Here is a 111619-nt window from a genome sequence, read left to right as displayed (position 1 = left end):
TGCGACGTTAAGAATCCGTATCTTCGAGTGCCCACACAGATTGTCTGATAAATTGTTAAAGAGCAGTGCCGCTTCGCTTTTTCTCAGCGGCGCGGGGTGTGCATAATACGCCTTCCCGCTACAGAGTCAAGCATTTTTTTGCTTTTCTCTGTTGAGATTCTCAGGAGAACCCCGCTGACCCGGCGGCGTGTTTGCCGTTGTTCCGTGTCAGTGGTGGCGCATTATAGGGAGTTATTCCGGCCTGACAAGAGGAAATTTAAAATAATTTTCTGACCGCGCATTTTTTATTCTTTATGCTTATTTCAGCGTCGGTTTGTCGGTTAAATGGGCGATTTCTCGGGCGAAATTCGCCACCTGCTCCCAATCGGTATAGACAACTTCTTTGCGCGTATCCGTTTCACCGCCTGACATCTTCATAATCAGTTTGATCATAAAGCGGTCGTACCAGCGGTAACGTGGATAACGCAGCGCCCCGGCAATGACCGCGCAGCGATCGGGACGCCATTGCGAGTTCATCAGAAACTTCCGCGCGTAGCTGTTGGTCTGTGGAGTACGCTTCTCCGGTTTACGCGCCACCAGGTTTACGGAGTAAAAGGCGCTCGGCATCGAATTCAGCCGCGTCGCATGCTTTTTGACAAATTCCTGGAACGCAGAGTGGTAGTGACCATAGCGAATAGAAGCACCAATGACCACACGGTCGTAGTTTTCCCACTGTGGTTCTTCAATGCGGTGCACATTGGCGACATCCGCCTGGATCCCCAGTTCTTTCAGTTCCGAAGCCAGGTAGGAGGCAATCTCGCGCGTTTGTCCGTCCCTTGTTGAGAAAAGAATTAATGTTTTCACGTATTACTCCATCATTCACGCCAGAAAGTCGGGGTAAAGAGCACCAGCAATGTAAAGACCTCGAGACGACCAAACAGCATGTTGGCAATCAGGATCCATTTAGCCACCGGGTTCATACTGGTAAAGTTATCAGCAACCACGCCAAGCCCTGGCCCCAGGTTATTCAATGTTGCAACAACCGAGGCAAAGGCAGAAAAGTCATCCACGCCCGTGGCGATAATCGCCAGCATACTGACAATAAACACCAATGCATAGGCGGAGAAAAATCCCCAAACGGCTTCGAGGATACGTTCCGGCAGTGCGCGATTCCCCAGCTTAATGCTGTAGACGGCGTTCGGATGCACCAGTCGTTTCAGCTCACGGTTCCCCTGCTTAAACAGCAGCAGGATGCGGATCACTTTCAGGCCACCGCCCGTTGACCCGGCACAACCGCCGATAAAAGCTGAACATAAGAGCAGTACCGGCAAAAAGAGCGGCCAGCGGGCAATGCTGTCAGTCGTAAACCCGGCGGTTGTCGCCATCGACACCACCTGGAAAAACGCCTGGTTAATTGTCATCAGCGCCGAACTGTAGACATTATGAAACCACAGCACGAGTGTACAAATAACCACCAGCGTAAACTGTACGCCGATAAACATGCGAAATTCCGGATCGCGCCAATAAACCTTCAGACTACGCCCACTTAACAGTGAAAAGTGCAGACCGTAGTTACAGCCGGAGATCAGCAGGAAGATAGCAATGATAGTGTTAATAGTCGGGCTGTCGAAATAACCGATACTGGCATCATGTGTCGAGAAGCCGCCAATAGCGATAGTCGCAAAGCTATGGCCGATGGCATCAAAGGCATCCATTCCGGCAAACCACAACGCCAGCGCACAGGCGACGGTCAGCAAGACATAAATCAACCACAGGGTTTTCGCCGTTTCCGCAATTCGCGGGCGCATTTTGTTATCTTTCAGCGGGCCGGGCATTTCTGCGCGATAGAGCTGCATCCCACCCACGCCGAGGATAGGCAGTATCGCAACCGCTAATACGATGATCCCCATCCCGCCAAACCATTGCAGCATCTGGCGATAAAAGAGGATGGCGTGAGGGAGCGAATCCAGCCCCACTAGCGTAGTGGCCCCCGTGGTGGTCAGGCCAGAGAAAGATTCAAAAAACGCATCGGTAATCGTGAGGTTCGGGCTTTCCGAGAAGATAAAAGGGAGCGCACCGACGCTACCCAGCACGGTCCAGAACAGCACCACTATCAGAAACCCCTCACGGGATTTCAGTTCACCCTTCTCTTTGCGGTTCGGCCACCAAAGCATAGAGCCAATGGCGAGGGCGACAAAAAAGGTCTGGGTAAAAGCGCGGCCCGCTCCATCCCGGTAGATGAGTGCTACCAGCCCAGGGATAATCATGGTCCCTGAAAATAAGATGACCAGTAGTCCAACGATTCGGGTAATGGCGCGAAAATGCATCTCTGCCGCTTCCTTAGTTCTGCAAAACGAAGTGGGGATTATTCTTCAATCGCTAACAATTGCAATGAACCACGGCTAAAATCCGCCAGCTTTGCGGAAAATTCAGCCACTTTCGCCGCCGGAAGCGCCACCCGCAGCAGAACGAATGCCTGATAATCACTGTTGATAATTTTGCCGTCACACTGCCCCAGCAACGCTTCAATGCCGGTTAACTGACTATATTCACATTGCAAAGTATATTCGGTTAATGGTGTCTTGCGTTGGGTCGTTAGCTGGCGCAGCGCCTGATTCACGCCGCCGCCATACGCTTTCACTAACCCACCGGTGCCAAGCAATATGCCGCCGTAGTAGCGCACCACCACAGCGGTAATTTCCCCGACGCCGCTGCCCATTAGTTGGGCGAGCATCGGTTTACCTGCCGTTCCCGTCGGCTCCCCGTCGTCAGAGAAACCCAGCTGTTGTGAATCGTCAGGCGCACCCGCCACCCACGCCACGCAATGGTGGCGGGCATCGGGGTGTTCTGCTCGCACCGATTCAACAAACGCTTTCGCCGCCTCAACGCCATCGGTATGCGCCAACAGCGTAATGAAGCGGCTCTTTTTAATCTCTTCAACGACCGTGACCGGTGCCGCAGGAATTAACCAGCTTTCCATCACGCCAGTTTCAGATCCCGGGTCATGTTCTCCACGTTGTTTTCGTGGATCACCACGTTGTCTTCGATACGAATGCCGCCGAACGGTTTCAGTGCTTCAATTTTCTGCCAGTTAAAGTGTTTACTGAACTGCCCTTCACGCCACGGTGCCAGTAGCGATTCGATGAAGTAGATACCCGGCTCGATGGTTAACACCATGCCCGGCTGGAGAATACGGGTGCAGCGCAGGTACGGATATTTTGCCGGTGCCGCGAGGTGCGTACCGCTATCATCCTGCATGAAACCGGCTACGTCATGCACCTGCAGGCCCAGCGGATGGCCGATACCGTGCGGCATAAACGGTCCGGTGAGATCGTTTTCGACCATCGCTTCTTCACTCATATCGGTGATGATTTGATGTTTACGCAGCAGTTTGGCGATGCGCTGATGGAACTGGATATGGTAATCCACATAGCTGACGCCTGCTTTCATGGTGGCGATCAGCGCCAGTTGCTCATCATTTACGTCTTTCACCAGCTGTGCGTAGTCGTTGTCGCTTTTTGCCGACCAGGTACGGGTCAGGTCAGCCGCATAGCCGTTATATTCGGCCCCGGCATCCAGCAGGAAGCTGCGCATCTCTTCCGGTGCCTGGTGGTCCAGTTTGGTGTAATGCAACACCGCAGCGTGTTCGTTAAGCGCCACAATGTTGCTGTAAGGTACGTCGGTATCACGATGACCGGTCGCGGTCAGATAGGCAATATTGATATCGAACTCGCTCATGCCAGAACGGAACGCTTCTTCTGCCGCGCGATGACCGTTGACCGCCATTTTCTGCGCTTCACGCATACAGGCCAGTTCGTACTCGGTTTTGAAGGAGCGGTAGTAATGCAGGTAGTCGATCACCCCTTTCGGGTTGATATTGCTGGCCTCAATACCCAGTTGCAGCGCACGCTCCGGCACCGGACCGATATAACCGATATTCCCGCGCGCAGCAGGCAGCAGGCTACCAATGCCATCGGCTTTCGGCAGCGCGATCACTTCTACATCTTCAGTCCAGAAGGAGGTCGGCAGCGGTTCGACGTTGTGCCAGTAATCAACCGGCAGATAAAACCACAGTTTCGGCTTGTTCACGCCATCCACCAACAGCCAGCAGTTTGGCACCTGAGTTACCGGCACCCACGCTTTGAATTGCGGATTCACTTTAAACGGATAGGGATGATCGTCGAGAAAAACGTTGAACAGTTCGCCGGAGTGAATAAGTAACGCATCCAGCTTGAAGCGCGCCAGCGCATCGCGAGTCCGTTCTTGTAAGGTAGCTATATGATTTTTATAGAGTGAGGCCAGTGATTCCATTTTTTACCCTTCTGTTTTTTTGACCTTAAGTCTCCGCATCTTAGCACATCGTTCATCCAGAGCGTGATTTCTGCCGAGCGTGATCAGATCGGCATTTCTTTAATCTTTTATTTGCATATTTTTAACACAAAATACACACTTCGATGCATCTGGTACGACCAGATCACCTTGCGGATTCAGGAGACTGACATGCTTTACAAAGGCGACACCCTGTACCTTGACTGGCTGGAAGATGGCATTGCCGAACTGGTATTTGATGCCCCAGGTTCAGTTAATAAACTCGACACTGCGACCGTCGCCAGCCTCGGCGAGGCCATCGGCGTGCTGGAACAGCAATCAGATCTAAAAGGGCTGCTGCTGCGTTCGAACAAAGCAGCCTTTATCGTCGGTGCTGATATCACCGAATTTTTGTCCCTGTTCCTCGTTCCTGAAGAACAGTTAAGTCAGTGGCTGCACTTTGCCAATAGCGTGTTTAATCGCCTGGAAGATCTCCCGGTGCCGACCATTGCTGCCGTCAACGGCTATGCGCTGGGCGGTGGCTGCGAATGCGTGCTGGCGACCGATTATCGTCTGGCGACGCCGGATCTGCGCATCGGTCTGCCGGAAACCAAACTGGGCATCATGCCGGGCTTTGGCGGTTCTGTACGTATGCCACGTATGCTGGGCGCTGACAGTGCGCTGGAAATCATTGCCGCCGGTAAAGATGTCGGCGCGGATCAGGCGCTGAAAATCGGTCTGGTGGATGGTGTAGTCAAAGCAGAAAAACTGATTGAAGGGGCGATGGCGATTTTACGCCAGGCCATTAACGGCGACCTCGACTGGAAAGCGAAACGTCAGCCGAAGCTGGAACCGCTAAAACTGAGCAAGATTGAAGCCATCATGAGCTTCACCATCGCTAAAGGGATGGTCGCACAAACGGCGGGGAAACATTATCCGGCCCCCATCACCGCAGTAAAAACCATTGAAGCTGCGGCCCGTTTTGGTCGTGAAGAAGCCCTAAACCTGGAAAACAAAAGTTTTGTCCCGCTGGCGCATACCAACGAAGCTCGCGCATTGGTCGGCATATTCCTTAACGATCAATATGTAAAAGGCAAAGCGAAGAAACTCACCAAAGACGTTGAAACGCCGAAACGGGCCGCTGTGCTGGGCGCAGGCATTATGGGCGGCGGCATCGCTTACCAGTCTGCGTGGAAAGGCGTGCCGGTTGTCATGAAAGATATCAACGACAAGTCGTTAACCCTCGGCATGACCGAAGCCGCGAAACTGCTGAACAAGCAGCTTGAGCGCGGCAAGATCGATGGTCTGAAACTGGCTGGCGTGATCTCCACGATCCACCCAACGCTCGATTACTCTGGTTTTGACCGCGTAGATGTTGTGGTAGAAGCGGTTGTCGAAAACCCGAAAGTGAAAAAAGCCGTACTGGCAGAAACCGAACAAAAAGTACGCCCGGATACCGTGCTTGCGTCTAACACTTCAACCATTCCTATCAGCGAACTGGCCAACGCGCTGGAGCGTCCGGAAAACTTCTGCGGGATGCACTTCTTTAACCCGGTCCACCGAATGCCGTTGGTGGAAATTATTCGCGGCGAGAAAAGCTCCGACGAAACCATCGCGAAAGTTGTCGCCTGGGCGAGCAAGATGGGCAAAACGCCGATTGTGGTTAACGACTGCCCCGGATTCTTCGTTAACCGCGTGCTGTTCCCCTACTTCGCGGGTTTCAGCCAGCTGCTGCGCGACGGCGCGGATTTCCGCAAGATCGATAAAGTGATGGAAAAACAGTTTGGCTGGCCGATGGGGCCGGCATATCTGCTGGACGTTGTGGGGATTGATACCGCGCATCACGCTCAGGCGGTGATGGCAGCAGGCTTCCCGCAGCGGATGCAGAAAGATTACCGCGATGCCATCGACGCGCTGTTTGATGCCAACCGCTTTGGTCAGAAGAACGGCCTCGGTTTCTGGCGTTATAAAGAAGACAGTAAAGGCAAGCCGAAGAAAGAAGAAGATGCCGTCGTTGACGACCTGCTGGCAGAAGTGAGCCAGCCGAAGCGCGATTTCAGCGAAGAAGAGATTATCGCCCGCATGATGATCCCGATGGTCAACGAAGTGGTGCGCTGTCTGGAAGAAGGCATTATCGCCACTCCGGCAGAAGCGGATATGGCGCTGGTCTACGGCCTGGGCTTCCCTCCGTTTCACGGCGGCGCGTTCCGCTGGCTGGACACCCTCGGTAGCGCAAAATACCTCGATATGGCACAGCAATATCAGCATCTCGGCCCGCTGTATGAAGTGCCGGAAGGTCTGCGTAATAAAGCGCGTCATAACGAACCGTACTATCCCCCGGTTGAGCCAGCCCGTCCGGTTGGCGACCTGAAAATGGCTTAAGGAGTCACAATGGAACAGGTTGTCATTGTCGATGCAATTCGCACCCCGATGGGCCGTTCGAAGGGCGGTGCTTTTCGTCACGTGCGTGCGGAAGATCTCTCCGCTCATTTAATGCGTAGCCTGCTGGCGCGTAACCCGGCGCTGGAAGCGGCGGCCCTCGACGATATTTACTGGGGTTGTGTGCAGCAGACGCTGGAGCAGGGTTTTAACATCGCCCGTAACGCGGCACTGTTGGCTGAAGTGCCGCACTCTGTCCCGGCGGTTACTGTCAATCGCTTGTGTGGTTCATCCATGCAGGCACTGCATGACGCAGCACGAATGATCATGACCGGCGATGCGCAGGCATGTCTGGTTGGCGGCGTGGAGCATATGGGCCATGTGCCGATGAGTCACGGCGTCGATTTTCACCCCGGCCTTAGCCGTAATGTCGCCAAAGCGGCGGGCATGATGGGCTTAACGGCAGAAATGCTGGCGCGTATGCACGGTATCAGCCGTGAAATGCAGGATGCCTTTGCCGCACGGTCACACGCCCGCGCCTGGGCCGCCACGCAGTCGGGTGCATTTAAAAATGAAATTATCCCGACCGGTGGTCACGATGCCGACGGCGTCCTGAAGCAGTTTAATTACGACGAAGTGATTCGCCCGGAAACCACCGTGGAAGCCCTCGCCACGCTGCGTCCGGCGTTTGATCCCGTCAGCGGTACGGTAACGGCGGGTACATCTTCTGCGCTTTCCGATGGCGCAGCTGCCATGCTGGTGATGAGTGAAAGCCGCGCCCATGAATTAGGTCTTAAGCCGCGCGCCCGTGTGCGTTCGATGGCGGTCGTTGGTTGTGATCCGTCGATTATGGGTTACGGTCCGGTTCCGGCCTCAAAATTGGCGCTGAAAAAAGCGGGGCTTTCTGTCAGTGATATCGGCGTGTTTGAAATGAATGAAGCCTTTGCCGCGCAGATCCTGCCATGTATTAAAGATCTGGGACTGATTGAGCAGATTGACGAGAAGATCAACCTCAACGGTGGCGCGATCGCGCTGGGTCATCCGTTGGGCTGTTCCGGTGCGCGTATCAGCAGCACGCTGCTAAATCTCATGGAGCGCAAGGATGCCCAGTTTGGTCTTGCGACGATGTGTATCGGTCTGGGTCAGGGTATTGCGACGGTGTTTGAGCGGATTTAACCACTTGCCAGATGCGGCGTGAACGCCTTATCCGGTCTACCGATCCTGCACCAATTGTAGGCCTGATAAGACGCGCCAGCGTCGCATCAGGCAGCGTGTGCCGAATGCCGGATGCGACATAGATCTAAATGCCACTGAATAACGTTTTAGTTGCCGTTCTTCCCGCCTGTCAGGGGCGGGTTTTTTATATCTCAGATAAATGCAAACGCATCGCCAAACAGACGATCTTCCCGCGCATTACGCTCACTGCAAAACAGGTCACGAGCAATTTTCGCCATCTCAAAACGTCCGGCAATATAGATATCATGCTCTGCCAGCGTACCATGATCCTGCAATACCGCCGTTAACACGGTGCCAGTACGCCCACGCCAGCCCGCTTCCGGTTGTTCAACCACCGGCACCACTTGTAGACCAGGATGCTTCAACGAAAGCGCCTCAAGCTCGCAGAGATCATACAGATGCTGCTCTTCACGCCCGCCCCAGTAAATAGTGATATCACGGTTTGGGTTACGCGCCAACGCTGTCAGCAAAATCGAGCGGGCATAAGAGAACCCGGTGCCGCCCGCAATCAAAATCATCGGACGCTCTTCATCATCGCGCAGCCACGCTTCTCCGTGGGGAATATCGACCACGATTTGATGATCTTTGAGGATGCGGTCCATGACTGCTTTCGCGTAAAGGTTGATTTCAGAAGCGCCAATATGCAGCTCGATAAACCCTTTTTCATCTGGCGTCGAAGCCATTGAGAACGGACGTTTGTCGCGCTCATCCATCACTACCATCAAATACTGACCAGCACGAAAAGAAAAGGCCGCGTCTGGCACGATGCGGACACGATATACGGTATCCGTGATAGCTTCTACCGAGGTCACTTTACAGCTTAAGGTTGTCATGCGCTTTCTCTGTCGGATCGATAAATAGGGCAAAACAAACGCGCATCAGGCGCTTTTACCGTTGTTAAAAATAGCCAGTTCATCCCAAATGGCGTCAATATGCGCGACAACATCTGGATCTTTTTTGATGGGACGTCCCCATTCACGCTGGGTTTCCCCCGGCCATTTATTCGTGGCATCCAGCCCCATTTTTGAACCCAGCCCGGAGACAGGGGAGGCAAAATCCAGATAATCAATAGGCGTATTTTCTACCAGAACGGTATCCCGCGCCGGGTCCATACGGGTGGTAATCGCCCAAATCACATCGTTCCAGTCGCGGGCGTTGACGTCATCATCGCAAACGATCACAAATTTAGTGTACATAAACTGGCGTAAGAACGACCAGACGCCCATCATGACGCGCTTCGCGTGTCCGGCATACTGTTTTTTGATCGTCACTACCGCCAGACGATAAGAACAGCCTTCCGGCGGCAGATAAAAATCGACAATTTCCGGGAACTGTTTTTGCAGAATCGGCACGAACACTTCGTTCAGTGCTACACCCAGTACCGCAGGTTCATCTGGCGGACGCCCGGTATAGGTGGAATGATAAATCGCATCTTCACGCTGGGTAATATGCGTCACGGTAAATACCGGAAAACTATCGACTTCGTTATAGTAACCGGTGTGGTCGCCATACGGCCCTTCCGGCGCAGTTTCGCCTTGTTCGATATACCCTTCCAGCACAATCTCCGCACTGGCGGGCACTTCAAGGTCATTGGAGATACACTTCACCACTTCGGTCTTGGTGCCGCGCAGCAATCCGGCAAACGCATACTCTGAAAGCGTATCCGGAACGGGGGTGACTGCACCGAGAATCGTGGCAGGATCGGCACCCAGCGCCACAGAAACCGGGAAACGTTCGCCCGGATGCGCCGCACACCACTCCTGATAATCCAACGCGCCGCCGCGATGCGACAGCCAGCGCATAATCAGTTTGTTTTTACCAATTAGCTGCTGGCGATAAATGCCCAGATTCTGCCGCTCTTTATGCGGGCCGCGCGTTACGGTGAGCCCCCAGGTAATCAGCGGCGCAGCATCTTCCGGCCAGCAGGTCATAATGGGAATACGATTGAGATCGACGTCATCGCCAGAGACGATTTTTTGTTGGCAAGGCGCACCACGCAGCCGCTTTGTCGGCATGTTCAATACTTGCTTAAACTGCGGCAGTTTATCAAACAGGTCGCGGAAACCTTTTGGCGGCTCCGGCTCTTTCAGAAACGCCAATAATTTACCAACTTCACGCAGCGCCGAAACATCTTCCTGCCCCATGCCCATCGCCACGCGCTTTGGCGTACCGAACAGGTTGCACAGCACCGGCATTGAGTAGCCTTTAGGGTTTTCGAACAACAGCGCAGGCCCACCGGCACGCAAAGTGCGGTCAGCAATTTCAGTGATTTCCAGATGCGGATCCACCGGGAGCGTGATACGTTTTAGCTCACCCTGCTGTTCAAGCAGCGTCAGGAAGTCGCGTAAATCGTTATATTTCATGGCGTCCATTGTAGCCTCTTAATCTGCGCCCATTATACGGCGTTCATCTTTGCGATGCTGTAAATTTGTTAAATTAGCGTGAACTCTGACGGCATAACGCAAACCGGGGAATATAATTAACTTAGCGTAAAGCTTTTGCTATCCTTGCGCCCCGATTAAACGGATAAGAGTCATTATGCAATCCTGGTATTTACTGTACTGCAAGCGCGGGCAACTTCAACGTGCCCAGGAACACCTCGAAAGACAGGCTGTGAATTGCCTGGCACCGATGATCACCCTGGAAAAAATCGTGCGTGGCAAACGTACTGCAGTCAGTGAGCCATTGTTCCCCAACTACCTGTTTGTGGAATTTGATCCAGAAGTGATTCATACCACGACTATCAACGCGACCCGCGGTGTCAGCCACTTCGTGCGCTTTGGCGCATCGCCAGCGATAGTCCCATCGGCAGTGATTCATCAGCTATCGGTATATAAACCGAAAGACATTGTCGATCCGGCAACCCCTTATCCGGGTGATAAGGTGATTATTACCGAAGGCGCGTTCGAAGGTTTTCAGGCCATTTTCACCGAACCCGACGGCGAGGCTCGCTCCATGCTGTTACTTAATCTTATCAATAAAGAGATTAAGCACAGTGTGAAGAACACCGAGTTCCGCAAACTCTAAAACGCAATCCCAAACAGTGTTTTGACATTGGCATCCGTGGTGGCAGCCAGCCATGCGGCATCTTCTCCACGCCAGTGCGCAATTCGTTGCAAAATATGGGGCAGATGGGCTGGCTCGTTGCGCCGGGATGATGGCTTCGGCGTGAGATCGCGCGGGAGCAAATACGGCGCATCAGTTTCGATCAGCAATTTCTCCGCCGGAATCAACGGCAACAGTTCCCGCAGCTCTAGTCCGCGTCGTTCATCGCAAACCCAACCGGTAATGCCGATATAAATTCCATGCGCCACGCACGCCTGCATCTCTTCGCGTGTGCCGGTAAAGCAATGAAGAACCGCACCAGGCAGTTTATCCAGCCACGGCTCCAGCAATGTCATAAACCGCTCGTGGGCATCGCGACAGTGCATAAATACCGGCATGTTTAATTCTGCGGCAATGCGTAGCTGGGCAACAAAAGCGCGTTCCTGCTCTTCCGGCGTCGAAAAGTTGCGGTTAAAGTCGAGACCACATTCACCAATCGCCACCACTTCTGGCTGCGCGGCCAGCTCAATAATCGCTTCTTCAGTCGCAGCTTGCCACTGGCTGCTGTCGTGAGGATGTACGCCCGCCGTTGACCAACAGGACGAATACTGACGCGCCAGTTTTTGCGCCTGCTGGCTTTCACGCAGGTTAGTGCCGGTGATGAATAGCCCATTAACTCCCGCGTCAAGAGCGCGTGCTACAACATCATCACGGTCTTTCGCAAATTGCGAACTGGTCAAATTAACGCCGATATCAAACATCCTGTACTCCATATGACAACCGCCCTGACGGGCGGTTGAATTTATTCTTCAGTTTTTTCGCTTTCTGCTTCAGCGTCGTTTTCCTCTTCCCGATTTCGCCCTTTACCAACGTAAAAGCGTGAGAAGAAGACACCGATTTCAAACAGGCAGTACATCGGGATCGCTAACAGCGTTTGCGAGAAGACATCCGGCGGTGTCAGCAGCATCCCGACAACGAATGCACCAACCAGCACATACGGGCGTTTTTTGCGTAAGTCTTCTGGCGAGGTAATCCCCATCCAGCACAGCAGCACGATTGCCACCGGCACTTCAAAGGAGACACCAAACGCCATAAACAGCGCCATAACGAAGCTTAAATAGCTGGCGATGTCGGTGGATACCTGTACCCCTTCCGGCGCGGTATTGGCAAGGAAGCCAAATGCCAGCGGAAAGACCACAAAGTAGGCGAACGCCATGCCGATATAAAACAACAGAGAGCTGGAAACCAGCAGCGGCACCACCAGGCGACGTTCATGCTTATACAGCGCTGGGGCGATAAACGCCCACACCTGATAGAGAATCACCGGCGCTGACAGAATCAGCGACACCATAAAGGTCAGCTTGATCGGCGTAAAGAACGGCGAGGCCACGTCGGTGGCGATCATCGTTGAACCTTGCGGCAACTGCTTGATCAATGGCGCGGATACCAGGTGATAGATGTCATTGGCGAAATAGACCAGACACAGGAATATCACGATCACCGCGATAATGCAGTTCAGCAGACGCTTACGCAGCTCAATCAGATGCGTGATAAGCGGTTGAGTATCTTCTACAGACATGTTTACGGTTTATCACTCGACGAAGGGGAAGGTGCAGCGGTTTTCGGTTCAGCGTCCGCAGCAGGTTTTACCACCGGCTCTGGCGTGGTTTCTGGCTTCTGTTCCGGCGAACTGGCCTGCGTTTGTGCAGCAGCAGGCGTTACGCCTTCATGCGCAGCTTCATTGTCTTTCACCACCGGGTTGTGGATGGTGTGCGCTTCATCGCTCGCCTTTTCAGGATCGTTTGCAACGTAGGAACGCTTCATCGACTCCGCGGCCTGGCGTAGTTCATCCATCGACGCTTTCAGTTCGGGCGTCAGGTTAGTGAGGCTCGCCTTTTCAACCTTTTTCAGACTGTCCTGAAACTCCTGGAGTTTTAACTCCTGGGTCAGTTCGTTCTGCACCGTTGTCGCCAGTGAACGCAACGCGCGAATCCAGCCCGCGACCGTTTTTACCGCCACAGGCAGTCGTTGCGGCCCCAGAACGACGAGGCCGATGATGAATACCAATAGCAGTTCGCTAAAACCGATATCAAACACGGATTACACCTGCTCTTTATCGTGGCGCTTCGCGTCTTCTGTTTTAGCCTGTTCCTGATTCGTATCCGCCTGCTTATCGGCGATAGTTTTCGCAGTAAAATCAGCATCCTGACTGGTTTTATCCTGCTTTGGTTCATCATCGCTCATTGCTTTTTTAAAGCCTTTGATCGACGCACCAAGATCGGAACCGATGGAGCCGAGCTTTTTGGTGCCAAAAAGCAGTACAACGATGACGGCAATAATCAATAACTGCCAAATACTGATACCACCCATACATGTTCCTCTGTGGTAGATGATGATTAAACAAGGCCGCATTATACGTTACACGGCCCGCCTTGAGCGATGAAAAAATCAGCGTGTTTTGCGCCAACCGACAAACCAGGCGATCAGACCACCTGCCATTAACCAGCCGGGCATCAGCCCCCATTCAGGTCGGCTGACCAACAAGAATGTGCCACTTAATACTAACGTAGCGCCAATTCCGAGAAAATAACGCGATTGTCCCTGACGTACATGATTTGACTGAAGCTCGCGGGCAATCTTATCAACACTATGCTGTAAATACTTGCCCTGGCGCAAACTGTCGTAAACCAGTTCAGGCAGTTCTGGCATTTTTTCGACCCAGAACGGCGCTTTTTCTTTAAATGCTCTCACCAGCGCAGGAATACCGACCTGATCTTTAATCCACGACTCCAGGAAAGGCTTCGCCGTTTTCCATAAATCGAGTTGCGGATAAAGCTGGCGTCCTACCCCTTCGACGTAGAGCAGGGTTTTCTGGAGTAACACCAGTTGCGGCTGCACTTCCATATTGAAGCGACGCGCCGTATTAAACAGATTTAACAGTACATGTCCAAACGAAATTTCGGCCAGCGGTTTCTCAAAGATAGGTTCACAGACCGTACGAATGGCAAATTCGAACTCTTCAACGTTGGTATCTGGTGGCACCCAACCAGAATCGACGTGTAGCTCTGCCACTTTGCGATAGTCGCGATTAAAGAAGGCGATAAAGTTTTCCGCCAGATAGCGTTTATCTTCTTTGTTTAGCGAGCCAACAATCCCGCAATCAATGCCGATATATTTCGGGTTTTCCGGGTGTTCATAGCTTACGAAGATGTTGCCAGGGTGCATATCGGCATGGAAAAAGCTGTCGCGAAAGACCTGAGTGAAGAACACCTGCACGCCGCGTTCCGCCAGCAATTTCATGTTGGTGCCGTTTTTCTCCAGCGTCGCAACATCAGACACTGGAATGCCGTAAATACGCTCCATCACCATCATCCCTTCACTACAATAGTCAGGGTAAACTTCCGGGATGTAGAGCATCGGGCTGTCTTCAAAATTGCGCCGAAGCTGAATGGCGTTGGCAGATTCCCGCAGCAAATTCAGTTCATCAATCAAGGTCTTTTCGTACTCGCGCACCACTTCGGTTGGGCGCAGACGGCGACCATCCGGCAGCAAACGCGGCACCCAGCGAGCCAGACGGTAAATAAGTTTCAGATCCGCTTTAATGACCGGCAAAATATCCGGGCGGATAACTTTAATCACCACCTCTTTACCATTCGATTTCAATCGCGCGGTATGAACCTGGGCGATAGAAGCAGAAGCCAGCGGCTTGATTTCAAAATCGTCAAACCACGCTTCTACCGGCAAGCCGCCCATTGCAGCTTCAATCTGCTGCTTCGCCAGCTTGCCATCAAACGGAGCGACTTTGTCCTGCAATAACGCCAGCTGATCGGCAATATGCGGCGGAAAAAGATCGCGGCGGGTTGATAACATCTGCCCGAACTTGATCCATACCGGTCCCAGTTCTTGCAGGGCCAGTCGTAGTCGCTCACCTAAAGGTTTGTCTTTATGCCGATTTGGCATCCAGAATAATGAGTATCGCCATAGCCGTAGCGGCAGGGTGATACGCATTTTGGGGATCAGTTCATCAAGTCCGTAGCTTAAAAAAGTGCGAATGATGAAATATAGGCGCCGTACTTCACCTGGCGTCATTTAGCCTCCAGTTTTTCCAGCCGTTTGGTCAGGGCATCAACAGCACGCTCGACGGCAGCCGTCTCTTCCGCAAACCAGGCCACTTCAAGCGGACCGGGTGCCATACGCCACTCTTCAGTAATGGCTTCCGCCACATAACGTTGCTGGCGCTTAATGCCGTGATGCAGAAACTTTGCGCCTCCGCGCATGGCTTTGCTGATACCTTCAGCGGCGATATCACCGGTATAAGGGGCCAGCAGTTCCGCAGGGTCGAACTCAGCCAGATCTGCCAGCGCAACGAAGTTTTGCACCACCTGAATATCGCCCTGCACTTCCAGCTCACCACTGCGAATCAGTGCGGCAAGCTGCTGGCGATCGCGAAGTTTCGGCAACACGCTGGCGTAAGCGATAACGGTGCAGTCAGCATCGCCTGCCCATTCGCCCAGTACATCGACCTGGCGTTCGCTGAACACCAGAATCAATGACGTCGAAAAGCCTTTTACCTCCACGCGCAGCACTTTGCCCAACAGACGCGAGCGGGCCGTTTTCAGCGCGGGTGAGCGATACAGGAAGGTGTTGAGCAGACTTTCAATTCCTGCCGTCACTAAAGGTTTAAAAGGCATTTCCGGTCTCCTGTCAGAACTTATAACCACGATGCAGCGCCACAACCCCTGCCGTCAGATTGTAGTAGTCGACACTTTCGAATCCGGCATCCTGCATCATGGTTTTCAGGGTATCCTGATCGGGATGCATACGGATGGATTCTGCCAGATAACGGTAGCTGTCGGCGTCGTTCGCGACCAGTGAGCCAATACGCGGCAGCACATGGAAGGAGTATGCATCATAGGCTTTGCTCAGCGGCTCGATAATTGGCTTCGAGAACTCAAGCACCAGCAGGCGGCCGCCGGGTTTCAGCACGCGATACATTGAACGCAGTGCTTTATCTTTGTCGGTGACGTTACGCAGACCAAACGAAATGGTGATGCAATCAAAGGTGTTATCCGGGAACGGCAGCGCCTCAGCGTTCGCCTGAACATACTCAACGTTGCCAATCACACCGATATTACGCAGCTTCTCGCGGCCCATTTTGAGCATGGATTCATTGATATCAGCAAGGACCACTTTGCCAGTTTCTCCGACCAGGCGAGAGAATTTCGCTGTCAGGTCGCCGGTGCCACCAGCCAGATCCAGCACGGTCTGCCCACGGCGTACGCCGCTGCAATCAATCGTGAATCGCTTCCACAAACGATGAATACCGAATGACATCAAATCATTCATGACATCGTATTTTGATGCCACGGAATGGAAAACGTGAGCGACCATATCCGCTTTTTGTTCCTTCGCGACGGTCTGAAAACCAAAGTGCGTCGTTTCTTGTGACTTATCCACCATCTCAATGCCTGCTCATCAAAAAATTGTTCCAGAAGTGTAACAGATTGGGCGTCGATGCCCTAGATTTCTACCCGGCTTAACTACCCCCAATGGGCTAGCGCGACTGCTGATTATATTCATCATCGCGTTGATAAGCTTCATCATTCGGCTGCTCCGGAACCGACCGCAGTCGATACTCTTCATCCTGGCTCACCGCCTGTTCAGCCAAATCAGGATTAATCTCGCGTTTAATTTCTACCCCTAAACCGCGAAACGCTTCTGCCTGCGCCAGCACATTTCCGCGACCTGAAGAGAGTTTTTTCATTGCCTGGCGGTAGTTATCCTGCGCTTTGTCGAGACTTTGACCAATCGCTGACATGTCATCGACGAACAAACGCATCTTGTCGTACAGCTTGCTGGCACGATCGGCGATTTGCTGGGCGTTGCGGCTTTGATGCTCATAACGCCACAGGTTGGCGATAGTGCGCAGCGCCACCAGCAGCGTAGTCGGGCTAACCAGCATGATATTGTTTTTCAACGCTTCGGTGATCAGCTCCGGCTGGCGGTCAAGCGCCAGTAAAAAAGCGGGTTCAACGGGAATAAACATCAGCACGTAATCCAGGGTTCGCAGCCCCGGCAGCTGTTGATAATCTTTGCGTCCCAGCAAACGGATATGGTTACGCACCGACGCGATATGTTCCTGTAGCGCGCTTTCGCGGGTGTAGTCATCTTCGGCGTTGAAATAGCGTTCATAGGCGACCAGCGTCATTTTGGCGTCGATCACCACATCTTTTCCCTGCGGCAACCGCACGATGACATCCGGCTGCATCCGCGAGCGGGCGTCATTTTCGATGCTGACCTGAGTTTCATATTCATACCCTTCACGCAGACCGGAAGCCTCCAGCACCCGCGTCAATACCACCTCGCCCCAGTTGCCCTGGGTTTTATTGTCGCCTTTCAGCGCGCGCGTCAGGTTGATCGCCTCCTGAGCCATTTGCGCATTGAGCTGCTGGAGATTGCGAATTTCGTGGGTCAGGGTATGACGTTCCTGTGCTTCTTTACCGAAGCTGTCCTGAACCTGACGGCGGAAACCGTCCAGTTGTTCACGTAGCGGCGACAACAGGCTGTTCAGACTCTGACGGTTTTGCTCATCAACCCGGCGATTGCTGTGCTCAAAAATACGGTTGGCGAGGTTTTCAAACTGCTCACTGAGGCGCTGCTCGCTGTTGATCATCTGGCGAATTTTATCGTCAGCATGTTGCTGTGCGGCTTCCATCCGCGTGGTTACTTCACGCAGATCGGCCTCCAGAGAGGTGTTAATACTTTGCAGGCTGCGCACTTCGTTATTGAGTAACTCGCACTCAGCGCGCCAGTGCTCGCTTTGAGTAATTTGTTGTTTTGCCGCGCTTAACTCCGCGACCATCTCTTCACGTTCAGCTAATTGCTCGGCTTTTTGCTGCGCATGTTGATAACTGGCAAACAGCCAGCCAATGACCACACTAACCAGCGCAATAATGGCATAAACAATGATTGAGAAATCCACAAAGCCTCCTGACCCAACAACTTACCCGCACAAAATAGAATTGTGCTGTACAAACGTCCAGTTTGAAAGAAGTTTCCTGCGAGGCGCTACGCAAAACGATCGTTAATTTTCATTATTTTATCCCACAATATGAGATGGAGTTTATATTGTGGGATATATCACCTTTTCCCCACGTCATTATGTGGAACACTTCAGCAATATCATCAGGAGAAACGTATGGCAGAAACCTCTTCAACCACCGCAGGCGCACAAACGTTATTACGTGGACTGGCGGTTCTTAATGCTGTTTATAACGGCTGCCATGACCTAAAAAGTATCGGCGAGTTCACCGGCACGACCCGGAGCACAACCCATCGTTTAGTCACCGTTCTGGTGGAACAACGCTACCTGCGCCATGTCCCAACGCAGGGCTACCAACTGGGTGCCAAACTGATCGAATTCGGTGCCAGAGCACTGGAAAGCACCTCACTGTACGAAATTGCCCAGCCCGTTTTGCAACGCCTTGCCCGTTACACCCTGGACACCGTGCATCTGGGGATCGTTGAAGGCGACGAAGTGCTGTATCTGGAGAAGATCAACAGTCAGCGCGGGCTGGAAATGCGCTCACGCCCAGGCCATCGCATGCCACTGGCAATCACCGGCATCGGCAAGGCATTGATCCTCAACCGAACAGAAGAAGAGTGGCGCACGCTGTTTAAGACCTGTGGTGATGAAACAAAACTGGGCGCATTTATTCAGAACATGCGTCGTTATGCCGCCAGTGGTTTTGCTTTTGATCTGGAAGAGAACGAGCCGACTATCCGTTGCGTTGCAGCGCCGGTTTACAACGCCCGGGATGAAATTGTGGCGGCTATTTCTGTCGCCAGTACCACCACGTATATGTCGCTGGCGCGTCTGGAAGAACTGGCACCTTACGTCAAATCCTGTGCAGAAGAGATATCCGCTGAACTGGGCTGGGGTAAGCACGTCCGCAAAGATAAATAAACCATGATTAAAGGAAACGACTAATGCCGGGAGCACCCTCATTTATTGCCCTGGACTGGGGAACGTCATCGCTTCGGGCATGGCGTTTTGGCGAATCACCAAATCCACAAGAAAAACGTGAATTCCCCTGGGGGATCATGAAATTACCCTCCCAGGCAGCAACACGTGAGGACGCTTTCCACGATACGTTTTTACGTGTCTGCGGCGACTGGCTGGCACAAACCCCATGCCCGGTACTGGCTTGCGGCATGCTCGGCAGTGCGCAAGGGTGGCAATCAGCAGCTTATTTACCTTGCCCGGTCACTCTCGAGGGTCTGGCGAAGCAGTTGACGCCTGTTATCCACCAGCAGCAGACAATGCTGCACATCATTCCTGGCGTGATTAAAGAAGGTGAAATGCCCGAAGTGATGCGTGGCGAAGAGACACAAATCTTCGGTGCTATCTCGATGGAACCGGCCCTGCAAAACGCGATCCATCAGGGTATGCCAGTGCTGATAGGCTTACCCGGCACACATGCGAAATGGGCAGTAGTTGAAAACAACACCATTACCGATTTCCGAACCTTTATGACGGGCGAGTTATTTGATGTTTTATCCCGCCATTCGATTCTCGGTGCCACCATGCATCCTGGAGATGAACCGCACTGGGATGCCTTCACCCACGGGCTGACAGCAGCACAAGAGCATCATCAGACCGGATTATTATCGACGCTGTTTTCGACCCGTTCGCGCCTGCTGACCAGTAATCTTACGTCGTCCTCGCAGGGGGATTACCTTTCCGGATTACTGATAGGCCATGAATTATGTGGTCTGGCATCCAGTTTGCTACGTGATTTACCCGCCACAACACCGATCGCCTTAATCGGTAGCGCAAATCTGAACAGCCGCTATTCACAAGCATTCAGCCACGTTTTTCCCGACAGACAGATACACGCCATTCCTAATGCCACTGAACATGGATTATGGCGAATCGCCCACGCTGCCGGGTTACTGTCCACCAACGCCAGGGAATGTACCCATGCCATTTAATACACTTTTGCAAAAAACCGGGTTAGTCGCCATTTTACGCGGCGTGAAACCGGATGAGATTGTCGCCATCGGTGAAAAACTGTACGCCGCCGGATTCCGCCTGATTGAGATTCCTATGAACTCGCCGGAGGCGTTGCAAAGTATCAGTTTACTGCGCGACGCCCTGCCTAAGGACTGCCTGGTCGGAGCCGGAACTGTGCTTTCGGTAGAGCAGGTGGTTGCGGTTAAAGAGGCTGGGGGCCAGATTATCGTGATGCCGCATTGCGATACTGCGGTGATCCGTCGCGCCCGTGCGCTGGGTATGTATTGTGCGCCTGGCGTCGCCACGCCCACCGAAGCCTTTGCTGCCATTGAACATGGTGCTAATGCCATCAAGCTGTTCCCGGCTGAACAAATTACGCCAGAAGTTACCAAAGCCTGGCGTGCGGTTATTCCACAATCCGTTCCGATGTTACCGGTTGGCGGTATCACACCGGAAACCATGGCGCGTTATCTGAGCCACGGCGCAAACGGCTTTGGCCTCGGTTCTGCGCTATATCGCCCCGGCATGACGCCAGAGCAAGTCTATGAAAATGCAGTACTGTTTATGAACGCATGGAACAATTTAAATAGCAACTAACTGATAAATAAGGATATAAAAGCAATGATAAAACATCTTACCTTACCGAAAAAAATGGCTGCAATGGTACTTCTTGCAGGCGCTGCCCTCAGCATTGCGCCTGTACAGGCTGCCTCCTACCCAACCAAACAGATCGAGTTAGTCGTTCCCTACGCTGCCGGAGGCGGTACGGATCTGGTTGCCCGTGCCTTTGCTGATGCCGCCAAAAACCATTTACCCGTCAGCATCGGGGTTATCAATAAACCTGGCGGAGGCGGTGCTATCGGCCTGAGTGAAATCGCCGCTGCCCGCCCTAACGGTTACAAAATTGGTTTAGGCACGGTTGAACTGACCACCCTTCCCAGCCTCGGAATGGTGCGTTTTAAAACCAGCGACTTTAAACCCATTGCCCGTCTGAATGCGGATCCGGCTGCTATCACAGTCCGTGCCGATGCGCCGTGGAATAGCTATGAAGAATTTATGGCTTACTCCAAAGCGAATCCCGGAAAAGTACGCATTGGTAACTCAGGCACCGGAGCTATCTGGCATCTGGCGGCAGCTGCACTGGAAGACAAAACGGGCACAAAGTTTTCTCATGTCCCGTATGACGGCGCAGCCCCTGCCATTACAGGCCTGTTAGGCGGGCATATTGAAGCGGTTTCCGTAAGCCCAGGAGAAGTTATCAACCATGTGAATGGCGGCAAGCTGAAGACACTGGTAGTGATGGCGGATGAGCGAATGAAAACCATGCCTGACGTCCCGACGTTAAAAGAGAAAGGCGTTGATCTCTCCATCGGCACCTGGCGCGGCCTGATTGTGTCGCAAAAAACGCCGCAGGATGTGGTGGATGTTCTGGCAAAGGCAGCAAAAGAGACGGCTGAAGAGCCTGCATTCCAGGATGCACTGCAAAAGTTGAATCTCAACTATGCATGGCTTGACGCTGCCAGCTTCCAGACCCAAATCAGCGAACAGGAAAAGTACTTTGACGAGTTGCTGACTCGCCTGGGCCTGAAAAAATAAACCTGAGGTACGGTTGATGAACACAAAACAGTCTGTTGCTCAACTCGCCGTACCGCACCGCAAGCGCCTTTCATCAACGATGGTGGTGGCGCTGTTACTTTGTGTGGTTGCTGGCGCGGTGATGATTAATGCCGCTGATTTTCCAGCAACTGCCATTGAAACGGATCCCGGTGCAAGTGCCTTCCCTACCTTCTATGCCTGTGCCCTGATTGTGCTCGCTGTCTTGCTGGTGATACGCGATCTTTTGCAGGCAAAACCAGCCTCTTGCGCCAACGCACAGGAAAAACCGGCATTCAGGAAAACAGCAACAGGAATTGCGGCAACCGCGTTTTATATTGTGGCGATGAGCTACTGCGGTTATCTCATTACTACTCCTGTTTTCCTCATCGTCATTATGACGTTGATGGGCTACAGGCGATGGGTACTCACACCGGGTATTGCGCTGCTGTTAACGGCAATCCTCTGGTTGCTGTTTGTCGAAGCGTTACAGGTGCCATTGCCTGTCGGCACATTTTTCGAATAACAGGGGCCAGCAATGTTTGAAAGTGAACTTTTAACTCAGGGTTTTTCGACATTACTCAATAATCCTCAGGCGCTGCTGTTTGCCACTTTTGGGGTGATGCTGGGTATTGTGATTGGCGCTTTGCCTGGTCTGACAGCGACCATGGGTGTGGCGATTTTGCTGCCTTTCACCTACGGCATGGAGCCTGTTTCTGGATTGTTGATGATTTGCGGCGTCTTTTTTGGTGGCGTCTACGGTGGTTCTATCACCGCAATTTTGCTCAAAATTCCCGGAACGCCTGCCGCCGCAGCCACCGCTATTGATGGTTATGAGCTGACGAAACAGGGAAAAGCAGGGCTGGCATTGAGTGCCGCCACGTTCTCTTCCTTTAGTGGCGGAACGCTCAGCATTATCGTGCTGATGTTTCTCTCTCCGGTACTTGCCAGTTGGGCGCTGAAATTTAGTGCCTCGGAGTCCTTCGCCCTGGCAACCTTCGGACTGAGTATTATTGCCAGTATTTCCGGTGAGTCGCTGATTAAAGGGCTGATTGCCGGGGTTGGCGGATTGCTGATCGCAACGATAGGCCTTGATCCAATGGGCGGTTTTCCACGGTTTACAGGTGGATTTGTGGAGCTGATGAATGTGCCATTTATCCCGGTGATGATTGGTTTATTTGCTGCTTCAGAAGCATTCCGCTCTATGGAGCAAAACCAGCAAATTCGTCAGGGGGCGAAGGTGGCTATCGGCAGTCTGTTACTGCCCTGGCAAACACTACGCCGCATTGCATTAACCATTTTGCGCTCATCAGGATTAGGGGTTTTTATCGGCATGATCCCCGGTGCGGGGGCGGATATTGCAGCTTTTGTTGCCTATAACGAAACTCGTCGTTTCAGTAAGACACCAGAAAACTTTGGTAAGGGTGAAATTAAAGCTGTGGCCTCCTGTGAGGCAGGCGCGAATGGCTGCACCGGTGGCGCATTGTTACCTATGCTGACGCTGGGGATCCCTGGCGATGCGGTAACCGCCATCATGCTGGGCGCGTTAACGTTACAGGGAATGCAACCAGGCCCGCTGATGTTTACCGACCACGGCGATATGGTTTATACACTGTTTGTCGGCATGATCTTTTGTTACTTCATGCTGCTAGTTCTTGGACTGCTCTCTTTGAAAGTCATCGGTAACGTGGTGAAGATCCCCGGCAATATTCTCACACCGATGATCCTCGCACTTTGTGTGGTCGGGACTTATGCGTTGAACAATAGCCTGTTTGATGTTGGCATTATGCTGATTGCAGGCGTGGTGGGCTATTTCATGCAGAAAGGAGGATATCCGGCATCACCCGTAGTGCTGGCATTGATTATGGGCCCGATGGCAGAAAGTAATTTTCGCCGTGCGCTGTCGCTTTCAGGGGGTTCACTGGACTTTCTGTATACCCGACCGATCACTCTGGCATTGCTAACTCTGGCAGCCTTTACGCTACTGACGCCAATAATCCGCAAAATAATGCGTTTACGGCGTCAGTAACTGATATCGCTCCCCGAAGTTGGGGAGCGTTTTTTATTTCAGCAGACGACGCGCCGCTTCCACCACGATTTTCACCGCATGGCTCTCGGTTTGTTTCATCGTCTCAGCATTCGGGATCTCTTGCTGGGTGCGGTTAACGATAACCCCCGCTACCATACCGGCACGCAGGCCCTGACTTGCACACATGGTCAGCAGGGTTGCAGATTCCATTTCATAGTTCATTACGCCCATCGCCTGCCACTCTTCCATAGAACCTTTAAAGTGACGAACTACGCGACCAGAGTAAGTATCGTAACGTTCCTGACCTGGGTAGAAGGTATCAGAAGAAGCTGTCACGCCAACGTGAGTCGTCGCGCCAATGGATTTCGCAGCTTCAACCAGCGCAGTCGTACATTCGAAATCAGCGACAGCCGGGAATTCCAGCGGTGCGAAGTGCAAGCTCGCGCCATCCAGACGAACAGACGCCGTGGTAACCAGAACATCGCCCACATTAATATGCGGCTGAATAGCGCCCGTTGTACCGATACGCAGGAAGGTGCGAATGCCCAGCTGTGCCAGCTCTTCAACAGCAATAGAGGTAGACGGGCCGCCGATACCGGTAGAGCAGACGATAACAGGTTTACCATCCAGCTCTGCACGCCAGGTGGTGAATTCGCGGTGAGATGCCAGCTTAACCGGCTTATCCATCAGCGCGGCGATCTTTTCCACACGATCCGGGTCGCCAGGGACGATGGCAAGCGTAGCCCCTTGTAAATCGTTTTTAGTGAGGCCGAGATGAAAAACATCAGACTTGGACATATACAACTCCTCTGTGAATCGGTTTAGTCAGAAGAAGCAAAAAGACACTTTACCGAAGGGTTTAACATTTTTTCGTGATACTCATCACCATGATGCAAATGCGTTGCATAAATTTACCCATCAAAAGTGATGCAAATCACATAAATCACTCTTCATTCTGCAGGACTGCATAAAAGATGAGCCGATTCAGGCAATGTGATTTGTTGCATGCTGACTATAGTTAACATTGCGCAACATTTTTATAAGGGTACGGAGAATACCATGGCAACAACACAACAATCTGGATTTGCACCTGCTGCATCGCCTCTCGCTTCGACCATCGTTCAGACTCCGGACGACGCGATTGTGGCGGGCTTCACCTCTATCCCTTCACAAGGGGATAACATGCCTGCTTACCATGCCAGACCAAAGCAAAGCGATGGCCCACTGCCAGTGGTCATTGTAGTGCAGGAAATTTTTGGCGTGCATGAACATATCCGCGACATTTGTCGCCGTCTGGCGCTGGAGGGGTATCTGGCTATTGCACCTGAACTTTACTTCCGCGAAGGCGATCCGAATGATTTTGCCGATATCCCCACGTTGCTTAGCGGTCTGGTAGCAAAAGTGCCTGACTCGCAGGTGCTGGCCGATCTCGATCATGTCGCCAGTTGGGCTTCCCGCAACGGCGGCGATGTTCATCGTTTAATGATCACCGGATTCTGCTGGGGTGGACGTATCACCTGGCTGTATGCCGCGCATAATCCACAGCTAAAAGCCGCAGTGGCGTGGTACGGCAAACTGACGGGCGATAAGTCGCTGAATTCACCGAAACAACCTGTTGATATCGCAACCGATCTTAACGCGCCGGTTCTCGGCTTATATGGTGGTCAGGATAACAGCATTCCGCAGGAGAGCGTTGAAACCATGCGCCAGGCGCTGCGGGCTGCTAATGCGAAAGCAGAGATTATCGTCTACCCGGATGCCGGGCATGCATTCAACGCCGATTATCGCCCGAGCTATCATGCCGAATCTGCGAAAGATGGCTGGCAGCGTATGCTGGAATGGTTTACACAGTATGGTGTTAAAAAGTAACGCCATAGTCGCTAAATCTGATGATTAAGCTCACACAATTTCAACGATTTTTTTAATCTCAAAACCATACAGCATCAAAAAATTTGTTGCTGTATGCCACTCTTTGACTCCCTTCACATTCGTCATCACACCACCTGCTGAATGCAAAAATTTCGTTGCTGTGCGGCAAACTTTTTTCCTGTTTTGTGCCGCTTTTCTCCTGAATACTCGTTCTCAGAACAACTGGATCGTTTAAACATCAGACAGGAGATTTACCATGACGCAATCCATTTTTCAGGCTCAACCCTTTGAATTACCTTTTGATCCGCGCACAACTGCACTGGTCATGATCGACATGCAGCGTGACTTTGTCGAAGCAGGGGGCTTCGGTGAGGCACTGGGCAATGATGTTTCACGGGTACGCACGGCTATCGCACCATGTACAGAGGTGCTGGCAGCCGCACGTCAAAAAGGAATTATGGTTATTCATACTCGTGAAGGCCATCGTGCAGACTTAAGCGACTGCCCGCCAGCCAAACTGACGCGCGGCGGAAAAACCTTTATTGGTGAACCAGGACCGATGGGACGCATTCTGGTCAGAGGTGAAGCAGGTCATGACATCATTCCTGAACTGTACCCGGTGGCAGGCGAACCGGTGATTGATAAGCCTGGCAAAGGCGCTTTTTATCAAACCGACTTACATCTGATTTTGCAAAACCACGGTATCAAGACGCTGATAGTTTGTGGTGTAACAACCGAAGTTTGCGTAACCACCACCGTGCGCGAAGCAAATGATCGTGGCTATGAATGTATTATCCCGGAAGATTGTGTCGGCTCCTATTTCCCGGAATTTCAGAAATACGCCCTCGAGATGATCAAAGCACAAGGTGCCATTTTCGGTTGGGTTACTGATTCCAAAGCCATTATTGCAGGTCTGGAAGGCTAACGCCGATGGTACAGGTTACGCTTTGCGCATCGTCGTTGGGATATCTTTTCCCGCAGAATGAAACGCAAGATTTACGTCTGCATAGCGCTTTTAAACATGCGGTAAATCTGTATTCAGACGCGGGAACATTCATCACTCTGTTGTGTGCGCAAACGTATCTGAATCTCCCTGATGCTGCCAGAGTCTGGCTACCTGAATGTTGGGACTGGCGAAGAGAGATTGCCCATTCAGATCCCATTCAGTTAACCCCAGGCTTACTGCGGACACCCCGATTTTGTGTGGCGCTCGATAACGCAACGCTCTGGCAGTCGCCATTTGTGGGGGGAATGCTGACACTTGAGACATTCCCTTTGGTTTTCCAGCACTACCCAACGATGGCATCGCAACGGCTTTTATTTTGTCTGGAACATAACGTTCAAAGCACATTGCACCTGCCGGATAGTCTCACGCACCAGGGATTAGCGATTATGGAACATCCAGATGCGCTGGAACGCCAGGTGCCACAACTGATCGGCTTTGGTAAAGGCTTAACGCCCGATGGAGATGACTATTTGTTGGGCTATCTGGCAGCACTCTGGTTATGGCAACTCCCTGCACCACTTGCCGATCATCAATACCGGTTGCAGCAGGCAATTGATCAACATGCGCACAACACCACGGATATCAGTCGTCATTATCTGGAGCGTGCGCTTCAGGGACATTTTTCAGAACCGATTTGCCAGTTACTCGCACAACTGGTTGGGAGCGCATCGGCAATGACAATCGCATCCTGTGCAGAACAGGTCATGCAATTTGGCGCAACGTCAGGAGTAGATTGCCTTGCAGGAATGCTGCATGGCTTTCGAACCCTGAACACCATGAATTGATTTCAACCTTTTCTCTCGTAGCCCGTTTATGGGGCTACACGGGGATGCTTTGCCCGAATTTTGCTATCGGGCGGAATGAAACAGGCGTAACAGCATGAAAGTTAAATATAAAGTTTTCAGTAATCTTTATCAGGACTCAGTTTCTCTGATGCAGATTTCCGCGCAAATCAGCAAGTTGCCCGGTATTCAACAGGCCTCGGTCGTCATGGGAACGCCCAATAATCTCGAACAATTGCGCGATGCGGGTCTGGGTAACGAAATCAACGCCAGTCCCAATGATTTAGTGATTGCAGTCATGGGTGAAGAAGATATTTGCAATGAAGCACTGATACTGGCCCAGCAACGTCTGACCAGCAAACCCGATGATGAAACGGGTAGTGGCATTAAAACACCGGAAAAGGTCAGCCTGGAAATGGCACTGGAAGCCGAACCCGAAGCCAACCTGGCACTCATTTCTGTACCGGGAGACTACGCCGCCGCCGAAGCAATTAAAGCGTTAAACCTCGGAATGAACGTGATGATGTTCAGCGATAACGTCAGTATCGCGCAGGAAAAATCCATCAAAACACTTGCCCGAGAACGTCAGCGCATCGTAATGGGACCTGACTGTGGAACCGCCATTGTTAACGGCATTCCGTTAGGCTTCGCCAATGTGGTGAAACGTGGAGCGATTGGTGTTATTGGCGCGTCAGGCACCGGGCTACAGGAAGTGACTTGCCGAATCGACCAGCTCGGAGTGGGTATTTCTCAGGCGTTGGGAACAGGCGGACATGATCTCAGTGAAGAGATTGGTGGAATATCGATGCTCTTCGCTTTAGATGCGCTGGCGCAAGACGATGAAACTCGCGTAATTGTGCTTATTTCAAAACCGCCTTCACCGATCGTTGCCCGGACTATTCTGGAGCGTGCCGAGGCTTGTGGAAAACCCGTAGTGGTGAATTTCCTCGGGGCGAATCCGCATGATCTGGCACGTCCCAATATCACCGCGGCCACCACACTTGCCAGCGCCGCCGACATCGCTGTGGCGTTACTGAATGTTCAGCCACTTCCGGCTGTCGAAACCGATGTACCCTGCGACGATCTCACAATGTTACAAAACGCCTGCCAGCGCCTGCCAGCCCATCGCCAGGCGATACGCGGTGTTTTCGCCGGAGGAACCTTCTGCTACGAAGCGCAACTTATCTGCCAACAAAAGGGATTCAGCGCAGCTTCCAATACGCCAGTTGCGGGTAATCGTGCTCTGGCAAATATCTGGCAAAGCGAAGATCACACGTTGATCGATATGGGCGACGATGATTTCACCCGTGGCAAACCGCATCCAATGATCGACCCGACTCTGCGCAATCAACGTCTGCTCAACGAACTCAACGACTCACACACTGCCGTCGTGTTATTCGACCTGGTACTTGGTTATGGCGCTTCCACGACGCCTGCCAGCGAATTACTGGACCAACTTTCACACATCGACATGAATAACGCACCGTTGCTGATTGCGCACGTTTGCGGAACGGAAGCTGATCCGCAAATACGCAGTCAGCAGATAAGAGCACTACAAAATGCAGGGGTCATCATCGCCAGCAGCAATGCACAGGCGGCGCTATGGGCCAGCACCGTTGCACAGACTCAGTTGCAGAAAAAGGGGCTAAACGCATGAATACCTTATTTAATCAGCCTTTGAAGGTTGTGAACGCGGGACTACACAGTTTTGCTGACAATATTCAACATGCCGGGGGAAGCGCAATTGCACTCAACTGGCAGCCACCAGCACAAGGCGATATTGACGCTGGATTGGATCTGGCATCGTTGCTACGTCATCCCCTGGTAGAAAATGCCAACCAAATCGCCATGACACGTTATCTCGAAGCACAGCCCATGCTGGTGGATGTCATGCTCGCTAAAGAGGCCATTCCAGCAATGGCTGAACAAAAACGTATTTTGCACTCTGGCCCGCCGATTGCCTGGGAAGAGATGTGTGGTCCGGTAAAAGGGGCGATTATTGGTGCCATGCTGTACGAAGGTTGGGCCACCAGCCAGCAAGACGCTGAAAACCAGATAAACGCAGGCGAAATCGACCTTGCCCCTTGTCATCATTATCACGCGGTTGGCCCAATGGCTGGCATCATCAGCCCGTCGATGCCGTTATGGGTGGTAGAAAACAAAACCAACGGCCACCGTACTTTTAGCAATTTCAATGAAGGTCTGGGTAAGGTTCTCCGTTTTGGCGCCAATAACGATGAAGTTCTCAATCGTCTGGCCTGGATGCGCGATGAACTGGCGCCGGCAATGAAAGCAGCAATCGCACAACACGGCGAGCTGGAACTCAAGCCATTAATGGCGCAGGCGCTGCATATGGGGGATGAAGTTCATAACCGCAATGCTGCCGCTACCGGTTTGCTGATTAAGCGCCTGCTCCCGGCATTGCTGGCCTGCTCTCTTCCACAGGAACATATCCAGCGCGTCGTGGCATTTATCACCGGTAACGATCACTTCTTCCTCAATCTGTCGATGGCTGCCTGTAAAGCAATGATGGATGCCGCCGCCAATGTACCGTTCAGTTCAATGGTTACGGTGATGGCGCGTAACGGGGTGAATTTTGGTATTCGGCTTTCCGGTACTGGCGATCGCTGGTTCCAGGCTCCTGCCAATGCCGTTGAAGGTCTGTTCTTCCCCGGATTTGGCGTTGACGATGCTGCTGCTGACCTGGGTGATAGCGCAATTACTGAAACCGCAGGTGTGGGTGGCTTCGCGATGGCGTCGTCTCCGGCGATCGTCAAATTTGTGGGAGGCACCCCTGCCGATGCCACCAATAACAGCCGTCGGATGCAAGCCATCACCCTCGGCGGTAACCCCGCATTTACACTTCCAGCCCTCAATTTTGCCCCCACCGCAGCAGGGATTGATGCGCGTAAAGTGACCGATCGCGGCATTTTACCGGTCATCAATACGGGTATCGCCCACAAACAAGCGGGGGTCGGGCAAATTGGTGCTGGGATCACCACTGCGCCGATGGCCTGTTTTGTCGCCGCTGTACGTGCACTGGCGGAGATCGTCGCAAAGGAGAACCATCATGGTTAAGCCAATGGCTGTTGTCGCAGTTGGCGGCAATGCGCTCATTCAGGACGAGCAACGCAATAGTATTCCCGATCAATATGTTGCAGTGATGGAAAGCGTGCAACATATCGTTGATATGGTTGAAGCCGGATGGGACCTGGTACTAACCCACGGTAATGGCCCGCAGGTGGGCTTTATTCTGCGCCGCTCTGAACTCGCCAGTAACGAAGTTTCTCCGGTTCCACTTGATTACGCCGTGGGTGATACACAAGGTGCAATTGGCTACATGTTCCAGAAAGCGCTGCATAACGAATTGGCTCGCCGTGGCATAAACAAACCGGTAATTGCCCTGGTGACACAAACGCGAGTTAGCCCACATGACGATGCTTTCGCCAGCCCCAGTAAACCAATTGGCGCGTTTCTCGATGAAGCAACGGCCCAACAACGCCAACAACAACTCGGCTGGACGCTGATGGAGGACGCCGGGCGTGGTTGGCGGCGTACAGTTCCCTCTCCTGCACCACTGGAAATTATTGAGCACGACACCATCGCTCACCTGGTGCGCCAGGGATATCTGGTTATTGCCTGCGGCGGCGGCGGTATTCCGGTGGTGCGAGACGGGCAACAACTGAAAGGTGTAGAAGCCGTGATCGATAAAGATCTGGCCTCCGCGCTGCTCGCCAGTCAGTTAGGCGCAGATCTGCTGGTGATCCCCACCGGTGTAGAAAAAGTGGCGATTAACTTTGGTACACCACAACAACAGTGGCTCGACGCTATCAGCATTGCCGAAGCGCAAACGCTGTTGCGGGAAGGTCAGTTTGGTGTCGGCAGTATGCAACCCAAAGTGGAAGCCATTGTTGATTTCATCAATGCCAGCCAGCAACAAGGCAAACAGGCCAGCGGCCTGATTACTTCACCGCAAACCATAAAAGCAGCCCTGGCGCATCAGAGCGGTACATGGATAACCCTTTAATTCTCTGGAGAACACAATGACTACAACGCTTTTAGCCGTTAACGGAACGCTGATGCGCGGCCTGGAACTCAACCCAAATATGCAAAAAGCGGGCGGTATTTTTGTCCGTGAAGACCGAACTGACGCCCATTACCGGTTGTGGAGTATTAATGATCGCCATCCGGGAATGATTCGCGTGAATGAAGGAGGAACACACGTCGACGTAGAAATTTGGCAATTACCGCTGGCCAGTTTTGCCGCTCTGTTAATGAGCGAACCCGCTGGGCTGGCAATTGGCAAAATCAAACTTGCCGATGGTAGCGAAGTGCTGGGCGTACTGGCAGAAAACTGGCTGACCGAAGGCCAACGGGAAATTACAGAACTGGGCAGCTGGCGCAAATACACCGGGCATTTTCATACTGTGTAACGCGCATTTATAAAGGGAACATACTATGCGTAAAAAAGAAGAGAATCTGAATACGGCATCAGGATTGCGTATTGCCATGATTTTGCTGGGTATTGCCGTCACACCTGTGCTGTTGTCATCCTCAAGCCTCGGCAATCAACTTTCCAGCGGCAGTTTAATTAGCGTCGTATTGTTAGGCGGCGTCATTCTGACCTTACTTTCAGCCATCACCATTAGCGTGGGAGAAAAAGCCCGCCTGCCAACGTATGGCATTGTGAAATATTCGTTTGGCGAAAAAGGGGCCATCGCCATTAACATTTTGATGGCGATAAGTCTGTTCGGCTGGATTGCCGTTACCGCCAATATGTTTGGTCATTCGGTACATGACTTACTGGCTCAACATGGACTGGAAGTTCCACTGGCACTGTTAGTGGCGGCTGGCTGTGTCATTTTTGTCGCCTCTACGGCATTTGGCTTTGCCGTTCTGGGAAAAATTGCCCAGGTTGCCGTGCCGGTTATCGCGCTGGTGCTGTGTTACATCCTCTATGTGGCAACCCATACCGAAGTGGCAGTACCAGCGGCGATTGTGGAGATGAATACAGGTGTCGCCGTTTCCACCGTTGTTGGCACCATTATTGTGCTGGTTGCCACACTGCCTGATTTCGGTAGTTTTGTGCATAACCGCAAACATGCGCTGATTGCCGCAGGCGTGACGTTTCTGGTTGCCTACCCTCTGCTCTACTGGGCGGGTGCAACGCCGAGCGCCATTAGTGGTCAGGGATCTTTACTGGGTGCGATGGCGGTATTCGGTGCGGTTCTGCCTGCGGCGCTGTTGTTGATTTTCGCCTGCGTCACCGGTAACGCGGGCAATATGTTCCAGGGCACGCTGGTGGTTTCCACACTGCTTACCCGCTTTCCCAAATGGCAGATTACCGTGGCGCTGGGTATCCTTTCCGCCATCGTAGGCAGTATGGATATTATGGCGTGGTTTATTCCGTTTCTGCTGTTCCTGGGTATCGCCACGCCACCCGTTGCCGGAATTTATATCGCTGACTTTTTCCTTTATCGCCGTAATGGCTATCAAGAGTCAGTGTTAGCCCAGGAGTCACAGATTAAAGTGCTGACATTCGCAGCATGGATCATAGGCGCAGCGGTTGGCTTTATGACCGTAAAAGGCTTATTCACCCTGACGACGATCCCTTCGGTAGACTCGATTCTGGTGGCATGTATCGCGTATGCGATTCTCAGTCGGGCAAGTCAACACCGCTAATTCCTGGGTATACTCAGGCAATGATTACGGCTGAATCTGGAGAGATTCAGCCACTTTACCACTGACCAGGGAGCCTTATGTTCATCTCAGACGAAACGCTTCGTGTTATTCATCTGGTCGCCAGACACCAGAGCATTACCACCGCAGCCGAGCAGTTAAATAAAGTCCCTTCCGCTATCAGTTACACCATCAAGAAAGCGGAAGAGAGCCTGGGCGTTGAACTGTTCATTCGTAAGGGACGCTATATTGAATTATCGCCAGCGGGAAGTTACTTCATCGAACATAGCAAAACTATTCTTGGCGACCTGGAAGCATTAAAGCGCAACACAGTGCTGATTCACGATGGTATTGAGCGTGAACTGACAATTGCGGTAAACAATATTATTCCTGGTGATTTGCTGGTGGCATTTATTCGAGATTTTGAACGGCAATTCACATCAACAACACTGACGGTAGATCTTGAGGTATACAACGGCTGCTGGGATGCGCTGTACAGTAAGCGTGCTGATCTGGTCTACGGTGCTCCTCATGCAGTACCAAGCAGTGAAGGCATCATTAGCGAACCGGTCGGACAAATGGAATGGGATTTTGTCGTCAGCCCACTCCACCCACTGGCAGCGAAGCGGCATCCATTAGAAAACAGTGAATTGCGTCATTATCCAGCGGTTTGTATCCGCGATACCTCCGTTAACTTCCCACCGATGCAAGCCTGGTTGTTGGAAGGACAAAAACCCATTTTTGTTCCTGACTTCGCTACGGCAATCGCCTTAATAGAACAAAACGTCGGTATTGGTTATATTCCACATCATCTGGCATTGCCGTTATTGAACAGCGGTAAATTGCTTAAAAAGCCAATGCGCGAACATAAACACGCCACCAAGTTATTTCTTGCCGCTCGTTCCGATGGTATGGGCAAAGCCTGTCAGTGGTGCATAGAATATTTAAGAAACCCACAATTAATGACACGATTTGTATTTAATTGACAATACAATGATAAAAATATAAGTCTTGCTTTAATTAGAGCGCCCGTTTAAATTATTTTTGTGCAGTTGACGTAATTCATGAAAATTAACCGGTCTGTTAATCATTACGTTCACTGCACACCTTCATTTTTTTCACACCTATCCACGCCTGAAAACTATGTTATAATCAGCACTTTCTGTCAGAATGAAATTTACTAATTATGAATAACATAACCGTAAAAAGTCTGATTCAAAGCAATTACCCTACACTGCATCAGGCGGAAAAAAAGGTCGCTGACTATATTCTTAGCCACGCACATGAAGTCGTGAACTATAGTGTCACTGAACTATCAGAAAAAAGCCATGCCAGTGAAGCGACTATCGTACGCACCTGTAAGAAATTAGGTTATCAGGGTTATTACCATTTAAAAATTGCATTAGCAAAAGAAGTCATTAATCCTGACAATAGCTATCCTGATAATACCGATTTTACCGATATAACGTCGCTGGCCACATTTTTATTAAAAAAACAGGCCGAAGATTTAATACAATCAACGCAATTTTTTAATGCCGAAGTGCTTGAGTCCATTCTCAAACTACTTGCTAATTGCGATACTATTTTCTTTTTTGCTGCCGGAAATTCAAACCCTCTGGCCGTTTATGGTGCTTATAAATTCAGCCAACTCGGATTAAAAACCGTTGTTCACGTCAGCCCGGAAATGCAAATTAATGCGGCATATTCTATGGGGAAACGCGACCTGGCGATTGGTATTTCTAACTCTGGCAGCACCAACTTAATGGTCGATATCTTTAAAGTGGTGAAAGAGCGCGGTGCCAAATCCGTTTGTATCACTAACTATATTAAATCTCCGTTATCAAAACTCTCCACCCATCAACTCAATACCGCGGTCAGCGATAAAATCTTCTTTGAAGCCTTCGACTCCACTCGCGTTCCGGCAATGGGCGTTATTGATATGCTGGTGCTGTTGTTTATGTATAAAAACAAGGCGCATTACGAGAAATACCGCACCCGTGAAGAGTTTCTCGGCTCCCGTTTCAAGGGGTAAAAGGTCATCCTTTCACCCCTTGTGCAGGTTTAGCTGTTCAGTAGCTCACGCGCCTGCGCCAGGACATTTTCCGGCGTAAAACCAAAGTGTTTGAACAACACATTCGCCGGAGCAGACTCACCAAAGCTCGTCATGCCGATCACTTTACCGTCCAGGCCCACGTAGCGTTCCCAGAATCCGGCGATGCTGGCTTCTACCGCCAGACGTTTGCGTACAGCTTTTGGCAATACCGACTCTTTGTACGCCGCATCCTGATTATCGAAACGCTCGGTACACGGCAGGGAAACCACGCGAACTTTACGCCCTTCTTCCGTTAACGCTTTTGCGGCGCTGACCACTAACTCAATCTCTGAACCCGCAGAAATGAGGATCATCTCAGGCTGACCGTCACAATCACTCAGTACATAACCACCACGCGCAATCTCTGCCAACTGTGCAGCGGTGCGCGGCTGTTGCGCCAGAGGTTGGCGCGTTAATACCAACGACGTTGGGCCATCTTTGCGCTCAATCGCCTGTTGCCAGGCCACCGCCACTTCCACCTGATCGCAACCGCGCCAGGTTTCCATATTCGGCGTCAGACGCAGCGACGCCAGTTGCTCAACGGGCTGATGTGTCGGGCCGTCTTCGCCCAGGCCGATGGTATCGTGGGTATAAACAAACACCGAGCGGATCTTCATCAGCGCCGCCATGCGCAGTGCATTACGCGCATATTCCATAAACATCAGGAAAGTACCGCCGTAAGGGATAAACCCACCATGCAGCGCAAGACCGTTCATGATGGCCGACATACCAAATTCACGCACGCCATAGGAGATGTAATTCCCCGCCGGATTTTCCCCGGTGAAATCAACCGATTTCTGATGGCGAGTCAGGTTAGAGGGCGACAAGTCCGCCGAGCCGCCCATCAGTTCCGGCAGCATATCCGCGAAGTGATTGAGGCATTTCTGGCTGACCTGACGGGTTGCCAGCGCCGCCGGATGGGATTGCAGATCGTGCACATATTTCTGCATATTCTCGGCCCAGCCAGCAGGCAAATCACCCTTCATGCGACGAGTAAACTCCGCCGCCAGTTCCGGCCACTGCTTCGCGTAGTCGGCAAACAGTGCATCCCATTCCTGTTGAACCTGCGCGCCTTTCTCGGTCGCATCCCATTCGGCATAAATTTCACCAGGAATTTCGAAAGGGGCATACGGCCATTGCAGACGTTCACGCACCAGCGCCACTTCATCTGCACCCAGCGCCGAGCCGTGGCAATCGTGGCTGTTGGCTTTATTTGGCGAACCAAAACCGATAATCGTTTTGCAGCACAGCAGACTGGGCTTATCCGTGACGCTTTTCGCTTCACGCACCGCAGCATCTACCGCTTCTGGATCGTGACCATCAACGCCTTCAATGACATGCCAGCCGTAGGCACGAAAACGGGCAGCCGTATCTTCAGCGAACCAGCCTTCTACGTGACCATCGATCGAAATACCGTTATCGTCCCAGATAGCAATCAGATTGCCGAGCTTCAGCGTTCCTGCAAGACCACAGGCCTCGTGGGAGATCCCTTCCATCAGGCAGCCATCACCCAAAAATAGCCATGTGTGATGATCAACAATATTAAAGCCCGGTTTGTTAAATTCTGCCGCCAGCGCCTTCTCCGCAATCGCCATCCCCACCGCATTAGCTACGCCCTGCCCCAACGGGCCGGTGGTGGTTTCAACACCCGGCGTATAACCATATTCTGGATGACCCGGCGTGCGGGAGTGGAGCTGACGAAAGTCGCGAATATCATCCATCGACAGGTCGTAGCCTGTAAGATGCAGCAAAGCGTAAATCAACATGGAGCCGTGACCGTTCGACTGAACATAGCGGTCGCGGTTAAACCACTGCGGATTTTTTGGGTTATGACGCAGGTGACGACGCCAGACCACTTCGGCAATATCCGCCATCCCCATCGGCGCGCCCGGATGACCGGAGTTCGCTTTCTGGATCGCATCAACACTTAACATTCGGATGGCATTAGCCAGTAATTGTGAATTCATACTTCAGCTCTCTCTGTCTGGCGGGCTGAAACCAGCCCGCTAATCTCGAATTAGTTAGCACAGGCCACTGTCATTTCTGTCGGGCGCGGTCTGCTCATTACGGTTTTGATTTCGTCGCGCAGGATTTGCGATTTGCCGCCAAATATCACCTGTACACCGCCATCACCCAGTTTCACTAAACCCGCAGCCCCCAACTCCTTCAGCCGTTTTTCATTCACTTTCTTATCGTCTACCAGCGCCAGCCGCAGGCGTGTTGCGCAGGCATCCACATCTTCGATATTGTCGAAACCACCTACTGCTTCGATGATTTGGTATGGACGTTCTTCGCGCGTTAATGTGGTTGCAACGGCAATCTCTTCATCCTCACGTCCCGGTGTTTTCAGATTCAACTTGCGGATCAGTACCCGAAATACGGTGTAGTAAATCGCTGCATAGCCCGCGCCTGCCAGGAACACCAGATACCACGGCGTGCGGTTTGGCATAACGCCATTCAGTACGAAATCAATAAGACCGCCAGCAAAAGGATGACCAATGTGCACATTCAGGATGTTCATCAGCACAAATGAAGTGGCATATAAGAAGATGTGAATGATGTAGAGAACCGGAGCTGCAAACAAAAATGCATATTCCAGCGGCTCCGTAATCCCGGTAACAAATGTGGTCAGCGCACCGGAGAGTAAAAGGCCTTTAATCAGCGCCTTACGTTCCGGTTTTGCTTCCTGATACATCGCCAACGCGGCGGCAGGTAACGCAAACATCATGATCGGGAAACGACCTGTCATAAACAGCCCCGCCGTCAACGGAACACCGTCGCGCAATTGGGCAAAGAACACCGGAATATCGCCCGTCACCAGTTGCCCGGATTTGGTCATGTAGTCGCCAAAGTTGTAATAAAACGGCACGTTCCAGATATGATGCAGGCCAAAAGGAATCAGCGAACGTTCGCCAACGGCGTAAATAAAGGCCGCGAAGTTCGCGTTATGCCCACTGGTCACCAGCGTTGAAAGCGACGCCAGACCTTTTTGTACCGGTATCCACAGCCACGGCAATAAATAGCCGACAATAATTGCCGCCACCGCCGTAATAATAGGTACAAAGCGTTTTCCACCGAAGAAACCAAGAAACTGAGGCAATTCAATATTGTGGAAGCGGGTATAGAGCAGATAAACAAAGATGGCGACAATCAAACCGCCAAACACTCCCGTTTGTAACGTCGGTACCCCGAGGATCATCGCATAGTCACCGTTACTGGCTGCAACGGACTCCGCGGTAATGCCAAGTTGCGTTCCCATCGTGGCATTCATGATCATGTAATTGATAATCGCTGAAAGTGATGAAGAACCATCACCTGTCAGGCCAATCACAATACCGACACAAAACAGCAAAGGAAGGTTGGCGAAAATCAGGCCGCCGCAATTCGCCAGCAGCTCAATGTTAAATGAAATCCCGATGGCTAAAATCAAACCCGCCGCCGGAAGAATGGCGATTGGTAACATCAGAGCAGAAGAAAATTTCTGCAACTTCTTGAAGTTAAACAAGGATGTTATTTTTTTGCTCATTTTTATTCTCCTGTAGGGTATCGAGCAAATAACGGCGACGACTATTCCAGATTGGCGTGGCGCTTAAACAGTTCACTTTCCGGCGCACCACTTTCAGCAGCCATCTTCATCACTAATGCATCGGCAATCACCAGCAAAGCTTGCTCATACAACGACGCCATCGGCTGTGCCGAGCGGAAAACAGAATCTTTTTGATTTTTGGAAGGGGCATTAATTTGCACGATGACATCGACAAACTCGGTGATAGTGGCGTGTCGATTCGTGGTTAACACCGCCACAGCGCCGCCAAGCTGACGTGCTTTTTTCGCCAGTGCCACCAGTTGTGCTGTCTCACCGGAAGCGGAAGAAACGATAAACAGATCGCCAGGCCCAAAGTTCGGCGTAATGGTTTCCGTCAGGAAGTAAACCTCTTTTCCCATATGCATCAGGCGCATGGTGAAGGCTTTCATGGAAAAGCCGGCACGTCCCAGGCCATAGCAGAAAACGCGCTGGCTTTGCTGAATAGCGTCGATCAATTTGGTGCAGTCATCCTCACGGATAGAGTCCTTAACGAAGGTTAATTCATTGATGATCTCAGTGATGTACAGCTTTGCGTCCATTTCACACCTCATGAAATAATTTTCTCAAACACAAAATCTCATGAAATTTTATTTCATTCCAATGCATCAGTATGAAATGTGAAGCTAGTCACAAGAAAGATCATAGGTTGATATGTTTTTCATTAAAAAACATAGAGATATCAAGTAATTTTTAATATGTGATGGAGAGGCAGATAGAAAAAATGGCGGAAATGACGAAATTTATTTCATGAGAAGGGAATAAAGAAGATTTTCTTAAACAGGGTATGAACTGATATCTGGAATGGTTTACGCAGTATGCTGGGAAGACGCCGCTGTAATGAGAAAAGACCGGGTGGTATTACCACCCGGTTTGGATTTTACCCCCGACGCAAATTCTGCGCCGCCTGCACCATGTTCGCCAGTGCCGCGCGGGTTTCTGGCCAGCCGCGCGTTTTCAGGCCACAGTCCGGGTTGACCCACAGACGCTCTGCCGGAATGCGTTTTGCCGCTTTCTTCAGCAAGGCTTCAATCCATTCCACGCTCGGTACGTTTGGCGAGTGAATGTCATAGACACCAGGACCGATTTCATTTGGATAATCAAACTCTTCAAACGACTCCAGCAACTCCATGTCGGAACGCGAGGTTTCGATGGTGATGACGTCTGCGTCCAGCGCCGCAATCGAATCCATGATGTCGTTGAACTCGCAGTAACACATGTGAGTGTGGATTTGTGTGTCATCTTTCGCCACGGCGGCGTTGATACGGAAAGCCTCCACGCCCCACTGGAGATAGGCATCCCAGTCGCTGCGACGCAGTGGTAAACCTTCGCGCAATGCCGGTTCGTCAATCTGAATGATGCCAATTCCAGCGGCTTCCAGGTCCGCCACTTCATCACGCAGCGCCAGCGCAATTTGTTTGGCGATGGTTTCACGGCTGACATCTTCACGCGGGAACGACCAGCAGAGAATAGTCACCGGGCCGGTCAACATCCCTTTCACCGGTTTATCAGTCAGGGATTGCGCATATTTTGCCCACTCCACGGTAATCGGCGCCGGACGACTAACGTCACCAATAACAATCGGTGGCTTCACGCAGCGGGAACCGTAGCTCTGTACCCAACCGTTTTGCGTAAAGACAAACCCGTCGAGGTGCTCGCCAAAGTATTCCACCATGTCATTACGCTCGGCCTCGCCATGTACCAGCACATCCAGTCCCAAACGTTCCTGCTCAACAATGGCCTGCTTGATATGTTCCGCAATGCCCGTACGGTAGTTATTGGCGTCGAGATTACCCTTTTTGAAATCCAGACGCAGGGTACGAATCTCCGTGGTTTGCGGGAAGGAACCAATCGTGGTGGTCGGCCACGCGGGCAGTTTAAAACGCGCACGCTGGGCTTCAGCACGCACTTCATAGACATTCGCACGCTGACTGTCCTGAGCGGTGATCGCCGCCAGACGCTTTTCTACTGCCGGATTATGTACACGAGTAGAGTGACGACGCGCCTGAATCGGAGCGCTCCACTCTGCCAGAGCTGCCGTATCACCACTGTTCAGCGCATCGCGCAGCAATGCCAGTTCATGACATTTTTGCAGGGCGAAGGCAAACCAGCTTTTCACTTCTGCATCAAGACGCGTTTCCACGCTCAGGTCGATGGGGCTGTGCAGCAACGAGCAGGAAGATGCCACCCACAAATCGCGTTTGCCGACAATGTCCTTAATTTGCGCATATTTCTCGGTAAGATCGGCGCGCCAGACGTTACGACCATTGATAAGACCCGCAGACAGCAGCCAGTCAGAAGGCAGACGCTTGTGCAGTTCAGCAACGTCATCTTTACCATGTACAAGATCGACATGCAGACCCTGAACAGGCAGCGCAGTAATCGTGTCGAGATTTGGCGTTACGCCTTCAAAATAGGTGGTCAGCAGCAGTTTCACCTGTCCCTGGAGCGCGTCGTAAGCGGGTTTGTATGCGTTCAGCCACGCCTGCGGCAGTTCCAGTACCAACGCGGGTTCATCAATCTGTACCCACTCGATGCCGCGTTTCGCCAGTTCTGCCAGCACTTGCTGATAAACCGGCAGAATGTCGTTCAGCAGGCTCAGGCGATCAAACTGTTCACCTTTCACTTTACCCAGCCACAGGTAGGTAACCGGCCCCAGCAGCACAGGTTTCACCTTGTGGCCCAGCGCCAGCGCCTCGTCCACTTCCTCCAGCAGCTGCGTCCAGGTCAGTTTGAACTGTTGGCCTTTAACGAACTCCGGCACCATGTAGTGATAGTTGGTGTTAAACCATTTGGTCATTTCCGCTGCCGCCGCAGGTTCGCCAGTCGGTGCACGTCCACGACCAATACGGAACAGGGTGTCGATATCTACCGAACCATCGTTGTTCTGATGACGTGGCGGAACATTACCCAGCAGCAGACTGGTGGTCAGTACATGATCGTACCAGGCAAAATCGCCCACCGGCAGCAGGTCGATACCCGCTTGCTTTTGTTGATCCCAGTGACGAGCACGCAATTCACGCCCTACCGCCAGCAGTTCTTCACGCGTGGAGTTCCCCGCCCAATAACTCTCTTGCGCTTTTTTCAGCTCGCGACGCAGGCCAACGCGAGGGAAACCGAGGGTGTGATTAAGAATTGTCATTATATGCCCCTTATGGAATTTTTAGTATTTAGCCGTCCAGATGTTTACACATCCATAATTGGCGGTTACTGTATATTCCTCAAGCGCAAATTATTCATGCCGAAGTGAAGGACTTTCATGATCGAAGTAAAACACCTGAAAACGCTACAAGCGTTGCGGAACTGCGGCTCGCTCGCAGCCGCTGCGGCGACGTTGCATCAAACGCAATCCGCCCTGTCTCACCAGTTTAGCGATCTGGAACAACGCCTTGGCTTCCGGCTATTTGTGCGTAAAAGCCAGCCGCTTCGCTTTACACCGCAGGGAGAAATCCTGTTGCAACTGGCAAATCAGGTGCTGCCGCAAATTAGCCAGGCACTGCAAGCCTGCAATGAACCGCAGCAGACGCGCCTGCGCATTGCCATAGAGTGCCATAGCTGTATTCAGTGGCTGACGCCCGCATTAGAAAATTTCCATAAGAACTGGCCGCAGGTGGAGATGGATTTTAAATCGGGCGTAACGTTTGATCCGCAGCCTGCGTTGCAACAGGGCGAGCTGGATCTGGTGATGACGTCAGATATTCTGCCGCGCAGTGGCCTGCATTATTCGCCGATGTTCGACTATGAAGTGCGTCTGGTGTTAGCACCTGACCATCCACTGGCGGCGAAAACGCGAATTACACCGGAAGATCTCGCCAGCGAGACGCTGTTGATTTATCCGGTGCAGCGTAGCCGACTGGATGTCTGGCGGCATTTTCTTCAGCCGGCAGGCGTCAGCCCGTCACTGAAAAGCGTCGATAACACCTTATTGTTGATTCAGATGGTTGCCGCACGGATGGGTATTGCCGCACTACCGCATTGGGTGGTGGAGAGTTTTGAACGCCAGGGTCTGGTGGTCACCAAAACCCTGGGCGAAGGCTTGTGGAGCCGACTGTACGCCGCCGTGCGCGATGGCGAGCAGCGTCAGCCGATTACAGAAGCGTTTATTCGTTCAGCGCGCAATCACGCCTGCGATCATCTGCCGTTTGTGAAGAGCGCGGAGCGACCCACTTACGATGCACCCACAGTGAGGCCAGGATCACCAGCGCGCCTGTAATAAACGTTGGCCAGTGCGGCTGTTGGTGCCAGATAGCCAGGTTTACCAGCAGCCCTGCCGGAACGTGCATATTATTCATAATGCCCAGCGTTCCGGCGTCCACCTGCGTCGCGCCGTAGTTCCACATAAAGTAGCCAATCCCGGAAGCCACCACGCCAAGAAACACCAGAATGCCCCATTGCAACGTGGTTTGCGGCATTTTCTGCGTATTTCCTAGCAAGAACCATGCAATCACTGCCACCAGGAACGCGCCAAGATAGAACCACGCAAAGGCGTTATGCTGCGGCATCGGGCGAGTTTCCATCAGACGTTTGTAACCCACCATGCCGATGGCAAAAGTGATATTGGAGAGCTGCACCAGCAACAAACCAGTCCAGAAATGGTCGGTGACCTGATCATAGCGAATAATCCCGGCACCAATCACCGCCAGCAAGGCGCTAAAAGCATAGCCCCAGCGCAGACGGCGCTTACTCATGATGTCATAAATCAGCGTGATGTAGAGCGGCGTCAGTACGGTGAACAACAGCAGTTCAGAAACCGTCAGGTAGAGATAGGCGCGGAAACTCAGCATATACATCACACCGAGCTGCATCGCGCCCACCAGCATATACAGGCCGACTGTTTTCAGGCTATTGCCACGGGTGCGCAGAAACGGCAGAAAAACGAGTGCCGCCAGACCAACGCGCACCAGCACCGCAAAATAGCTATCGACGTGCCCCGCAAGGTACTCGCCATAAAAGCTAAAGGAGAAGGCCCACAGAATCGTGGTGATGATAAGTAGCGCCACAATGGAAAACTCTTTGATTAACGAGTATCCATTGTAGCGAAGTATCAGGTTGACAACTGACCAAATAAAGAACGATTACGATAAATAGAGCTTACGCAGATAATGCGGCACCGCGTCTTCGGCGTTAGTACCAATCACTTCCAGCTCTGGATGCAGATCTTTCAGCCGTTGATGCGCGCTGCCCATAATGCAGCCTTTCCCCGCCATCGACAGCATTTCGGCATCGTTCATTCCATCGCCAAAGGCAATACAATCTTGCAGGCTGTAGCCCAGTTTCTTCGCTACCGCTTCCAGGGCATGGCCTTTTGAAACGCCGCCAGCCATGACTTCCAGGCAGGTTAAGGTAGAGAAACTGACATTGACGCGATCGCCCCAGCGAGCGTTAATCGCTTGCTCCAGTGGCAGAAGTTTTTCATGAGAATCGCAAGTGAAGAACACTTTGCTGACGCCTTCCGGCTCCAGCAATCCCGGCTCATACAGCGCATAATTGAACACCGCTTCTTTGAAAAAGCGCATCTCTTCCGGGCGATGGCGATTCATAAACCATTCGTCGTCGCGATAAACGTTAGTAATGATGTCCGGATTGTCGTTGACTACGCCAAACAGATCGCTGGCAATGTCGCGATCCAGGTTATGAGCAAAAATCAGATTGCCATCCAGATCGTGAACGCGCGCGCCATTGGAGGTAATCATGTAAGACTTAATCTCCAGATTATCGCGAATTTTCCCCACATCAACGTGGTGACGGCCGGTCGCAAACACAAAGTTGATGCCGCGCGCGGTGAGCAGCTTCAGAGTTTCTTTGGCGTAAGGGGATAACGTATGGTCGGGAGAAAGTAACGTGCCATCTAAATCAGACGCAACAACCTGGTACATAAGAAATTTAAACCTCTGTAGAGCGGTTTCCGCTGGGTGAGTTATGCCTGTTGAAAAAATCAACGATAGCGTGGAGCGCGACTGAGCGCATTGCGTCCTTTTCAAAAAGGATCTCATGGTAAGCACCTTTAATTACCAACGGCCGTCCTCCTTCGACAGGATGGCCCGCAGCGGTGCGGAGTTCACAAAAACGGTCGTGCATGCGGTTATCCACCACGCGTTCCTCTTCAGCCTGCAAGAGAAGCGTTGGCGTGGCGTCATCACCCGCACCGGCTAACACCTGTTCGCCAGCCAGAATACTTTCGCGTACCCAATGGTAGGTCGGCCCACCGACGCGAATCGTTGGGTCATCAGCATAGAAGCGTAAGTTACGTCGATAGCGCTGTCTGCTGTGGGTCAGTACGTTGATAGCAAAAGGCAACGCGCGCCAGCGCCCGGTGCCTATTGCATAGCCATCACGGAAACGTGGATGCGCTTCGGCCCAGTTGAGGATCTGCCGTGCCATAAATGACGGCATACGAATCACGATGCCAAACATTGGCGCAGTTAGCGCAATGGCGTCACATACACCTGGATGGCGTTGCAGAAATAATGTGGAGATCGCACCGCCCATCGAATGTGCCAGTATATAGCGTTTACGCCACGGACCGGGCTGGACCTCCTGTTGCCAGAATGCCGCCAGATCATCAACATAATCATTAAAGCGATTAACATGCCCGAGATGCGGATCGGCTAACAGGCGACCGGAACGTCCCTGCCCGCGATGGTCGATGATTAAGACATCAAACCCCAAATGGAACAGGTCGTAGGCCAGTTCCGCATATTTTACGTAGCTCTCAATACGCCCCGGGCAGATGACTACCACCCTGTCATGGTGCTGTGCGCGAAAACGGACAAAGCGCACCGGAATGTCATCCACACCAGTAAACTCTGCTTCATCTCGCTGACGCCAGAAATCAGTCAGCGGTCCCATGGTAAAAGCAGCAAACGCGTTTTCTCTTGTTTCCCAGTCTTTTTGCTGCTGAAACATCGGGTAATCTGCCTCTTAAACCACGTAAAATCGTTTTTTTAAGCGTGCCTGACACAACGCTGCGACAGTAGCGTATTGTGGCACAAAAATAGACACACCGGGAGTTCATCATGACCTTAGAATGGTGGTTTGCCTACCTGCTGACATCGATCATTTTAAGCCTGTCGCCAGGCTCTGGCGCAATCAACACCATGACCACCTCGCTCAACCACGGTTATCGCGGCGCGGTGGCGTCTATTGCTGGGCTTCAGACCGGACTGGCGATTCATATTGTGCTGGTTGGCGTGGGGTTGGGGACGCTATTTTCCCGCTCAGTGATTGCGTTTGAAGTGTTGAAGTGGGCAGGCGCAGCTTACTTGATTTGGCTTGGGATCCAGCAGTGGCGCGCCGCTGGCGCAATTGATCTTAAACCGCTGGCCTCTACTCAATCGCGTCGACATTTGTTCCAGCGCGCAGTTTTTGTCAATCTCACCAATCCCAAAAGTATTGTGTTTCTGGCGGCGCTATTTCCGCAATTCATCATGCCGCAGCAGCCACAACTGATGCAGTATATCGTGCTCGGCGTCACCACTATTGTGGTCGATATTATTGTGATGATCGGTTACGCCACCCTTGCTCAACGGATTGCGTTATGGATAAAAGGGCCGAAACAGATGAAGGCATTGAATAAGATTTTTGGCTCGCTGTTTATGCTGGTAGGAGCGTTGTTGGCATCGGCGAGGCATGCGTGAAAAATAATGTCGGATGCGGCATAAACGCCTTATCCGACTTACTCTGATGAAGCGTTTGGCATCAACGAGAAATAATCAAATGAATGCCAAATCCGGCAAATAACGCCCCGGCAAAACCATCAATCCACTTCGCCAGACGTTGATAACCACGGCGCATTTGCGGTAGAGCAAACAGGCTGGCAACCACCGTAAACCATGCCAGTGTTTCGATAATAATCAACGCGAAAATGCCCCAGCGCTCAGTGGTGCCGACGTTATCGCCGACAAACAGCGAGAATACCGAACCAAAGTAGATAATTGCTTTCGGATTGGCGAGATTGGTCAGTAAGCCTTTCAGGAAACTGCGCCCGCTTTTTGCCAGTTCTACCTGTGGCGCAGGCGCAGAAACGACCTCTTTTTTCAGTGCGCTACGCAGCATCTGATAACCCATCCAGCAGAGATACAGGCCACCGCCCACCATAATCAGCGTATGCAGCCAGGCCATTTTTTCGATAATCAAATGCAGGCCAAGCAACGCGATCCCTGCCCAGACCATTACGCCGCAGGTAATGCCCAGCACGCCCATCATCGCCTCTTTACGGGAACGACTGACAGCGGTCTGAGAAACAAAGAAGAAATCGGGACCGGGGCTCATAAGCGCCACAATGTGCACCATGGCGACGGTGAGGAATAACATCAACATACATTAGACTCGCGGGGGAAACGTTTACGGAGTCTTCATCCTGGCACTTTTTTATCCTGCTGACTACTCTTCGTCATCGCCATCGACATGCGCACGAATCAGCGCCATAAACGGTTTGCCAAAGCGTTCCAGCTTGCGCATCCCAACGCCGTTAACGCTGAGCATTTCGCTGGCAGTGATCGGCATCTGTTCCGCCATCTCAATCAAGGTTGCGTCGTTAAATACCACGTACGGCGGGACATTGCTTTCATCGGCAATCGATTTACGCAGTTTGCGTAATTTGGCGAACAGTTTGCGATCATAGTTGCCGCCGAACGATTTCTGCATCGCTTTCGGTTTGAGCGCCACGATACGCGGCACGGCAAGTTGCAAAGAGGATTCGCCGCGCAGCACCGGACGCGCAGCCTCTGTCAGTTGTAGGGCAGAATGCTGGGCAATATTTTGCGTCACCAGGCCGAGGTGAATCAGCTGGCGGATCACGCTCACCCAATGTTCATGGCTTTTATCACGGCCCATGCCATAGACTTTCAGTTTGTCATGACCATAGTCGCGGATACGCTGGTTATTAGCGCCACGAATCACTTCCACCACATAGCCCATCCCAAACCGCTGATTCACACGACCAATGGTGGAAAGGGCAATCTGAGCATCGGTTGAACCATCGTATTGTTTCGGCGGATCGAGGCAGATATCGCAGTTCCCGCACGGCTCCTGCCGCCCTTCGCCAAAATAGTTCAGCAATACCAGACGACGGCAAGTTTGCGCTTCGGCAAACGCGCCCATCGCATTGAGTTTATGACGTTCGATATCCTGTAACTGCCCCTGCGGTTTCTCTTCCAGACAACGACGCAGCCACGCCATATCCGCCGGATCGTAAAACAGCATCGCTTCCGCGGGCAGGCCATCACGCCCGGCGCGTCCGGTTTCCTGATAATAGGATTCAATGTTGCGCGGAATATCAAAATGCACCACGAAGCGAACGTTTGGTTTATTGATGCCCATGCCGAACGCCACCGTCGCCACCACAATTTGCAGGTCATCGCGCTGGAATTTTTCCTGCACGTCCGCACGGACATCGTTTTCAAGCCCGGCGTGATAAGCCGCTGCGCTGATACCCTTGCTTTGCAGACGCGCGGCGGTGTCTTCTACTTTCGCACGACTATTACAGTAAATAATCCCCGACTTACCGCGTTGTTCCTGCACGTAGCGCATCAGCTGATCGAGCGGTTTGAACTTCTCCATCAACATGTAGCGAATATTCGGACGGTCAAAACTGCTAATTTGAATCAGCGGATCGTTCAGCCCCAGCAGGCGCACGATATCCTGCCGCGTGGTGTCGTCGGCGGTGGCGGTCAGCGCCATAAACGGCAGCGTCGGGAACCGCTGGCGCAACTGACCGAGCGCGGCATATTCCGGGCGGAAATCGTGGCCCCATTGGGAGATACAGTGCGCTTCATCAACGGCTAATAACACCGGATTCCAGTGCGCCAGATGCTCAAGAAAGTTATCCAGCATCAGGCGTTCCGGGGCGATATAAAGCAGACGAATTTGCCCGGTGCGACAGCCTGTCATCACTTCAAGTTGCTGTTCGCGGGTTTGCGTCGAGTTAAGGCACGCCGCCGCCACGCCGTTGGCTTGCAGTTGATCCACCTGATCTTTCATCAACGAAATCAGCGGTGAAACAACCACGGTAAGGCCGTTTAGCAATAAGGCAGGAATTTGATAGCAAAGGGATTTTCCGCCACCGGTGGGCATGACGACCAGGCAATCGCGACCGGAAAGCACAGTGTCGATAATCTCTTCCTGGCCGGGGCGAAACTGTTGGTAGCCAAAGGTTTCTTGTAAAACCTGTTTAGCTCCGGACTCCAGATTCAACACTTCCGCCTGCGCCACATTCACCCCGATTGCCTGAAATAAAAACAGGCGCTATTTTCAGCGCCTGCGCGAGAAACTGCAATGCTTTTAGTCTCTGAGAGGGTAATCCTGGATACTGGATTCCAGATTTGACAACCATTCATCAAAACAGGTCGTTTAGCATAACTCCCACACCAACGCGGGTCTGGTTGAAGTTATAGTCGATGAGCGATTCGCCGTAACCACTGTAAACCTGAGTATAAAGGCGCACATGTTTGGTGATCGGGTAACTTAAGCCTAACTCCGCACCACCGTAACCGGTGTTCCAGTTGTACTGCCCTTTCGCGCTCAGTACCGCATCACCGAGGTGATAGCCGATTTTAAGCTGGTAATAGCCCATATATTTGGTGATGTCCGGGTTATCGTCCGTATTCCCCACCACATACCACGGCTTCACCTCTACCAGCCAGTTACCGTTTTCTGCCATCAGGCGGGTATAAAGGCGGTTCCAGCTGCGGGAAGTCGGGTCTGAACGCCCGTTTGAGTCGTGGTTGTAGCCCATTTCCACATCGCGCAGCGTCCAGCCAGCAAAGTTGTAATCCGTGGCAAAACCGAGGAACAATTGCGGTTCGTAGTTAGTTTCACGAAACGGTGAAGACTCTTCGCTATTGGACAGTTGCCACCAGGATTTTTGCGTATAAGACGCACCCAACACCGAGTTCGGGCCTAAAATCCCACGCCACAGCGGAAATGCCAGGCTCAACTGAAACTTTACTTCATCCTTACGCGCATTTTCCGCCCAGTCGTAACTGGCAATCGCTTCTTTGTTCAGATCGCTGGTTTGGGTGTAGATGAGGTAGTTGGTGTCATAAGGATAGAGCGTGAACGGATTGTCATGCTCCTGCAGCATATTGGCAATAATACTGCCACGCACCGCTGGCGCGTCATGCACCTCTTTCACCGTTGCCTCTTGTGCATATACTGCCATAGGCAACATAAACACCGGCAACAACCAGCCCTGCAGAGTCCGCATCGGTCGTGTTCTCCGTAACGAATTATTGATTAGATGAATATTTTTCTGCGGGCTATTTTACATACTTAACTCCTTTGCCGTTAGTTATCCCTTCCTAAAGTAGAAAACCACAATTAAGAAGCATAAAATCAACATTTCATTAACCAATGAGGTGTAAGGATGATATGTCTGCCGTACTGACCGCTGAACAAGCCCTGAAATTAGTGGGTGAGATGTTTGTTTATCACATGCCATTTAACCGCGCATTGGGGATGGAACTGGAGCGTTACGAAAAAGAGTTCGCACAGCTGGCCTTTAAAAATCAGCCAATGATGGTGGGTAACTGGGCGCAAAGCATTTTGCACGGCGGGGTCATTGCGTCGGCGCTGGATGTCGCCGCAGGTCTGGTGTGCGTGGGAAGTACCTTAACCCGCCACGAAACCATCAGTGAAGATGAACTACGCCAGCGGCTATCGCGGATGGGGACCATTGATCTTCGCGTCGATTATCTGCGCCCAGGCAGGGGCGAGCGTTTTACTGCTACCAGTAGTCTGTTGCGTGCAGGCAATAAAGTCGCCGTTGCCCGCGTTGAATTACACAATGAAGAACAGCTTTATATAGCCAGTGCCACCGCCACCTATATGGTAGGTTGATAACGTAAAAGCAGGTAAACTGCTTTTACCAATAAAAAATGAGTTTTGCCAATGGACACCAAACAAACGCGGCAGGGCGTATTACTCGCTCTTGCCGCTTATTTTATTTGGGGTATTGCGCCAGCGTACTTCAAGCTGATTTACTACGTGCCCGCCGATGAGATCCTGACGCATCGCGTGATCTGGTCGTTTTTCTTTATGGTGGTGCTGATGAGCATTTGCCGCCAGTGGTCCTATTTAAAAACGCTGATTCAGACACCAAAGAAAATCTTCATGCTGGCAGTCTCTGCCGTGCTGATTGGTGGCAACTGGCTACTGTTTATCTGGGCGGTGAACAATCACCATATGCTGGAAGCGAGCCTTGGTTACTTTATTAACCCGCTGGTGAACATTGTGCTGGGGATGATTTTCCTCGGCGAGCGATTCCGCCGGATGCAATGGCTGGCGGTGATTCTGGCGATATGTGGTGTATTGGTCCAGCTCTGGACTTTTGGTTCGCTGCCAATCATCGCGCTGGGGCTGGCGTTTAGTTTTGCCTTCTACGGCCTGGTACGCAAGAAAATTGCCGTTGAAGCGCAAACCGGCATGTTAATCGAAACCATGTGGCTGCTGCCCGTGGCGGCGATTTACCTGTTTGCTATTGCCGACAGCTCAACCAGCCATATGGGGCAAAACCCGATGTCGCTGAATTTACTGCTGATCGCCGCCGGTATTGTCACCACCGTGCCACTGTTATGTTTTACCGCAGCAGCTACACGCTTACGACTCTCAACATTAGGCTTTTTCCAGTACATTGGGCCGACGCTAATGTTCCTGTTGGCAGTGACGTTTTATGGTGAAAAACCGGGTGCCGATAAGATGGTGACTTTCACCTTTATTTGGGTGGCGCTGGCAATTTTTGTGATGGATGCGATTTATACGCAGCGTAGAACGGCCAAATAAAAAATAAATATATTCTGAAAAAATATGCCGACTCTTGCATGAGAGTGGGCATATTGCCATGCTGACAGGAGACTCACATAAGGAAAGGCAGAATTTCCAGACGTCGTTGTATATTTTCATTTGCTTTAATAAATTTCATTTTTGGTAAATTCAGCATTATGTTATTAGCGATGAGCAAGACCAATCATTAACCAAGTTCTCTTCAGAATGTAATGAAAAATGTGAAGTGCATTTCTTTTTTAAAATTTTTTTAGCCTATTATTTCTTATCAAATTAACATTGCCATTAATTATAAGAAAGGAGAATATAAATGAACAACATATTAGGCTCATCAATTAATATGCCCTGTACACTTTTCGAAACTATTACTTTATTCGATGATTTTTCTGCTGATGATATGCAATATGGGGATATGGAAGAACAAGATTTTCTCTCACTCGGCTTGAGCGACATCTCTGCAAAAGTTGATCCTTACCGCCTCATTAAATACCATTTTCCTGGGCCGAATTCTACTTATGGTGCTTTTAGTGTTCCAACTTCTGGAACAAAAATATCACAAAGTGAATGTATTGATATTTTATTTGCAGAAATGAAAGATCTGGCAAAAATGTTTTCCTTTTTTGGACAATACAAAACACTCATCCAGGATCTGATTGATCATTTTAGATATGGAAATGGCAACAGTTTCCATAGCCAGGAATTGAACTTATCTTTTCATGAACGAATAAACAAATATGATTATAATAGCCCAATACGTGTAATCAAAGAATGTATCGAAAATGATATTTCTTCAACACCTACGATAGGATACCGGCCTCTTCTCCTACAAAAGATTAAGACCGAATTACTTTCATCAAGACTAAATAAATTTAATGACTTCGAGGACAGTTTTAATGGCTTAGGAATCAGTGTTCATGATATTTCAGCTCAAAAAATATCTCTTTTAAGTTTTCAAAAATACGCTATAGGATGGAGTGCAACAATTCATTTTGTAGCACAGGACCACTTCGGTCTTGATGTAACTGATATCAAAAACAAGACTTATAGCAAATATAGATTTTTTCGCATATGGTTCTTTTTACAACGGCATAAAGACTTTGCTTTCAAACCTTTTTTCACCAATTTTAACACTATAGAAAGAATCGAAAATTATCTATGAAAAGCAAACTCCAGAAAATTATATTATGTTTATTTCTTCTATGCTGCATCTATAATTTATGGACATTGCGTCCTGTACAGATTTTGTATACATACTCTGATGCTGGCAATTCAGTCTTTCTGGTCGTTGATCATCTGCCATGGACTGACAGCGATAAAATAAATTGGTATCTGAAGCATCAGAATGAAATTAAAAATCAACATCCCCTACCAGAAGGTAGTTGGCATACCTGGTATGTTATTGATATCGGTAATGGCTTCACTGACTATAAAAAATATATCGAAGGGCCGTATGAAGATCTCTACTGTTTCCCGACGATTAAGAGCAATGATAATTGCATCGTAAAAAACTATTTAATGGTTATTAATGAATATCCTTACCGTAATACTCATTTTTTTATTGCTGATAACAATGAGTATCAACTAACCCAGGAAAATAAGATAGAGCGAGTGTTCAACCCGCATGACTTTGAAAAAGACAATTTTCAGCAATAAGCCGGATAAAGAACAATCTTTACCCGGCATTTATATTACAACCAGTTCTTCCGCTTAAAGTACAGATACGGTGCCAGGCCCGCGAGGATCATAAAGATAATCGCGCCTGGGTAGCCGAAGCTCCACTTCAGTTCCGGCATAAACTCAAAGTTCATCCCGTAGCTGGAAGCGACCAGCGTCGGTGGCAGGAACACCACGGATACCACCGAGAAGATTTTGATGATGCGGTTCTGCTCGATATTGATAAAGCCCATCGCCGCCTGCATCAGGAAGTTCACCTTCTGGAACAGGGATTCGTTATGCGGCAGCAGGGATTCGATATCTCGCAGGATTTCACGCGCCTGCTCCAGTTGCCCACCCGGTAAGCGTGCTTTACGTACCAGGAAGTTGAGCGCACGCTGGGTATCCATCAGACACAGGCGAACTTTCCAGCCGATATCTTCCAGTTCCGCCAGCGTGGAGAGCGCCTCGTCGTACTCATCGCCCTGATGCCCTTCCATAATCACCCGGCTCAACTGCTCCAGATCGCTGTAGATGTTTTCAATTTCATCCGCCAACTGTTCGATTTTGGTTTCGAACAGATCCAACAGCAGCTCGTAGGCGTTACCGTCCACCATTGACTGGCTACGGGCGCGCATACGATACAGACGGAATGCAGGCAGTTCACGCTCACGCAGAGTAAACAGACGACCATCACGGATGGTAAATGCCACAGTAGAGTTACCGGCGTGATCTTCCGCATCTTCAAAGAAGAAGAAGGAGTGAATATGCAGGCCGTCATCGTCTTCAAAGAAACGTGCCGATGCTTCGATGTCTTCCAGTTCCGGGCGGGTTGCCAGGCTCTGACCAAGTTCAGATTGTACGCGCAGTCGCTCGTCGTCGTCCGGTTCGACAAGATCAATCCATACTGCATTTACAAGGGGTTGTGACTCTTCGACTTCCAGCCGGGTCAGTCGGTTATTTTCCAGTTGAAATGCGCTCAGCATGACCGGGACTCCCAATGCTTAAAATATCGGACAGTTCGGTGGGCACACAGAAACAAATTGGGTTTCAGACCATTAAACAGCCTGACTCAGCGCGACGGGAAAAATTGAGGTCGCTGACAACCGCTAAGGCTATCAGCAAAAAGGGATAGCCTTAGGAGTTGATCCTGGATGACAGGATAGTGAGCCAGTATCTACTGGGTGTGTCCAAGGCGAATGTCCTCTTAGAGTGATCGTGCGCGCATGTTACGCCAGCAAAATTTTGCCGTCAACACGCAACAGAACACCACAGAACAATAGTTGAACTTCGCGCTTTTTGGTACTCGTCAAGGTCGCTAACAGGATAAAAAAATCCCACATCCAGGGCCTATAATGGCGCATCGGCTATTCATTGGTAAAGGAATGATCACCTTGAATCTCAAACGGATTTTTCTCACCCTCACCTTACTTCCCTTGTTTGCTGTTGCCGCTGATGATTGCGCACCCTCAGATCCGACGCTGACCGTACAGGCGTATACCGTTAATCCTCAAACAGAGCGGGTGAAAATGTACTGGCAAAAAGCCAATGGCGAAGCGTGGGGAACGTTACATGCTCTGCTGGCGGATATTAATAGTCAGGGTCAGGTGCAGATGGCGATGAACGGCGGCATCTATGATGAAAGCTATGCGCCGCTCGGTTTGTACATCGAAAACGGTCAGCAGAAGGTGGCGTTAAATCTCGCTTCAGGTGAAGGGAATTTCTTTATTCGTCCTGGCGGAGTGTTTTATGTCGCGGGAGATAAAGTCGGCATCGTTCGTCTGGATGCCTTTAAAACCAGTAAAGAGATTCAGTTTGCGGTGCAGTCAGGGCCATTGTTGATGGAAAACGGTGTAATTAATCCGCGTATTCATCCCAACGTCGCCTCACGTAAAATTCGTAACGGTGTTGGGATTAATAAACATGGGAACGCCGTGTTTTTGTTGAGCCAGCAGGCGACAAATTTTTATGATTTTGCCTGTTATGCCAAAGCGAAACTGAACGTTGGGCAGCTGCTTTATCTTGATGGCACAATTTCACATATGTATATGAAAGGCGAGGCAATCCCGTGGCAACGCTATCCTTTTGTCACCATGATTTCCGTCGAGCAGAAAGGTTAAACATTGTACACTCGAGGAGGCCAGACAAACTGGGGCTGGCTACACAGCTGGAAAATCATCAGATAAATGAAGGGAAACAAAAATGAAAAAAACGCTCGCAACATTATTTTTATTAACCTGTCTGGGGTCATCATCCGCTTATGCGGATAACGCTTTGATTTTACAAACGGATTTTAGCCTGAAAGATGGTGCCGTCTCGGCGATGAAAGGGGTCGCATTCGGCGTTGACCATAATCTTAAAATCTTTGATTTAACACACGAAATTCCACCGTATAACATCTGGGAAGGCGCTTATCGCCTGTATCAGACTGCCAGTTACTGGCCGCAAGGTTCGGTGTTTGTTAGCGTGGTCGATCCGGGCGTAGGCACTGACCGTAAATCGGTAGTGCTGAAAACCAAAAACGGTCAATACTTCGTTTCACCAGATAACGGTACGCTCACTTTGGTGGCACAAACTCTGGGTATTGATAGCGTCCGGGAAATCGACGAAAAAGCTAACCGCCTGAAAGGTTCTGAAAAGTCATATACCTTCCATGGTCGCGATGTATATGCCTACACTGGTGCGCGTCTGGCTTCCGGAGCGATTACGTTCGAACAGGTGGGGCCAGAGCTTCCTGCAAAAGTTGTCGAACTTTCTTATCAGAAAGCAAAAGCAACAAAAGGTGAAGTGAAGGGCAATATCCCGATTCTCGATATTCAGTACGGCAACGTCTGGAGCAATATCAGCGACGAGTTGCTGAAACAGGCAGGAATCAAACTCAACGACACGTTGTGTGTGACCATTTCCGAAGGTTCCCAGCAAAAATACGCAGGGAAAATGCCGTATGTCGCAAGCTTCGGCGATGTGCCGGAAGGCCAGCCGATGGTGTATCTGAACAGCTTATTGAATGTTTCCGTGGCGCTGAATATGGATAATTTTGCGCAGAAACATCAGGTTGCGTCTGGTGCTGACTGGAATATTGATGTGAAGAAGTGCGCTAAGTAAGGTGCTGATGCGGAATGCGGTGTGGCGCACCGCATCCCGCAACGTCACACCGTCTCCAACCGGGCGTAAGCCGCCACCAGCCATTTAATACCCTGGCCCTGGAACGCCACCTGCAAACGGCTATGCTCACCGCTGCCTTCCATATTGACGATGGTGCCTTCACCAAACTTAGCGTGGCGTACGCGCTGGCCGAGCTTGTAGCCGCTGTCGTTCTCGACCATCGGCGTCCCCATCCGTTGATGGCTGACCGGGCGGCTTACCGTGGCGCGCAGGCGCACCTCTTCCACACACTCTTCCGGCAACTCACCGATAAAGCGCGACGGGCGATGGTAAACCTCTTTGCCATATAGACGGCGGGTTTCCGCGTAGGTCAGCGTCAGTTTCTGCATCGCGCGGGTTACGCCAACGTAGGCCAGACGGCGTTCTTCTTCCAGACGCCCGCCTTCATCCAGCGACATCTGGCTTGGGAACATGCCCTCTTCCATACCAACGATAAACACCTGCGGGAATTCCAGACCTTTCGCCGAGTGTAGCGTCATCAACTGCACCGCATCCTGCCAGGTATCCGCCTGCCCCTCGCCCGCTTCCAGTGCCGCATGGGAGAGGAACGCCTGCAGCGGCATTAAATCTTCGTCTTCTTCGTTGTAGCTGAACTGGCGCGTCGCCGTTACCAGTTCCTCTAAGTTTTCGATACGCGTCTGGCCTTTTTCGCCTTTCTCCTGCTCGTACATTGTGCGCAGGCCGGAGTCTTTAATTACCCGGTCAGTCTGTACATGCAGCGGCATATCGGCAGTTTCCTGCGCTAAGGCGTCGATCAGTTCCATAAACCGCTGTAAGGCACTGGCAGCACGTCCGGCGAGGGCTTTTTCCTGCAACAGTTCACGACATGCCTGCCAGAGTGTTAACTGGCGATCGCGCGATGTCTGACGTACCACGTCCAGCGTCCGGTCACCAATACCCCGCGTTGGTGTATTCACCACGCGCTCAAACGCCGCGTCGTCATTACGGTTGGCAATCAGGCGCAGATACGAGAGCGCATCTTTGATTTCCTGGCGTTCGAAGAAGCGCATCCCGCCGTAAATACGGTACGGCATACTCGCCTGCAACAGTGCTTCTTCCAGTACACGCGACTGGGCGTTGCTGCGGTAGAGAATGGCGCACTCGGCAAGCGCCCCGCCATTGTCCTGCCAGGTCTTGATACGGTTAACCACAAAACGCGCTTCGTCGAGTTCGTTAAAAGCGCAATAGAGGGAAATAGGCTCACCGTCCGCGCCATCGGTCCACAGTTTTTTACCCAGACGCCCGTTATTGTTTTCAATCAGGGCGTTAGCGGCGCTCAGAATATTGCTGGTAGAGCGGTAGTTCTGCTCCAGACGGATAGTTTCAGCACCGGGGAAATCATTGAGGAAACGCTGAATATTCTCGACCTGCGCCCCACGCCAGCCGTAGATTGACTGGTCGTCATCGCCAACGATCATCACTTTGCCGGTATCGCCCGCCAGCAGGCGGATCCACGCATACTGAATGTTGTTGGTATCCTGGAATTCATCCACCAGGATATTGGTAAACCGTTCGCGATAGTGCTGAAGGATATGCGGCTTGTTAAGCCACAACTCGTGAGCACGTAGCAGCAGCTCGGCGAAGTCCACCAGGCCCGCGCGGTCACACGCTTCCTGATACGCCTGATACACCTTCTGCCAGGTCTGCTCCACCGGATTACCGTAGCTTTGAATATGATGTGGACGCAGGCCTTCATCTTTCTGGCTGTTGATGTACCACATTGCCTGGCGCGGCGGCCACTGCTTCTCGTCGAGGTTCATCGCCTTGATTAGGCGTTTGAGCAGGCGTAGCTGGTCCTCGCTGTCGAGGATCTGAAAATCCTGCGGCAGATTGGCGTCCATATGGTGCGCACGCAGCAGACGGTGCGCCAGCCCGTGGAAGGTGCCGACCCACATGCCGCCCTGGCTGGTGCCCATCAGCTGCCCGATACGATGACGCATCTCCGCCGCCGCTTTGTTGGTAAACGTTACCGCCATAATCGAGTATGGCGAGCAGTTTTCCACGCTCATCAGCCAGGCGATACGATGCACCAGTACGCGCGTCTTACCACTGCCCGCGCCCGCCAGCACCAGAAGGTTGCTGCGTGGCGCGGCCACCGCTTCGCGCTGTTTGTCATTAAGGCTGTCGAGCAGGTAAGAAACGTCCATTGGCACCGCCGCGTAAAAATAGGTTGGGCGGAGAAGCGCAACGCCCTCCGCCAAAAAGCTGGGTATATATACAGATTTGCTGATTATATCAGCGAGGTCAGAGATGCCAACCGGGAAATTTCCAGATGCGGGAGTAAACGGCTGTCCCAGGTTTGCATCAGATCGCCATTTTCCGGTCTGATCCAACAGGCCTGCATTCCGCTGCGAATTGCCCCACCCACGTCAGTGGTGAGATCGTCCCCGACATGTAAGATCTCGCCGATCGGCACGTTGAGTTTTTCCGCCGCCAGGAAGTACATATCGCTGAACGGTTTTGAGCGCCCGTGCGGGCCAGCGCGCAACACAAACTCAAAATAATCCCCTAAACCAAACAGCTCCGGCTGGGCGTTACCGTTGGTGATCGCCACCAGCGGCCATTTCTTCGCCAGCTGTTTTAAGGTGTCGTGGGTTTGCTGCGGGACATCGATTCGGCTGCGCCATTTGGCAAAGTTGATCATTGCTGCGTGTGCGCCTGCACTGGCTTCTTCGGCACTCAGCCCGGCGTCGAGCATGGCTTGTTCAATCGAACGAAAACGCCAGCGCGTCACGTCGTGATAAATCTCGGGTTCCGCTTCCCGTACCGCCTGGCGCAGGCGTTGCAGATCTTCATTCTGGAAGCTGCGCAGCGCCGGATGATAATTTTGCACAAAGGTAAGCGCCTCTCGCTCGGTGCGCAAAATCACCGGACGGTTATCGTAAAGGGTATCATCCAGGTCAAAGGTGAGCGCCGAGATGCGCCCCAAAGGCCGGTAAAAACGCATTATTTCCCCCGTTTGGCGCGTGGATGCGCCGCATCGTACACCGAGGCAAGGTGTTGAAAATCAAGATGAGTATAGATTTGCGTGGTGGAGAGGTTGGCATGACCCAGCAGCTCCTGCACACCACGAAGATCGCCGCTCGACTCCAGCATATGCGTAGCGAACGAGTGACGTAATTTATGCGGGTGAACGTGATTATTCAGCCCTTGTTTGATGCCCCATTCGGCAAAGCGTTTCTGCACATTACGCGCGGAGATACGCTTGCCCAGTTTCGACAGAAAAAGCGCGTCGTCTTCGCTACCAAACAGGTCGCGCAAATCAAGCCAGTGCTCAATCCACGCCACAGCGTTGCGACCAATCGGCAGGCGGCGCTCTTTGCTGCCTTTCCCCATCACCCACACTTCGCCGGACTCCAGGTCGAGGTGTTTGATATCGAGCCCCACCAGTTCGGAAAGACGCAGACCCGCGCCGTACATCACTTCCAGCATTGCCCGATCGCGCACGGCGAGGGGATCGTTGATATCAATATCCAGCAGCCGATTCATATCATCGACGTCGATGTTTTTCGGCAGATGACGCGGCGCTTTCGGTGCCGAAACACCTTTCGCCGGGTTGGCTTTGAGTTCGTTCTGGCTGACCAGCCAGTCAAAAAAGCTACGTAGCGCAGAAAGCCGTAACGCCAGACTTGCAGCTCCCAGCCCTTTACGGCGGCTGCGTACAGCGAAATTGCGCACCATCGTCACATCACATTGCTGCCAGCTTTGCAGGCCGTTTTCACTGGCAAAATTGATGATCGCCTCAAGCTGACGCTGATAGTTAAGTAGGGTTATCGGGCTAAGCTGACGCTCCACGCTCAGATAACGTAGGTAGCGTTCTACATCGGTGTGTAAATCGGTCATACGCGTTCAATCCAACGCTCCAGAAGCTCCGGCAACATCAGCGCAATTTCATGAAGTAACTGCGTTCCCTGCCCTTGTTGATAGTGACTGGCATCGCGACTGGTAAACAGCACGACACCCAAATCAGCATCGCTTCCCAGCATCGACATCGCCACCGATCCCACCGCTTTCGCTTCCGGTAGCACCACCAGCAGCTCCGGTCCGTTAAGCGGCCCAAGATAGTGCTGTTCCTGCCCCAAACGCTGAATACGCAGCGGTTCGAAAGACTGACGGCTTAATGCCAGATGAGTGTGGTTCGACGGCGCACCTAAACGCCAGCAATCCGGGAACAGGCGCAGGCTCGCACCCGCCAGGCCGAGATCGCGCGCCCAGCGGTGAAAGCGCATCAGCATATCGTCGAGACTGCTGGCGGCGGTGAGACTACGCTGCAAGTAGAGTAAGCGATAAAACAGGCCTTCGTTGGCGATAGCCTGCTCCATCAACAACGCCATGTTCTCTTCCAGAACATGAATGTGATTACGTGCGCGGGCCATGTGCCACTCGACCAACGAAACGGTGCCGCGTACCGGATGCGGCACACGTATCGCTTCTACTGCGCGCGCATTGCGGATAAAAAACTCAGGATTTTTAATCAGATAATCGACAACCGCCCGGTCATCAAGCTCCGTGAGTGTTTCCTGCAGTTCTTCCCCTGGTTGCTTCATAGATGAATAAATCCGTCGTAGACATGTACCGCCGGGCCAGTCATATATAACGGGTGACCCGGACCTTTCCAGGCGATATCAAGACGACCGCCGGGGAGTTCCACGCGTACTTCTTCGGCCAGCAAACCTTGCTGAATCCCTACTGCAACCGCCGCACACGCGCCGCTGCCGCAGGCCTGGGTTTCTCCTGCCCCACGCTCATAAACGCGTAAACGAATATGCTCGCGCTTAACCACTTGCATAAAACCGATATTGGCGCGCTCCGGGAAACGTTCGTGGCTTTCCAGAACAGGACCAAGCGTTTCTACCGCCGCGGTATCGACATCATCGACCTGAATCACGCAATGCGGATTTCCCATCGACACCACGCCGCATAAGATTGTCTGCTCGGCGGCGCGCATAATATAGGTCTTTTCCGCTTTGTTAGCGCGAAACGGCACGGCGGAAGGTTCGAAGTTGGGTTCGCCCATATTTACGCGGACCAGATCATCATCGGTGACGGTCAGAACCATCCGCCCGTTGGCGGTGCTGACGCGGATATCGCGCTTATTAGTCAGCCCTTTCAGGCGCACAAAACGGGCAAAGCAGCGCGCACCGTTGCCGCACTGCGCCACTTCACTGCCATCAGCATTGAAAATGCGATAGTGAAAATCCAGTTCAGGATCATACGGCGGCTCAACCACCAGCAGCTGGTCAAACCCTACCCCCAGGTGCCGATCCGCCAGGCGACGAATCAGCTCCGGTGAAAAAAAGACATTCTGCGTTACCGCGTCGACGACCATAAAATCGTTGCCAAGGCCATGCATTTTCGAGAACTGCATCATTTACTCCAATCACGCGGGTACAGAAACTGACTTTTAGTAATTCACCTGGGATGGACCATCGCCAGTGGCGCGGTCGTTTTTATCCGGCACCGTGGATTGCGTTTGCATCTCTACCGGTTTGGTCGGCGGCGGTGCGTTTTTATCTGCAGGCGGGAAATAGAGCGGACCTTTCAGACCGCAGCCCGTCAGGCTGAAGAGAGTAAGTAATACAGTGAGTGCCTTAAACACGTTTTTCATTATGGATTGCCTGTAAAGTTCATCGCTTTCTGCTTTCTATCATCGCAGGAGAAGGCGTAAAAGCAAGCGTTTAGCGACTCTTTATGAAGTCTGAAAAGTGAGGAAATGCTGCGAGTATAACGCTTACACGTGGCGATTTATGTTTTGCTGGTAGTTTCGTGATCGGCACCTCGCGCCAGGATGGCTTTATGCACTATCGCAATGTGGTTTGTTTGTTGTCTTGTTCTTATCGCCTGCATGGGACTTTTAAGAGAGTGGCGTACCACGAAATTTCGTTGTCTGACCTTAGTCGCCAGTGACGTGCAACTTTGCCAACCAGGTGAGAAGAGGGAATAAAATCGATGGGGCTATTTACCCAACTGGAAAAATTTGACCAAAAGCTTACGCGCGGTTATGCCCGCTGGGGGCGCTGGGTATGGCGGACGTTAATTGTCGTTCCAGTACTGGTCGTGTTGTGGAATATAGGACAGGCAGTATGGGGAGGACCAAGAGGTGGAGTGATACTGGAAATCCACAGTGAAATTGACCGTCCGATACTGGGATTCAGTGTTAACGGCGTGGCGGGCGCGAATGCTTTTGCGAATGGTGGCGGTTCAATCACCTGTTGCGGTGATGTCAGTGGGGATACGGCAGAGGTTATATGGACATTAAGTACTACTCGTACACAGTATAATGCTGGAATGCGTCTGGAGAAACGCAATATGACGTTACCTCTCCCAAAAAGAGAATGGGGAGAAAATTACCTGCACGTGCATTTTATGCCTAGCGATAAAGTGTTGCTGGGGTGGAGTAAAGATTCTTTTTCTCCGTATGAAGATCTTCACAACGGGGGGTACAAGACCCGCGTTCGGCAGGATGTGAAGGATAAACTTTATGGTACAGGGAAAATGAATTGATAGATTTCTATAAAAATCACGTTCGGCAGAAAGCGTAATAATGTGGCGAATGTTAGATACCCGTGGTGGAACCTGGGTACAACTCGTGAAAGACAATAAAGAAGGCAACGGGGGGCGGAATCCCACATTGCCTCCCTTCCAGGGGTCAATCCGGAATATTTTTATGCTATTAGCCGTACTATGGGGCAGTTCCGGGATTGTGTTTATATCGTGAATGAAAATATCACGTTTATTCCAGCAACTATCAGAAAATAGCGATGACCTTTATGGATTCTGAAAAGTGACGATTTGCTGCGAGAGTTACGCTTACTTGTGAGGATTTATGTTCTGCTAGCAGTTTCGTGATCAACACCTCGCGCCAGGATGGCTTTATGCACTTTCGCAATGTGGTTTGTTTGTTGTCTTGTTCGTTGTTTTTATCGTCGGCATGGGGATGTCGGCTTTCCGCGCCTGAACATAATATTTACCAGAAACAGGGAAAAGGCGTGGTATACCTGCGCCCTTATAAAGAAACAAATCTTTCTCTTCCTGACGTGAATTACAAAAGTTTGCGCCGTTTACCCAATTTATTAATAGACCCGACAACACTAGACAAATGGGATAAAGTACCTCCTCTGACTGATCTGACAACCGACTACCTCTATGAAGGCGCACAGGCCTGGTATCCTCATTACTCCTGGCATAGCGATGGTCGCTATATCCTCTACGCGGGTGAAGTTGTGCAAAACCCGCCAGACAAACCTCCCGTCGATGTCGCCTCGTTCAAGGCATGGGGTGATTTTGCCGCAGATAAACACAGTCTCTATTTTGAAGGCACGCGCACCGATGACAATGGCGGAGAAAATAGTCTAGATATTAAAACGCTGCATCAGGTGAAATTCCGTTCCCCCTGGAAACCTGACTTTCTGGGGCTGATATTACGTGACGCTAATTTCTTATATGTCGATGGACATCGCCTCGCTGACCCCGAGAGTTTCCGTGTGCTGGCGCAGAAGTCCTGGGATCAGCGAGGAAAGTTTTCCACCACGTTTAACCCCTGCGTTGCCGTACCATTTGGCCCCTGGGATACGTTAGCCCGTACACGGACCAAAATCATAATCAATGGCGAACAGCTTAAAGCCGACCCAGAGACATTTACTGTCGTACGCTGGATGCCCGGTTCGTTATTAACCTGGCGAGATAAAAGCGGCCTGCACCGGAAGGTGCTGAATCAGGGAAATCTGGACAAAGATAGGGCAAATAGCTGCGCGGCGTTCACTTTGCAGGAACACTCTGTTTCATGGCGCAAAGGGCCAGAATGCCAGCAAGAAGTCCTACCCGGCCTCGATCCAGAACAATTTCATCCTCTTAGTAATACCGTTGCTCAGTATCAGGACAAGCTGTACACCATCAAAAAAACGGGATTTGGCGAAAATAGGCTAAATATCGTCACACTGGATAATCCTGGTTTGGTGATAGATAAACGCTTTAACGCGGGAAGAACTCACGGCTATTTATTGACCAAATTACCAGCTGATGGTGAAGAAGAAGATGGCCTCCAGGTATTCGATTCTTCCGGGCCGCTTATCCTGATGGATTATCGTGTTCCTGACGAGCATGAGGCTCACCTTAGCGATAGCCCCCATTACAAGAAATGGTATGCACACGACGATCGTTATGTTTACGCATTCGATGGCTCACAGCTTTGGCGCTACCCAACTCCCAATACCAAAGCCGTGCGGGTGAAATGGAAAACCAAAGATTCAGGATATGGCTATTGGGCAAACTACCGTAGTGGTGAGCTTGACGGCAGACTTCTTGAGGATGGTGCGTTTATTCCAACGGGAATCCCCTATAACTCATCCGTTAACATTGCTCAATATTCTGATGGCGAAGGCTCTTTTCTCGTCGGCGAAACCGATGTTAGCTGGCGTAAGCTTCGCTCTACAGACCAGCAATGGAGTCAATGGGAGAAACTCCCCGATATTGACCCGAAAGCATTTCATCCCATCACCGATCGTGTCGCGCAGTACAAAAATCATCTGTACATTGCGAAATTGTCTCCTTTTGGTGAAGACACCCTGGAAATAATAACGCTCGACTCTTCTGCACCTTTCCTGAAACAACGGATTAACGCCGGGAAAGGCCATGGTTACTTTATGCGCTCTTCCCGTTTACGCGATGATATTCAAATTTTTGCTATTGATGGACCATTGAAAACCACCGAACGTTTCGCTTATGACAATCGCTATGTTTATACCTGGATCGGTAGCCAACTTTATCGAACCGCATCGCCCTGTCCGGCCAGGACACGTAATCTGGATCAGAACATGTTTTCATCCAATGATGACATCATCATCTTGACGACGGAGGAAGAGTGCCACAAAACACCAGACATTGAGCAAACTTTGAAGCTCTGACCCCATGCCGCTATACTGCCGCCATCACTTAAAAACAGGATACAACAATGAACGACAGTGAATTTCATCGCCTGGCTGATCAACTGTGGCTGACCATTGAAGAGCGTCTGGACGACTGGGATGGCGATAGCGATATCGACTGCGAAATCAACGGCGGTGTACTGACCATTACCTTTGAAAACGGGAGCAAAATCATTATCAACCGCCAGGAACCGCTGCACCAGGTATGGCTGGCAACCAAACAGGGCGGCTACCATTTTGATCTGAAAGGCGATGAGTGGATTTGCGATCGTAGCGGCGAAACCTTCTGGGATTTGCTGGAACAGGCGGCAACGCAGCAAGCGGGTGAAACAGTCAGTTTCCGCTAAGATTGCATGCCGGATAAGCCTCGCTTTCCGGCACGCTCATCACGAAAAATACTGCTGTAATAGCGGCGTGTCGTGATCCTGATTGGCAGGCGGCATGTTGCCAATCGATTTGGTGCGGAACGGAATCACCTGTTCACGACCATCAACCTTCACAATCTGATAGAACTGCGGCAGGTTGAAGTTGATGAAGCTTGAGCCGTAGGTAAAACGGTCGTGCGATGACGAGTAGAAGCGACTGACGTCACGCACCAGCTCCTCTTTGCTGCCTTCGCAGTGGTGATACACCTCAACCCGGTTGCTTTCGTCGAGAATGTAGATATTAAAGCCATTCTCGTCTTGCGTTTCTTCGAAGAAGAACTGGATGATCCCTTCGCTGGCAAAGCCGTCCACCACCGCCGGTAATTTGACGTGATTGGTTTCAACCTGCACTGACAGGCCGTGCAGTTTGTTATGCGAAATAGCGCCATAAAACTCGATGGCATTTTCTAGTTTCTGTACCGATACATTCAGGCGTTCGAAGAATAAGCCCCAGGTTTGACCAGAAACGCGCAGCGCCTTGAAACGTCCGGTTTCCTGGCGGGTGCTGGAAAGACGCAGTTCAATACACTCAGAAACCAGTTGCTGCACGCGAGTACGGATTAACCCGCGCAGATGCTGGCTATAACAGAAGACTTCCACGCTATCTGGCGGTGCGGCGTCCTGATGCATTTTACCGAGAATGGTTTTCAGGGCTTCAATCATCGACTGCTCACCGTTGAAGTGCAGCGTACGCACTTCGTTCCACGAGTTGCGATACAGCAGGTCAACGCTACCCACCAGGCAATTTTGATTCTCGCCAAAGCTGAAGACGTCCAGCTTACGGAAATCAAAATGCACCACCTGATTGCGGAACGCAGCTGTCGGGTCATATTCCAGGTTAACGATAATCGCCAGATGGCGAATCTCACATGGGCTGTAGAGCGCTTTTGGCGTCGGTGCAGGCAGGCGCAGCGGGAAATGGTGCGACACGTCGGCGACCATCTCCTGCAACTTAGGCAAATCGACAATGCCGTTGCCTTTAATATACAAGCGGGTGCGCGAGGTCAGCAGGCCGTTAAACCATGCCCACGCCACCAGTTTATTCAGGTAACGGTTATATTCCAGCGGCTGATGGCTGATGATCGACTCAATATTTGGCGCGCGGTTATACAGATACCAACCTGAACGGTTAGCCCGGCCCGGCGGCACATAAATAAAGGTCAGATTCGGTTCCGAGAGATCGGGCGAAATCTGCGGGTTTACCAGCGTCACTTTACCTGGCAATGCTTCAAACGCGGCGTACAGCTTACGTGTCAGTACGCCGATATCCTGCGGACTGGCGGAGACGCTAAGGTTATTGCGACGCGCAAAGCGGATCAAATTACGGTAGCTCTGCATCATTGCATCGAGCAGCTCGTTGTGCGCCTCACGCACCTGATCAATCTTCCAGTTAGCGCGGTTATCGAGCATTGCCAGACGCGCATCGTCCCATTCCCACTCTTTCACTAACTGGGTTAGCACTTCACGACGCCAGCCTACGCAGGCGCGTTCGCGGCTGAGTTTTTCGCACACTTTTAAATAGAAGCAGCGGCGTACTAAATCCAGACGGGTGAAATCTTCAATCGCCGTCAGGTATTCCGTAACACGCTCCAGCATCATGCAGTATGGATCGAGGCCAAACGATACAATCTCGCCATCGTGCAAACGCTGTTTGATATCTTTCGCCAGCAGTCGTGGGTTCGGGTATTCCCAGGAATAGGCTTCCAGCAGCAGTGTTTTCAGTACCGCTTTGTACGGGGAATCGATACTCTTGTAGAGCTGCCAAAGGCTGGCACCAAAGTACTCTTCAGCAGAAAGTGAGCTTAAGCCACCAAGATCCAGCCATTCATTTGGCGTCAGCACGCCCTGCGCGTAAAGCGTCATCACATAGTCGTCGTAATGCTCTTCTTCGTCGCACGGCACCATATTCCACAGAATACGCTTACCGGCGAGACGCACGGCGGTACGATAAAATTCGTCAAGCAGCAGTATATGCTGGGTGGAGCCACAATCTTCGCCCCCCAGGCTGCCGCTTTCATTATGACGGAAACGGTTTTCATCAATCAGGAAGAAGCTGACTTCCACACCCAGCGAGGCGGCCCAGCTTTCCAGCAGACTACATTTACGTTGTAGCAACTGGCGCTCTTCGCTATCGAGCCAGGATTGATGACAGACCCAGATATCCAGGTCAGAGGAACAACTTTGCCCTACGGACGAGGTGCTGCCCATGGTGTATACACCAGTAATTGGAAGCTCACCTTTCGGTGGGTCCTGTACTGACATTCCACGATACAGTTCAAGCTCGTTCAGGTAGTGGCGTTGAGTTTCATCAGGCGTGTAAAGGCAAATGCCTTTGGGAACGTTACCATCAAGGTAACCCGGCATTAGCGGATGGTGATAGTGCAACAATGTCGGCAGTAGACTGTAGACCTGTTGGAATGCAGGCCCCATAGCAGCAAGCGCGCGATCCACACGCAATTGATTTATGGCATCCAGTCTCTGTTTCAGAGTCTCAATATAGAGGTACAAGACGTATCGCCTGATTTGCTACCCGTCATGACTGTGATTCCGCCAACATCAACGGTAACACGCGGCATTCGGGATATTTCGTATGTCAAAGGTAACCGTTACCACTTTTCGCGCCTGGTTTTTTTAGTTTCACGACGAAAAAATGGTCTAAAACGTGATCAATTTAACACCTTGCTGATTGACCGTAAAGAAAGATGCGCTACATACAAGTGTAGCACCGTTTATTCTCTGTAAATTCCTTATTACGACGGCGTGAAACGCCTGTCAGGATCCACTGCCAGACCTCATTTTACGGTTTGCGCAGGCGTCTACGTTTCACCACAACACTGACATCGCTCTGGCAAGGATGTTAGGATGGACCACGGATGATAATGACGGTAACAAGCATGTTAGACAATGTTTTAAGAATTGCCACACGCCAAAGCCCACTTGCACTCTGGCAGGCACACTATGTCAAAGACAAGTTGATGGCGAGCCATCCGGGCCTGGTCGTTGAACTGGTACCGATGGTGACGCGCGGCGATGTGATTCTTGATACGCCGCTGGCGAAAGTAGGCGGAAAAGGCTTATTTGTAAAAGAGCTGGAAGTCGCGCTCCTCGAAAATCGCGCCGATATCGCCGTACATTCAATGAAAGATGTGCCGGTTGAATTCCCGCAAGGTCTGGGACTGGTCACTATTTGTGAGCGTGAAGATCCTCGCGATGCCTTTGTGTCCAATAACTATGACAGTCTGGATGCGTTACCGGCAGGCAGTATCGTCGGGACGTCCAGTTTACGTCGCCAGTGCCAACTGGCTGAACGCCGCCCGGATCTGATTATCCGCTCCCTGCGCGGCAACGTCGGCACTCGCCTGAGCAAACTGGATAACGGCGAATACGATGCCATCATTCTTGCCGTAGCCGGACTAAAACGTTTAGGTCTGGAGTCACGCATTCGCGCCGCGTTGCCACCCGAGATTTCTCTTCCGGCGGTAGGACAAGGTGCGGTGGGCATTGAATGCCGCCTTGATGATACACGCACTCGCGAGCTGCTTGCCGCGCTGAATCACCACGAAACTGCACTGCGCGTTACCGCAGAACGCGCCATGAATACCCGTCTCGAAGGCGGATGTCAGGTACCAATTGGTAGCTACGCCGAGCTTATTGATGGCGAAATCTGGCTGCGTGCGTTGGTCGGCGCGCCGGACGGTTCGCTGATTATTCGCGGTGAACGCCGCGGTGCGCCGCAAGATGCCGAACAAATGGGGATTTCGCTGGCAGAAGAGCTACTGAATAACGGCGCGCGCGAGATCCTCGCTGAAGTCTATAACGGAGACGCCCCGGCATGACTATCCTAGTCACCCGCCCGTCTCCCGCAGGAGAAGAGTTAGTGAGCCGTCTGCGCACACTGGGGCAGGTGGCCTGGCATTTTCCGCTGATTGAGTTTTCTCCGGGTCGACAATTACCGCAACTTGCTGATCAACTGGCAGCGCTGGGAGAGAGCGATCTGTTGTTTGCCCTCTCGCAACACGCGGTTGCTTTTGCCCAATCACAGCTGCATCAGCAAGATCGTAAATGGCCCCGACTACCTGATTATTTCGCCATTGGACGCACCACCGCACTGGCACTACATACCGTAAGCGGACAGAAGATTCTCTACCCGCAGGATCGGGAAATCAGCGAAGTCTTGCTACAATTACCTGAATTACAAAATATTGCGGGCAAACGTGCGCTGATATTACGTGGCAATGGCGGTCGTGAGCTAATTGGGGATTCCCTGACGGCGCGCGGTGCTGAGGTCACTTTTTGTGAATGTTATCAACGATGCGCAATCCATTACGATGGTGCAGAAGAAGCGATGCGCTGGCAATCCCGCGAGGTGACGACGGTCGTTGTTACCAGCGGTGAAATGTTGCAGCAACTCTGGTCGCTGATCCCACAATGGTATCGTGAGCACTGGTTACTACGCTGTCGACTATTGGTCGTCAGTGAGCGTTTGGCGAAACTCGCCCGGGAACTGGGCTGGCAAGACATTAAGGTCGCCGATAACGCTGACAACGATGCGCTTTTACGGGCATTACAATAACTCTCATAACAGGAAGCCATAATGACGGAACAAGAAAAAACCTCCGCCGTGGTTGAAGAGACCAGGGAGGCCGTGGACACCACGTCACAACCTGTCGCAACAGAAAAAAAGAGTAAGAACAATACCGCATTGATTCTCAGCGCGGTGGCTATCGCTATTGCTCTGGCGGCGGGCGTCGGTTTGTATGGCTGGGGTAAACAACAGGCCGTCAATCAGACCGCCACCAGCGATGCCCTGGCTAACCAACTGACGGCATTGCAAAAAGCCCAGGAGAGCCAAAAAGCCGAGCTGGAAGGCATTATCAAGCAACAAGCTGTACAGCTTGAGCAGGCGAATCGTCAGCAAGAAACGCTGGCAAAACAGTTGGATGAAGTCCAACAAAAGGTCGCCACCATTTCCGGCAGCGATGCTAAAACCTGGCTGCTGGCTCAGGCCGATTTTCTGGTGAAACTCGCAGGACGGAAGCTGTGGAGCGATCAAGACGTCACGACCGCTGCAGCGTTGCTGAAAAGTGCAGATGCCAGCCTGGCGGATATGAATGACCCGAGTCTGATTACCGTTCGTCGGGCAATTACCGATGATATCGCCAGCCTTTCTGCGGTATCGCAGGTGGATTATGACGGTATCATCCTTAAGCTTAATCAGCTTTCAAATCAGGTAGATAATCTGCGTCTGGCTGATAATGACAGCGATGGTTCGCCGATGGATTCCGACGGTGAAGAGCTTTCCAGTTCCATCAGCGAATGGCGTATCAATCTGCAAAAAAGCTGGCAGAACTTTATGGACAACTTCATTACGATTCGCCGTCGTGATGACACCGCCGTACCGCTGTTAGCGCCAAATCAGGATATCTATCTGCGCGAAAATATTCGCTCTCGCCTGCTGGTCGCAGCACAAGCTGTACCGCGTCACCAGGAAGAGACTTATCGCCAGGCGCTGGAGAACGTCTCCACCTGGGTACGTGCTTACTACGATACTGATGATGCCACCACCAAAGCGTTCCTCGACGAGGTGGACCAGTTAAGCCAGCAAAATATCTCGATGGATCTTCCGGAAACCCTGCAAAGCCAGGCGATGCTGGAAAAATTGATGCAGACCCGCGTGCGTAACCTGCTGGCACAACCGGCAGCAGGGACAACGGAAGCTAAACCTGCACCTGCACCTGCACCTACACCGCAAGCTGATGCTCCGGCAGCCGCGCCGCAAGGAGAATAACCATGCTAAAAGTGTTATTGCTCTTTGTGTTGCTGATTGCGGGGATCGTGGTTGGCCCGATGATTGCCGGCCATCAGGGTTACGTGCTGATCCAGACCGACAACTACAATATTGAAACTAGCGTCACGGGCCTCGCGATTATTTTGATTCTGGCGATGGTAGTGCTGTTTGCCATTGAGTGGCTACTGCGGCGAATCTTCCGCACAGGCGCGCACACCCGTGGGTGGTTTGTCGGACGTAAGCGTCGCCGTGCACGTAAGCAGACCGAACAGGCGCTGCTGAAACTGGCGGAAGGCGATTATCAGCAAGTTGAAAAGCTGATGGCGAAAAATGCCGATCACGCTGAACAACCGGTGGTGAACTATCTACTGGCAGCCGAAGCCGCGCAACAACGTGGTGATGAAGCACGCGCCAACCAACATCTGGAACGCGCAGCGGAGCTGGCCGGCAATGACACCATTCCGGTAGAAATCACCCGTGTACGTCTGCAACTGGCCCGTAATGAAAACCATGCAGCACGTCACGGCGTGGATAAGCTGCTGGAAGTTACGCCACGCCATCCGGAAGTATTACGTCTGGCGGAACAGGCGTATATCCGCACTGGTGCATGGAGTTCGCTGCTGGATATCATCCCATCAATGGCGAAAGCCCATGTTGGTGATGAAGAACATCGTGCAATGCTGGAACAACAGGCATGGATTGGCCTGATGGATCAGGCGCGTGCCGATAACGGTAGTGAAGGTTTGCGTAACTGGTGGAAAAACCAAAGCCGGAAAACGCGTCATCAGGTGGCCTTGCAGGTGGCAATGGCGGAACATCTTATTGAGTGTGACGATCATGATACTGCCCAGCAAATTATCATCGATGGCCTGAAACGCCAGTATGACGATCGCCTGCTGCTGCCGATCCCGCGTCTGAAAACCAATAACCCGGAACAGCTGGAAAAAGTGCTGCGCCAACAGATCAAAAACGTGGGCGATCGCCCGCTGTTGTGGAGCACACTGGGTCAGTCGCTGATGAAACACGGAGAATGGCAGGAAGCATCGCTCGCCTTCCGCGCAGCGCTGAAACAACGTCCGGACGCCTACGATTACGCATGGCTTGCCGACGCGCTGGACAGACTGCACAAGCCGGAAGAAGCCGCAGCGATGCGTCGCGACGGTTTGATGTTAACGTTGCAGAACAACCCGCCACAGTAGCTCTTTCTCACCCGGAGGCAAGCTCCTCCGGGACCTTTCTGATACATAAAAAAACGCCTGCTCTTATTACGGAGCAGGCGTTAAAACAGGTCTGTATGACAACAAGTGGGTGCTTCACTCAACGTTGTGTCCATGGTGTCTGATGAGGCATAAGCGACATCTGTCAGTGGACGATAAGCACCGTAAACGGCTCTGCGTCATTCCGGAGTTTATGAGGCACTAAGGCGAACATAAGAGATGGAATGAGCATCTACTCGTTTATTATGCCACAGAGAACCGGGAAATAACATCCCTTAACACTTGTTATGAGATAATTCTGTAATCCTCTTTGCTTCCTGAGTAATAACTTCCTGAGTGAATATTTCTCCTGCGCACAATTCTACACATATATATAATGAATAATAAAAGTCATTCAATTAATAACATATATATTAATTGCCGTTAAAACTAAAAACAGCATCAATAATCAACGCGATATAACATCACCGCCTTACATATCACCTGCGCCAGAGGTAGGATTGAAAATGCTCTCCTGATTTTTCAATTCATTTTCTGGATAAATAAATAATTTATTTTTATCACTATTATTTATGCAATCATCCTGTCAGGGAGAGGGATCTCAATTATCAATGCTTAATTACGTCATCATTTTGACGACATGAAACCGGAGCATTTTGCATGGAATTTTCGTTTTCACCCAAACTTCTTGTTGTTGCTGTCGCCGCAGCTCTTCCTCTCATAGCCAGCGCAGCAGATACCCCGTCAACCGCCACCGCACGCAAAGGCTTTGCCGGATACGATCACCCAAACCAGCATCTGGTTAAACCGGCGACCACTATTGCCGACAACATGATGCCGGTGATGCAGCATCCTGCACAAGACAAAGAAACCCAGCAGAAGCTGGCAGAACTTGAGAAAAAAACCGGTAAGAAACCGAACGTGGTTGTTTTCTTGCTGGATGATGTGGGCTGGATGGATGTTGGCTTTAACGGCGGCGGCGTGGCGGTGGGTAACCCTACACCAGATATCGACGCCGTTGCCAGCCAGGGGCTGATTTTAACTTCGGCGTATTCTCAACCGAGTTCTTCCCCAACCCGCGCCACGATTCTTACCGGACAATACTCCATCCACCACGGCATTCTGATGCCGCCAATGTACGGGCAACCGGGCGGTCTGCAAGGGTTAACCACGCTGCCGCAGTTGCTGCATGATCAGGGCTACGTCACCCAGGCCATCGGGAAATGGCATATGGGGGAAAACAAAGAGTCGCAGCCGCAGAACGTTGGCTTTGATGATTTCCGCGGCTTTAACTCGGTGTCCGATATGTATACCGAATGGCGTGATGTTCATGTCAACCCGGAAGTCGCCCTGAGCCCGGATCGTTCTGAATACATCCAAAAACTGCCGTTCAGCAAAGATGACGTTCATGCCGTGCGCGGCGGTGAACAGGAAGCCATTGCCGACATTACGCCGAAATATATGGAAGACCTGGATCAACGCTGGATGGAATATGGCGTTAAGTTCCTCGACAAGATGGCGAAGAGCGATAAGCCTTTCTTCCTCTACTACGGCACTCGCGGCTGTCACTTCGATAACTACCCAAATGCGAAATATGCGGGTAGCTCTCCGGCGCGCACCTCTTACGGCGACTGCATGGTGGAGATGAACGATATCTTCGCCAATCTGTATAAAGCACTGGAGAAAAACGGTCAGCTTGATAACACGCTGATTGTGTTCACCTCTGATAACGGTCCGGAAGCCGAAGTTCCGCCGCACGGTCGCACACCGTTCCGCGGTGCGAAAGGTTCTACATGGGAAGGCGGCGTTCGTGTGCCAACCTTCGTTTACTGGAAAGGCATGATCCAACCGCGTAAATCTGACGGCATTGTCGATCTGGCGGATCTCTTCCCTACGGCGCTGGATCTGGCGGGGCATCCTGGGGCGAAAGTAGCGAATTTAGTACCGAAAACCACCTTTATCGATGGTGTGGACCAGACATCTTTCTTCCTGGGAACAAATGGTCAGTCTAACCGTAAGGCCGAGCACTACTTCCTCAACGGTAAACTCGCTGCTGTGCGTATGGATGAGTTCAAGTATCACGTCCTGATTCAGCAACCTTACGCGTATACCCAGAGCGGGTATCAGGGTGGATTCACCGGCACAGTAATGCAAACGGCGGGATCGTCGGTGTTTAACCTGTACACCGATCCGCAGGAAAGCGACTCCATCGGCGTGCGCCATATCCCAATGGGTGTACCGCTACAGACCGAAATGCACGCGTATATGGAGATCCTGAAAAAATATCCACCACGCGCGCAGATTAAATCTGATTAAGCCGGCGCTATCGCTACATCGGGCCACACTGACCTTGCCGGATGCGGCGTGAACGCCTTATCCGGCAATCAACCGCAGGCGGCCACAAAATGGCCGCTTTTTTACTTATTCACCACCATCAAATGCGCCTGCATAATGTCGCTGGCCGGACGACCGTGCGCCAGCAAATCAGCCATTGCTTTAAGATATGGCGGTAGATGGCGGAAATAACGCTGATACCCGGCACACAAATAATTCAGCCCGGGTTTGCCGCTGGCATCGAGCATAAAGCGGTGTTTCGGGCAGCCTCCCCAGCACGCTTTTAACACGTTGCAACTGCGACACTGTGCCGGTAACTGCTTGAATTTATCTTCACCAAATGCCTGCTGTTGCGGGGAATCAATCATTTCTGCAATCATCTGCTGAAGCATATTCCCTAGTCGATACTGCGGATAAACATAGTGATCGCAGGCATAAACGTCACCGTTGTGCTCAACAATCACCGAGCGCCCACAGGTTGGCTGATGATGGCAAACCGCGCCCGGTGCGCCGACAAAATTGGCGAACGCCCATTCGATATTCATTACAAAAATCTTGCCGACGTCGCGCTTAATCCAGTGGTCGAAAATCGCCACCAGAAACTCACCGAACTCTTGCGGGCACACCGACCATTCCGTCAGTTCGCCCTGAATATCGCCGGGAGCATGTAGCTTAAGTCCAGCATGAACAGCCGTTTCATCAGCCAGGCGTTCGACCACAGGAATAAACTGGATAAACTCAACGCCTGCATCACACAGAAAATCATAGATTTGCAAAGGTTGTAACGCACTGGTGCGATTTACGCAGACCAGCACGTTATAGTCGACATGATGTTTTTGCAGGAGCGTCAGGGCACGCATCACCAGCTTATGCGTTGGTCTGCCGCCTTTGGTCACGCGATATTGATTGTGGATCTCAGCCGGACCATCCAGCGATAACCCAACAAGAAAATGATTTTCTGCCAGAAATGCACACCATTCGTCATCAAGCAGCACGCCGTTAGTCTGGAAGCTGTTACTTATCTTCCTGCCAGCACCATATTTCGCCTGTAGCGCCACGGCACGGCGGTAAAAATCCAGCCCGAGTAACGTTGGTTCGCCGCCCTGCCAGGTAAAAGCCACTTCGTTTTGGGTTTCGCTGGCAGCGATATAGTGACGGACATACGCTTCCAGCGTGTCATCGTCCATATGCGTGACTGGCTTTTCGCGGTAAAGGGATTGTTTTTCGAGATAAAAACAGTAGTCACAGTTCAGATTACAATCGGAACCGCTCGGTTTCGCCATCACATGAAAAGCACGCGTTGGAACCTGTTGCAGCATGGTCGCTCCTTGCCTGAAGTCATCCTTCAATAAGTTAAGGGCGAAATCATACCGTGGCGCAATGCGTTATTACGGGCGTTTATTGCGAAGGGAAAGTGACGAAATGCACAGAAAACAAAAAACCCCGCCGAAGCGGGGTTCAAAATTGGTCGGCGAGAGAGGATTCGAACCTCCGACCCACTGGTCCCAAACCAGTTGCGCTACCAAGCTGCGCTACTCGCCGAAATACTGCTTTTTGAATTTTTAGTTCAATTCTTTAAAGTCGTGGTGCGAGGGGGGGGACTTGAACCCCCACGTCCGTAAGGACACTAACACCTGAAGCTAGCGCGTCTACCAATTCCGCCACCTTCGCATTGTCACAACTTCTAATAATGGGGTGGCTAATGGGATTCGAACCCACGACAACTGGAATCACAATCCAGGGCTCTACCAACTGAGCTATAGCCACCACTACAAATCTTGTTACGCGGTATTACTACCACCGCAGCTCAAGCGCCGGGACTAAATGGCGCGCCCGACAGGATTCGAACCTGAGACCTCTGCCTCCGGAGGGCAGCGCTCTATCCAGCTGAGCTACGGGCGCTTAGCGCCGTTGCGGGGGTGGATAATACGGACTTCCCACCCCTCTGTCTAGTCCCTTTTTAAATAAATTGCGCGTTTGGTTACGGTTTGTGCGCTTTGCTGCTTATTTCTCCAGTTTATGCGCTTTACCGTGGCGATTAAGCCCAAAAACTTTATAAATCGCCGTCACCGTCAGCATAAAGATGATGCCGACAAACAGCGACATACGCGTATCTTCATTAAAGTACATGCCGATCAAAACGCAAATCAGGAATGCCATTGTTACGTAGTTGGCCCACGGGAACAGGATTGAGCGGAACGGATGGCTGGCAATTGCCGCTTTATGCGCACGACGAAAACGCAGCTGGCTAATCAATATCACAAACCATGGCACCATCCCCGGAAGCACGCTGGCACTGTAGACGTAGACAAACACACGCTGCGGATTGGGAATGATGTAGTTCAGGCATGAGCCAATTAACAGGATAGCAATAGATACTGCCACACCCGCAACCGGTACGCCGTGACGGGAAACTTTCGCCATCGCCGTCGGTAACTGACGGTTTTTCGCCAATGCGTAGAGCATACGTCCGCAACTGTACATGCCGCTGTTACAGCCAGAGAGCGCAGCCGTCAGCACCACAAAGTTGATAATGCCCGCCGCTGCGGTAATGCCGATTTTGGCGAAAGTCAGTACGAACGGGCTGCCGTTACTGCCTATTTCATTCCACGGGAAGATGGTGACGATAACGAAAATCGCGCCTACGTAGAAAATCAGGATACGCCACAACACTTTGCCTACGGCACTGCGCAGCGTCACCTGCGGATTCTTCGCTTCACCGGCAGTAATGCCAATCAGCTCCACGCCCTGGTAGGACGCCACCACAATACACAATGCGGTCAGGAACCCTTTCCAGCCACCCGCAAAGAAACCGCCATGCTCTGTGAGATTGCTAAAACCAATCGACTGCCCGCCATTGCCAAAGCCAAAGAAAATCACGCCCAGGCCAATGACAATCATCACGATAATCGTGGTGACTTTGATCATCGCGAACCAGAACTCGATTTCGCCGTACAACCTCACCGCAACCAGATTCGCCAACGCCACCAGCGCCACCGCGATCAATGCGGGTATCCACTGCGCCATCTCCGGGAACCAGAACTGGACATAAACGCCAATGGCGGTGATTTCTGAGATCCCCACCGCCATCCACATAAACCAGTAAGACCAGGCGGTGAGATAACCAAAGAACGGGCTCATATAACGATGCGCGTAAACGGCGAACGAACCGGTAACCGGTTCGAGGAACAACATTTCGCCCATTGAACGCATGATGAAAAAGACGAACAGCCCGGCGATGATATAGGCCAACAATACGGATGGCCCGGCCCATTTCAGGGTACTGGCGGCCCCCATAAACAGGCCGACGCCAATGGTGCCCCCCAGGGCGATGAGTTCGATATGTCGAGCTTCCAGCCCACGCTGTAGCTCTGGTTTGTTATCTGCCATAAATCCTCGTGTTGTGTTTGCATGCTTTCCGGTATTACCGGTTATCGTTATGGGTACATCGAGTGTTGCGAATGTTTTCGTAATTCAGGAGAAATGGCAAATAAAGCATTAAAAATTTGAATGCTTTGTGTAATAAAAAAGCAGACAGGCGACGAAGTGACCACTTCGTCGCTTTACAAAGAGAGGAAAATCAGAGGTTGCCGGTGTAATGCCAGCGTAAATAACGCAGCAAACGAAGCTGACGCTTAATGCGGCTCGGCTGCGAAAGCAGGCGGTAGAGCCACTCCAGCCCCAGCGTTTGCCAGATTTTCGGTGCGCGTTTTACGTGACCGGTGAAAACATCGTAGGTCCCGCCAACGCCCATATACAGCGCATCTGGATGCACCAGACGGCAGTCGCGCATGAAGATCTCCTGCTTTGGCGATCCCATCGCAACGGTGACGATTTGCGCTCCGCTGGCATGAATGCGTTCAAACAGCGCCTGACGCTGCTCGGGTTTAAAATAACCATCCTGGCTGCCAACGATATTCACATTCCACTGGTTGCGCAGTTTAGCTTCAGTTTGCGCCAGCACTTCAGATTTACCGCCCACAAGAAATACCGGTGTCCCTTCTTTGCCTGCGCGCGCCATCAGCTCTTCCCAGAGATCGGCCCCAGCAACGCGGGAAACCTGCGCCTGCGGGTACTTTTTACGTACTGAACGTACAACGCTGATGCCATCCGCATATTTAAATTCGGCAGCGTTAATTAACTCCCTGACCTCGGCGTTATCTTCAATGGTCAGCATTTTTTCGGCATTAATGGCAACCAGCGTTCCCTGCTTAAGCTGCCCGTCAGCGAACAGATAATCGAGGGCATGCTGCATATCACGCCAACCAATCAACTGTAAGCCACGCAGCGTATAGGTCGGTGCCGTGGTGTTGTTATTCATTGTTATCCTTCAACCTGCGTCCGGAGCGATGATTTTGTTCGTTTATGAATGAGTCCGGCGCTTTCAAAAAGCCAGTACAACAGTTTTGCGATCATCAGACATGCGCCGAAGACCACGATAAAAAAGACCACGCGTGAGACAAACGAATCCAGCCCTTCACGCGCCAGCACGATCATATTGAAGATCGCCCCGAAGCAGAAACTGTGCAATATCGCAGCCTTATAGCGATTAGTCTCGCGGTTGCCCAGCTCATACAGCCAGTCGAACCATTTGATGATCAGTCCAACAACAATCGCCCCGAGCGGGATGAACAACGCGCCGCCCATCACCACCAGTGAGCCTATAAGCGTAGGCGAGATCGCCAGTCCGGAGTGGTTATTCAGTACTTCCCAGGTAAAGTAGTTGGCGGAGTTCAGCACCATACTCGGGCGACCCGGCCACAGCCAGGAAGGGATAAAGACATAGAAATCGCGGACAATTGGAGCCAGGCCCTGGAAGTCGATGTTGTCGTAGTTCTGCAACAGCAACGCCAGATTCTCCCACGGCGAGAAGGTGTCGCGAGTGAGATAGAGAAACGTATAGAACGCTTCATCGCCGCTCACATTCATTCCATAGCGTTTTAGCGCCAGCCAGAACATGCCCACAATCCCCAGCACGCCCGCCGCCGCCAGCATCCACAACGAAATCCAGCCGCGAATAATGCCAATAAACAGGAAGATAGCGAATGCGATGATGATATTGGCGCGAGTGCCGCCGACAATCATGTAAGTCAACAAGCCAAAGGCAACCGTGCTGACGAGGAAAAACAGCCACGCTTTGCTATCCTGGCGCAGAAAATAAACCACCAGCATCGCCGGGATGAAAAAGTAAAAGAAGCGTTTTAATGCCACGCCGGAGACTTCGCTGGAAAAGATCTGACTGTAAGAATTAAGCCGGAACAGCAAAAAGCCGTTGTGCATGAAGAAGATGCCGACGCTCACCAGAGCGATGACCATCAGGATCACCCACGTGAGATTGGTCTCCACGCGGTTCATGGTAAACAGCGGACGGCGCGGTGCATCAGCAACGCGTTTGCGTAGACGGGTTTTGTAGGTGACATAGTAAACCGCGTAGAAGCAGCCTGCAGAAAGCAACGCCTGCAACAAGATTTCTGGCGGCGCGACACCAACATCAAAGCGAAATACCAGCACGCTGGTCAGCGGAAAGCCGAAGAAAAAGGTGAGCAAAAACAGCAATGAAAAGAAGACATTGAAGTTAAAGCGCACACGGCGAAACTCAAACCAGGTCAGCGTGGCAATAAACAGCGTGCAGAGCAGCCAGACAACAAACAGGCCACTGAATTGCAGCAGACTCATGCGACCTCCCCGGCGGCAATCGCCAACGCCCGCTGCCAGCCTTGTAGATAGTTAGGGCTAAAGAAGGCAATGGTGTTTTTATCCACCGACGCCAACTGGCGCTGCGCTTCACGCACAATATCCTCGTTGAGATCATCGGTAGTAAACAGTACTGGCAAATGCTGTTCCGTCATATCCTGCCAGAACGGATTTTCCCGGTTAAGCACACAAGGAATGCCCGCCTGAATCAGTAAGCAAAGCGTACCAATGCCCTGCTGGCGGGCAAAAATAAAGTAACCGAGATCGCACTGACGAAGTAGCGTCAGATAGGCGTCAAATTCCAGTTTTTCGCTCAGAACTTGCAGATTTTCTTCGCTGAATAACTCCAGTCCCGCCTGACGAACTTCCTCGATGTACGCTTCGTTATTAGGCGGATATCCCATCGGCACCACCACTTTTACCGTATCGCCAAATTGCTGATGAACGGCGCGCAAGGCAGCAATATGCTCATTGCTGCGGTCACCGGAGTTCCCCACCAGAATGGTCATTTTTACTTCACGTTGCCGATCGTTCACCATCGTATTAAGAGAAGAGTCCATCCGCGTCGGGAAGTACAGCAGTTCGCCCCGCACCTTTGGGTGCGTTTTGGCAAAAAAGCTCAAATCACCGCGGGTGGCAAATACACAGCCGACTCGCTTTTGCGCCAGGCGACGTAGTGGGTAAAAAAGCTTATATCTCAAGCCACTGGAAAGTTCGTACAGGTCTGCCCCCCAGATATGCCAGTAAAACTGGCTGGGCTTAATGCCACCACTCAGCAGAGCCAGCCACAGTGTGGGATTGAACTGACCGTGGAAGAAAAAACGCTGCTGACGGTTAGCTTTTGCTTTCGCGATGACCGCTTCCGCCAGCGATTTTTTCCCAGGGAAAAATTGCACAGAAAGCGCCAGACAGCTATCACTTAAGCCGTCGTCCTTGCCAACAACCATAAACTCGCGCGCGTGCTCGCTCGTCGCGGCCAGCGCGTCATTGAAAAACCGCAAAACGGTTCGGTTATGGTGAGGGATATCCGATCCCAGTACGTGAATCAGTACAGTCATGCCCGCCTACGCCAGAGTAAAAACACGCCACAACAAAGAGAAAAATAGACGATATAGGTTGCCATATAGGCCTGCGCCGCGCCCAGTGCACCATGCGCAGGGATTAGCCAGTGGGCAAATACCATCAATAAAGTGAACTGGCTGACTTCCGCCAGAATATAAAACCGCAGTGACGCTTTGGCGATCACCAGATAACCAAAGACATAAGCGCCCACTTTTAACACATCACCCACTAACTGCCAGGCAAAGAGATCGCGCATAGCGGTAAATTTATTCGACAACAGCAGCCAGATAGCAAAATCACGCAGCAACCAGACGGTAAAACTCGCCGCCGCCACTGCCGGTAAGACGAATTTCAGCGATTTAACCACTTCCCGGGTGATATCGCGCTTTTCCGTTAGCCGCGACAACGTGGGCAGCAAATATACGCTGAACGATGCCGTAATAAATTGCAGGTAGGCATCGGAAATACTGCTCACCCCTTGCCAGATCCCCACCTCATCCCAGCTATACTGCGCCGCCAGCAGTTTACGCATCATGATGTAAGCAACAGGCAAGGTCACCGACGTAATCAACGCCATGAGCGTAAATTTGCTCAACTGCCCTGCCAGGCCGTTATCCCAGCTGGGTTTCAGATAGCTTAACGGGATTGCACCACGCTTAATTAGCATGATGACGGCAGGAATCACCACCAGCGCGGGAATCAACGCCAGCCCCAGCAACGCCCCTTCATAACCGCCCAAACGGTAACTGACGTAGTACGCGAGAACGCCAATCAAGCTGCCGACAATCAGGGATAACGCATTACCTGCGGCATCGCGAAAGCCTTTCATCAGCGCCAGTAACAGGTTGCCCCAGGCGATCCCCATTTGCACCAGCGCCACTAAACGCACCAGCCCCTGATAGTCGGTATTACCAAACAATCCCTGGCTGATTGGCGCAGCTGCCAGCACAAAAACCAGCGCCATCAGCGTAGAGAAACCAAGTACCATCGCTGATGAAGTGCCGACCACGCGGCGCAGCTGCTGCGGATTATCATGGTACTGAGCAACGTATTTGGTTACGCCATTAAAGATGCCCGCCCCGGCAAGCACGCCGAGCACGGTAATCAACTGGCGGAAATTTGCCGCCAGCCCAAGCCCCGCCGGACCAAATGACACCGCCAGCAACTTACCGACCAGTAACCCGGCACCAATCTTGACCAGTGTACTGGCCGCCGTCCACAAGGACGCTTTTGCCAACGACATATCAGGAGAAGTAGTTCAACAAAGTCGCAATTACCGTACGCTGATTGACGGGCGACAGGTTGTAGAACAGCGGCAGGCGCAGCAGGCGCTCGCTCTCTTTGGTGGTGTAGCGATCTTCACCGTGGAACTCACCAAAGCGTTCCCCCGCAGGGCAACCGTGCAGCGGAATGTAATGGAACACCGCCATGATTTCCGCTTCTTTCAGAAAGTTAATCAACGCGCTCCGGTCATCAATATCCCGCAGTTTAATGTAGAACATATGCGCGTTCTGCACGCAGCCATCGGGAATCGACGGCAGCTCGATACGCCCGGCTTTCGCCAGAGGTGCTAACGCATCGTAGTAGTTTTGCCACAGCGCCAGACGTTGCTGATTGATACGATCCGCTGCTTCCAGTTGCGCCCACAGGTACGCAGCTTGCAGATCGGACATCAAATAGCTGGAGCCAATATCGCGCCAGGTATATTTATCGACCTGACCACGGAAGAACTGGCTGCGGTTTGTGCCTTTTTCACGGATGATCTCGGCTCGTTCGATCAACGCTTTATCGTTAATCAGCGTCGCGCCGCCTTCACCGCCCGCCGTGTAGTTTTTGGTTTCATGGAAGCTAAAGCAGCCAATATGACCAATGGTTCCCAGTGCACGCCCTTTGTAAGTGGACATCACGCCCTGAGCAGCATCTTCCACCACAAACAGATTATGCTTTTTCGCCAACGCCATAATGGTGTCCATTTCGCAGGCCACACCCGCGTAATGGACCGGCACGATAACGCGCGTTTTGTCGGTGATCGCCGCTTCAATCAGCGTTTCGTCGATGTTCATGGTGTCCGGGCGAACATCCACAAAAACGATTTTTGCGCCACGCAGCACAAAGGCATTGGCGGTGGAGACAAAGGTGTAGCTCGGCATGATCACTTCATCGCCAGGCTGGATATCGAGCAGCAGCGCCGCCATCTCCAGCGAAGCGGTGCAGGATGGCGTCAGTAACACTTTGGCGCTGCCAAAACGTTGCTCCAGCCACTGCTGGCAGCGACGGGTAAAACCGCCATCGCCACACAGTTTGCCACTACCCATTGCCGACTGCATATAGTCGAGTTCGGTTCCCACCACCGGCGGTGCGTTAAATGGAATCATGTGATCACCTGTATAACCAGTACGCGGTGCTTTCTACATTCGCACCACTTTGTATGTATCGTTTTAGCGCGGCGGTGTTGCCCATTTGGGTCGCCACCCGCAAAGTTGTTTTACCGCGAGCATACGCCCAGTTTAGCGCTGTTTGCATCAGCTCAGCACCTGCACCGCGTCCAGCCAGCAGGCCAATTCGCGCATCTGTCGCATTGAGTTCCCGTAAAGAGACATAGCCACGAATATCGCCGGACGCCGAACGTAAAATGAGGCATTGATGATCAAAGGTGCCGCGCACGGCATTTTCAATCCACTGTGCATAAAAGCGACCGCTGGCGTCAGGCGCATACCACGGCGCACGAAAACGGCTTTGCGCAAATGCGGCGCTGGCTAACTGACGTAATGCGGGAATATCGGTCTCTTGTGCCACTACAGCACCACTATCACTGACATTGTTTACGGGTAGCGCCAAATCAACTTCACCTTCTACCAGGGAGAATCCCAGCTGTTGCAAGGCATCCAGTTCATCCGTATTTGATGCCGCAATTTTGGCCTGCACCCGTGACCACGGCGCTAAGGCGTCTGGCGTCAGGAGCGGTGCTTCAGGACTAATGCGCACAATGGCGCTGTTAACACCAAAGAAGGCGTTTTCCCAGGTTAGTGGCTCAATACTGGCGCGGACGGGCACGAAGTAACTCCAGCAGATATTGGCCGTAGCCAGTTTTCGCCAGCGAGCTGGCGGCGCGCTTCACGCCTTCGTCATCAAGCCAGCCGTTACGCCAGGCGATCTCTTCCAGGCAGGCAATCTTAAAGCCCTGGCGTTTTTCCACCGTCTGTACAAAGGTGCTGGCTTCAATCAGGCTGTCGTGAGTGCCAGTGTCCAGCCAGGCAAATCCGCGCCCGAGCAGTTCAACGGTCAGGTTGCCCGCCTCGAGGTACATCTGGTTGATGGAGGTAATCTCCAGTTCACCACGCTCCGACGGCTTCACCTGCTTTGCGTACTCCACGACTTTACTGTCGTAGAAATAAAGCCCGGTCACCGCCCAGTTTGACTTCGGCTGTTTTGGCTTTTCTTCCAGCGAGATAGCGCGGAAATTGTCGTCAAACTCCACGACGCCAAAGCGTTCCGGATCCATCACCTGATAGCCAAATACCGTCGCGCCTTGCGTGCGCGCCGCAACATGACGCAGCTTCGGACTGAAGCCCTGTCCGAAGAAGATGTTATCGCCCAGCACCAGACAAGAAGGTTCACCGTTGAGGAAGGTTTCACCGATGATAAAGGCCTGCGCCAGACCGTCCGGACTGGGCTGCTCGGCATATTCCAGCTGGATACCGAACTCACTACCATCGCCCAGCAGGCGCTGGAAATAACCTTTATCTTCCGGCGTAGTGATGATGAGAATTTCGCGGATACCGGCCAGCATCAGCACCGACAGCGGATAGTAAATCATTGGCTTATCGTAAATCGGCAACAGTTGCTTCGATACGCCGCGCGTAATCGGATGCAATCGGGTGCCGGAACCGCCCGCCAGGATAATACCTTTCATGTTTACCTCCGCTGAAAATTAGCCTTTCAGACCTAAACGCTCGCCCTGATAGCTGCCGTCCTGCACCTGCTTACACCAGCTTTCATTAGCCAGATACCACTGCACCGTTTTACGCATTCCACTTTCAAAGGTTTCCTGCGGCAGCCAGCCAAGTTCACGGGCAATTTTCGAAGCATCAATGGCATAACGCAGATCATGCCCCGGACGGTCAGCGACAAAGGTGATCAGGTCACGATAGTGCGCCACGCCGTGCGGCTTATTCGGAGCCAGTTCTTCCAGCAGCTCGCAAATGGTTTCCACAACATCGAGATTCTTACGCTCGTTGTGACCACCAATATTATAGGTTTCACCGACTTTCCCTGTGGTCGCCACGCAATACAGCGCGCGGGCGTGATCATCAACATACAGCCAGTCACGGATTTGCTGCCCGTTGCCATATACCGGCAGCGGTTTACCCGCCAGCGCGTTGAGGATCATCAGCGGGATCAGTTTTTCCGGAAAGTGGTAAGGGCCGTAGTTATTCGAGCAGTTGGTGATAAGCGTCGGCAGACCATAGGTCCGCAGCCAGGCGCGCACCAGATGGTCGCTGCTGGCTTTTGACGCGGAATAAGGGCTGCTCGGCGCATACGGCGTGGTTTCGGTGAAGAAATCATCCGTCGAGTGCAGGTCACCATATACTTCGTCGGTAGAGATATGATGAAAACGGAACGCTGATTTTTTATCTTCCGTCAGCGCATTCCAGTAAGCCCGCGCCGCTTCAAGCAATGTATAAGTCCCGACAATGTTGGTTTCAACAAACGCTGCCGGGCCGTCAATAGAACGGTCAACATGGCTTTCGGCTGCCAGATGCATGACACAGTCTGGCTGATGCTCAGTGAATACGCGCGCCAGTTCTGCCCGATCGCAGATATCAACTTTCTCAAAGGCAAAGCGCTCGCTTTGCGCGACCGGTGCCAGCGACATCAGATTTCCGGCGTAGGTCAGCTTATCGACCACTACCACCGCGTCGCTCGTTTCGTTGATGATATAACGCACCAGCGCCGAGCCAATAAACCCGGCACCACCTGTTATCAGAATTTTTCTCATCAGCGCCAGACTCCTTTGGCATCGACGACATACTGCTGATGGACATTGTCGCCATTGATAACTTTGAACTGACTATGATCGACCAGCATCACCAGCACGTCTGCCGTTGCCAGCGCCTCGTCAAGCTGCGCCAGAGTACAAAGCCCGGTCAGTTTTTTCGGCAACTGGTGGATGTTAGGCTCAACAACCAGAGTTTCGCCGCTATGCCACTGGGCGATCAGTTCAGCGATTTCCATCGCCGGGCTTTCGCGCAGGTCATCAATATTCGGTTTAAACGCCAGACCAAAGCAGGCGATTTTCAGTTCACTGGCGCGTTTATCGGTAGCAGCAAGGCAGTCGGCAACCGCCGCTTTCACCTGATCGATAACCCAGAACGGTTTGTGATCGTTCACTTCGCGCGCGGTACGGATAAGCCGCGCCTGCTGCGGGTTCTGTGCCACGATAAACCACGGATCAACAGCAATGCAGTGACCGCCCACGCCAGGACCAGGCTGAAGAATATTAACGCGAGGGTGACGATTCGCCAGGCGAATCAGTTCCCAGACGTTAATTCCCTGATCGGCACAAATCAGCGACAGTTCGTTAGCAAAAGCGATATTCACATCGCGGAAGCTGTTTTCGGTGAGCTTACACATTTCCGCCGTCCGCGAGTTAGTGACGACACACTCACCTTCGAGGAAAATTTTGTACAGTTCGCTGGCGCGGGCCGAACAAACCGGCGTCATACCACCAATCACGCGATCGTTTTTAATCAGCTCGACCATAACCTGGCCCGGTAACACGCGTTCCGGGCAGTAAGCAATGTTGACGTCCGCCAACTCACCCACCTGCTGTGGGAAAGTGAGATCTGGACGCATCTCTGCTAACCATTCTGCCATCTTCTCGGTTGACCCCACCGGCGAGGTGGATTCAAGGATCACCAGCGCGCCTTTTTTCAGCACTGGCGCAATGGAGCGAGCAGCCGATTCAACGTAGGTCATATCTGGCTCATGATCGCCTTTAAACGGCGTGGGTACAGCAATCAGCCAGGCATCCGCTTCAACTGGCGTCGTGCTCGCTCGTAAAAAACCGCCTTCTACGGCAGTTTTTACTACGCTCGCCAAATCAGGTTCGACGATATGGATTTCGCCACGATTGATGGTATCAACTGCGTGTTGGTTGATATCGACACCAATCACCTGTTTTTGCCGAGAGGCAAACGCAGCTGCTGTAGGCAGCCCGATGTAACCCAGTCCGATAACAGAAATGGTCGCAAAACTCATAGTGATATCCGATTATTTTTTAACGCTTCCAGAATGCGAGAGCATGCCTGACCATCACCATACGGGTTATGGGCGCGGCTCATAGCTTGATATTCGTTTTCGTCTTTTAAAAGACGCGTCACTTCCTCGACAATTCGCTGCTTATCCGTGCCTACCAGACGCACCGTACCCGCCGTCACCGCTTCCGGACGCTCAGTGGTATCGCGCATTACCAGCACCGGTTTCCCCAGCGAAGGCGCTTCTTCCTGAATGCCGCCTGAGTCGGTCAAAATCAGCCAGGCGTGGTTCATCAGCCAGACAAACGGTAAATACTCCTGGGGATCGATCAGAATGACATTTTTCACGTGCCCCAGAATGCGATTGACCGGCTCTCTGACGTTCGGGTTGAGATGCACCGGATAGACAATCTGGATGTCCTGGTGCGTGGTGGCGATGTCTGCCAGTGCATGGCAGATTTCTTCAAAACCACGACCAAAGCTCTCACGCCTGTGACCGGTCACCAGAATCATCTTTTTATCGGGATCGATAAACGGGTAATTTGCCGCCAGTTCTGAACGCAGCGTATCGCTGCTCATCACCTGGTCACGCACCCATAACAGTGCATCAATAACTGTATTACCGGTAATGAAGATTCGGCTATCCGCAACGTTTTCACGCAGCAAGTTTTGCCGGGAAGTTTCGGTTGGAGAGAAGTGATACATCGCCAGATGCCCGGTCAATGTACGGTTAGCCTCTTCCGGCCACGGCGAATAGAGATCGCCCGTGCGCAGACCAGCCTCAACGTGACCAACAGGAATACGCTGATAAAACGCCGCCAGGCTGGTTGCCAGCGTCGTCGTAGTATCGCCGTGAACCAGCACGACATCTGGTTTGAACTCGGCAAGAATTGGTTTTAGCCCTTCCAGAATCCGACAGGTTATCTCTGTAAGGCCCTGTCCTGGCTGCATTATGTTGAGATCGTAGTCAGGTACAATGGAAAAGAGTTTCAGCACCTGATCGAGCATCTCCCGATGCTGCGCAGTGACGCAAACTTTAGCCTCAAAAAAAGGATCTTTTGCCAACGCATGCACCAACGGTGCCATCTTGATGGCTTCCGGGCGCGTACCAAATACAGTCAGTACTTTCACATCGATTCTCTTCGAATAAGCGGCGAGCGCCTTTGCGCTCACCGCAGCAGTGTTGCTATTTCGAGCAACGGCGGGTTAATGCGACACCAGCCCCGATCAGTCCCCCGACAATGCCCCACATAATCATCAGGAAGGCACGACGTGGGCTATCGCGTTTTACCGGTTCTTCCGGCGTACGCAAATAGCGATAGGTCTGAAAACGCGGATCCAGGGTTGGACCAACATTCAGGGTGTTTAACATGGCCCGATTCTGATCATAGTCGAGATCAAAGGCCGGACCGACGGCCTGTAAATTTTCCAGTCGAGCCTGGAGCATTGGACGCCCAAGCAGGAACATTTCTGAATCAGGTAATTCCTCGGCAGGCACATCTGTCGCACTGCGCGAAATATTATGCTGCTCAGCAATTTTCAGCGCCTGTTCAATACTGTTCATCCGGCGATCGTAGATGGCTTTCGCCACCTCTTCCTGACGCTTCACCTGAGCTTTCATCTGGATGGTGCGTGCCGCCCATGCGCCTTTCAGCTCATCATTCAGATGGCTGGCTGCACGCTGGCTGGCAAAAGCAACATACTGACGTAACAGGTTATTAGCGTCAGGCGCAGTTTCGGCAATCAGCTTCACGCTGTCATTGACCGCGCGGGTGAAGTCACCGGGAATAAACACGATGTTGTTGATCATTTCATCCAGCAACGCCGCATCGGCTTTGCTATTGCCCACCATCCGCTGTTTGTAATAGTCGGTTTGCAGCCAGAACTCTCTGCGGGTATCCCACGAGGCCAGTTGCATAACAAACTCTTTATAGGCTTCGTCCATGACCGATGGTTGGTCGGCAGAAGCCATGTTTGAACGGACATCCAGGTTACGCAAAAATTGCTGCTGTGAGTAATATCCCCCCAGCATATTCACCGTTGGACGATCGGTAATCGCTGTCGAGCTCCACTCCTGGCGAGCAAAAAAAGTATACGCCAGCGCGATTAACGCAAACGCCAGCCCCATGCCAATAATCCACAGCTTCCCAGCCCACAAGGTACGAAACAACCCACGAATATCCAGTTCATTTTCAGCGTCTTCGGCCGGTTTCCCAGGCATTGGTTGTGTCATCACATCCTCATTTATTTGGTTAAATTGGGGCTGCCACCACGATTTCTACGCAGTCTGCGTTTTACGCGCTTAATAAAGCGAGCAACTTTCCAGGCACGCTTAATGCAATATCCATAGAGGAAGAATGCTAGCAAAAAGAGCACCAGCATGACCCACTCCGGGACAAAATGAGAATATTCTGCCAGCACGCCAATGGAAGCGAGCAGTGCTGCGGCAAGGGTAATCAGCACAAACGCCTGGCGGGAAGTAAACCCGGCACGCATGATCAAATGGTGAATATGCTGGCGATCAGGAGAGAACGGACTCATGCCTTTACGCAGGCGACGGTACATAATCGCCACCATATCCATTAGCGGAATGGCGATTATCCACAAAGCGGTAACCGGGCTGATGGGATGGGTTTTGCCCTGGGTCGTTTCGAGCAGGATCCAGATAACGGTAAAACCAATCAGCGTACTGCCCGCATCACCCATAAAGACTTTGTAGCGGCGACCCAGGATACCAAGGTTAAGCATGATGTATGGCAGGATGGCGGCGATCATCGCAAAACACCAGATTGCAAGGCTGGTTTGCCCGTCGAACCACAAAATCATACCGATTGCTGCAAACGAGACGCAGGACAACCCGCCCAGCAAGCCATCAATGCCATCAACCATGTTGAACGCATTAATGGCCGCCCAGACGGCAAATAGCGTCAGGAAGTAGCCAAACGGTCCGAGCACCATCTCCCAGGAGCCAAAGATATAACCCAGGCTACTGAGATAAAGTTTGCCGAACACCATCATAACAATGCCAACAGCGGCCTGTATGGTGGCACGGATTTTTACGCTGATATCAAAACGGTCATCCAGCGCGCCAATGAAAACAAGCACACCGGCACAAGCGAGATAGAGAGATGCATGCGGAATATAGTAATCGACAATTCCGAACGTGAAGCAAATCCCTGCGTAAACCGAAATCCCCCCAACGAGAGGTATCAATCCCTGGTGACGTTTGCGGAAGTTAGGTTTATCCACTAAACCGACTTTTTTTGCCACCTTACGGGCAAAAAACAGAAACAGTGTCGTGAATAAAAAAATACTGATGAGATCAGTACTCACTGTCAGTAAATTCACAATGCATGCTCTCAGAGAAAATTATTAGCAGAAGTATAACCACGAAGACCTTTATTCAGAAGGGAAAGTCCGTTCCGAACCCACCAGTCCTGTGCAAAAATTAACCATTTGATATGCAAATTGCATAACACACCAGCAAAATCCAGGAATTTTCCTAACATTGCCAGCGCGGCATTAAGATTACAGATATAAAAGCAAAACGCCACGTAAACACGTGGCGTTTTTGGCATAAGACAAATTTATGAGCGTTTCATCATTTCGAAGAAATCGTCATTGGTCTTGGTCATTGCCAGTTTATTAATGAGGAATTCCATTGCATCGATTTCGCCCATCGGGTGAATGATTTTGCGCAGGATCCACATTTTCTGCAGTTCTTCCTGAGTAGTGAGCAGCTCTTCTTTACGGGTACCGGAACGGTTGTAGTCGATTGCCGGGAAGACGCGTTTTTCAGCGATCTTACGAGAGAGGTGCAGTTCCATGTTGCCTGTACCTTTAAACTCTTCGTAGATAACTTCGTCCATCTTGGAACCGGTATCGATAAGCGCGGTAGCGATGATGGTCAGGCTGCCGCCCTCTTCCACGTTACGCGCCGCACCGAAGAAGCGTTTCGGACGATGCAGGGCGTTGGCATCCACACCACCGGTCAGCACTTTACCTGACGCCGGAACAACGGTGTTGTAAGCGCGCGCCAGACGAGTGATGGAGTCGAGCAGGATGATAACGTCTTTCTTGTGCTCAACAAGGCGTTTCGCCTTCTCGATCACCATTTCCGCGACCTGAACGTGGCGAGATGCTGGTTCGTCAAAGGTAGAAGCAACAACTTCACCTTTTACCAGACGCTGCATCTCGGTTACTTCTTCCGGACGTTCGTCGATCAGCAGAACCATCAGCACACAATCCGGGTGGTTGTAAGCAATGCTCTGAGCAATGTTCTGCAGCAGCATGGTTTTACCGGCTTTCGGCGGTGCCACAATCAGACCACGCTGACCACGACCGATAGGTGATGCCAGATCCAGTACGCGAGCGGTTAAATCTTCAGTAGAACCGTTACCACGTTCCATACGCAGACGAGAGTTTGCGTGCAGCGGGGTTAAGTTCTCAAAGAGGATTTTGTTGCGGGCGTTTTCAGGTTTGTCGAAGTTAACTTCGTTAACTTTCAGCAGCGCAAAATAGCGTTCACCTTCTTTCGGCGGGCGAATCTTACCAGAGATGGTATCACCAGTGCGGAGGTTGAAACGGCGGATTTGGCTAGGGGAAACGTAGATGTCATCAGGACCGGCGAGGTAGGAGCTGTCTGCGGAACGGAGGAAACCAAATCCATCCTGCAATATCTCCAGTACACCATCACCAAAGATATCTTCGCCACTCTTTGCGTGCTGCTTCAGGATGGCAAAAATAATGTCCTGCTTACGCATACGAGCCAGGTTTTCCAGCCCCATATTTTCGCCGAGAGTGATCAGCTCAGAAACCGGCGTATTCTTTAATTCGGTAAGATTCATAGTGGTGTGAGTTCTTAAACTTGGGGTAAATCTCGAACTTAATGTTGTGAATGGTATGGCAGGATCATCCATGCCTGTTTACGGTCATCGACTCATGTCTTTTCGCTGCCTGGTCACAGGAGAGTACGCAGAACTGAAACGACAAGACGGATTGAGTGACGAGCCAGAAATCTGTTCACTTCGCATTTAAGATAAAACGGGAAGCGTTGGAAATTACAAGATTCAAACTTAATAAGGTATGTTTAATACGAAGTCAACACTAAGTTAGCATGACTCACGCCGGGCGTCCAGTTTTTAGCGACGGGGCACCCGAACATGAAATTCCCTTACGCCAGGTTAGCGTCGAGGAACTCTTTCAACTGACCTTTAGACAGTGCGCCCACTTTGGTTGCCGCCACTTCACCGTTTTTGAACAGCAGCAGAGTCGGGATACCACGGATGCCATATTTCGGCGCAGTGCCAGGGTTTTGATCGATGTTCAGTTTTGCAACGGTCAGTTTGCCCTGATATTCGTCAGCGATTTCATCCAGAATCGGGGCGATCATTTTGCACGGACCGCACCACTCTGCCCAGAAATCGACGAGGATCGCCCCGTCCGCTTTGAGTACATCCGTGTCAAAACTGTCGTCAGTCAGGTGAATAATTTTATCGCTCATATATAACTCCACAGGAATAAGCCTGGCGTGTTGGTTTCGTTGTTGGTGTAACATTAACCAACTAAAGGTTGACTTTATTTCACCGGATACGCTTTCGTAAAGCAATAGTAAGCTGATATTCTACCACACTATGAGCAAAACACATTTAACAGAACAGAAGTTTTCCGACTTCGCCCTGCATCCGAAGGTTGTAGAAGCCCTTGAAAAAAAAGGGTTTCATAACTGTACGCCCATTCAGGCACTGGCCCTTCCGCTGACGCTGGCGGGTCGTGACGTAGCCGGGCAGGCGCAAACCGGTACCGGGAAAACGATGGCGTTTCTTACGTCAACGTTTCATTATCTTCTCTCTCATCCCGCGATTGCCGATCGCAAGGTGAATCAACCGCGTGCCTTAATTATGGCACCGACGCGTGAACTTGCCGTGCAGATCCACGCCGACGCGGAGCCACTTGCGCAAGCTACCGGCCTGAAGCTGGGTCTGGCTTACGGTGGTGATGGCTACGACAAACAGCTGAAAGTGCTGGAAAGCGGCGTTGACATTCTGATTGGCACCACGGGGCGTTTAATTGACTACGCCAAGCAGAACCACATTAACCTCGGTGCCATTCAGGTAGTGGTACTGGACGAAGCCGATCGTATGTACGATCTGGGCTTTATTAAAGATATCCGCTGGCTGTTCCGCCGTATGCCGCCTGCAAACCAGCGCCTCAACATGCTGTTCTCCGCCACGCTTTCGTACCGGGTACGTGAACTGGCGTTCGAGCAGATGAACAATGCCGAATATATTGAAGTGGAACCGGAACAGAAAACGGGCCACCGTATTAAAGAAGAGCTTTTCTACCCTTCTAACGAAGAAAAAATGCGTTTGCTGCAAACGCTGATCGAAGAAGAGTGGCCAGACAGAGCGATTATTTTCGCCAACACCAAACACCGTTGTGAAGAGATCTGGGGCCACCTGGCGGCAGATGGTCATCGTGTCGGTTTGTTGACAGGCGATGTCGCGCAGAAAAAACGTCTGCGTATTCTTGATGAATTTACCCGTGGTGATTTGGATATTCTGGTTGCCACCGATGTTGCCGCGCGTGGCCTGCATATCCCGGCTGTGACGCACGTCTTTAACTACGATTTACCCGATGACTGTGAAGATTACGTTCACCGTATTGGTCGTACAGGTCGCGCTGGCGCAAGTGGTCATTCCATCAGCCTGGCATGTGAAGAGTATGCATTGAATTTGCCTGCTATTGAGACCTATATTGGTCACTCAATTCCGGTAAGCAAATACAATCCGGACGCATTGATGACCGATCTGCCAAAACCGCTGCGCCTCACGCGCCCGCGTACAGGCAATGGTCCGCGTCGTACTGGTGCTCCGCGTAATCGTCGTCGTTCAGGTTAAATAAAATGTCATACTCAAAATCATTCAAACTGTATCAAGATGGCAAGAGAATGAATCCCGATGCGCATGCTGTAGTAAGTGATTTGGGTGAAAGAACGCAGCCAACACAGAGACAGATTGAAGGATGAAGAGTATGGGTTCCACCTCGTCGCTGTATGCAGCCATTGATCTCGGTTCGAATAGTTTTCATATGCTGGTTGTGCGCGAGGTGGCTGGAAGCATCCAGACGCTGACGCGAATTAAACGCAAAGTGCGTCTGGCTGCTGGCCTGAATAGCGAAAATGCCCTGTCTAATGAAGCAATGGAGCGCGGTTGGCAATGTCTGCGCCTGTTTGCTGAACGTCTGCAAGATATCCCTCCCTCGCAAATTCGCGTTGTCGCTACGGCGACATTACGACTAGCCGTCAATGCGGGTGATTTTATCGCCAAAGCACAGGAAATCCTTGGCTGCCCGGTACAAGTCATCAGCGGTGAAGAAGAAGCCCGCCTGATTTATCAGGGGGTGGCCCACACAACAGGCGGTGCCGATCAGCGCCTGGTGGTGGATATAGGCGGTGCCAGTACTGAACTGGTAACCGGCACGGGTGCACAAACCACCTCGTTGTTCAGCCTGTCGATGGGCTGCGTCACCTGGCTGGAACGCTATTTTGCCGATCGTAATCTGGCGCAGGAAAATTTTGATGCTGCAGAAAAAGCGGCACGCGAAGTGTTACGTCCGGTTGCCGATGAATTACGGTATCACGGCTGGAAAGTGTGCGTTGGCGCTTCCGGCACCGTGCAGGCGTTACAGGAAATCATGATGGCACAGGGGATGGATGAACGCATTACCCTGGAAAAGTTGCAGCAACTGAAACAACGCGCCATTCATTGCGGTCGGCTGGAAGAGCTAGAGATTGACGGGCTGACGCTGGAACGTGCGTTAGTGTTCCCGAGTGGTCTGGCGATCCTGATAGCCATTTTTACCGAACTGAATATTCAGTGTATGACCCTGGCGGGCGGTGCGCTGCGTGAAGGCCTGGTCTACGGTATGTTGCATCTTACCGTCGAGCAGGATATTCGCAGCCGTACGCTGCGTAATATTCAGCGCCGCTTTATGATCGATATTGATCAGGCACAGCGCGTAGCCAAAGTTGCGGCTAACTTCTACGATCAGGTGGAAAATGAATGGCATCTTGAAGCAATAAGCCGCGATTTGCTCATCAGCGCCTGTCAGCTTCATGAAATCGGCCTGAGCGTTGACTTCAAACAAGCGCCGCAACACGCTGCTTATCTGGTACGTAATCTGGATCTTCCCGGTTTTACCCCCGCACAGAAAAAACTGCTGGCGACGCTACTGCTCAACCAGACTAATCCGGTCGATCTCTCATCGCTGCATCAGCAAAATGCCGTACCACCGCGCGTCGCAGAACAACTCTGCCGTTTACTCCGCCTGGCTATCATTTTTGCCAGCCGTCGCCGTGACGATCTCGTGCCAGAGATGACATTACAGGCTAACCATGAACTGTTGACCTTGACGCTTCCGCAAGGTTGGCTAACCCAACATCCGCTGGGTAAAGAGATTATTGATCAGGAAAGCCAGTGGCAGAGCTATGTCCACTGGCCGCTGGAAGTGCATTAATGAGTAAGTGCCGGATGCGATGCTGACACATCTTTTCCGGCCTTGATTATTTCCCTCGTTTTGCCGCCATCATCGCTTTCAGATTCGCCAGATGGCTTTGCCCTTTCTGCATCCGTTCTTCGGCGCTGACCACTTTGCGCTCCTGTTCCCAAATCAAATCATCCTGCGGCAGCTCCAGCAGGAAGCGGCTCGGCTCCGGGCGCACCAGTTCTCCGTACTGACGGCGTTCTTTACACAGCGTAAAGGTCAATTCCTTCTGGGCGCGGGTAATGCCGACATAGGCCAGCCGCCGCTCCTCATCGATATTATCTTCATCGATGCTGCTCTGGTGCGGCAAAAACCCCTCTTCCATACCGACCATGTAGACATAAGGAAACTCCAGCCCTTTCGACGCGTGGAGAGTCATCAGTTGCACCTGATCCAGCTCTTCTTCACTCTCACCACGCTCCATCATGTCGCGCAAAGTAAAGCGCGTCACCACCTGGGTGAGCGTCATCGGCTCATCCAGTTCGCTGCCTTCCAGCATCTCCGTCATCCAGCTAAACAGTTGGTTGACGTTCTTCATGCGCATTTCGGCGGCTTTCGGGCTGGGCGATGTTTCGTACAGCCAGGATTCATAATCCATGCCGTGGATCAGATCACGCACCGCGGCAATCGGCTCCCGCTCCGCCAGACGCTGGATTTCTGCCAACCAGTGAGTGAAGCGGGTCAATGCTTCATAACCACGTCCGCTAAGCGTCTGACTCAGGCCCATATCAAAGCTGGCGGTAAACATGCTTTTATTGCGCGTCATCGCCCATTCACCCAACTTTTTCAGCGTCGCCGGGCCAATCTCTCGCTTCGGCGTGTTAACGATACGCAGGAACGCACTATCATCGTCCGGGTTAGTCAGCACGCGCAGATAAGCCAGCAAGTCCTTGATTTCAGGACGAGAGAAAAACGACGTACCACCAGAAATTTTGTACGGGATGCGGTTTTGCATCAGGAATTTTTCAAACACCCGCGACTGATGGTTACCGCGATAAAGAATGGCGTAATCTTTGTACTGCGTTTTATTGACGAAGTGATGGGCAATCAGCTCGCCAGTAACGCGCTCGGCTTCATGTTCCTCGTTATTCGCGCTTAAAACTTTTAGCTCTGTGCCGTAACCCAGTTCGGAGAACAGACGCTTTTCAAAGACGTGCGGGTTATTGGCGATCAGGATGTTCGCCGCTTTCAAAATACGTCCGGAAGAGCGGTAGTTCTGCTCAAGCTTAATCACCTTCAGCGCCGGAAAATCCTGACTCAGCAGCACCAGGTTTTGCGGACGTGCGCCGCGCCAGGAGTAGATCGACTGGTCATCGTCACCCACCACGGTAAAGCGCGCGCGGCTGCCCACCAGCAGTTTCACCAGCTCATACTGGCTGGTGTTGGTGTCCTGATATTCGTCCACCAGCAGGTAGCGAATTTTGTTCTGCCAGCGCTCGCGGACTTCTTCATTGCGTTGCAACAGCAACGTTGGCAATAAAATCAGATCATCGAAATCGAGAACGTTACAGGCTTTCAGGTGTGCATCATACAGCCCATAACAATGGGCAAAAATACGGTCCCGCTCGCCCTTTGCCTCTGCCGCCGCCTGCGCCGGTGTTTTGAGATCGTTCTTCCAGTTGGAGATGGTCGAAATTAGCTGTTGCAGGAGAACTTTGTCATCTTCAATCAGCCCCTCGGTCAACTCTTTAAGCAAAGCAAGCTGATCGGTATCGTCAAACAGCGAAAAGTTAGCCTTCATCCCCAGCGCCGCATACTCGCGTTTGATGATATCCAGCCCCAGCGTGTGGAAGGTGGAGATCATCAGCCCACGCGCCTCTTTGCGCCCCAGCGTCTGCCCGACACGCTCTTTCATCTCGCGTGCCGCCTTATTGGTAAAGGTCACCGCCGCGATATGTCGCGCCTGATAACCGCAACCGCGGATCAGATGGGCGATTTTATTGGTGATAACACGAGTTTTACCGGAACCCGCGCCCGCCAGCACCAGGCAGGGGCCGGTAACGAATTCGACAGCTTGTTGTTGGCCGGGGTTTAGACGCATAGGAAAATCGCTCAATGAAAGTCGGGAGGGGAAAATAACAGCGTGGTAGTATAGCCAGCCTCATCCTTACCACTCAAGGCACGATCATGGCAAAAACAGCAGCAGCACTGCATATCCTTGTAAAAGAAGAGAAACTGGCTCTGGATCTTCTCGAGCAGATCAAGAATGGTGCCGATTTCGGCAAGCTGGCGAAGAAACACTCCATTTGCCCGTCAGGCAAACGCGGCGGTGATTTGGGTGAATTCCGCCAGGGTCAAATGGTTCCGGCGTTCGATAAAGTGGTTTTCTCTTGTCCGGTACTGGAGCCAACCGGCCCGCTGCATACCCAGTTCGGTTACCACATCATTAAGGTGCTGTACCGTAACTAACAGCAAGGCCTTCTCCGGGAGAAGGCCTTGAACTCTGAATCGCTATTAACCCGCAACAGCAATACGTTTCATATCCGTCATATAGCCGCGCAGTTTCTTACCTACCTGCTCAATCGCATGGCTGCGAATCGCTTCATTTACATCACGCAGCTGCGCGTTATCTACCGCACCTTCCGGAATAGCTTTACCCAGGTCGCCCGGTTGCAGCTCTGCCATAAACGGTTTCAGCAGCGGCACACAAGCGTAAGAGAACAGATAGTTACCGTACTCGGCAGTATCGGAGATAACCACGTTCATTTCGTACAGACGCTTACGGGCGATGGTGTTGGCAATCAGCGGCAGTTCGTGCAGTGATTCATAGTAAGCAGATTCTTCGATGATGCCGGAATCAACCATGGTTTCAAACGCCAACTCAACGCCTGCTTTTACCATCGCGATCATCAGTACGCCTTTATCGAAGTACTCCTGTTCGCCGATTTTGCCTTCATACTGCGGCGCGGTTTCGAATGCGGTTTTGCCAGTCTCTTCACGCCAGGTCAGCAGTTTCTTATCGTCGTTGGCCCAGTCAGCCATCATGCCGGAGGAGAATTCGCCGGAGATGATGTCGTCCATATGTTTCTGGAACAGCGGCGCCATGATCTCTTTCAGTTGCTCAGAGAGCGCGTAAGCACGCAGTTTCGCCGGGTTAGAAAGACGGTCCATCATCAGGGTGATGCCGCCCTGTTTCAGCGCTTCGGTGATGGTTTCCCAGCCGAACTGAATCAGTTTTTCTGCGTATGCCGGATCGGTGCCTTCTTCCACCAGCTTGTCGAAGCACAGCAGAGAACCAGCTTGCAACATACCGCACAGGATGGTTTGCTCGCCCATCAGGTCAGATTTCACTTCCGCAACGAAAGAGGATTCCAGCACGCCCGCACGGTGACCGCCGGTTGCAGCCGCCCATGCTTTAGCGATCGCCATGCCTTCGCCTTTCGGATCGTTTTCCGGGTGAACGGCAATCAGCGTCGGTACGCCGAATCCACGTTTGTACTCTTCACGTACTTCGGTGCCAGGGCATTTCGGCGCAACCATTACGACGGTGATGTCTTTACGGATCTGCTCGCCCACTTCGACGATGTTGAAACCGTGTGAGTAACCCAGCGCCGCGCCGTCTTTCATCAGTGGCTGTACGGTGCGCACTACATCAGAGTGCTGCTTGTCCGGCGTCAGGTTAACCACCAGATCCGCCTGCGGGATCAATTCTTCGTAAGTACCCACTTTAAAACCATTTTCGGTCGCTTTACGCCAGGATGCGCGCTTCTCGGCAATCGCTTCTTTACGCAGAGCGTAAGAAATATCCAGACCAGAATCACGCATGTTCAGGCCCTGGTTCAGACCCTGTGCGCCACAGCCGACGATGACTACTTTTTTACCCTGAAGGTAGCTCGCGCCATCGGCGAATTCATCGCGCCCCATAAAGCGACATTTGCCCAGCTGTGCCAGCTGCTGGCGCAGATTCAGTGTATTGAAGTAGTTAGCCATGGTGATTCCTCGTGATGTTGTGCTTCTTATTGTTCGGTTCGCGTTTGCGAGATTGAATTCACTATATGACAGGAAATTTATTGCGGAAATTGATATATTCACAACGTCACATTGCAATTTTTGCAACGTCAACATTGAGGGCTGCGCCTGTGGATTTACGTGATCTGAAAACCTTCCTGCATCTGGCGGAAAGCCGCCATTTTGGCCGTAGCGCGCGGGCAATGCACGTTAGCCCGTCTACGCTTTCGCGACAAATACAGCGCCTGGAAGAAGATCTCGGCCAGCCGCTGTTTGTGCGCGATAACCGCACGGTAACGCTGACAGAGGCGGGCGAAGAGCTGCGTGTTTTCGCCCAGCAAACGCTGTTGCAGTATCAGCAACTGCGCCACACCATCGATCAGCAAGGGCCGTCGCTCTCTGGCGAATTACATATCTTCTGCTCGGTGACCGCTGCCTACAGCCATCTTCCACCGATTCTCGACCGCTTCCGCGCGGAACATCCGTCAGTGGAGATCAAACTCTCTACCGGTGATGCGGCCGATGCGATGGAAAAGGTGGTCACTGGCGAAGCGGATCTGGCGATTGCGGGTAAACCGGAAACCTTGCCGGGCGCAGTGGCGTTTTCGATGCTGGAGAATCTGGCGGTGGTGCTGATTGCCCCCGCGCTGCCCTGCCCGGTGCGTAATCAGGTATCTGTCGAAAAGCCCGACTGGTCTACAGTGCCGTTTATCATGGCCGATCAGGGACCGGTACGCCGCCGCATTGAACTGTGGTTCCGACGCAACAAAATCAGCAACCCGATGATTTACGCCACGGTTGGCGGGCATGAAGCGATGGTATCGATGGTTGCGCTCGGCTGTGGCGTGGCGCTGTTGCCGGAAGTGGTGCTGGAAAACAGCCCGGAACCTGTACGCAATCGTGTAATGATTCTCGAACGAAGCGATGAGAAAACGCCGTTTGAGCTGGGCGTGTGTGCGCAAAAAAAGCGGCTGCATGAGCCGCTGATTGAGGCGTTCTGGAGGATTTTGCCGAACCACAAATGACGTTGTCGCGCGGGTAGGCCTGATAAGCGAAGCGCTATCAGGCATTTTTCCCTAACCCGCCAAAAAGAACCTGAACGCCGGGTTATTGGTTTCGTCGTGGCAATCGTAGCCCAGTTCATTCAGCCGGATTTCAAAATCCGGTTCATGATCGCCAAGCTCGAACGCCGCCAGTACGCGCCCGTAGTCGGTACCGTGGCTGCGATAATGGAACAGCGAGATGTTCCAGTGCGTACCCAGCGTGTTGAGGAAGCGCAGCAGCGCGCCCGGTGATTCCGGGAATTCGAAGCTGTAGAGGCGTTCCTGCAACGGATGCGATGGACGCCCGCCAACCATATAGCGCACATGCAGCTTCGCCATTTCGTCGTCGGAGAGATCAACCACGCTGTAGCCGCCGTCGTTGAGCATCTGCAAAATTTCTTTGCGCTCTTCGAGACCGCGGCTCAGGCGCACGCCGACAAAAATGCAGGCGTTTTTGGCATCAGCAAAGCGGTAGTTGAACTCGGTGACCGAGCGCCCGCCAAGCAACTGGCAGAATTTGAGGAAGCTGCCCTTCTCTTCCGGGATGGTCACCGCCAGTAACGCTTCGCGCTGTTCACCCAGTTCACAGCGTTCCGAGACGTAGCGCAGGCCGTGGAAGTTCACGTTAGCACCGGAAAGAATATGCGCCAGCCGTTCACCGCGAATGTTGTGCTGGGCGATGTATTTTTTCATCCCTGCCAGCGCCAGCGCGCCAGAGGGTTCAGCCACCGCGCGTACATCTTCGAACAGGTCTTTCATCGCCGCACAGATGGCATCGCTATCGACGGTGATGATGTCGTCAAGATACTCCTGGCACAAACGGAAGGTTTCATCGCCGATGCGTTTTACCGCGACGCCTTCAGCAAACAGCCCCACGCGCGGCAGATCAACCGGATGACCCGCATCCAGCGCTGCTTTCAGGCAGGCGGAGTCTTCCGCTTCTACGGCGATCACTTTGATTTGCGGCATCAGCTGTTTGATCAGCACCGCCACGCCCGCAGCCAGACCACCGCCGCCGACTGGCACAAATACGCGGTCGAGATGGGCGTCCTGCTGGAGCAGTTCCAGCGCCAGCGTACCTTGCCCGGCGATCACCATCGGATGATCGAACGGCGGCACCCAGGTGAACCCCTGCTGCTGTGACAGTTCGATCGCTTTGGCTTTCGCTTCATCAAAGTTCGCGCCATGAAGCAGCACTTCGCCGCCGAATCCTCGTACCGCATCAACTTTGATATCGGCGGTGGCGGTTGGCATGACGATCAGCGCCTTCACGCCTAACCGTGCGGAAGAAAACGCGACGCCCTGCGCGTGGTTACCCGCAGAAGCGGTGATCACGCCGTGCGCTTTTTGTTCTTCCGTCAGGCCCGCCATCATGGCGTATGCGCCGCGCAGCTTAAAGCTGTGTACTGGCTGGCGATCTTCGCGCTTCACCAGAATCACGTTATCAAGACGCGACGACAGTTTTTCCATTTTCTGTAGCGGCGTGACCTGCGCCGCTTCGTAGACCGGCGCGCGCAGCACCGCTCTTAAATATTCGGCACCTTCAGGGGCACCGGACAGGGGTTGTGAGTCTGCCATCATTAACCCCCCAGTTTCGATTTATCGCGCACCGCGCCTTTGTCGGCGCTGGTTGCCAGGCTGCCGTAGGCACGCAGCGCAAAGGAAACCTGGCGTTCACGGTTTTTCGGCGTCCAGGCTTTGTCGCCACGAGCTTCCTGCGCTTCACGACGCGCCGCCAGTTCAGCATCGCTTACCTGTAACTGAATGCCACGGTTCGGAATGTCGATGGCAATCATGTCGCCGTCTTCAATCAGACCAATGCTGCCGCCGCTTGCCGCTTCCGGCGAGACGTGGCCGATGGAAAGACCAGAGGTGCCGCCGGAGAAGCGTCCGTCGGTGATCAGCGCGCAGGCTTTACCGAGCCCCATTGATTTCAGGAAGCTGGTTGGGTAGAGCATTTCCTGCATGCCGGGGCCGCCTTTCGGGCCTTCGTAACGGATCACCACCACATCGCCAGCGACAACTTTGCCGCCGAGAATCGCTTCTACCGCGTCATCCTGGCTTTCGTACACTTTCGCCGGGCCGGTGAATTTGAGGATGCTGTCATCGACGCCCGCGGTTTTAACGATGCAGCCGTTTTCTGCGAAATTACCGTACAGCACCGCCAGACCACCGTCTTTGCTGTAGGCGTGTTCCAGCGAGCGGATACAGCCGTTTGCGCGATCGTCATCGAGAGAATCCCAACGGCAATCCTGCGAGAATGCCTGTGTAGTACGAATGCCTGCCGGGCCTGCGCGGAACATATTTTTTACCGCGTCATCCTGGGTCAGCATAACGTCGTATTGTTCCAGCGTTTGCGGCAACGTCAGGCCAAGTACGTTTTTCACATCACGGTTCAGTAACCCCGCGCGATCCAGTTCGCCGAGAATACCGATAACACCACCAGCACGGTGAACATCTTCCATATGGTATTTCTGGGTGCTCGGCGCAACTTTACACAGCTGCGGAACCTTGCGGGAAAGCTTATCGATATCACTCATGGTGAAGTCGATTTCCGCTTCCTGCGCCGCCGCCAGCAGGTGAAGTACGGTGTTGGTAGAGCCGCCCATCGCGATATCCAGCGTCATGGCGTTTTCAAACGCCGCCTTACTGGCGATATTACGCGGCAGTGCACTATCGTCGTTTTGCTCGTAATAACGTTTGGTCAATTCAACAATGCGTTTACCGGCATTGAGGAACAGCTGCTTACGGTCGGCGTGGGTTGCCAGCAACGAGCCGTTGCCCGGCTGCGACAGGCCCAGCGCTTCGGTCAGGCAGTTCATTGAGTTAGCGGTAAACATCCCGGAGCAGGAACCGCAGGTTGGGCATGCGGAACGTTCAACCTGATCGCTCTGGGAGTCAGAAACTTTCGGGTCTGCGCCCTGGATCATCGCATCAACCAGATCGAGCTTGATGATCTGATCGGACAGTTTGGTTTTCCCGGCCTCCATCGGGCCGCCGGAAACAAAGATCACCGGAATATTCAGGCGCAGGGAAGCCATCAGCATCCCCGGGGTGATTTTGTCGCAGTTAGAGATGCAGACCATGGCGTCGGCGCAGTGGGCGTTGACCATATACTCAACGGAATCAGCGATCAGTTCGCGAGATGGCAGTGAATAAAGCATCCCCCCGTGGCCCATGGCAATCCCATCATCCACCGCAATGGTGTTGAACTCTTTGGCAACGCCGCCAGCCGCTTCAATTTGTTCGGCGACCAGTTTACCAAGATCGCGCAGATGGACGTGACCCGGTACAAATTGGGTGAACGAGTTCACAACCGCGATAATCGGCTTACCGAAATCGGCGTCGGTCATTCCGGTGGCGCGCCACAGCGCACGAGCACCCGCCATATTACGACCATGAGTGGTGGTGGCGGAACGGTACTTAGGCATACTTTATTTACTCCCAGTGTCTGTCTCGTAAATGGGACGGTGCGTGCCGTCCCATTTTTTGTATTTATTGATTAACTTGATCTAACCAGCCCCATTTATCTTCGGTTTCGCCAGTGAAGAGGCCGAAGAAGGCTTGCTGAATGCGTTTGGTAACCGGGCCACAACGGCCTTCGCCAACCTGAATACCGTCTACGCTGCGCACTGGCGTGATTTCTGCCGCCGTACCGGACATAAACACTTCATCCGCCAGGTACAGGGATTCGCGCGACAGCACCTGCTCACGCACTTCAATTCCCAGCTCTTTTGCCAGTTTGATGATGGCATCACGGGTAATACCCGGCAGCGCGGAGGAGGTGAACGGTGGGGTGAACAGCACACCATCTTTCACTTCAAACAGGTTTTCGCCTGCGCCTTCAGAGATATAACCGTTCACATCCAGCGCGATACCTTCCTGATAACCGTGGCGGCGCGCTTCGCTACCCACCAGCAGGGAAGATAGATAGTTACCACCGGCTTTTGCCGCCGTCGGGATGGTGTTTGGTGCTGCGCGGTTCCAGGAGGAAACCATCGCATCGATCCCCTGCTCCAGCGCTTCTGCACCCAGATAGGCCCCCCACGGGAAAGCGGCAATAATCACATCGGTTGAGTATCCCGCTGGCGGGTTTACGCCCATGCCAACATCACCGACGAAGATCAGCGGACGGATATAGGCGCTGGTGAGATTGTTTTTGCGGATCACGTCACGACAAGCTTCCATTAGCTCATCGATGCTCTGCGAAACCGGGAAGCGATAGATTTTGGCGGAGTCATGCAGACGCTGCATATGCTCACGATGGCGGAATACAACCGGTCCTTTGTGCGAGTCGTAGCAACGGATGCCTTCAAAAACCGAGGTGCCATAGTGCAGCGCGTGCGACATCACATGCACCTTCGCGTCTTCCCAGCGAACCATCTCCCCATTGAACCAAATGTAATCAGCTTTCTTCGTGGTCATTTTTATATTCCTTTTGCGCTCAGGCGCGGATTTGTTGTGATGTGGTTGTGCTCTGGCAGATGGCAACGTGTGCGACGTCCACCAGTTTATTTAACTGACTAAACAGTAAGTCGACCGACCGTGGGCTGGCAACGGTCAATTCGATATTTATATTTTGTGCATCGCTGGCGGCGGCCATATTCATTGAACAGACGTGGAAACCACGATGACGCACCACGCGTAAAACACGTTCTAAGGTTTCCGGATTGAAGCGAGCCGATACATTGACCTGATGTTGCATCATGATAATTTCTCCAACATTTCTGAATTACTGGCACCAGGCGGCACCAGCGGCCAGACGTTCTCAAATTCGTCGATTGAGACATGAAGCAGGTATGGCCCATCACTGTTCAGCATGGTGTCGAGTGCCGCTTCAACCTGGTCTTTATGGGTGATGTGTTGGCCAGGGATGCCGAAGGCGCTGGCTAACATGAGGAAATCGGGGTTATCGGTAAGGGTGGTTTCGCTGTATCGTTCCTGGAAAAACAGTTGCTGCCATTGTCGAACCATCCCTAACCGTTGGTTATCGAGTAAGACGATTTTCAACGGTAACTGCTTGCGTTTTACGGTGCCCAGCTCTTGCACATTCATCATGAAAGAGCCGTCACCGGAGATACAGACGACAGTATCGTTCGGTCGCGCGACTTGTGCGCCAACCGCCGCCGGTAAACCGAAACCCATGGTGCCTAAGCCGCTGGAGGTGATGAAGTTTTCCGGGCGAGTGTGGACGATGTGCTGGGCAGCCCACATCTGGTGCTGCCCCACATCTGTGGTCACGATGCAATCCGCAGATTTACGATCCGACAGTTGTTTTAACAACAACGGCGCGTAGATAGCGTCACCAGGATGGTCGTAACGCCAGGCATGTTCATCACGCAGTTGCGCGCAGTGTTGCTGCCAGTCATCGATATTTAACGGCTGCTGTAATGCTGGTAACAGAGCATTTAAATCATCCTGTAATGCCACATGTGCCTGACGCAGCTTGTTCATTTCTGCCGGATCGATATCCATATGGATAACGCTGGCGTGTGGTGCGAAGGTGTTCAGTTTGCCGGTCACCCGGTCATCAAAACGTGCGCCCACGGCGATCAGTAGATCGCACTCCTGCACTGCGAAGTTCGCCGCTTTGGTGCCGTGCATTCCCAGCATGCCCAGATAGTACGGATAATCTGCTTCAACTGCGCCCAGCCCTTTCAGCGTGCAGGTGGCAGGCATTTTTGTGGTAGCGAGAAATTCACGCAAAGCCGAAACTGCCTGCGCCATGCCCACGCCACCGCCAACGTACAGCATCGGTTTTTGCGCTTTTGCCAGCATCTGACGCGCTTGCTCGACTTCGGCATGTGGGAAAGTCACTTCGTTTTCAACGGTGGTGAACCACGGTTCCAGATCGCCGCTGGCTAACTGGATATCTTTTGGAATATCGACCAAAACCGGACCAGGACGACCAGAGCTGGCGACGTCAAACGCTTCGGCCATGATACGCGGTAACTCTTCCAGTGATTGCACCAGGAAACTGTGCTTGGTGCAGGCTAACGACAACCCCAGAATATCCACCTCCTGAAATGCGTCAGTGCCGATAAACGGTGCGGATACCTGACCGGTGATAGCAACAACGGGGATGGAATCTAACAGTGCGTCCGCAAGCCCGGTTATCAGGTTGGTTGCGCCCGGACCAGACGTGGCGATACATACGCCAGTTTTGCCAGTAGCACGGGCATAACCGATAGCCGCCATTGCCGCACCCTGTTCATGTCGGCACAGCAAGTGCTCCATGCCGCCGTCATACAATGCATCGTAAACCGGCATAATTGCGCCACCCGGATAACCGAAAACGGTATTCACACCCTGTGCCCGCAACGCATGTACCACCCACTGTGCGCCATTCATAGTTAGTTCCCCGTCCTGAATCTTGAGAAACAGAATTTTGTGCTGTTATTCATTGTCTGCTCCTCGGTTATGTTTTTAAGGTCAAAAAAAACCCCCGGACCTTTCGGTGCGGGGGTCTTAGTTCGTTAAGGCTTGATCTCTAAGCCTTTCCTCGTCCAAGTGCAGCCCCGCACGGTGGGATAATAATCACCACCACGCTAATCACGACCAGGCTAATCACTCGTAGAAGGGCTGTCATTTTGTCTTTTCTTGCATCTTGTTCGAAGGAATGCCTAAAGAGTTACCATAGATTTTGCGAATAGCACAAGATATTTTTTGGCCGATTTTTATGATGTCTTTAATAATTTCAAGAGAAATTGTTGTTTTTTAAAAAGAAAATAGTGAGTGAAAAAAATTCAATTTCAGTATGAATGTTGTTCCCTTCCTCGTAGTTCATCCTTTGCCCGCTGCATTTTTGCGAGCATCATTCCACCGCCAGAACAACTCAACTTCACTTGCACAAATAAACAGGAATCAGCCACTAAAATTCACGAATTAGCGGGCTACAGCAGCGATATCTTATGCACATAATGGTGACTCAAGGAGGGCTTATGTCACTGTCAATTGTTCATACCCGCGCAGCCCTGGGAGTAAATGCGCCCCCAATCACTGTTGAGGTACATATCAGTAAAGGTCTACCAGGCTTAACGATGGTGGGCTTACCAGAAACAACGGTAAAAGAAGCTCGCGATCGCGTGCGCAGCGCCATTATCAATAGCGGATATGAATATCCGGCGAAAAAAATCACCATCAACCTTGCTCCAGCCGATCTGCCAAAAGAAGGGGGACGATATGATTTGCCTATCGCTATTGCGTTACTGGCGGCCTCAGAACAGCTTACAGCCAATAAGTTAGATGAATATGAATTAGTCGGAGAACTGGCGCTTACAGGCGCTCTGCGTGGCGTTCCCGGCGCAATCTCCAGTGCAACTGAAGCTATTAAGTCGGGCAGAAAAATTATCGTCGCGAAAGATAACGAAGATGAAGTGGGGCTAATTAACGGTGAAGGATGCCTGATAGCCGATCATCTGCAGGCTGTCTGCGCGTTTCTGGAGGGTAAGCACGCTCTCGAACGCCCGAAACCAACTAATGCAGTATCCCGGGCGCAACAACATGATCTCAGTGATGTTGTCGGTCAGGAGCAAGGAAAGCGAGGACTGGAAATTACCGCCGCTGGCGGGCACAACCTTTTACTGATTGGACCGCCGGGAACAGGTAAAACAATGCTCGCCAGCCGTATTAATGGCCTTTTGCCAGATTTAAGCAATGAAGAGGCACTGGAGAGCGCAGCGATATTAAGTCTGGTAAATGCTGAATCAGTACAAAAACAATGGCGGCAGCGCCCGTTCCGCTCACCTCATCACAGTGCGTCGTTAACTGCGATGGTGGGCGGTGGTGCAATTCCAGGGCCAGGTGAAATTTCGCTGGCGCATAACGGCGTGCTTTTTCTTGATGAGCTACCTGAATTTGAACGGCGTACACTGGATGCCTTGCGAGAGCCGATTGAATCCGGGCAGATCCATCTTTCACGCACACGAGCAAAAATAACCTATCCAGCCCGTTTCCAACTTGTTGCGGCGATGAATCCCAGCCCTACCGGACATTATCAGGGAAACCATAACCGCTGCACACCAGAGCAAACGCTGCGTTATCTCAACCGGCTCTCTGGTCCCTTTCTCGACCGCTTCGATCTCTCACTGGAGATCCCATTACCGCCACCCGGCATTTTGAGTAAAACGGTAGTGCCGGGAGAAAGCAGCGCCACCGTTAAACAACGCGTAATGGCCGCCAGAGAGCGCCAATTTAAGCGGCAGAATAAACTGAATGCCTGGCTGGATAGTCCGGAAATACGCCAATTCTGCAAGCTTGAGAGCGAAGATGCGCAGTGGCTGGAAGAAACGCTGATCCATCTGGGGTTATCGATTCGTGCCTGGCAGCGGTTACTGAAAGTTGCACGAACCATTGCTGATATTGATCAGTCCGACATTATCACACGTCAGCATTTGCAGGAGGCAGTTAGCTATCGTGCCATTGACCGTTTGCTCATCCATCTGCAAAAACTACTGACATAAAAAAAGGGCATTTCGCCCTTTTTATTAATCGTCAGAATCGGTGTAGTCTTCAGCACCTTCAACCTGCGGTTTACCGCCGGAAAGGGTGTGAAAACGTTTTGGACGCTTGATACGCGTCATATACTTGGACCACACGCGTTCTGCTTCTGTCACTGGCTCACGTTCGCCACGGCATACTGCTACGAAGAGTTTCTCTTCCTCGGTAACCGGCTCGCGTTTGCCAAGATCCAACTCATTGAAGGCATAACCATGACGCTCAAGCAGTTGTGCCTCTTTGATGGTGAAGTCACCATGACGAGAGAATCCACGTGGATAATGTTTATTGTCGAAATATCGATTAGTCGTCGTAAAGCTTTCCGCCATCCTGCACGCTCCTAATTCTTTGACCGAGCTAGTTATGGCGCGGAGTATTAGTTACGCTTGACAGAGTGTAAAACAAAACATTTAAATCATAACGACAAATAATTTTGCGGAGAGCACTGTGGATACGGAATTGTTAAAAACTTTCCTGGAAGTTAGCCGAACGCGTCACTTTGGTCGAGCAGCTGAATCGCTCTATCTGACCCAATCAGCCGTGAGCTTTCGAATCAGACAACTGGAAAATCAACTGGGTGTGAACCTTTTCACCCGCCACAGAAACAATATCCGTTTAACCGCTGCTGGTGAAAAACTACTGCCTTATGCAGAAACGCTCATGAGCACCTGGCAGGCCGCCCGTAAGGAGGTGGCGCATACCTCACGACATAACGAGTTTTCTATCGGTGCCAGCGCCTCGTTGTGGGAATGTATGCTTAATCAGTGGCTTGGACGCTTGTATCAAAATCAAGATGCCCATACAGGCTTACAGTTCGAAGCGCGAATTGCCCAACGACAGTCTCTGGTAAAACAGCTGCATGAACGCCAGCTTGATCTTCTTATTACCACTGAAGCGCCCAAAATGGACGAATTTAGTAGTCAGTTGCTGGGGTATTTCACTTTAGCGCTTTATACCAGTGCCCCTTCTAAACTAAAGGGAGATCTTAACTATCTGCGACTGGAGTGGGGGCCAGATTTTCAACAGCATGAGGCAGGTTTGATCGGTGCTGACGAAGTTCCCATTCTGACAACCAGTTCTGCTGAACTGGCACAGCAACAGATTGCGATGCTTAATGGTTGCACCTGGCTACCCGTCAGCTGGGCGCGTAAAAAAGGCGGCCTGCACACCGTTGTCGATAGCACAACACTTTCACGGCCGCTTTATGCCATATGGCTGCAAAATAGCGATAAAAATGCGTTGATTCGCGATCTATTGAAAATTAACGTGCTGGATGAAGTGTATTAATCTGAATGGCTGGCAAGGATGCCGGTAGAAGGATTTACTTCGGAGAGGTTATTTCAGATAAAAAAAATCCTTAGCTTTCGCTAAGGATGATTTCTGGCAGGGGCGGAGAGACTCGAACTCCCAACACCCGGTTTTGGAGACCGGTGCTCTACCAATTGAACTACGCCCCTAATTAGGGTGGCGGAACGGACGGGACTCGAACCCGCGACCCCCTGCGTGACAGGCAGGTATTCTAACCGACTGAACTACCGCTCCACCGAATTATTTTACAACCACCGGTTTTATGACCGGCTTACTGCTTAATTTGATGCCTGGCAGTTCCCTACTCTCGCATGGGGAGACCCCACACTACCATCGGCGCTACGGCGTTTCACTTCTGAGTTCGGCATGGGGTCAGGTGGGACCA

At 51.9% G+C, this 111619-nt stretch carries 102 protein-coding genes, 6 tRNA genes and 1 rRNA gene; 41 read left to right on the top strand and 68 right to left on the bottom strand.

The window, feature by feature from the left end; translation table 11 throughout:
- Positions 1 to 297: 297 nt before the first annotated feature.
- The 4 genes from hemG to pepQ are packed head-to-tail and all read right to left on the bottom strand — an operon-like array spanning position 298 to position 4290.
- Positions 298 to 843 (bottom strand): menaquinone-dependent protoporphyrinogen IX dehydrogenase, encoded by a 546-nt coding sequence (gene hemG, locus ACJHWT_RS15705; RefSeq protein WP_000853959.1) that lies wholly within the window; start codon positions 841 to 843, stop codon positions 298 to 300.
- 11 nt (positions 844 to 854) lie between these two features.
- The gene (gene trkH, locus ACJHWT_RS15700) at positions 855 to 2306 is read right to left on the bottom strand and encodes a Trk system potassium transporter TrkH (protein WP_000545677.1); all 1452 of its coding nucleotides are present in this window, start codon (positions 2304 to 2306) and stop codon (positions 855 to 857) included.
- A gap of 38 nt (positions 2307 to 2344) precedes the next feature.
- Complete coding sequence (locus ACJHWT_RS15695; protein ID WP_001318154.1) at positions 2345 to 2959, bottom strand: IMPACT family protein; 615 nt, start codon at positions 2957 to 2959, stop codon at positions 2345 to 2347.
- Positions 2959 to 4290, bottom strand: coding sequence for a Xaa-Pro dipeptidase (gene pepQ / locus ACJHWT_RS15690; protein WP_000444561.1), 1332 nt, complete (start codon positions 4288 to 4290; stop codon positions 2959 to 2961). The genes ACJHWT_RS15695 and pepQ overlap by 1 nt, the downstream gene beginning before the upstream one ends.
- A gap of 189 nt (positions 4291 to 4479) precedes the next feature.
- Between pepQ and fadB the strand changes: the two genes are divergently transcribed.
- Together fadB and fadA are read left to right on the top strand one after the other, a co-directional pair.
- Complete coding sequence (gene fadB, locus ACJHWT_RS15685; protein ID WP_021539338.1) at positions 4480 to 6669, top strand: fatty acid oxidation complex subunit alpha FadB; 2190 nt, start codon at positions 4480 to 4482, stop codon at positions 6667 to 6669.
- 9 nt (positions 6670 to 6678) lie between these two features.
- Complete coding sequence (gene fadA, locus ACJHWT_RS15680; protein WP_000438701.1) at positions 6679 to 7842, top strand: acetyl-CoA C-acyltransferase FadA; 1164 nt, start codon at positions 6679 to 6681, stop codon at positions 7840 to 7842.
- A 191-nt stretch (positions 7843 to 8033) separates the two neighbouring features.
- Here fadA and fre read toward each other — a convergent pair whose 3' ends face one another.
- Positions 8034 to 8735: an NAD(P)H-flavin reductase gene (gene fre, locus ACJHWT_RS15675; protein ID WP_000209826.1), complete on the bottom strand. Its 702-nt coding sequence runs from the start codon at positions 8733 to 8735 to the stop codon at positions 8034 to 8036.
- 45 nt (positions 8736 to 8780) lie between these two features.
- A complete protein-coding gene (ubiD, locus tag ACJHWT_RS15670; RefSeq protein WP_000339804.1) occupies positions 8781 to 10274 on the bottom strand; it encodes a 4-hydroxy-3-polyprenylbenzoate decarboxylase in 1494 nt (497 codons plus the stop codon).
- Positions 10275 to 10440: 166 nt separating this feature from the next.
- Here ubiD and rfaH point away from each other — a divergent pair, with 166 nt between their 5' ends.
- Complete coding sequence (gene rfaH / locus ACJHWT_RS15665) at positions 10441 to 10929, top strand: transcription/translation regulatory transformer protein RfaH (protein ID WP_001192396.1); 489 nt, start codon at positions 10441 to 10443, stop codon at positions 10927 to 10929.
- Here the strand turns inward: rfaH and tatD are convergent.
- The 8 genes from tatD to rmuC form a co-directional block, all read right to left on the bottom strand.
- Positions 10926 to 11708 (bottom strand): 3'-5' ssDNA/RNA exonuclease TatD, encoded by a 783-nt coding sequence (tatD, locus tag ACJHWT_RS15660; RefSeq protein ID WP_001696353.1) that lies wholly within the window; start codon positions 11706 to 11708, stop codon positions 10926 to 10928. The two genes, rfaH and tatD, sit on opposite strands and share 4 nt — an antisense overlap.
- A 41-nt stretch (positions 11709 to 11749) precedes the next feature.
- On the bottom strand, positions 11750 to 12526 hold the full coding sequence (gene tatC, locus ACJHWT_RS15655) for a Sec-independent protein translocase subunit TatC (RefSeq protein WP_000109943.1): 777 nt from the start codon (positions 12524 to 12526) through the stop codon (positions 11750 to 11752).
- A gap of 2 nt (positions 12527 to 12528) precedes the next feature.
- Positions 12529 to 13044 (bottom strand): Sec-independent protein translocase protein TatB, encoded by a 516-nt coding sequence (gene tatB, locus ACJHWT_RS15650; protein WP_000459594.1) that lies wholly within the window; start codon positions 13042 to 13044, stop codon positions 12529 to 12531.
- A gap of 3 nt (positions 13045 to 13047) precedes the next feature.
- On the bottom strand, positions 13048 to 13317 hold the full coding sequence (gene tatA / locus ACJHWT_RS15645; RefSeq protein ID WP_001295260.1) for a Sec-independent protein translocase subunit TatA: 270 nt from the start codon (positions 13315 to 13317) through the stop codon (positions 13048 to 13050).
- Positions 13318 to 13395: 78 nt separating this feature from the next.
- The gene (gene ubiB, locus ACJHWT_RS15640; RefSeq protein WP_000187545.1) at positions 13396 to 15036 is read right to left on the bottom strand and encodes a ubiquinone biosynthesis regulatory protein kinase UbiB; all 1641 of its coding nucleotides are present in this window, start codon (positions 15034 to 15036) and stop codon (positions 13396 to 13398) included.
- On the bottom strand, positions 15033 to 15638 hold the full coding sequence (gene ubiJ, locus ACJHWT_RS15635) for a ubiquinone biosynthesis protein UbiJ (protein ID WP_001309097.1): 606 nt from the start codon (positions 15636 to 15638) through the stop codon (positions 15033 to 15035). Before ubiJ ends, ubiB begins: the two co-directional genes overlap by 4 nt.
- Positions 15639 to 15651: 13 nt before the next feature.
- Complete coding sequence (gene ubiE, locus ACJHWT_RS15630) at positions 15652 to 16407, bottom strand: bifunctional demethylmenaquinone methyltransferase/2-methoxy-6-polyprenyl-1,4-benzoquinol methylase UbiE (protein ID WP_000227959.1); 756 nt, start codon at positions 16405 to 16407, stop codon at positions 15652 to 15654.
- Positions 16408 to 16501: 94 nt separating this feature from the next.
- Complete coding sequence (gene rmuC / locus ACJHWT_RS15625) at positions 16502 to 17929, bottom strand: DNA recombination protein RmuC (RefSeq protein ID WP_000347695.1); 1428 nt, start codon at positions 17927 to 17929, stop codon at positions 16502 to 16504.
- Positions 17930 to 18145: 216 nt separating this feature from the next.
- On the opposite strand from rmuC, the gene ACJHWT_RS15620 reads away from it, so the two are divergent.
- Genes ACJHWT_RS15620 through ACJHWT_RS15595 form a run of 6 tightly spaced genes read left to right on the top strand, consistent with a single transcriptional unit; the run spans position 18146 to position 23585 of the window.
- Positions 18146 to 18913, top strand: coding sequence for an IclR family transcriptional regulator (locus ACJHWT_RS15620; RefSeq protein WP_000852398.1), 768 nt, complete (start codon positions 18146 to 18148; stop codon positions 18911 to 18913).
- Between the two features lie 23 nt (positions 18914 to 18936).
- Positions 18937 to 19941, top strand: a complete 1005-nt coding sequence (locus ACJHWT_RS15615; protein ID WP_001117533.1) for a 2-dehydro-3-deoxygalactonokinase — start codon at positions 18937 to 18939, stop codon at positions 19939 to 19941.
- Positions 19931 to 20560, top strand: coding sequence for a 2-dehydro-3-deoxy-6-phosphogalactonate aldolase (locus ACJHWT_RS15610; protein ID WP_001116472.1), 630 nt, complete (start codon positions 19931 to 19933; stop codon positions 20558 to 20560). Before ACJHWT_RS15615 ends, ACJHWT_RS15610 begins: the two co-directional genes overlap by 11 nt.
- Positions 20561 to 20584: 24 nt before the next feature.
- Positions 20585 to 21559 (top strand): Bug family tripartite tricarboxylate transporter substrate binding protein, encoded by a 975-nt coding sequence (locus tag ACJHWT_RS15605; protein WP_000589804.1) that lies wholly within the window; start codon positions 20585 to 20587, stop codon positions 21557 to 21559.
- A 16-nt stretch (positions 21560 to 21575) separates the two neighbouring features.
- On the top strand, positions 21576 to 22082 hold the full coding sequence (locus ACJHWT_RS15600; protein WP_001093393.1) for a tripartite tricarboxylate transporter TctB family protein: 507 nt from the start codon (positions 21576 to 21578) through the stop codon (positions 22080 to 22082).
- A 12-nt stretch (positions 22083 to 22094) separates the two neighbouring features.
- Positions 22095 to 23585, top strand: a complete 1491-nt coding sequence (locus ACJHWT_RS15595) for a tripartite tricarboxylate transporter permease (protein ID WP_000463026.1) — start codon at positions 22095 to 22097, stop codon at positions 23583 to 23585.
- Between the two features lie 33 nt (positions 23586 to 23618).
- Here ACJHWT_RS15595 and udp read toward each other — a convergent pair whose 3' ends face one another.
- Positions 23619 to 24383 (bottom strand): uridine phosphorylase, encoded by a 765-nt coding sequence (gene udp / locus ACJHWT_RS15590; RefSeq protein WP_000045178.1) that lies wholly within the window; start codon positions 24381 to 24383, stop codon positions 23619 to 23621.
- A 261-nt stretch (positions 24384 to 24644) separates the two neighbouring features.
- Here udp and ACJHWT_RS15585 point away from each other — a divergent pair, with 261 nt between their 5' ends.
- The 10 genes from ACJHWT_RS15585 to ACJHWT_RS15540 all read left to right on the top strand — a co-directional run bounded on the left by ACJHWT_RS15585 (position 24645) and on the right by ACJHWT_RS15540 (position 34953).
- On the top strand, positions 24645 to 25454 hold the full coding sequence (locus ACJHWT_RS15585; RefSeq protein ID WP_001298606.1) for a dienelactone hydrolase family protein: 810 nt from the start codon (positions 24645 to 24647) through the stop codon (positions 25452 to 25454).
- Between the two features lie 256 nt (positions 25455 to 25710).
- On the top strand, positions 25711 to 26379 hold the full coding sequence (locus ACJHWT_RS15580; RefSeq protein WP_000194418.1) for a cysteine hydrolase family protein: 669 nt from the start codon (positions 25711 to 25713) through the stop codon (positions 26377 to 26379).
- A 5-nt stretch (positions 26380 to 26384) separates the two neighbouring features.
- Positions 26385 to 27245 carry a DUF2877 domain-containing protein gene (locus ACJHWT_RS15575; protein WP_001318152.1) on the top strand — a complete coding sequence of 287 codons (861 nt, stop codon included), beginning with the start codon at positions 26385 to 26387 and terminating at the stop codon, positions 27243 to 27245.
- Positions 27246 to 27339: 94 nt separating this feature from the next.
- Complete coding sequence (gene fdrA / locus ACJHWT_RS15570; protein ID WP_000865633.1) at positions 27340 to 28899, top strand: acyl-CoA synthetase FdrA; 1560 nt, start codon at positions 27340 to 27342, stop codon at positions 28897 to 28899.
- Complete coding sequence (locus ACJHWT_RS15565; protein ID WP_001093937.1) at positions 28896 to 30320, top strand: DUF1116 domain-containing protein; 1425 nt, start codon at positions 28896 to 28898, stop codon at positions 30318 to 30320. The genes fdrA and ACJHWT_RS15565 overlap by 4 nt, the downstream gene beginning before the upstream one ends.
- A complete protein-coding gene (gene arcC, locus ACJHWT_RS15560) occupies positions 30313 to 31269 on the top strand; it encodes a carbamate kinase (protein WP_000240565.1) in 957 nt (318 codons plus the stop codon). The genes ACJHWT_RS15565 and arcC overlap by 8 nt, the downstream gene beginning before the upstream one ends.
- Positions 31270 to 31285: 16 nt before the next feature.
- Positions 31286 to 31675 carry a glutamyl-tRNA amidotransferase gene (locus ACJHWT_RS15555; RefSeq protein ID WP_000214035.1) on the top strand — a complete coding sequence of 130 codons (390 nt, stop codon included), beginning with the start codon at positions 31286 to 31288 and terminating at the stop codon, positions 31673 to 31675.
- A 25-nt stretch (positions 31676 to 31700) separates the two neighbouring features.
- Positions 31701 to 32924 carry a cytosine permease gene (locus ACJHWT_RS15550; RefSeq protein WP_001227356.1) on the top strand — a complete coding sequence of 408 codons (1224 nt, stop codon included), beginning with the start codon at positions 31701 to 31703 and terminating at the stop codon, positions 32922 to 32924.
- 77 nt (positions 32925 to 33001) lie between these two features.
- Positions 33002 to 33907 carry a LysR substrate-binding domain-containing protein gene (locus ACJHWT_RS15545; RefSeq protein ID WP_000470719.1) on the top strand — a complete coding sequence of 302 codons (906 nt, stop codon included), beginning with the start codon at positions 33002 to 33004 and terminating at the stop codon, positions 33905 to 33907.
- Positions 33908 to 34107: 200 nt separating this feature from the next.
- A complete protein-coding gene (locus tag ACJHWT_RS15540) occupies positions 34108 to 34953 on the top strand; it encodes a MurR/RpiR family transcriptional regulator (protein WP_001060027.1) in 846 nt (281 codons plus the stop codon).
- 29 nt (positions 34954 to 34982) lie between these two features.
- On the opposite strand, the gene tkt is transcribed toward ACJHWT_RS15540, so the two are convergent.
- The 4 genes from tkt to metE all read right to left on the bottom strand — a co-directional run bounded on the left by tkt (position 34983) and on the right by metE (position 41738).
- Positions 34983 to 36980 carry a transketolase gene (gene tkt / locus ACJHWT_RS15535; protein WP_001088084.1) on the bottom strand — a complete coding sequence of 666 codons (1998 nt, stop codon included), beginning with the start codon at positions 36978 to 36980 and terminating at the stop codon, positions 34983 to 34985.
- Between the two features lie 50 nt (positions 36981 to 37030).
- The gene (gene ptsG / locus ACJHWT_RS15530; RefSeq protein WP_000037969.1) at positions 37031 to 38539 is read right to left on the bottom strand and encodes a glucose-specific PTS transporter subunit IIBC; all 1509 of its coding nucleotides are present in this window, start codon (positions 38537 to 38539) and stop codon (positions 37031 to 37033) included.
- A gap of 41 nt (positions 38540 to 38580) precedes the next feature.
- A complete protein-coding gene (gene hxlB, locus ACJHWT_RS15525) occupies positions 38581 to 39138 on the bottom strand; it encodes a 6-phospho-3-hexuloisomerase (protein WP_000339042.1) in 558 nt (185 codons plus the stop codon).
- 338 nt (positions 39139 to 39476) lie between these two features.
- Entirely contained in the window at positions 39477 to 41738 is a 2262-nt protein-coding gene (gene metE / locus ACJHWT_RS15520; RefSeq protein ID WP_000153954.1) for a 5-methyltetrahydropteroyltriglutamate--homocysteine S-methyltransferase, read from the bottom strand.
- 117 nt (positions 41739 to 41855) lie between these two features.
- On the opposite strand from metE, the gene metR reads away from it, so the two are divergent.
- Positions 41856 to 42809 carry an HTH-type transcriptional regulator MetR gene (gene metR, locus ACJHWT_RS15515; protein WP_000573618.1) on the top strand — a complete coding sequence of 318 codons (954 nt, stop codon included), beginning with the start codon at positions 41856 to 41858 and terminating at the stop codon, positions 42807 to 42809.
- On the opposite strand, the gene bioP is transcribed toward metR, so the two are convergent.
- From bioP to pldB, 3 genes are all read right to left on the bottom strand, one after another.
- Positions 42697 to 43596 carry a biotin transporter gene (bioP, locus tag ACJHWT_RS15510; protein ID WP_001196241.1) on the bottom strand — a complete coding sequence of 300 codons (900 nt, stop codon included), beginning with the start codon at positions 43594 to 43596 and terminating at the stop codon, positions 42697 to 42699. The genes metR and bioP overlap by 113 nt on opposite strands.
- A 75-nt stretch (positions 43597 to 43671) precedes the next feature.
- Entirely contained in the window at positions 43672 to 44472 is an 801-nt protein-coding gene (yigL, locus tag ACJHWT_RS15505; protein WP_065203451.1) for a sugar/pyridoxal phosphate phosphatase YigL, read from the bottom strand.
- Positions 44473 to 44479: 7 nt separating this feature from the next.
- Positions 44480 to 45502 carry a lysophospholipase L2 gene (gene pldB / locus ACJHWT_RS15500; RefSeq protein ID WP_000487654.1) on the bottom strand — a complete coding sequence of 341 codons (1023 nt, stop codon included), beginning with the start codon at positions 45500 to 45502 and terminating at the stop codon, positions 44480 to 44482.
- 110 nt (positions 45503 to 45612) lie between these two features.
- Between pldB and rhtB the strand changes: the two genes are divergently transcribed.
- On the top strand, positions 45613 to 46233 hold the full coding sequence (rhtB, locus tag ACJHWT_RS15495) for a homoserine/homoserine lactone efflux protein (RefSeq protein ID WP_000171701.1): 621 nt from the start codon (positions 45613 to 45615) through the stop codon (positions 46231 to 46233).
- A 61-nt stretch (positions 46234 to 46294) separates the two neighbouring features.
- On the opposite strand, the gene rhtC is transcribed toward rhtB, so the two are convergent.
- From rhtC to pldA, 3 genes are all read right to left on the bottom strand, one after another.
- Positions 46295 to 46915, bottom strand: coding sequence for a threonine export protein RhtC (rhtC, locus tag ACJHWT_RS15490; protein ID WP_000928844.1), 621 nt, complete (start codon positions 46913 to 46915; stop codon positions 46295 to 46297).
- A 63-nt stretch (positions 46916 to 46978) separates the two neighbouring features.
- Positions 46979 to 48808 (bottom strand): ATP-dependent DNA helicase RecQ, encoded by a 1830-nt coding sequence (gene recQ / locus ACJHWT_RS15485; protein WP_000035580.1) that lies wholly within the window; start codon positions 48806 to 48808, stop codon positions 46979 to 46981.
- 124 nt (positions 48809 to 48932) lie between these two features.
- Complete coding sequence (pldA, locus tag ACJHWT_RS15480; protein WP_001259697.1) at positions 48933 to 49802, bottom strand: phospholipase A; 870 nt, start codon at positions 49800 to 49802, stop codon at positions 48933 to 48935.
- 164 nt (positions 49803 to 49966) lie between these two features.
- On the opposite strand from pldA, the gene yigI reads away from it, so the two are divergent.
- The 4 genes from yigI (at position 49967) to ACJHWT_RS15460 (ending at position 53029) form a co-directional block, all read left to right on the top strand.
- Complete coding sequence (gene yigI / locus ACJHWT_RS15475) at positions 49967 to 50434, top strand: acyl-CoA thioesterase YigI (RefSeq protein ID WP_001277142.1); 468 nt, start codon at positions 49967 to 49969, stop codon at positions 50432 to 50434.
- 51 nt (positions 50435 to 50485) lie between these two features.
- The gene (rarD, locus tag ACJHWT_RS15470) at positions 50486 to 51376 is read left to right on the top strand and encodes an EamA family transporter RarD (RefSeq protein WP_000379996.1); all 891 of its coding nucleotides are present in this window, start codon (positions 50486 to 50488) and stop codon (positions 51374 to 51376) included.
- Between the two features lie 310 nt (positions 51377 to 51686).
- A complete protein-coding gene (locus tag ACJHWT_RS15465) occupies positions 51687 to 52535 on the top strand; it encodes a YPO3983 family protein (RefSeq protein WP_001059675.1) in 849 nt (282 codons plus the stop codon).
- The gene (locus ACJHWT_RS15460) at positions 52532 to 53029 is read left to right on the top strand and encodes a DUF943 family protein (protein WP_000837559.1); all 498 of its coding nucleotides are present in this window, start codon (positions 52532 to 52534) and stop codon (positions 53027 to 53029) included. Before ACJHWT_RS15465 ends, ACJHWT_RS15460 begins: the two co-directional genes overlap by 4 nt.
- Positions 53030 to 53064: 35 nt before the next feature.
- On the opposite strand, the gene corA is transcribed toward ACJHWT_RS15460, so the two are convergent.
- Entirely contained in the window at positions 53065 to 54015 is a 951-nt protein-coding gene (gene corA, locus ACJHWT_RS15455; RefSeq protein WP_000947159.1) for a magnesium/cobalt transporter CorA, read from the bottom strand.
- 151 nt (positions 54016 to 54166) lie between these two features.
- Positions 54167 to 54223 (bottom strand): protein YsgD, encoded by a 57-nt coding sequence (gene ysgD / locus ACJHWT_RS15450; protein ID WP_211180520.1) that lies wholly within the window; start codon positions 54221 to 54223, stop codon positions 54167 to 54169.
- 161 nt (positions 54224 to 54384) lie between these two features.
- Between ysgD and ACJHWT_RS15445 the strand changes: the two genes are divergently transcribed.
- Both ACJHWT_RS15445 and ACJHWT_RS15440 read left to right on the top strand, forming a co-directional pair.
- Positions 54385 to 55149, top strand: coding sequence for a phosphodiester glycosidase family protein (locus ACJHWT_RS15445; RefSeq protein WP_000951147.1), 765 nt, complete (start codon positions 54385 to 54387; stop codon positions 55147 to 55149).
- Between the two features lie 82 nt (positions 55150 to 55231).
- Positions 55232 to 56134, top strand: coding sequence for an S-adenosyl-l-methionine hydroxide adenosyltransferase family protein (locus ACJHWT_RS15440; protein WP_000751622.1), 903 nt, complete (start codon positions 55232 to 55234; stop codon positions 56132 to 56134).
- A 44-nt stretch (positions 56135 to 56178) separates the two neighbouring features.
- On the opposite strand, the gene uvrD is transcribed toward ACJHWT_RS15440, so the two are convergent.
- From uvrD to lptM, 6 genes are all read right to left on the bottom strand, one after another.
- Positions 56179 to 58341, bottom strand: coding sequence for a DNA helicase II (gene uvrD / locus ACJHWT_RS15435; RefSeq protein WP_000383407.1), 2163 nt, complete (start codon positions 58339 to 58341; stop codon positions 56179 to 56181).
- A gap of 83 nt (positions 58342 to 58424) precedes the next feature.
- Positions 58425 to 59141 (bottom strand): 5-amino-6-(5-phospho-D-ribitylamino)uracil phosphatase YigB, encoded by a 717-nt coding sequence (gene yigB / locus ACJHWT_RS15430; protein WP_001213584.1) that lies wholly within the window; start codon positions 59139 to 59141, stop codon positions 58425 to 58427.
- A complete protein-coding gene (xerC, locus tag ACJHWT_RS15425; RefSeq protein ID WP_000130691.1) occupies positions 59141 to 60037 on the bottom strand; it encodes a tyrosine recombinase XerC in 897 nt (298 codons plus the stop codon). Before xerC ends, yigB begins: the two co-directional genes overlap by 1 nt.
- Positions 60034 to 60741 carry a DUF484 domain-containing protein gene (locus ACJHWT_RS15420; protein ID WP_000812787.1) on the bottom strand — a complete coding sequence of 236 codons (708 nt, stop codon included), beginning with the start codon at positions 60739 to 60741 and terminating at the stop codon, positions 60034 to 60036. The genes xerC and ACJHWT_RS15420 overlap by 4 nt, the downstream gene beginning before the upstream one ends.
- Positions 60738 to 61562, bottom strand: coding sequence for a diaminopimelate epimerase (dapF, locus tag ACJHWT_RS15415; protein WP_001160654.1), 825 nt, complete (start codon positions 61560 to 61562; stop codon positions 60738 to 60740). The genes ACJHWT_RS15420 and dapF overlap by 4 nt, the downstream gene beginning before the upstream one ends.
- Before the next feature lie 36 nt (positions 61563 to 61598).
- Positions 61599 to 61802: an LPS translocon maturation chaperone LptM gene (lptM, locus tag ACJHWT_RS15410; RefSeq protein WP_000799887.1), complete on the bottom strand. Its 204-nt coding sequence runs from the start codon at positions 61800 to 61802 to the stop codon at positions 61599 to 61601.
- Between the two features lie 341 nt (positions 61803 to 62143).
- On the opposite strand from lptM, the gene ACJHWT_RS15405 reads away from it, so the two are divergent.
- The 3 genes from ACJHWT_RS15405 to cyaY all read left to right on the top strand — a co-directional run bounded on the left by ACJHWT_RS15405 (position 62144) and on the right by cyaY (position 65465).
- A complete protein-coding gene (locus tag ACJHWT_RS15405) occupies positions 62144 to 62698 on the top strand; it encodes a DUF3304 domain-containing protein (RefSeq protein ID WP_000522553.1) in 555 nt (184 codons plus the stop codon).
- A 341-nt stretch (positions 62699 to 63039) separates the two neighbouring features.
- The gene (locus tag ACJHWT_RS15400) at positions 63040 to 65097 is read left to right on the top strand and encodes a hypothetical protein (protein WP_000611183.1); all 2058 of its coding nucleotides are present in this window, start codon (positions 63040 to 63042) and stop codon (positions 65095 to 65097) included.
- A gap of 47 nt (positions 65098 to 65144) precedes the next feature.
- Complete coding sequence (gene cyaY, locus ACJHWT_RS15395; RefSeq protein ID WP_000999947.1) at positions 65145 to 65465, top strand: iron donor protein CyaY; 321 nt, start codon at positions 65145 to 65147, stop codon at positions 65463 to 65465.
- A 39-nt stretch (positions 65466 to 65504) separates the two neighbouring features.
- Here the strand turns inward: cyaY and cyaA are convergent, their stop codons facing one another.
- Entirely contained in the window at positions 65505 to 68051 is a 2547-nt protein-coding gene (gene cyaA / locus ACJHWT_RS15390; protein WP_000281696.1) for a class I adenylate cyclase, read from the bottom strand.
- Positions 68052 to 68437: 386 nt separating this feature from the next.
- Here cyaA and hemC point away from each other — a divergent pair, with 386 nt between their 5' ends.
- The 5 genes from hemC (at position 68438) to aslA (ending at position 74864) form a co-directional block, all read left to right on the top strand.
- Positions 68438 to 69379 carry a hydroxymethylbilane synthase gene (gene hemC / locus ACJHWT_RS15385; protein WP_001318148.1) on the top strand — a complete coding sequence of 314 codons (942 nt, stop codon included), beginning with the start codon at positions 68438 to 68440 and terminating at the stop codon, positions 69377 to 69379.
- On the top strand, positions 69376 to 70116 hold the full coding sequence (gene hemD, locus ACJHWT_RS15380) for a uroporphyrinogen-III synthase (RefSeq protein ID WP_000154264.1): 741 nt from the start codon (positions 69376 to 69378) through the stop codon (positions 70114 to 70116). The genes hemC and hemD overlap by 4 nt, the downstream gene beginning before the upstream one ends.
- Positions 70117 to 70137: 21 nt before the next feature.
- Positions 70138 to 71331, top strand: a complete 1194-nt coding sequence (gene hemX, locus ACJHWT_RS15375; protein WP_000139100.1) for a uroporphyrinogen-III C-methyltransferase — start codon at positions 70138 to 70140, stop codon at positions 71329 to 71331.
- 2 nt (positions 71332 to 71333) lie between these two features.
- Entirely contained in the window at positions 71334 to 72530 is a 1197-nt protein-coding gene (gene hemY / locus ACJHWT_RS15370) for a protoheme IX biogenesis protein HemY (RefSeq protein WP_000921791.1), read from the top strand.
- 678 nt (positions 72531 to 73208) lie between these two features.
- Positions 73209 to 74864 carry an arylsulfatase AslA gene (gene aslA, locus ACJHWT_RS15365; RefSeq protein ID WP_065203450.1) on the top strand — a complete coding sequence of 552 codons (1656 nt, stop codon included), beginning with the start codon at positions 73209 to 73211 and terminating at the stop codon, positions 74862 to 74864.
- A gap of 101 nt (positions 74865 to 74965) precedes the next feature.
- Here the strand turns inward: aslA and ACJHWT_RS15360 are convergent, their stop codons facing one another.
- From ACJHWT_RS15360 to trxA, 21 genes are all read right to left on the bottom strand, one after another.
- Positions 74966 to 76201 (bottom strand): anaerobic sulfatase maturase, encoded by a 1236-nt coding sequence (locus ACJHWT_RS15360; protein WP_000941551.1) that lies wholly within the window; start codon positions 76199 to 76201, stop codon positions 74966 to 74968.
- 146 nt (positions 76202 to 76347) lie between these two features.
- A tRNA-Pro gene (locus tag ACJHWT_RS15355) sits at positions 76348 to 76424 on the bottom strand.
- Between the two features lie 42 nt (positions 76425 to 76466).
- Positions 76467 to 76553 (bottom strand) — tRNA-Leu (locus ACJHWT_RS15350).
- A gap of 20 nt (positions 76554 to 76573) precedes the next feature.
- Positions 76574 to 76649: transfer RNA gene (locus ACJHWT_RS15345), tRNA-His, on the bottom strand.
- 58 nt (positions 76650 to 76707) lie between these two features.
- Positions 76708 to 76784 (bottom strand) — tRNA-Arg (locus ACJHWT_RS15340).
- A gap of 102 nt (positions 76785 to 76886) precedes the next feature.
- Complete coding sequence (gene thrP / locus ACJHWT_RS15335; protein ID WP_000774747.1) at positions 76887 to 78272, bottom strand: bifunctional threonine/serine APC transporter ThrP; 1386 nt, start codon at positions 78270 to 78272, stop codon at positions 76887 to 76889.
- A 190-nt stretch (positions 78273 to 78462) separates the two neighbouring features.
- Positions 78463 to 79203: a lipopolysaccharide N-acetylmannosaminouronosyltransferase gene (gene wecG, locus ACJHWT_RS15330; protein ID WP_001064045.1), complete on the bottom strand. Its 741-nt coding sequence runs from the start codon at positions 79201 to 79203 to the stop codon at positions 78463 to 78465.
- A 2-nt stretch (positions 79204 to 79205) separates the two neighbouring features.
- Positions 79206 to 80558: an ECA oligosaccharide polymerase gene (gene wzyE / locus ACJHWT_RS15325; protein ID WP_000055122.1), complete on the bottom strand. Its 1353-nt coding sequence runs from the start codon at positions 80556 to 80558 to the stop codon at positions 79206 to 79208.
- Positions 80555 to 81634, bottom strand: a complete 1080-nt coding sequence (gene rffT / locus ACJHWT_RS15320; RefSeq protein WP_000217216.1) for a TDP-N-acetylfucosamine:lipid II N-acetylfucosaminyltransferase — start codon at positions 81632 to 81634, stop codon at positions 80555 to 80557. Before rffT ends, wzyE begins: the two co-directional genes overlap by 4 nt.
- Positions 81631 to 82881 (bottom strand): lipid III flippase WzxE, encoded by a 1251-nt coding sequence (wzxE, locus tag ACJHWT_RS15315; RefSeq protein WP_000050271.1) that lies wholly within the window; start codon positions 82879 to 82881, stop codon positions 81631 to 81633. Before wzxE ends, rffT begins: the two co-directional genes overlap by 4 nt.
- A 1-nt stretch (position 82882) precedes the next feature.
- Positions 82883 to 84013, bottom strand: a complete 1131-nt coding sequence (gene rffA, locus ACJHWT_RS15310; protein WP_000612044.1) for a dTDP-4-amino-4,6-dideoxygalactose transaminase — start codon at positions 84011 to 84013, stop codon at positions 82883 to 82885.
- A gap of 4 nt (positions 84014 to 84017) precedes the next feature.
- Positions 84018 to 84692 carry a dTDP-4-amino-4,6-dideoxy-D-galactose acyltransferase gene (gene rffC, locus ACJHWT_RS15305; RefSeq protein ID WP_001145171.1) on the bottom strand — a complete coding sequence of 225 codons (675 nt, stop codon included), beginning with the start codon at positions 84690 to 84692 and terminating at the stop codon, positions 84018 to 84020.
- Positions 84670 to 85551, bottom strand: a complete 882-nt coding sequence (rfbA, locus tag ACJHWT_RS15300; RefSeq protein WP_000676063.1) for a glucose-1-phosphate thymidylyltransferase RfbA — start codon at positions 85549 to 85551, stop codon at positions 84670 to 84672. Before rfbA ends, rffC begins: the two co-directional genes overlap by 23 nt.
- A gap of 18 nt (positions 85552 to 85569) precedes the next feature.
- On the bottom strand, positions 85570 to 86637 hold the full coding sequence (gene rffG / locus ACJHWT_RS15295; RefSeq protein WP_001226614.1) for a dTDP-glucose 4,6-dehydratase: 1068 nt from the start codon (positions 86635 to 86637) through the stop codon (positions 85570 to 85572).
- A complete protein-coding gene (gene wecC, locus ACJHWT_RS15290) occupies positions 86637 to 87899 on the bottom strand; it encodes a UDP-N-acetyl-D-mannosamine dehydrogenase (protein ID WP_000006610.1) in 1263 nt (420 codons plus the stop codon). Before wecC ends, rffG begins: the two co-directional genes overlap by 1 nt.
- Positions 87896 to 89026 carry a non-hydrolyzing UDP-N-acetylglucosamine 2-epimerase gene (gene wecB / locus ACJHWT_RS15285; RefSeq protein ID WP_000866670.1) on the bottom strand — a complete coding sequence of 377 codons (1131 nt, stop codon included), beginning with the start codon at positions 89024 to 89026 and terminating at the stop codon, positions 87896 to 87898. The genes wecC and wecB overlap by 4 nt, the downstream gene beginning before the upstream one ends.
- Before the next feature lie 55 nt (positions 89027 to 89081).
- Positions 89082 to 90128 (bottom strand): ECA polysaccharide chain length modulation protein, encoded by a 1047-nt coding sequence (gene wzzE / locus ACJHWT_RS15280; protein WP_001314258.1) that lies wholly within the window; start codon positions 90126 to 90128, stop codon positions 89082 to 89084.
- A gap of 11 nt (positions 90129 to 90139) precedes the next feature.
- Positions 90140 to 91243, bottom strand: a complete 1104-nt coding sequence (gene wecA / locus ACJHWT_RS15275) for a UDP-N-acetylglucosamine--undecaprenyl-phosphate N-acetylglucosaminephosphotransferase (RefSeq protein ID WP_001050960.1) — start codon at positions 91241 to 91243, stop codon at positions 90140 to 90142.
- 239 nt (positions 91244 to 91482) lie between these two features.
- Positions 91483 to 92742 carry a transcription termination factor Rho gene (rho, locus tag ACJHWT_RS15270; RefSeq protein ID WP_001054527.1) on the bottom strand — a complete coding sequence of 420 codons (1260 nt, stop codon included), beginning with the start codon at positions 92740 to 92742 and terminating at the stop codon, positions 91483 to 91485.
- An 84-nt stretch (positions 92743 to 92826) separates the two neighbouring features.
- A complete protein-coding gene (gene rhoL, locus ACJHWT_RS15265; protein WP_001295255.1) occupies positions 92827 to 92928 on the bottom strand; it encodes a rho operon leader peptide RhoL in 102 nt (33 codons plus the stop codon).
- Positions 92929 to 93068: 140 nt separating this feature from the next.
- Positions 93069 to 93398: a thioredoxin TrxA gene (gene trxA / locus ACJHWT_RS15260; RefSeq protein ID WP_001280776.1), complete on the bottom strand. Its 330-nt coding sequence runs from the start codon at positions 93396 to 93398 to the stop codon at positions 93069 to 93071.
- Positions 93399 to 93528: 130 nt separating this feature from the next.
- Between trxA and rhlB the strand changes: the two genes are divergently transcribed.
- Both rhlB and gppA read left to right on the top strand, forming a co-directional pair.
- Positions 93529 to 94794 carry an ATP-dependent RNA helicase RhlB gene (gene rhlB / locus ACJHWT_RS15255; protein ID WP_000047508.1) on the top strand — a complete coding sequence of 422 codons (1266 nt, stop codon included), beginning with the start codon at positions 93529 to 93531 and terminating at the stop codon, positions 94792 to 94794.
- Between the two features lie 133 nt (positions 94795 to 94927).
- Entirely contained in the window at positions 94928 to 96412 is a 1485-nt protein-coding gene (gene gppA / locus ACJHWT_RS15250; RefSeq protein WP_001318147.1) for a guanosine-5'-triphosphate,3'-diphosphate diphosphatase, read from the top strand.
- Positions 96413 to 96458: 46 nt separating this feature from the next.
- Here the strand turns inward: gppA and rep are convergent, their stop codons facing one another.
- Entirely contained in the window at positions 96459 to 98480 is a 2022-nt protein-coding gene (rep, locus tag ACJHWT_RS15245; RefSeq protein ID WP_001238869.1) for a DNA helicase Rep, read from the bottom strand.
- A gap of 86 nt (positions 98481 to 98566) precedes the next feature.
- Between rep and ppiC the strand changes: the two genes are divergently transcribed.
- A complete protein-coding gene (gene ppiC, locus ACJHWT_RS15240) occupies positions 98567 to 98848 on the top strand; it encodes a peptidylprolyl isomerase PpiC (RefSeq protein WP_001140251.1) in 282 nt (93 codons plus the stop codon).
- Between the two features lie 45 nt (positions 98849 to 98893).
- Here ppiC and ilvC read toward each other — a convergent pair whose 3' ends face one another.
- Positions 98894 to 100369: a ketol-acid reductoisomerase gene (gene ilvC / locus ACJHWT_RS15235; protein ID WP_000024951.1), complete on the bottom strand. Its 1476-nt coding sequence runs from the start codon at positions 100367 to 100369 to the stop codon at positions 98894 to 98896.
- Positions 100370 to 100518: 149 nt separating this feature from the next.
- On the opposite strand from ilvC, the gene ilvY reads away from it, so the two are divergent.
- Positions 100519 to 101412: an HTH-type transcriptional activator IlvY gene (gene ilvY, locus ACJHWT_RS15230; RefSeq protein ID WP_000365770.1), complete on the top strand. Its 894-nt coding sequence runs from the start codon at positions 100519 to 100521 to the stop codon at positions 101410 to 101412.
- A 51-nt stretch (positions 101413 to 101463) separates the two neighbouring features.
- Here ilvY and ilvA read toward each other — a convergent pair whose 3' ends face one another.
- The 7 genes from ilvA to ilvL form a co-directional block, all read right to left on the bottom strand.
- Positions 101464 to 103008, bottom strand: a complete 1545-nt coding sequence (ilvA, locus tag ACJHWT_RS15225; RefSeq protein WP_024186197.1) for a threonine ammonia-lyase, biosynthetic — start codon at positions 103006 to 103008, stop codon at positions 101464 to 101466.
- Between the two features lie 2 nt (positions 103009 to 103010).
- Positions 103011 to 104861 carry a dihydroxy-acid dehydratase gene (gene ilvD / locus ACJHWT_RS15220; protein ID WP_001127381.1) on the bottom strand — a complete coding sequence of 617 codons (1851 nt, stop codon included), beginning with the start codon at positions 104859 to 104861 and terminating at the stop codon, positions 103011 to 103013.
- Positions 104862 to 104925: 64 nt separating this feature from the next.
- The gene (ilvE, locus tag ACJHWT_RS15215) at positions 104926 to 105855 is read right to left on the bottom strand and encodes a branched-chain-amino-acid transaminase (RefSeq protein WP_000208520.1); all 930 of its coding nucleotides are present in this window, start codon (positions 105853 to 105855) and stop codon (positions 104926 to 104928) included.
- A 19-nt stretch (positions 105856 to 105874) separates the two neighbouring features.
- A complete protein-coding gene (gene ilvM, locus ACJHWT_RS15210; protein ID WP_000983255.1) occupies positions 105875 to 106138 on the bottom strand; it encodes an acetolactate synthase 2 small subunit in 264 nt (87 codons plus the stop codon).
- The gene (gene ilvG, locus ACJHWT_RS15205) at positions 106135 to 107781 is read right to left on the bottom strand and encodes an acetolactate synthase 2 catalytic subunit (protein WP_001012580.1); all 1647 of its coding nucleotides are present in this window, start codon (positions 107779 to 107781) and stop codon (positions 106135 to 106137) included. Before ilvG ends, ilvM begins: the two co-directional genes overlap by 4 nt.
- Positions 107782 to 107783: 2 nt before the next feature.
- Positions 107784 to 107834: a peptide IlvX gene (gene ilvX, locus ACJHWT_RS15200; RefSeq protein ID WP_001387183.1), complete on the bottom strand. Its 51-nt coding sequence runs from the start codon at positions 107832 to 107834 to the stop codon at positions 107784 to 107786.
- A gap of 86 nt (positions 107835 to 107920) precedes the next feature.
- Complete coding sequence (gene ilvL, locus ACJHWT_RS15195; protein WP_001311244.1) at positions 107921 to 108019, bottom strand: ilv operon leader peptide; 99 nt, start codon at positions 108017 to 108019, stop codon at positions 107921 to 107923.
- A 352-nt stretch (positions 108020 to 108371) separates the two neighbouring features.
- On the opposite strand from ilvL, the gene ACJHWT_RS15190 reads away from it, so the two are divergent.
- Entirely contained in the window at positions 108372 to 109892 is a 1521-nt protein-coding gene (locus ACJHWT_RS15190) for a YifB family Mg chelatase-like AAA ATPase (protein ID WP_000058985.1), read from the top strand.
- A 24-nt stretch (positions 109893 to 109916) separates the two neighbouring features.
- On the opposite strand, the gene maoP is transcribed toward ACJHWT_RS15190, so the two are convergent.
- A complete protein-coding gene (gene maoP / locus ACJHWT_RS15185; protein ID WP_000841001.1) occupies positions 109917 to 110255 on the bottom strand; it encodes a macrodomain Ori organization protein MaoP in 339 nt (112 codons plus the stop codon).
- A 118-nt stretch (positions 110256 to 110373) separates the two neighbouring features.
- Between maoP and hdfR the strand changes: the two genes are divergently transcribed.
- Positions 110374 to 111213, top strand: coding sequence for an HTH-type transcriptional regulator HdfR (hdfR, locus tag ACJHWT_RS15180; RefSeq protein WP_000379245.1), 840 nt, complete (start codon positions 110374 to 110376; stop codon positions 111211 to 111213).
- A gap of 94 nt (positions 111214 to 111307) precedes the next feature.
- Here hdfR and ACJHWT_RS15175 read toward each other — a convergent pair.
- From ACJHWT_RS15175 to rrf, 3 genes are all read right to left on the bottom strand, one after another.
- A tRNA-Trp gene (locus ACJHWT_RS15175) sits at positions 111308 to 111383 on the bottom strand.
- A gap of 8 nt (positions 111384 to 111391) precedes the next feature.
- A tRNA-Asp gene (locus tag ACJHWT_RS15170) sits at positions 111392 to 111468 on the bottom strand.
- A gap of 54 nt (positions 111469 to 111522) precedes the next feature.
- Positions 111523 to 111619: ribosomal RNA gene (gene rrf, locus ACJHWT_RS15165) — 5S ribosomal RNA — on the bottom strand; the annotation flags it as partial.

The sequence above is a fragment of the Escherichia sp. WS338 genome (genome assembly GCF_046486405.1).
In the GTDB taxonomy this organism is placed as follows: domain Bacteria; phylum Pseudomonadota; class Gammaproteobacteria; order Enterobacterales; family Enterobacteriaceae; genus Escherichia; species Escherichia coli.
Note: the sequence above shows the minus strand (reverse complement) of the source record. Positions and strands in the feature narration are given on the sequence as shown.

What these genes read in the sequence shown, in the direction of transcription:
- cyaY (WP_000999947.1), top strand. Translation starts at nt 65,145, where the DNA reads ATGAACGACAGTGAATTTCATCGCCTGGCTGATCAACTGTGGCTGACC.
- ACJHWT_RS15620 (WP_000852398.1), top strand. Translation starts at nt 18,146, where the DNA reads ATGGCAGAAACCTCTTCAACCACCGCAGGCGCACAAACGTTATTACGT.
- wzxE (WP_000050271.1), bottom strand. Translation starts at nt 82,881, where the DNA reads ATGTCGTTGGCAAAAGCGTCCTTGTGGACGGCGGCCAGTACACTGGTC.
- ptsG (WP_000037969.1), bottom strand. Translation starts at nt 38,539, where the DNA reads ATGAGCAAAAAAATAACATCCTTGTTTAACTTCAAGAAGTTGCAGAAA.
- trkH (WP_000545677.1), bottom strand. Translation starts at nt 2,306, where the DNA reads ATGCATTTTCGCGCCATTACCCGAATCGTTGGACTACTGGTCATCTTA.
- ACJHWT_RS15550 (WP_001227356.1), top strand. Translation starts at nt 31,701, where the DNA reads ATGCGTAAAAAAGAAGAGAATCTGAATACGGCATCAGGATTGCGTATT.
- rhtC (WP_000928844.1), bottom strand. Translation starts at nt 46,915, where the DNA reads ATGTTGATGTTATTCCTCACCGTCGCCATGGTGCACATTGTGGCGCTT.
- ilvC (WP_000024951.1), bottom strand. Translation starts at nt 100,369, where the DNA reads ATGGCTAACTACTTCAATACACTGAATCTGCGCCAGCAGCTGGCACAG.
- pldB (WP_000487654.1), bottom strand. Translation starts at nt 45,502, where the DNA reads ATGTTTCAGCAGCAAAAAGACTGGGAAACAAGAGAAAACGCGTTTGCT.
- wzzE (WP_001314258.1), bottom strand. Translation starts at nt 90,128, where the DNA reads ATGACACAACCAATGCCTGGGAAACCGGCCGAAGACGCTGAAAATGAA.
- ACJHWT_RS15600 (WP_001093393.1), top strand. Translation starts at nt 21,576, where the DNA reads ATGAACACAAAACAGTCTGTTGCTCAACTCGCCGTACCGCACCGCAAG.
- ACJHWT_RS15615 (WP_001117533.1), top strand. Translation starts at nt 18,937, where the DNA reads ATGCCGGGAGCACCCTCATTTATTGCCCTGGACTGGGGAACGTCATCG.
- fadB (WP_021539338.1), top strand. Translation starts at nt 4,480, where the DNA reads ATGCTTTACAAAGGCGACACCCTGTACCTTGACTGGCTGGAAGATGGC.
- tatA (WP_001295260.1), bottom strand. Translation starts at nt 13,317, where the DNA reads ATGGGTGGTATCAGTATTTGGCAGTTATTGATTATTGCCGTCATCGTT.
- tkt (WP_001088084.1), bottom strand. Translation starts at nt 36,980, where the DNA reads ATGAATTCACAATTACTGGCTAATGCCATCCGAATGTTAAGTGTTGAT.
- ACJHWT_RS15420 (WP_000812787.1), bottom strand. Translation starts at nt 60,741, where the DNA reads ATGAAGCAACCAGGGGAAGAACTGCAGGAAACACTCACGGAGCTTGAT.
- yigB (WP_001213584.1), bottom strand. Translation starts at nt 59,141, where the DNA reads ATGCGTTTTTACCGGCCTTTGGGGCGCATCTCGGCGCTCACCTTTGAC.
- fadA (WP_000438701.1), top strand. Translation starts at nt 6,679, where the DNA reads ATGGAACAGGTTGTCATTGTCGATGCAATTCGCACCCCGATGGGCCGT.
- fre (WP_000209826.1), bottom strand. Translation starts at nt 8,735, where the DNA reads ATGACAACCTTAAGCTGTAAAGTGACCTCGGTAGAAGCTATCACGGAT.
- ACJHWT_RS15465 (WP_001059675.1), top strand. Translation starts at nt 51,687, where the DNA reads ATGAACAACATATTAGGCTCATCAATTAATATGCCCTGTACACTTTTC.
- trxA (WP_001280776.1), bottom strand. Translation starts at nt 93,398, where the DNA reads ATGAGCGATAAAATTATTCACCTGACTGACGACAGTTTTGACACGGAT.
- ACJHWT_RS15695 (WP_001318154.1), bottom strand. Translation starts at nt 2,959, where the DNA reads ATGGAAAGCTGGTTAATTCCTGCGGCACCGGTCACGGTCGTTGAAGAG.
- maoP (WP_000841001.1), bottom strand. Translation starts at nt 110,255, where the DNA reads ATGGCGGAAAGCTTTACGACGACTAATCGATATTTCGACAATAAACAT.
- ACJHWT_RS15575 (WP_001318152.1), top strand. Translation starts at nt 26,385, where the DNA reads ATGGTACAGGTTACGCTTTGCGCATCGTCGTTGGGATATCTTTTCCCG.
- ACJHWT_RS15440 (WP_000751622.1), top strand. Translation starts at nt 55,232, where the DNA reads ATGAAAAAAACGCTCGCAACATTATTTTTATTAACCTGTCTGGGGTCA.
- ACJHWT_RS15565 (WP_001093937.1), top strand. Translation starts at nt 28,896, where the DNA reads ATGAATACCTTATTTAATCAGCCTTTGAAGGTTGTGAACGCGGGACTA.
- ilvD (WP_001127381.1), bottom strand. Translation starts at nt 104,861, where the DNA reads ATGCCTAAGTACCGTTCCGCCACCACCACTCATGGTCGTAATATGGCG.
- rho (WP_001054527.1), bottom strand. Translation starts at nt 92,742, where the DNA reads ATGAATCTTACCGAATTAAAGAATACGCCGGTTTCTGAGCTGATCACT.
- aslA (WP_065203450.1), top strand. Translation starts at nt 73,209, where the DNA reads ATGGAATTTTCGTTTTCACCCAAACTTCTTGTTGTTGCTGTCGCCGCA.
- corA (WP_000947159.1), bottom strand. Translation starts at nt 54,015, where the DNA reads ATGCTGAGCGCATTTCAACTGGAAAATAACCGACTGACCCGGCTGGAA.
- ACJHWT_RS15405 (WP_000522553.1), top strand. Translation starts at nt 62,144, where the DNA reads ATGGGGCTATTTACCCAACTGGAAAAATTTGACCAAAAGCTTACGCGC.
- ilvE (WP_000208520.1), bottom strand. Translation starts at nt 105,855, where the DNA reads ATGACCACGAAGAAAGCTGATTACATTTGGTTCAATGGGGAGATGGTT.
- udp (WP_000045178.1), bottom strand. Translation starts at nt 24,383, where the DNA reads ATGTCCAAGTCTGATGTTTTTCATCTCGGCCTCACTAAAAACGATTTA.
- ACJHWT_RS15545 (WP_000470719.1), top strand. Translation starts at nt 33,002, where the DNA reads ATGTTCATCTCAGACGAAACGCTTCGTGTTATTCATCTGGTCGCCAGA.
- rhlB (WP_000047508.1), top strand. Translation starts at nt 93,529, where the DNA reads ATGAGCAAAACACATTTAACAGAACAGAAGTTTTCCGACTTCGCCCTG.
- hemY (WP_000921791.1), top strand. Translation starts at nt 71,334, where the DNA reads ATGCTAAAAGTGTTATTGCTCTTTGTGTTGCTGATTGCGGGGATCGTG.
- rfbA (WP_000676063.1), bottom strand. Translation starts at nt 85,551, where the DNA reads ATGAAAGGTATTATCCTGGCGGGCGGTTCCGGCACCCGATTGCATCCG.
- ilvM (WP_000983255.1), bottom strand. Translation starts at nt 106,138, where the DNA reads ATGATGCAACATCAGGTCAATGTATCGGCTCGCTTCAATCCGGAAACC.
- ppiC (WP_001140251.1), top strand. Translation starts at nt 98,567, where the DNA reads ATGGCAAAAACAGCAGCAGCACTGCATATCCTTGTAAAAGAAGAGAAA.
- ACJHWT_RS15360 (WP_000941551.1), bottom strand. Translation starts at nt 76,201, where the DNA reads ATGCTGCAACAGGTTCCAACGCGTGCTTTTCATGTGATGGCGAAACCG.
- ACJHWT_RS15555 (WP_000214035.1), top strand. Translation starts at nt 31,286, where the DNA reads ATGACTACAACGCTTTTAGCCGTTAACGGAACGCTGATGCGCGGCCTG.
- ACJHWT_RS15610 (WP_001116472.1), top strand. Translation starts at nt 19,931, where the DNA reads ATGCCATTTAATACACTTTTGCAAAAAACCGGGTTAGTCGCCATTTTA.
- ilvL (WP_001311244.1), bottom strand. Translation starts at nt 108,019, where the DNA reads ATGACAGCCCTTCTACGAGTGATTAGCCTGGTCGTGATTAGCGTGGTG.
- rep (WP_001238869.1), bottom strand. Translation starts at nt 98,480, where the DNA reads ATGCGTCTAAACCCCGGCCAACAACAAGCTGTCGAATTCGTTACCGGC.
- rhtB (WP_000171701.1), top strand. Translation starts at nt 45,613, where the DNA reads ATGACCTTAGAATGGTGGTTTGCCTACCTGCTGACATCGATCATTTTA.
- pldA (WP_001259697.1), bottom strand. Translation starts at nt 49,802, where the DNA reads ATGCGGACTCTGCAGGGCTGGTTGTTGCCGGTGTTTATGTTGCCTATG.
- ilvA (WP_024186197.1), bottom strand. Translation starts at nt 103,008, where the DNA reads ATGGCAGACTCACAACCCCTGTCCGGTGCCCCTGAAGGTGCCGAATAT.
- lptM (WP_000799887.1), bottom strand. Translation starts at nt 61,802, where the DNA reads ATGAAAAACGTGTTTAAGGCACTCACTGTATTACTTACTCTCTTCAGC.
- uvrD (WP_000383407.1), bottom strand. Translation starts at nt 58,341, where the DNA reads ATGGACGTTTCTTACCTGCTCGACAGCCTTAATGACAAACAGCGCGAA.
- metE (WP_000153954.1), bottom strand. Translation starts at nt 41,738, where the DNA reads ATGACAATTCTTAATCACACCCTCGGTTTCCCTCGCGTTGGCCTGCGT.
- rffT (WP_000217216.1), bottom strand. Translation starts at nt 81,634, where the DNA reads ATGACTGTACTGATTCACGTACTGGGATCGGATATCCCTCACCATAAC.
- hemX (WP_000139100.1), top strand. Translation starts at nt 70,138, where the DNA reads ATGACGGAACAAGAAAAAACCTCCGCCGTGGTTGAAGAGACCAGGGAG.
- rffG (WP_001226614.1), bottom strand. Translation starts at nt 86,637, where the DNA reads ATGAGAAAAATTCTGATAACAGGTGGTGCCGGGTTTATTGGCTCGGCG.
- ubiD (WP_000339804.1), bottom strand. Translation starts at nt 10,274, where the DNA reads ATGGACGCCATGAAATATAACGATTTACGCGACTTCCTGACGCTGCTT.
- arcC (WP_000240565.1), top strand. Translation starts at nt 30,313, where the DNA reads ATGGTTAAGCCAATGGCTGTTGTCGCAGTTGGCGGCAATGCGCTCATT.
- ACJHWT_RS15540 (WP_001060027.1), top strand. Translation starts at nt 34,108, where the DNA reads ATGAATAACATAACCGTAAAAAGTCTGATTCAAAGCAATTACCCTACA.
- rarD (WP_000379996.1), top strand. Translation starts at nt 50,486, where the DNA reads ATGGACACCAAACAAACGCGGCAGGGCGTATTACTCGCTCTTGCCGCT.
- hemC (WP_001318148.1), top strand. Translation starts at nt 68,438, where the DNA reads ATGTTAGACAATGTTTTAAGAATTGCCACACGCCAAAGCCCACTTGCA.
- wzyE (WP_000055122.1), bottom strand. Translation starts at nt 80,558, where the DNA reads ATGAGTCTGCTGCAATTCAGTGGCCTGTTTGTTGTCTGGCTGCTCTGC.
- yigI (WP_001277142.1), top strand. Translation starts at nt 49,967, where the DNA reads ATGTCTGCCGTACTGACCGCTGAACAAGCCCTGAAATTAGTGGGTGAG.
- hemD (WP_000154264.1), top strand. Translation starts at nt 69,376, where the DNA reads ATGACTATCCTAGTCACCCGCCCGTCTCCCGCAGGAGAAGAGTTAGTG.
- wecC (WP_000006610.1), bottom strand. Translation starts at nt 87,899, where the DNA reads ATGAGTTTTGCGACCATTTCTGTTATCGGACTGGGTTACATCGGGCTG.
- pepQ (WP_000444561.1), bottom strand. Translation starts at nt 4,290, where the DNA reads ATGGAATCACTGGCCTCACTCTATAAAAATCATATAGCTACCTTACAA.
- dapF (WP_001160654.1), bottom strand. Translation starts at nt 61,562, where the DNA reads ATGCAGTTCTCGAAAATGCATGGCCTTGGCAACGATTTTATGGTCGTC.
- ACJHWT_RS15190 (WP_000058985.1), top strand. Translation starts at nt 108,372, where the DNA reads ATGTCACTGTCAATTGTTCATACCCGCGCAGCCCTGGGAGTAAATGCG.
- gppA (WP_001318147.1), top strand. Translation starts at nt 94,928, where the DNA reads ATGGGTTCCACCTCGTCGCTGTATGCAGCCATTGATCTCGGTTCGAAT.
- ACJHWT_RS15595 (WP_000463026.1), top strand. Translation starts at nt 22,095, where the DNA reads ATGTTTGAAAGTGAACTTTTAACTCAGGGTTTTTCGACATTACTCAAT.
- rhoL (WP_001295255.1), bottom strand. Translation starts at nt 92,928, where the DNA reads ATGCGAAGTGAACAGATTTCTGGCTCGTCACTCAATCCGTCTTGTCGT.
- yigL (WP_065203451.1), bottom strand. Translation starts at nt 44,472, where the DNA reads ATGTACCAGGTTGTTGCGTCTGATTTAGATGGCACGTTACTTTCTCCC.
- ACJHWT_RS15585 (WP_001298606.1), top strand. Translation starts at nt 24,645, where the DNA reads ATGGCAACAACACAACAATCTGGATTTGCACCTGCTGCATCGCCTCTC.
- ubiB (WP_000187545.1), bottom strand. Translation starts at nt 15,036, where the DNA reads ATGACGCCAGGTGAAGTACGGCGCCTATATTTCATCATTCGCACTTTT.
- tatC (WP_000109943.1), bottom strand. Translation starts at nt 12,526, where the DNA reads ATGTCTGTAGAAGATACTCAACCGCTTATCACGCATCTGATTGAGCTG.
- rffA (WP_000612044.1), bottom strand. Translation starts at nt 84,013, where the DNA reads ATGATTCCATTTAACGCACCGCCGGTGGTGGGAACCGAACTCGACTAT.
- ilvG (WP_001012580.1), bottom strand. Translation starts at nt 107,781, where the DNA reads ATGAATGGCGCACAGTGGGTGGTACATGCGTTGCGGGCACAGGGTGTG.
- ubiJ (WP_001309097.1), bottom strand. Translation starts at nt 15,638, where the DNA reads ATGCCTTTTAAACCTTTAGTGACGGCAGGAATTGAAAGTCTGCTCAAC.
- xerC (WP_000130691.1), bottom strand. Translation starts at nt 60,037, where the DNA reads ATGACCGATTTACACACCGATGTAGAACGCTACCTACGTTATCTGAGC.
- hxlB (WP_000339042.1), bottom strand. Translation starts at nt 39,138, where the DNA reads ATGGACGCAAAGCTGTACATCACTGAGATCATCAATGAATTAACCTTC.
- wecG (WP_001064045.1), bottom strand. Translation starts at nt 79,203, where the DNA reads ATGAATAACAACACCACGGCACCGACCTATACGCTGCGTGGCTTACAG.
- ubiE (WP_000227959.1), bottom strand. Translation starts at nt 16,407, where the DNA reads ATGGTGGATAAGTCACAAGAAACGACGCACTTTGGTTTTCAGACCGTC.
- ACJHWT_RS15460 (WP_000837559.1), top strand. Translation starts at nt 52,532, where the DNA reads ATGAAAAGCAAACTCCAGAAAATTATATTATGTTTATTTCTTCTATGC.
- thrP (WP_000774747.1), bottom strand. Translation starts at nt 78,272, where the DNA reads ATGGCAGATAACAAACCAGAGCTACAGCGTGGGCTGGAAGCTCGACAT.
- ACJHWT_RS15605 (WP_000589804.1), top strand. Translation starts at nt 20,585, where the DNA reads ATGATAAAACATCTTACCTTACCGAAAAAAATGGCTGCAATGGTACTT.
- ACJHWT_RS15445 (WP_000951147.1), top strand. Translation starts at nt 54,385, where the DNA reads ATGGCGCATCGGCTATTCATTGGTAAAGGAATGATCACCTTGAATCTC.
- fdrA (WP_000865633.1), top strand. Translation starts at nt 27,340, where the DNA reads ATGAAAGTTAAATATAAAGTTTTCAGTAATCTTTATCAGGACTCAGTT.
- metR (WP_000573618.1), top strand. Translation starts at nt 41,856, where the DNA reads ATGATCGAAGTAAAACACCTGAAAACGCTACAAGCGTTGCGGAACTGC.
- tatD (WP_001696353.1), bottom strand. Translation starts at nt 11,708, where the DNA reads ATGTTTGATATCGGCGTTAATTTGACCAGTTCGCAATTTGCGAAAGAC.
- rfaH (WP_001192396.1), top strand. Translation starts at nt 10,441, where the DNA reads ATGCAATCCTGGTATTTACTGTACTGCAAGCGCGGGCAACTTCAACGT.
- ACJHWT_RS15580 (WP_000194418.1), top strand. Translation starts at nt 25,711, where the DNA reads ATGACGCAATCCATTTTTCAGGCTCAACCCTTTGAATTACCTTTTGAT.